This is a genomic window from Xanthomonas fragariae (assembly GCF_900183975.1).
GTDB lineage: Bacteria > Pseudomonadota > Gammaproteobacteria > Xanthomonadales > Xanthomonadaceae > Xanthomonas > Xanthomonas fragariae.
On the sequence record NZ_LT853882.1, the window covers coordinates 4,132,064 to 4,247,406 of the forward strand.

A 115,343-nucleotide genomic window follows, 5' to 3' on the forward strand; every position below is an offset into this window, starting at 1 on the left:
CAGCTGATTGATCTGAGCATGTATACCACGCCTAAGCAAGCCACACGCGCGCTAGCTAATCAGTTGGCTTACAAAGCCGGCTTATCCTCGGGCCAGGGAATGCGCTCGCCAGCCCGCAGCGCCATGACACCTGGAATCGAGGTGGACAGGACGACGGGAGGCAAGCAGTTTAAGTTCAATATGGTGATGCTGGTTGATACCAATCGCGTAGCTCAATGGCAGAGTTTCGACATTGGAGCTAGAAGCATGCGCAATGCCCGAGCTGGTGAGGTGGCCGCAGCAGTAAGCTCACAGGAGTTCGATTCCTTACTGAGACAGAGCATAGGAAGGCTCAATAGCCTTGAGTTCAAAACGGGGGTGGTGGCTACAATTTTTGCTGGCGCAAGCCTTGGTAAGCTCTATGAAGATTATAAAAAATCCACTGTTAATGATAGTGCAATTAAAGGATCGAATTTTGCCGCAGGTGTCGCAGCCCTTGCTGGCAATGCCATAGAACTTAGTGGCACAGCTGCTAAAAGTATTCCATGGGGTTCACAAAAGCTAGCGCAGCCACTAGGACGTTTGATGCTCAATGCGGCTTCGCGAGCAGAAGTGGTTATTGCTGGAGGAAAATGGCTTGGTGCTATCGCTGCGTTTGTTGCTGGGGTCATCATGATTAATGAAGGCAGTGCGGATTATAGCGTTAACAGAGCATATGGAATATCAATCATGAGCCTTGGCGCAGCCTCTGTGGCTCTTTCTTTTATGATACTTTTTGGCTGGATGGCGCCGGTTGCGATTTTGATGTTGATCTTGATAGCCGTTCTTAGCGTGGTTGTTTCACTTTTTAAACCGGATGAAGTTGAGCGCTGGCTAGATAAAGCGATGCACTGGGGAATTAATGGAAGCGGCAGATTTTCGTCGCTAGAAGATCAGCAGTTGGCAATAACAAAATTTTCCGCCAAAGGTGCAGAATAAATCATGCTTACTGGATGGCATCCTCCCTTTAAGTTGGATAGGCCTCTCTCACTACAAGAAAGGAATGATTTTCTGCCATTTGGAGTGAGTCAGGATGTTATTCCTGAGGATAGCCTATCGCTCATCTCATTTAACTCTAACTTCGCCGAATTTGTTGATAGGACATTTAAGATAAAAGGCATGTCGGCTACCGCTGGAGCTGGAGCGGCGGTCTTATTTCTGGCACTTATGTCTTTTTTTATTGCAAGTCTTATTGTTAGAGATCCCGGAAGTGCTTTTGAAAATATTTTTGGTTTTGTTATGGCATTATTTATTTTATCCTGGGGAGCTTTTTTTTGGAAAATTCATCTCCGCCATGATCTTTTTTCTTATACACACTATCCAGTGCGCTTCTGCCGAAATGAAGGCAATATTCATTTTTTTCGACACAACGGCCCTGGGGGGGTGGTGACTGTACCTTGGGGTAGTGATTCCGTATATTTCCATATTGGGCATGGCGCTCAGAACAAAAACTTGCGGGATCTTCGTTGCCATATTCTAGACGAGCATGGCTGGATTTCTGGCACTTACACGGTAGGCCATAGTACCGACGACGAGTTGCGTGTACGTGAGCAATGGGAATTTATACGTCGCTACATGGAGCTTGGCCCTGAGCGCGCTGTTGATCATCCGCTTGATGGTGTAATTACTTTATCAGTCAAGCCAAGTTGGCGTAACTGCTATATGTGGGTCTGCTTTGCAATGGGAACAAACTTGTTCCCATTGAGGCATGCATTGTTTCCCATTTATGGTCTGCTCACATTGACTCGGTGGCTGACATTCAAAACGTGCAAAGAGCCCGTGTGGCCAAAGGAAGTTCAGGCCGGATGTGCTATTCAACCCAACGATCTCCATCATTGGCCTGAGCCTGAGTACATCGGGCAGTTCGCAAATCGTAAGGACGTCTACGATCGTGCGGTGGAGCGTAGTCGCTTACGAAAGCGCAGATAGAAGTTGGGGCCAGCCAGTGTTGCTCGGGCTGCCCAATGTCGATTTCGATCGCCGCGCTGCGTTTTACGCCGAGCAAGGCGCGCTGGCGCCGGCCTGGCGCTGGGAGCTGGCCGACCGCCGCGTGTACGCCAAGCGCAGCCTGACCACGCAGTATGAAGAGACCGACCTGGCCTTCGTGCAGCGGCTGCTGGCCGAGGAAGGGATCTATGTCTGGTTCGCGCATGCCGGCGATGCCGGCAGCGAGCGCCTGGGCAGCCACACCCTGGTGCTGTCGGACCACAACCACGCCTTCGCCGAGCTGGGCACGGTGCGCTACCACCGCACCGACGTCACCGAGCAGCAGGACAGCGTGCAGCAGTGGGTGCGGTCGTGTCGCTGGCGCCCGACCACGCTGTCGCGGGCCAGCTGGGACTACCGCAGCCTGAGCCTGCGCCCGACCGGCGCCGAGGGCACGCCGCTGGGCGACATCGGCGCCGAGGACGTGGACACCGCCGGCCCGTACGGCTGGCAAGACAGCACGCGCGGCCAGCGCCGCGCGCAGCAGCAGCTCGATGCGCAGCAGGTGGCGGCGCAGACCATCGAGGGCCAGGGCAGCTGGCGCCAGCTGGCGCCGGGCACGCGCTTCGCGCTGAGCCAGCATGCCGGGGTGGCGGCCGATGCGCGGTTCCTGTGCCTGCAGGTGCGGCACCAGGCGCGCAACAACCTGGGCGCGGACGTATTCGATGCGCTGGAGCAGTCGCTGGGCGCGGTGGCGGTGGCCGGCGCGCCGCTGCCGCCGGCGCTGGCGGGCCTGAGCGGCGGCGATGCGCCTGCGCAGGACGACGCTGAGGTGGCGTTCTATCGCAACCACTTCACCGCATTGCCGGCCACGGCGACTTACCGGCCGCAGACTGAGGACGGGCACGGCGTGCGGCTGCATCCCAAGCCGACGGTGGCCGGCACGCTGAGCGCGATCGTGGTCAGCGACGGGGACCCGGTGCAGTCCGACCGCGACCACCGGATCAAGGTGCAGTTCCCGTTCCAGCGCGGTGCCGACGCCAGCAGCGCGCTGGCGCATCCGGGGGGCGAGGACAACGCGCCGGGCAGCGCGTCGGCGTGGACCTGGGTGCGGGTGATGACGCCGTGGGCCGGGGACAACTGGGGCGGCGTGGTGCTGCCGCGCAAGGGCCAGGAAGTGCTGGTGGGGTTCCTGGAAGGGGACATCGACCGGCCGGTGGTGATCGGCAGCGTGTACAACGGGCGCGGCCAGGCCGACGCGGCGCACAACCAGGTCGGCGGCGGCGGGGCCGGGGCCACCGGCAATGCGCCGGCGTGGTTCCAGGGCAATGCGCACGGCGCGGTGTTCACCGGGTTCAAGAGCCAGGCGCTGGCGCAGAGCCAGGACGGCACCGGCGGTTACCAGCAGCTGCGGCTGGACGACACCCCCGGCCAGGGCCGCGCGCAGCTGTCGACCACCCAGCACGCCAGCACCTTGACCCTGGGCCACCTGAAGGGCGGCAGCGACAACCTGCGCGAAGGCGAGCGCGGCTACGGGGTGGAACTGTCCACCCAGGCCTACGGCGCGGTGCGCGCCGGCCAGGGCCTGCTGCTGAGCAGCGCGGCGGGCCAGCAGCAGCTGGCGGCGAGCGAGGCGCTGGCGCAGCTGGCACAGGGCGAGCAGCTGCTGCAGGGGCTGGCCGAGGCGGCCCGGCAACAGCAGGCGCAGCTGCCTAATGACCCGGACAGCCTCCCCGCCCAGGAAGGACTCAAGACCCTGCAGGCCAGCCTGCAGGCGACCCAGAACGGCAGCGCCGCGGGCCAGCTCCAGGGCGGCGACGGCCAGGCGCCGGGCTGGAGCCGCCCGGCGCTGCTGGGCAGCGGCAGCGCGGGCGTGATGAGCCTGACCCCGGCCGACCAGGTGTGGGTGTCGGGCACGCAGACCACGCTGCTGGCCGGCACCGCCTTGAACTGGGCCAGCCAGGCGCAGCTGGTGCTGGCGGTGGCCGGCGGGCTGGTGCTATACACTCAGGGCAGCGCCCCGGTCGCCGGCAGCCCCAACCAGGAGCGCGGCATCGCCCTGCACGCCGCGCAAGGCACGCTCAGCGCCCGCGCGCACAAGAACCTGGCCAAGCTCGCCGCCAAGACCCAGGTCCGCATCGTCAGCACCACCGCCGACCTCCAGATCGCCGCCCCGACCAAGCACCTGCTGGCCACGGCGGCCGGCGCCTACATCAAGCTGGAAGGCGACGACATCGAACTGGGCGCGCCGGGGGTGATCGCGTTCAAGGGCGGCAACCGGGTGTGGGCGGGGCCGCAGGGCTTTAGCACCCGCGTGCAGCTGCCCTCGGCGGACAAGCCGGTATGCCTGGAATGCATGCGCGATCTGGCATCCCGGCACGAAGCCGTCGCATCGCGCGGGTGATCGGTCATGCATCCGCTCTTTGAATCGTGGTCCACCTTCCTCGCCCCCCATCGCCACCGTGAGGGCAGCGGGGTGTTCCTGCTGCTGGATGCCGCGCAGCTGCCCATCAATGCGATGCCGTGGAAGGAGATGATCGGCGAGCAGCGCGTCCACAATGTGCTGAAAGATCACCCCGAAAGCGTCGATCCATCGGTGTGTGCGTTGCTGATGGACTACGAAGCCGCCTGGGTCGATGCGCTGTTGAACAGGCATCTGCCGCGCAGGCCGTTCGCCTTCGTCGCACTCTCCAGCGCGCTGCCCATCGCCCAACTGGCCGAGGCATTGGCGAAACGCGCCGACGTGTTCCTGCCCGGCGGCAAGAAGGGATTGCTCCGCTATTACGATGCGGCGGTGCTGCAGGCGCTGCCCAGGGCGGTGGAGGCCAACAAGCTGGATGCCTTCCTGTCCTGCGCCGATGCATGGGTGTGCATCGGTCGTGACGCCGCCCCGCTGGCACTGCGTCCCTCGCCGGAGCGCAGGCCCGTCCGGCCCGCCGCACGCCTTGCGCTCACCCCACCCGAGCTGCAAGGTCTGGACGCGCTCGGCCGGCTGGATCGCATTGCTGCGGACCTGAAGCGCAACGGTACGCTGCCGGTCGATGCCGATCCCTTCCAGACGTGGAAGAAACTGTCCGTGATGCAGGACGTGCTGCTGGCGGCGGGGCTGGAAGCGGAACCGCTGCTCTATCGCTGCTGCACGGCGGTGGTGCACCTGGATCTCGATGCCACCTGGCACGCACGGCTGTCGGCCATCGTGCATGAGCACCGCGCCGACGACGCCGCGCTCTGCGAGAAACTGTTCGACGGGGCCTATGACGGGGCGAGCACGCAAGAGCGCCAGATATGAGAAGCGAGTTTATCTTCGAAAGAATGGAACTGCCTCGCTGTAATGGGTAGACGACATGGGCGCTGATGAGATTCCTTCAACCCCATCTATTGCTAAATAAGGACGATCTTTGAGGCGCCTATAATATGAGAATTATTAGATTTTTGATGGTGGCGTTTATCTTCTTGCTGGGCGGTTGCAAGGATGGTTTCTCGCAGTCGAGAACGGTGTGCGTCACTGGTTACAATGAGTACGAAAAAAAAATCCATGAGTTCTGGCTGGATAATGAGTCAAAATCTGGCTGCTTTGGGAATCCCCCAGGTCGGACTGATGGGAATTTGTGGGGAGGTGGTGGGAAGTTTTCTTGTGGATGTAATGTCACGCCTGGAAAGACTGTTAATTTGCAGTGGATTTTTGTTATTTCCAAGGAGGACTTTTATGCGGGGAAGAGAGCTGAGGAACATTTTTTAAAGGTCACCATCCCTCAGCCTGAATCAAGCGGATCACGGTATTTTCGTGTCTATTTCCGGAAAAATGGAACTGCCTCGTTACAGTGGGTAGATGATATGGGGGCAGAAGAGTTGCCCGCAACGTCCGATGGAAAAGGAGAGTCCAAGTGAGTCAGGCGAGAAAAGAAAGTAAAGATGCAGACCAAAAGCGCGCATTTCTTGATCGCGCAAAAGTCCAGGCTGAACAGAGATGCCCGGCCTGCCAGCAGGTGCTATTGCTAAAGACGTATGATCTTTGAGGTACCTATGAGCATGCTTAGATTTTTGATGGTGGCGTTTATCTTCTTGCTGGGCGGTGGCAAGGATGGGTTTTCTCAATCCAGAACCGTATGCGCGACTGGATATAATGAGTACGAAAAGCAGATCTATGAGTTTTGGCTGGATAACGAGTCAAAATCTGGCTGCTTTGGGAATCCTCCTGGGCGTAAAGACGGAAATCCTTGGGGTGGTGGTGGGAAATTTTCTTGTGGCTGTAAAGTAACGCCTGGTAAGGTTGTCAACCTTTACTGGACATTCGAGCAGACTAGGCAGGAGTACGATTCTGGTGTGAAGCCCGAGGAGCACACCATCAGAGTCCAAACGCCGCAGCCACAATCATCCAGTTCACGATATTTTAGGATTTACTTTCGCAAGAATGGAACGGCGTCTTTGCAATGGGTAGATGATATGGGGGCAGAAGAGTTGCCCGCAACGTCCGATGGAAAAGGAGATTCCAAGTGAGTCAGGTGAGAAAAGAAAGTAAAGATGCAGACCAAAAGCGCGCATGTCTTGATCGCGCAAAAGTCGAGGCTGAACAGAGATGCCCGGCCTGCCAGCAGGTGCTATTGCTAAAGACGTATGATCTTTGAGGTACCTATGAGCATTCTTAGATTTTTGATGGTGGCGTTTATCTTCTTGCTGGGCGGTTGCAGAGACGGTTTCTCGCAGTCGAGAACGGTGTGCGTCACTGGCTACAATGAGTACGAAAAAAAAATCCATGAGTTTTGGCTGGATAATGAATCCAGCTCAGGCTGTTTTGGAAATCCATCAGGACGAGAAAGTGGTGATACGTGGGGAGGCGGTGGAGCATTCTCCTGCGGCTGTAATATTACGCCTGGAAAGACTGTTAATTTGCAGTGGAGTTTTGTTATTTCCAAGGAGGACTTTTATGCGGGGAAGAGAGCTGAGGAACATTTTTTAAAGGTCACCATCCCTCAGCCTGAATCAAGCGGATCACGGTATTTTCGTGTCTATTTCCGGAAAAATGGAACCGCCTCGTTACAGTGGGTAGATGATATGGGGGCAGAAGAGTTGCCCGCAACGTCCGATGGAAAAGGAGAGTCCAAGTGAGTCAGGTGAGAAAAGAAAGTAAAGATGCAGACCAAAAGCGCGCATTTCTTGATCGCGCAAAAGTCCAGGCTGAACAGAGATGCCCGGCCTGCCAGCAGGTTCTCTGGTTGAGTTTCTTCTTTGACGGTTTTGGTTTTACTAATAAATCCGGACCTGAGAGTAATATAGTAAAGATATATTCAGCTTTAATTGATGACGTGGATAAGTCTGCGCGTCGCTTTTATTACCCTGGTCTTGGCGCAGAGTTCGACCCCGAGAACGCTGCACTTGCAGCGGCCCTGGGTGACAAGGCCGGCACGGAGATCGAGGACAAGGTCAGCTCCGCACCGAAGGATATCGCCAAGGGCGCGGTGCTGGATGTCTGGAAGGAAAGCGAACGGCTGAGTGACAAGTCCTACGCGCATCGTGCGGTCTGGACCGCTGGCGAGGTGGTAGATCGCGCTAGCAAGCAAGGGAAGCAGATTGTCAAAACCGTCCAGAAGCCCGTTACCACGGTGGCTAAGCAAGGCTGGAAAACATTGCGCAAGGAATGGCGTGCGCTCTGGAAAGAGGTAGTCAGGCACCCGTGGCGCGCAGCCAAGGATGCTGGCGCGGCCGTGGCCAAGAATACCGCTGGCTATGCGGCCGAAAGCCTCGGACTGATCCGCGACTCGACCCTGGGTGCGGCGCTGTTCAACACGGGCGTGGATACGCGCCTGAAGTCGGCCGAGACCGATTTCAAGGCCGCGTTCGCACTGGCCAAGGCCAGGCTGCCGGTGCACAGGGTCAACGTGGCGATCTTTGGCTACGACATGGGCGGCGGGATCGCGCTTGCGTTCAGCAAGCTGCTGATCGACGACATCTGCGCGAGTGGCCGCTACCAAGCGGTCGAGGTCAAGATCCGCTTTATGGGCCTGTTCGATTGCGTGACGAATCGCTATGACGATAACCTGTTAACCGGATTCATCCCGCTCAGCAACAAGGTGTCGTCGGAGATGACGTTGCTGCCCGAGGTCGAATGCTGCGTGCATTATGCGGCGGCGCATGAGCTGCGCTTCTACAAGCCATTGACGATGATCGGCGGCAGTCCGGGCGCAACTGGAAATCGTCAGGAGCTCTTGTTCCCGGGAAGCCAGGTGGACGTGGGAGGTGGAGCCGAGGCTGAGGAAGCGGGGGTGCTCGATGGAATGGCCCGCTATCCGCTACAGATGATGTACAACCGAGCTTACGGTGCGGGAATTCCCATGCCGAGCTTAACCCAATTAGAAGATCTCGATATCGCTTTGTATGTGAAATTCATAATTTCTAGTGAAGTGCAAGAATTTCAAAGAAAATATCGCACCACTGTAACTGCGCTGGTCGAAGAGGCAAAAGAAATCAGCCCCGCAGTAATTCGCTTGAATCTGCCATACGTCTGCACCTACACCAAGCCCGGCCAACGCACCGCCGAGCAGGAAACTCAGTGTTATGTGCCGCCGGAGCCGCTGGTGGTGCGCACGCTGCCCAAGGACATCCAGGGGCAGATGAAGGGGCATATGATCATCTACATTCAGTGGCTGCGGATGTGGTACGAGCAATTCGCCAAGACTGCCAATGAACAAACGGGCTCTTGGTTGCTGGGTGTCCCCAAATACCCTGCCGCCAAAGGCCGGTATGACAAGCTCGCAGCCGAACTGAGGTACCTGGAACGCAACGCGCGTTCGGTGGATAGCTTCGACATGCAACAGGCAAAGAAACAGCTCGACGGAGAGGTTGCCTCCAATCTGTTTGTCACTGATCCGCAAGGCCAAGCGCTTTATTGGATATGGAACAACCCTGGCAAGCGACTGCCAGCGGTGGAGGCGCTGTATGGTGGATTTCTTGAATATGTCCACGACAGCATGGCAGAGAGCAGCCTTGAGGCTGCGTACGGGTCGTTCGTCGCATCCAAGCACTATCTGAACCGCCGCCCGATGCAGAAGATCGAGACCAAGCCCGACAAGAGTTTCTTGGGGGATTTATGGGAATCCTATAAAAGCCTCTACAAATAGTTTGCAGTGGAGCCACTATATTGCAGCGCCGCCAGCGCACGCAGCCTGAGCCTGCGCCCGGCCGGCGCCGAGGGCACGCCGCTGGGCGACATCGGCGCCGAGGACGTGGACACCGCCGGCCCGTACGGTTGGCAAGACAGCATGCGCGGGCAGCGCCGCGCGCAGCAGCAGCTGGATGCGCAGCGGGTGACGGCGCACATCATCGAGGGCCAGGGTTGCTGGCGCCAGCTGGCCCCGGGCACGCGCTTTGGCCTGCGCCAGCATGCGAGCGTGGCGGCCGATGCGCGGTTCCTGTGCCTGCAGGTGCGGCACCAGGCGCGCAACACCCTGGGCGCGGAGGTGTTCGATGCGCTGGAGCAGTCGCTGGGCGATGTGGCGGTGGCCGGGGCGCCGCTGCCGCCGGCGCTGGCCGGCCTGAGCAGGGGGTATGCGGTGCCGCAGGACGAGGCGGCGGTGGCGTTCTACCGCAACCAGTTCACCGCGATACCGGCCACCGCGACGTACCGGCCGCAGACCGAGGACGGCCATGGCGTGCGCCTGCATCCCAAGCCGACGGTGGCCGGCACGCTGAGCGCGATCGTGGTCAGCGACGGGGACCCGGTGCAGTCCGACCGCGACCACCGGATCAAGGTGCAGTTCCCGTTCCAGCGCGGTGCCGACGCCAGCAGCGCGCTGGCGCATCCGGGGGGCGAGGACAACGCGCCGGGCAGCGCGTCGGCGTGGACCTGGGTGCGGGTGATGACGCCGTGGGCCGGGGACAACTGGGGCGGCGTGGTGCTGCCGCGCAAGGGCCAGGAAGTGCTGGTGGGGTTCCTGGAAGGGGACATCGACCGGCCGGTGGTGATCGGCAGCGTCTACAACGGGCGCGGCCAGGCCGATGCGGCGCACAACCAGGTCGGCGGCGGCGGGGCCGGGGCCACCGGCAATGCGCCGGCGTGGTTCCAGGGCAACGCGCACGGCGCGGTGTTCACCGGGTTCAAGAGCCAGGCGCTGGCGCAAAGCCAGGACGGCACCGGCGGTTACCAGCAGCTGCGTCTGGACGACACCCCCGGCCAGGGCCGCGCGCAGCTGTCGACCACCCAGCACGCCAGCACCTTGACCCTGGGCCACCTGAAGGGCGGCAGCGACAACCTGCGCGAAGGCGAGCGCGGCTACGGGGTGGAACTGTCCACCCAGGCCTACGGCGCGGTGCGCGCCGGCCAGGGCCTGCTGCTGAGCAGCGAGCCGGGCCAGCAGCAGCTGGCGGCCAGCCAGGCGCTGGCGCAGCTGGCACAGGGCGAGCAGCTGCTGCAGGGGCTGGCCAACGCGGCCCGGCAGCAGCAGGCGCAGCTGCCCAATGACCCGGACCGCCTCCCCGCCCAGGAAGGACTCAAGACCCTGCAGGCCAGCCTGCAGGCGACCCAGAGCGGCAGCGCGGCCGGCCAGCTCCAGGGTGGCGACGGCCAGGCGCCGGGCTGGAGCCACCCGGCGCTGCTGGGCAGCGGCAGCGCGGGCGTGATGAGCCTGACCCCGGCCGACCAGGTGTGGGTGTCGGGCACGCAGACCACACTGCTGGCCGGCACCGCACTGAACTGGGCCAGCCAGGCGCAGCTGGTGCTGGCGGTGGCCGGCGGGCTGGTGCTGTACACCCAGGGCAGCGCCCCGGTCGCGGGCAGTCCCAACCAGGAGCGCGGCATCGCCCTGCACGCCGCGCAAGGCACGCTCAGCGCCCGCGCGCACAAGAACCTGGCCAAGCTCGCCGCCAAGACCCAGGTCCGCATCGTCAGCACCACCGCCGACGTCCAGATCGCCGCCCCGACCAAGCACCTGCTGGCCACGGCGGCCGGCGCCTACATCAAGCTGGACGGCGACGACATCGAACTGGGCGCGCCGGGGGCGATCGAGTTCAAGGGCGGGCAGCAGGTGTGGACGGGGCCGCAGGGGGTAAGTGCGGGGGCAAGCGCTCCCTCAAGTGCGCTCAAATTGTGCGATTTCAAAACGCGGACCGCGGATGCTGGCGGGGATGCGATCGTCCTAATTCAGGGCTGAATACCATGCATCATCGATTTTACACGAATCATCGCTACGGAATAATCAATCCGTTGCAAATTGAAGTTGATGCTTGGATCAACTGGCCTTCTGTGTCGATAGCTCCCAAAGAGCTTCGCGGGCAATCCGATATATTGCCGAGGCTAATAAATTTCAGCACATTGAGCCATTCCCACCAAATTGAGTTGCTGGACCATATGCAGGAGTGGGAAAAGTCTAACCCTAGGATGACGTATTTCAGTGCGCTTCTAACAAGCGACGCTGACGAGAGAAAAGTGGTTAATCATTTGGCTAGGCAGATGTTGCAAAAAACCTCAGATAGGGAGTGCATGCTCCTGCGCTTCTATGACCCTCGCGTGTTTGGTCATCTGCAGTGGATTCTGGATGAGCGCCAGATCAACTATCTCTTAGGGCCGATAGAGAAATGGTCATGGCGCCTGCTAGATGGTTCATGGGCTTATCAACCACGCTCAGCGGACACCGGCGGACTTGGACTGAAATTGACCGAATCCCAATGGGGGGTACTAAGCCGAATTGGGGTTCTGAATCGTACAAGCGTTCATCTTACAAGCGCGGGAATCCCAGTTGGCGACATTCGCTTTGTAGCGAGTGTGATAGAACAGGCCTATGAACGCTGGGGCATGGAAGATGAATCTGACATCTTTTTGTTTGTTGAACAAGTGCTGCTCACGCATCTTGGCATCCATGACCATCCTGAGCTCTCACGACGATTGGAACAAGTTCAGATGGGTCAAGTTAGCTATGTAGGCGCATGCCTTGATCTGGACATTACGAAACTGAGTAAGGACGTAATTGGCGCTGCAAGTAACAAGACATGGAGTGTATATGGCCTGTGATCCGTCCAAGAAGTGCCCAATCTGCGATCAAAAGGGATTGCCTATCCTGCCGGTGCGTTACGAGGTGTCGCGAGTGCAGTCTGTCAAGCGGCTGCCCATGGAATTGAGCGCTCCTTTTTCTGCGTCCCAAATTAAGCTGCCGCCCGACTACGCGCGATATACATTGCGGTTATTGCGAGCAGGCTATCTGTATGTTTTTAACGAAAGGCGTCAGCAATGGAGTGGCTATGTAGTCAGCGACGATGCGCATCTGGTTGAATATGATCTGCGAGCCCCTGCGCCCAAGTTGGGTGATGCTCAGCCGTGTTCGCGAATGGCGGCTAGCCAGACCGGGCGCTATTTGGTGATACCAGATGCGAATCACCCTGAACTGTTAGGTAAAATTTGGCTGTCGTTTTCGTCAGCGGCCTGGACAGATGAAATATTGAAGCAACATCAATCGGCGGACTATCGCCGTCGTCATATGCGAAGTATCGACGTCGCCGCCTGGGCAAAAGGTGGTGGTGCGCAGCCGCATATGGACACGATATATGCTGCGAAAGACAAAGTGGCAGAGTTTCATTTAGCATCTGATTATTCAATTGCGAACAAGAGTGGCCTTTTGGGGCCACAGACGTTACCTGCGATCACTGTTTCTGCATCAGGCCCAGCATTTTCTCATAGCCTCACGGATATGTTGAGTTTTGACAAGGACAGAGTGGACGCGCTTGTCGCCACCATGCGGCAAGTAGCAGGCCAGCTTTCTCCTGATAGCAAAGGCGTCGACCCCGCCGTCGTGGCGATAGACGACCCAGTTGGCCTAATGGCTGATCTGAATCAGCTTATCTTGGAAGAAGCGATTGTATGGGCCGAGCAGCCAGAAAGAAAAGAAAAGCGTGAGTCGGCGCTCGCAATTACGGCCCTGCGTGAGGCAATTAAGAATGGCGCTGTAGAAAGCGAGGAAACTGCTCGAAAAGATCGCGCGATGATCGGACAGTCCGTGATGCAGACGCTATTTGGCCGTGCACATACCAGTCAATTTACTCGCCCCGTTCAAGAATGGGATGATGATTGGTTTAAGGTCGAAGATGAAGATGAGATATTGCGCTTGGGCGCCGAATCATGGGAGAAGTATCAAAAGCACCTAAAGGGCGGCAACGCTTACGAGGATTATCTTAAAAATACATATACCAACGAGCTGAAACAGCTTGGCGAGCAATTAATCACTCCGTTAGACGAGGCATATGTGGCTTGGCTGGAATGTGATACTTTCAAGCAGCACATGATCTGCAGTTTCGACGCGGCTAACACTCGCAGTGGAATGCAATATCAAGAATCGGTTGTGGCGATCATCAGTGACGCGCTAGGCCGCAGGAAGGTATTCGACTATGCCACAAGCGCCTTGCAACAAGACCCTGCAAAGCAGGAGTCGATTCTTTCACGTGCCATGGTTTGGAATTTGGACGGCGCGATAAAACAATGGAAGGCTATCGCTTCGAAGCAGGCCGATTCACCAGATTGGCTAGGTTTCTCGGGTGCGCTTTATAGTGGCCTGAAGGAGGCACTTGAAAAAGGCGCGAACAACGAATTGGAAGGCGCGTTTAGTGGGTTGGCCAAATATATCTATCAACTGTCAGGCCCATTAGCGCGCATGGTGGGCGGCGCTATGGATCTGATGGCGCAAGGCAGCGCCCTGCTGCTGCCTCACAAGATGCAGCTGGGCCTGATGTCAGCGGTGGCGCGGGCGGGCTCTCCAAATATGCAGCTGATTGATCTGAGCATGTATACCACGCCTAAGCAAGCCACACGCGCGCTAGCTAATCAGTTGGCTTACAAAGCCGGCTTATCCTCGGGCCAGGGAATGCGCTCGCCAGCCCGCAGCGCCATGACACCTGGAATCGAGGTGGACAGGACGACGGGAGGCAAGCAGTTTAAGTTCAATATGGTGATGCTGGTTGATACCAATCGCGTAGCTCAATGGCAGAGTTTCGACATTGGAGCTAGAAGCATGCGCAATGCCCGAGCTGGTGAGGTGGCCGCAGCAGTAAGCTCACAGGAGTTCGATTCCTTACTGAGACAGAGCATAGGAAGGCTCAATAGCCTTGAGTTCAAAACGGGGGTGGTGGCTACAATTTTTGCTGGCGCAAGCCTTGGTAAGCTCTATGAAGATTATAAAAAATCCACTGTTAATGATAGTGCAATTAAAGGATCGAATTTTGCCGCAGGTGTCGCAGCCCTTGCTGGCAATGCCATAGAACTTAGTGGCACAGCTGCTAAAAGTATTCCATGGGGTTCACAAAAGCTAGCGCAGCCACTAGGACGTTTGATGCTCAATGCGGCTTCGCGAGCAGAAGTGGTTATTGCTGGAGGAAAATGGCTTGGTGCTATCGGTGGGTTTGTGAGTGGGGTTTTAATGGTCAGTGACGGCTTGGAAGATGGCGCGTTAAACAAAAAGTATGGGATTGCCATGGCTGGCCTAGGCCTGACATCCATATTACTTTCCGGACTTATAATTTTTGGCGTCGCAATTCCATTTGCTATTCTGATGCTTATTTTGGTTGCTATTGTAAGCGTTGTCGTTGGGTTCTTTAAGCCAGATGAGATGGAGAAATGGTTAGACAAATCGGTGCACTGGGGCCAAAATAAAAGCGGCGAATTTTCTAGCTTAGATGAGCAGTCTAATGCGCTTAAGGCAATGGCTACAACAGCAAAAGGGGGCGCATAAATGCTTACTGGCTGGACTCCTCCGTTTAAGCTTGACAGGGGCTTGGATTCCCAGGAGAAAAGGGACGAGCTTTTAAAGGGGCGATCCGAAGCCGTGTTGGCGGATGATGGGGTGTCGCTTATCTCTTTTAACTCGACCTACATAGAGTTCGTCAATCGCTCTTTTAAGATTAAAGGCATGGCGCCAACCCTAGTTTCTTCAAGCATTTGCGTGTTTGTTACTGCTATAGCCGCGTGGGTGTTGTCTAGTTCAATTGCCCGCGACGCAACCGCGAGTGATGTCGCTTTTGGGGTGATTGTACTTGGCTCAATTGTAATTGCTGGATGGATAACATACTGGAAAATTTTCCTCCGACATGATCTTTTTACTTATTCTTACAGTCCCGTTCGATTCAATAGAAAAAGAAGAATGGTGTACTTCTTTAAAGAGAAGTCTGGAAAGGTGGTGAAGGCATCTTGGGATGATAGTTCCTTATATTTTCATATTGGACGAGGCAGTCAAAACAATAATCTGCGCGACATCCGCTGTCACCTGTTAGATAGCAATGGATATGTCACTGACACTTTCACCGTTGGACATAGTACTGACGATGAATTGAGGGTTCGCGAGCAATGGGAGTTTATTTGCCGATACATGGAGTCGGGTCCAGAACATGTGGTCGATCATCCGCTTGATGGTGTAATCACACTTTCCGTCAAACCCAGCTGGAAGAACTGTTACATGTGGGTCTGCTTTGTAATGGGGACAACTTTATTCCCGTTCAGACACCTCCTATTTCCTATTTATGGTCTGTTGACCCTCAGTCGTTGGTTGACATTCAAGACCTGCAAAGAACCCGTGTGGCCAAATAAAGTTCAGGCCGAATGTGCTATTCAACCAAACGACCCCCATCGTTGGCCTGAGCCGGAGTACATCGGGCAGTTCGCAAATCGTGAGGACGTCTACGATCGTGCGGTGGAGCGTAGTCGCTTACGAAAGCGCAGATAGAAGTTTGGGCCAGCCAGTGTTGCTCGGGCTGCCCAATGTCGATTTCAATCGCCGCGCTGCGTTTTACGCCGAGCAAGGCGCGCTGGCGCCGGCGTGGCGCTGGGAGCTGTCCGACCGCCGCGTGTACGCCAGGCGCAGCCTGACCACGCAGTATGAAGAGACCGACCTGGCCTTCGTGCAGCGGCTGCTGGCCGAAGAAGGGATCTATGTCTGGTTCGCGCATGCCGGCGATGCCGGCAGCGAGCGCCTGGGCAGCCACACCCTGGTGCTGTCGGACCACAACCACGCCTTCGCCGCGCTGGGCACGGTGCGCTATCACCGCACCGACGTCACCGAGCAGCAGGACAGCGTGCAGCAGTGGGTGCGGTCGTGTCGCTGGCGCCCGACCACGCTGTCGCGGGCCAGCTGGGACTACCGCAGCCTGAGCCTGCGCCCGGCCGGCGCCGAGGGCACGCCGCTGGGGGACATCGGCGCCGAGGACGTGGACACCGCCGGCCCCTATGGCTGGCAAGACAGCACGCGCGGCCAGCGCCGCGCGCAGCAGCAGCTCGATGCGCAGCAGGTGGCGGCGCAGACCATCCAGGGCCAGGGCAGCTGGCGCCAACTGGCGCCGGGCACGCGTTTCGGGCTGCGCCAGCATGCGAGCGTGGCTGCCGATGCGCGGTTCCTGTGCCTGCAGGTGCGGCACCAGGCGCGCAACAACCTGGGCGCGGACGTATTCGATGCGCTGGAGCAGTCGCTGGGCGCGGTGGCGGTGGCCGGCGCGCCGCTGCCGCCGGCGTTGGCGGGCCTGGGCGGCGGGTATGCGCCGGCGCAGGACGCCGCTGAGGTGGCGTTCTATCGCAACCAGTTCACCGCGTTGCCGGCGACGGCGACGTACCGGCCGCAGACCGAGGACGGCCATGGCGTGCGCCTGCATCCCAAGCCGACGGTGGCCGGCACGCTGAGCGCGATCGTGGTCAGCGACGGCGACCCGGTGCAGTCCGACCGCGACCACCGGATCAAGGTGCAGTTCCCGTTCCAGCGCGGTGCCGATGCCAGCAGCGCGCTGGCGCACCCGGCCGGGGAGGACAACGCGCCGGGCAGCGCGTCGGCGTGGACCTGGGTGCGGGTGATGACGCCATGGGCCGGCGACAACTGGGGCGGCGTGGTGCTGCCGCGCAAGGGCCAGGAAGTGCTGGTGGGGTTCCTGGAAGGGGACATCGACCGGCCGGTGGTGATCGGCAGCGTGTACAACGGGCGCGGCCAGGACGAGGCGGCGCACAACCAGGTCGGCGGCGGCGGGGCCGGGGCCACCGGCAATGCGCCGGCGTGGTTCCAGGGCAACGCGCACGGCGCGGTGTTCACCGGGTTCAAGAGCCAGGCGCTGGCGCAAAGCCAGGACGGCACCGGCGGTTACCAGCAGCTGCGTCTGGACGACACCCCCGGCCAGGGCCGCGCGCAGCTGTCGACCACCCAGCACGCCAGCACCTTGACCCTGGGCCACCTGAAGGGCGGCAGCGACAACCTGCGCGAAGGCGAGCGCGGCTACGGGGTGGAACTGTCCACCCAGGCCTACGGCGCGGTGCGCGCCGGCCAGGGCCTGCTGCTGAGCAGCGAGCCGGGCCAGCAGCAGCTGGCGGCCAGCCAGGCGCTGTCGCAGCTGGAACAGGGCGAGCAGCTGCTGCAGGCGCTGGCCGACGCGGCCCGGCAGCAGCAGGCGCAGCTGCCCAATGACCCGGACCGCCTCCCCGCCCAGGACGGGCTCAAGACCCTGCAGGCCAGCCTGAAGGCGACGCAGGGTGGAAGCGCCGACGGCCAGGCGCCGGGCTGGAGCCGCCCGGCGCTGCTGGGCAGCGGCAGCGCGGGCGTGATGAGCCTGACCCCGGCCGACCAGGTGTGGGTGTCGGGCACGCAGACCACGCTGCTGGCCGGCACCGCCTTGAACTGGGCCAGCCAGGCGCAGCTGGTGCTGGCGGTGGCCGGCGGGCTGGTGCTATACACTCAGGGCAGCGCCCCGGTCGCCGGCAGCCCCAACCAGGAGCGCGGCATCGCCCTGCACGCCGCGCAAGGCACGCTCAGCGCCCGCGCGCACAAGAACCTGGCCAAGCTCGCCGCCAAGACCCAGGTCCGCATCGTCAGCACCACCGCCGACCTCCAGATCGCCGCCCCGACCAAGCACCTGCTGGCCACGGCGGCCGGCGCCTACATCAAGCTGGAAGGCGACGACATCGAACTGGGCGCGCCGGGGACGATCGAGTTCAAGGGCGGGCAGCAGGTGTGGACGGGGCCGCAAGGGGCGACCAGCAATGCTGTCGTGCCCAACGCTACGTTGAAGCCTTGCCCGCAGGACACCACGACGAAGGCCGCTGGCGGCGCTGCGTACATCTAGGGGCAAGAACACATGTTGGACGCCATCGCTAGACAGTTAGGCGAGCATCTGCAACGCGATGACGCGGATGCGTGCTTTCTTCTCATCGACCCCTTGCTGAGAGAGCCTTTTCCGGAAGAGTGGCCACCAGTCGCGGCCGCGAACGTTTGGGAAGTACCAATCAAGCATCCCAGCGTCTCCGGCACACAACGGCCGCGGCTGATCAGGCTGGACGCGCGCAACGTCGCTTTGCTCGAGGCCAGTGTCGCCGGTGCAGTGGAAGAGCAGCGAATGCCGACCGTCGAGGCAGCACGTGGCTTCAGCATCGGGGGCTGGCTCTGGCTTGGGTCGCCGGCCGACCCCTCACAACTGGCGCGTCACCTGGCCCGTTGCATGCAGTTGCGCGCCGGGCCGGGCGGAACGAGCAGGTTGATCCGCTGGCACGATCGGCGGGTGCTGGAATGGATGTGGTCGGCATTGTCCGATGAGCAACGCAGCAGATTGCTGGGGCCGATCTGCGCGTGGACCGTCCTGGATCGACGCAATCGCCTGGTCACCTATCGGACCAATTCGGAACGCCAGCCTGGCGCGCTGAGCTTGACCGCCACGCAATGGGTCCATGGGGCATTGAACGAGACGGTGCAGGATCTACTGCGGGGCTGGATATCCTTTGCCAGTGACCTCCCCGCCGACTATCTTGCGCAGGCGCACAGCGCAGCCATCGCGGTCGACGCCGCTGGCGTGACGCAACGGCAGGACCGCACCTTGATGGCGGCCTATCTCTTCCAGGTTCACCTGCGCCTGCTCCACCACCCGTGGGTTCAGTCCGTGGTGGCGAAGGCCATCGCCGGCGAAACCACGCTGAAGCAAGCGCTGGAAGACATTCCGGACCCCGAGGGCTGGACCCGGATTCGCGACGAACTCAATCGCAGCGACCGGCGGGCCGACACCGATAGGGACATGCGACATGGCTGATGGTCAACAACCCACCTACTCCTCCAACGCCCAGAAAGCGGCAGCGACGACGCCAGCCGGGCAGGCGTCAGGATGCACCGCTTGCGTGAAGGCCGGGTTGCCCTTTCTGGTGCTCAGGCCAGGGCTGGCGGACGCCGCCTACGCCGAGCCGAAGCAGCAGGCGTGCGCGGCGTTGCTGGACAAGGATGTGGCAGGGCCGACACTGCGCTTCGGCCGCTACGTGATGCGCACCTTGCGTGCCGGCTATCTGATGGTCTATTACGCGTCGCCGCACACGGCGGCATTGGAGGCGAACAAGGGCTGGCAGGCCTTCCAGGTGTCCGACGGCGGCTATCTTGCGCCCTATCCGCTGGACATGATCGAGCACTCCGGCGCCAAAGCCGACAGCGCCTTCACCTGCCAGCGCACCGCCGCTTACGCCAGCGCGATGCTGCTGGTGATCCCCGAACCCAGGCACGCCGGCAAGGTCTGGGTGGGCTACAGCGATCATCCGTGGTCCAGGCCGGTGCGGGAATTTTATGCATCCGATTCCGGCAAGCGCGACGCACGCATGACCATGATCGACGTTCCCAGCGTCACCTGCGCGCGCTCCATGCCCCTGACCGCAGCGACGGTGGCAACGATCGTGGCCGACTACGACCCGTCTCCTCCCAAGAATCACTTGCTGGATACGCCATACCCTCCGTTATCTCAGGGAAGGGAGGCCGCTGGAACGGCCGGCGTACGGCCCGAGACCGTCGCCCACTTGATGCAAGAGGCCGAGACGCTGGTCAAGGCGACCAAAGGGCAGTACACGCTGGATCAGCTGAAGATCGTCAGCGTGCCGGATGCCGTGGGCATGACGGCAGAAACCGCCACCGCCCGCCTGACCCAGTGCAACAGCGCAAAGCGCTGGCTCTACGACAAGGACAAGCAAAGCGAACAGCGCCCTTGGCGCTTGCAGACAGCGCTCAGCATCGAAGGGCTGTTGAAGGAAATTGATGAGCGCAACGCTGCCGCCAAGCAGAACCTGCAGGAACTCAAGCAGCGCGGCATGGGCGGCAAGAAGGTCACGCGCGCCGAGTTCGACCGCATGGTCGAGAACAAGGAGTTGCCGCCAGGAACGTTTTTCCAAGAAAGCGGAAGGATCGCCGCAGACGGCGACTACCTTCCGGATTTCAGCAAGGGCACGATCGTCTTGCAGACCGAGCGAGGTCCGGACCAGAAAGCGGCCAAGCTCAAGCAGCAAGTGCTCGACAAGCTCAAGAGCAAGGATGGCGCGTATCCCTTCCGCGAATTTTTGCAGCGCTACACCACAATGGTGGAGGCCGACCTCAAGAAGCTCGCCCAGGTGGAGCTGGACCACCAGGTCTGGATCCAGTCGGCGGCACGCACGTTGGTGACCGACAACGACTGCTCGCAGCAGGTCCGCATGGATGGCCTGCACTTCGCCAGCCTGGTGGCCGACATCACCAATGGTGGCGCGATGACCGACAAGGGCCTGGAATGGTACGGCGATTTCCTCACCGACGATCCGGAACAGAAGGAAGCCTTGTTGACGCGGGCGCTGCTTGGCAACCAGGACGCGTTCCACAAGGCGTTCAAGGCGACCAAGCTGCACAAGGAGGCCAAGAACCTGTTCAAGCTGTTCGAGGACAGCAGCAAGGCGGCCGACGGCCAGCTAAAAGCCGATCAGCGGCTGCTGAAGGCGTTCCCGTTCTACGACAAGACCGTCGCTTCGCTGCCCACCTTGAAGACGCTGGCCGCCGCCGCCGGGCATCCGCTGATTGCCGTTGCCGGCGGCGTGGCGCTGGGCATGGAGAAGAAAAAAGCCTGGTCAGCTGCGGCGGGCGCCACGTTCGAGCGCTTGATGGCGGGGCTGCTGGAGGCGGCTGGCCCGGGGAAGGAGGCCATCCAAATGGAGCTTCGCTTCGGCCAGGCCGTGCAGTTCTGGCAGATGGCCGGAGAGCGCCTACGCCAGTCCAGCGCCGAAGCCGCCAGCCAGGCGATCGGAAGCCTGCCGCGTCAGGCCGGCAAGGTGAAGAGCCTGGTCTTGGCCGGGTCGCTGGCAATGGCGATCAAGACGCCAGATGCCCTGGCCGAGCAAGTGGTCAAGGTGTGGCGATTCGGCGAAGACGTGGGCCAGCAGACCGGCAAGGTCGCGACACCGGCAGGCAATGAACTCAAGCTCTGGGGCGATGCCACCGCCAAGGCCTTGCGTGAAGGCTCTGCGGCCTTTACTGCCGCTGGCGGCGTCTTGCAGGCGTATGCGATCGCCAAGGCATTTCATACCTTGACATTCGGTAGCGAGAAAGAACGTCAGGTCGCCTCTGTGGGCCTGTTGGGCGCGGGCATGGGGCTGGTGGCTGCCAGTCTGGAAGTGAGCGAAGCGCTCTACAAACACCTGGACAAGGCCAAAGGCATTGATGCGGCCGTGGGCCGGGCGCGGATGTTGAAGTGGACGGCGGGGCGGATTTCTGCGGTTGGGTTGATATTAGATGTTGGATTGTCAGTTGCTAATGTTGTAAATCGATTCAAAACTGACGATAAAGATGCTGCGTTCTTCTACGGTGCTCAAGGAACTTTTTTCCTAGGTGCTGCGTATGCATCATGGAGGGGAGTGCAAGCGACATTTGCTGCTTCTGGTGTTACCGGAGCCGGGGCAGCATCCGAGTCCGCGTCCGCGGCATCCGCTGGAATGCTGGGCTTGTCCTGGACAGGGTGGGGCCTGGTGTTGATCGGCCTGGGCCTGATGACCGGCTATGTCGCAATGCGCCTGCAGGACACGCCGACCGAGGAGTGGGCGGCCAAGAGCATCTGGGGCGTGGCGGACGCCGACGTGAAGTGGGGTAGCCCTCAACGTGAACAGGAAGAGCTCAACAAGATGTTGATGGGCATCCGTGTGGAGTTCGAGTACAGCACGGAGTGGATCAAGAGCCTGGCTGCATCCGGAGCCGCCGCAGACACGCCCGGTGTGGTTGGCGAGGATTCCCCGCGCATCTGGTCCAAGACCGTGACCACCAGGCTGTGGATGCCACAAGACCTGCGAGGGCATCTGAACTACATGCTGGCCGTAGTGCTGGCGGATTCGGCCGGGATTTCCACCACGGTGTACACCTACAGCAACGGGGCCGGCGTGATCCAGGCCATGCCTCCCGGCGTGGACGAGGCGCGGTTGCAATCCGAAGCCGACGTGGTGGTGATTGAGCTCGGTGTGGATGGCGCGCGCTACCGCAGCGCGCAGTTGGAAGTGACCATCGGCGAGTCATCCGGTGAACGGCAAGTATTGGTGCAGCAGCTGTTGAACGGATAAAACGCAATGAATGAAGTCAAGAACCCGGCATACCGTGTGCTGTTGCCGGAATGGCAGGGCGGCGAGCCGCAGTTCGATCTGCCGCCGGCGCAGCTCAAGCTGATGCTGAGCGCCACGCCGCATCGGGTCGCACCCGTGGACAAGCGACAGTCCGTGCATGAGCGTGCCAGCAGCTGTGAGTCGTTGGTGGCTGTGTACCCGAACGCGATTAGCGTTGGTAGCATTTTGGGTTCGGGCATGGAACGCGGAGATGTTGGATTCGGTGGCTTGATTACATTGCTGGGAGCGGCAATGTGTTTTTGGTTTGGATCGTTATTTGGCTTTTTTAGCCTCGCTGCATGGTTATTTTTCTTTCCCGCAGGATTACTTTTTTTTGCTGGGGCAGTTAATTTACTGAAATCAAGTTACCTACTACCAAAAGATCAGCCTGTCCTATTTAATAGAAAAACAAGGCAAGTCATCTTCTCCCGCATCCAACACGCCCCATTCTGGAAATTCTGGATCATGCCGGGGTTTTTGCCGCCACAGACTGTGGCCTGGGAGACGGTGCAGGCACGCACTTACAAATTCAATCAGCTGATGGGCGAGACCATGCGCGACTCCTATCGGCTGGAACTGTGGGCACCGCACCCAGACGACCCGAAGAAGCTCTATGCGCGCGAATCGATCGGCTACCTGGGCTGGTATGAGGATGAATTGCTGTGGCGCTTATACGAGCACATCCGCCGCTACATGGAAGAAGACGGCCCGCCGATCCAGCCTGGGGAGACGCTGCGCAAGCGCCGCACTGGCCGCGATCTGGAGCCTTTTAACCAGGAAATCATGGCAACCGTCGGCGGCCCGGCACTCAACCGCAAGCAGGTGGAGGAACTTGCGGCCGAGCAAACGACAACAGCGCACCCCTGAGCGCACTGCGTGCGTGACGATGTCCCTGGCGAAGCGACAGCACGGAGTGGATCCAGAGCCTGGGTGCATCCGCATACGCCGCAGACACGCTCGGTGTGGTTGGCGAGGATGCCCGCATCTGGTCCAAGACCGTGACCACCAGGCTGTGGATGCCGCAAGACCTGCGAGGGCATCTGAACTACATGCTGGCCGTGGTACTGGCGGATTCGGCCGGGATTTCCACCACGGTGTACACCTACAGCAACGGGGCCGGTGTGATGCAGGCCAGGCCTCCCGGCGTGGATGAAGCGCGGTTGCAATCCGAAGCCGACGTGGTGGTGATCGAGCTCGGCGTGAATGGTGCGCGCTACCGCAGCGCGCAGTTGGAAGTGACCATCGGCGAGTCGTCCGGCGAACGGCAAGTATTGGTGCAGCAGCTGTTGAACGGATAAAACGCAATGAATGAAGTCAAGAACCCGGCATACCGTGTGCTGTTGCCAGAATGGCAGGGCGGCGAGCCGCAGTTCGATCTGCCGCCGGGTCAGCTCAAGCTGATGCTGAGCGCCACGCCACATCGGGTTGCACCCGTAGACAAGCGGCAGCAGGTGCATGAGCATGCCAGCAGCTGTGAGTCGCTGGTGGCCGTGTACCCGAACGCAATTAGCATCGGTAGCGTTCTAGGTGCTGGTCCCGAACGAGGAGATGCTGGGTTTGGCGGCTGGATGACTCTGATAATTTCCCTATCTGTTCTTTTTGTTGGAATTTCATCTTTTGGAATTTCCGATCCAATCACTTGGCTAATGGTATTTCCAGGGTCGCTAATATTCATGATAGCTGCCGCCAACCTTTTGAAGAGTTTTTATTTACTTCCTAGGGATCAACCTGCACTTTTTAATCGAAATACAAGATCAGTCACCTTTTCCCGCATCCAACACCATTCCTTCTGGAAATTCTGGATCATGCCAGGATTTCTCGAGCCGCAGACCGTGGCCTGGGAGACAGTGCAGGCGCGGACCTACAAATTCAACCAGCTGATGGGCGAGACGATGCGCGACTCCTATCGGCTTGAGCTGTGGGCACCGCACCCGGACGACCCGAAGAAACTCTATGCGCGCGAATCGATCGGCTACCTGGGCTGGTATGAAGACGAGCTGCTGTGGCGCTTATACGAGCATATCCGCCGCTACATGGAAGAAGACGGCCCGCCGATCCAGCCGGGGGAAACACTGCGCCCGCTGCGCAGAGGCCGCGATCTGGAGCCTTTTAACCAGGAAATCATGGCAACCGTCGGCGGCCCGGCACTCAGCCGTGAGCAGGTGGAGGAACTTGCGGCAGAGCAAACGACAACAGCGCACCCCTGAGCGCACTGCGTGCGTGACGATCTCCCTGGCGAAGCGACAGCACGGAGTGGATCCAGAGCCTGGGTGCATCCGCATACGCCGCAGACACGCCCGGTGTCGTGGGCGAGGATGCGCGTATCTGGTCCAAGACCGTGACCACCAGGCTGTGGATGCCACAAGACCTGCGAGGGCATCTGAACTATATGCTGGCCGTGGTGCTGGCGGATATGAAGGGAGTCTCCACGACCGTGTATGCCTACAGCAATGGCCAGGGCACGATGCTGGCAAGGCTGGCTGGCGTGGACGAGGCGCGGTTGCAATCCGAAGCCGACGTGGCGGTGATCGAGATCGGTGTGGATGGATCGTCCTATCGTAGTGCCCAGTTGGAAGTGACCATCGGCGAGTCATCCGGTGAACGGCAAGTGCTGGTGCAGCAACTCGTGAATGGATAGAAACGCAATGAATGAAGTCAAGAACCCTGCATACCGTGTGCTGTTGCCGGAATGGCAGGGCGGCGAGCCGCAGTTCGATGTGCCGCCCGCGCAACTCAAGCTGATGTTGAGTGCGACCCCGCATCGGGTTGCCCCGGTAGACAAGCGGCAGCCGGTACATGAGCGCGCCAGTAGCTGTGAGTCGTTGGTGGCCGTGTATCCAAATGCCATTAGCATTGGCAGCATTCTAGGTGCAGGAACTGAGCGAGGTGATGTTGGCTTTGGTGGTTGGATGACGTTATTTGGATCATTAGTCTTCTTCTGGGCGGGCTTCGCTGTGGCTGGTTTCGCCGACCCTATGACATGGTTTCTTATATTCCCAATCGCTTCATTCTTTTTTGTTGCCGCACTTTATCTTCTTAAGAAATATTACATTCTTCCAAGAGATCAGCCCGTAATTTTCAACCGCAAGACAAGGCAAGTAACCTTCTCGCGCATCCGGCACGCCCCCTTCTGGAAATTCTGGATCATGCCGGGGTTTCTCGAGCCACAGACAGTGGCGTGGGAGACAGTGCAAGCGCGCACCTATAAATTCAACCAGCTGATGGGCGAGACGATGCGCGACTCCTACCGGCTGGAGCTTTGGGCACCGCACCCGGACGACCCCAAGAAGCTCTATGCCCGCGAATCGATCGGCTACCTGGGTTGGTACGAAGACGAACTGCTGTGGCGCTTATACGAGCACATCCGCCGCTACATGGAAGAAGACGGCCCGCCGATCCAGCCGGGGGAGACGCTGCGCAAGCGCCGTACCGGCCGCGATCTGGAGCCTTTTAACCAGGAAATCATGGCAACCGTCGGCGGCCCGGCACTCAGCCGCGAGCATGTGGAGGAACTTGCCGAGCCGCAACCAACCCCAGCAGACTGAGGGGCGTGTCGGACGCCGACGTAAAGTGGGGTAGCCCGCAACGCGAGCAGGAAGAGCTCAACAAGATGTTGATGGGCATCCGTGTGGAGTTCGAGTACAGCACGGAGTGGATCCAAAGCCTGGGTGCATCCGGAGAAGCCGCAGACACACTCGGCGTGGTTGGCGAGGATGCCCGCATCTGGTCCAAGACCGTAACCACCAGGCTGTGGATGCCACAAGACCTGCGGGGGCATCTGAACTACATGCTGGCCATGGTGCTGGCCGATATGAAGGGAGTCTTCACGACCGTGTATGCCTACAGCAATGGCCAGGGCACGATGCTGGCAAGGCTGGCTGGCGTGGACGAGGCGCGGTTGCAATCCGAAGCCGACGTGGTGGTGATCGAGCTCGGTGTGGATGGCGCGCGCTACCGCAGCGCGCAGTTGGAAGTGACCATCGGCGAGTCGTCCGGCGAACGGCAAGTATTGGTGCAGCAGCTGGTGAATGGATAAAACGCAATGAACGAAGTCAAGAACCCGGCATACCGTGTGCTGTTGACGGAATGGCAGGGCGGCGAGCCGCAGTTCGATCTGCCGCCCGCGCAGCTCAAGCTGATGTTGAGCGCGACCCCGCATCGGGTTGCCCCGGTAGATAAGCGGCAGCCGGTACATGAGCATGCCAGCAGCTGCGAGTCGTTGGTGGCTATCTATCCGGATGCCATCAGTATCGGAAGTGTTTTGGGCTCCGGGGGGGAGCGTGGAGATGTTGGGTTTGGCGGATGGATGACATTGCTGGGGGCTGGAATGTGTTTTTGGGTTGGATTTGCCACTGGACTAGATGAAATCGGCACCTGGATTCTAGTTTTTCCTGTGGCCTCATTTTTTTTAATCGGCGCCATTTACCTTTTGAAGTCAAGCTATCTACTCCCAAAAGACCAGCCGGTCCTATTTAATCGCAAAACAAGGCACGTCACCTTCTCCCGCATCCAACATGCCCCCTTCTGGAAATTCTGGATCATGCCGGGGTTTCTCGAGCCACAGACAGTGGCGTGGGAGACAGTGCAAGCGCGCACCTATAAATTCAACCAGCTGATGGGCGAGACCATGCGCGACTCCTACCGTCTTGAGTTGTGGGCGCCGCACCCGGACGACCCGAAGAAACTCTATGCGCGCGAATCGATCGGCTACCTGGGCTGGTATGAGGATGAATTGCTGTGGCGCTTATACGAGCATATCCGCCGCTACATGGAAGAAGACGGCCCGCCGATCCAGCCTGGGGAGACGCTGCGCAAGCGCCGCACTGGCCGCGATCTGGAGCCTTTTAACCAGGAAATCATGGCAACCGTCGGCGGCCCGGCACTCAGCCGCGAGCATGTGGAGGAACTTGCCGAGGCGCAACCAACCCACGCAGCCTGATACGCGTACAGCGCATGACACTCCCAGCGAAGCATGAACTATCAGAGCAACGCGCACAGGTCTGAATCCAGTCGTCGGCGCGCAAGTTGGTGACCGACAACGACTGCTCGCAGCAGGGTGGATTCACACCCTGCTATGGGCGACAGCTACTTCCGCTGCTGACACCCTATGCAGATTAGGCGATCTACTCCGATCATCATCGCGTCGCTGTGACTACGATCCGGCGACCTGAAATTTACGGCGGTTGGAGTGGGAAAAATATCTGCTTGGCCCTGACCCAAAGCGGGTTCCACGGAGCCAGGTTAGGAAAATAAAACGGCTTAAGTGGTTGGTTTTTAATGTAAGGTGCGCTTCCTCATAATCCTTTGGTTCCAGGTTCGAATCCTTCTGGGCCAATAAAAACAGGCACTTGAACGCGAGTCGAAGTGCCTGTTTTGTGGTTTTGGGAAAATTTTTGGGAAAATTCGGCACCGTCGCGGAGGTTTCACGACGGGTAGCTGGTGGTCGTACCGGTCAGTAGTGGCTGAAGAGACGTACCCCGCTGCGTCCTGTTTGTCGCCTCGATTGCCATCGGTGTCGGTCACGCCGCGATGCTTCAAACCATGCAGTGAAAAGCGCTCTTCCGGCTTGATGACGCCGTCGCGAATGGCCGCATTGATGAAACGTTGCCATGCGCTATCGAGTGATGACTTCGCCATCGGATTACCGGTTTGCTCGACGAGCAAAAAGCGCTCTTCCGGTTTCAGCGGTGTGGCGAAGTTGCGGCCGGGCTTGTTACATATTTTCGATCGACGCGTCAGCAGCGCCTCCCAGGCATCCTTCATATCCTTATCCCAGGTGGTCAGCGTGTCGCGTGACCCTTTGAGGCGAGACGCGTGCGTGCCATCCGAAAGGCCATGTGCATCTGTGAGCGAACTGATACGCCCAGGGTTCCGTAGACACTCAGCACCCTCGTTGCGCGTAGCGCCGCTCGAACTCTACAGGCGACAGGCCGCCATTTGAACCATGGCGGCGTTTTGGGTTGTAAAACATTTCGATATAGTCGAACACCTCAGCGCGTGCGGCTTCTTTGGTGGGATAGATCCGCCGCCTGATCCGCTCGCGTTTGAGCAGTCCGAAGAAGCTCTCCACGGGTGCGTTGTCGTGGCAGTTGCCACGCCGACTCATGCTGCACACCACGCCATGGGACGCAAAGCCTAGGCGTATCAACGGCAAGGAAGACAGTGTGTCGGCCACAGTGGCGACACCGGTGCGGACAAACGCGATGCATTGCAGACCTGCAAGACCGCATTTTTCATTGCTGCCAAACGCTCGACGATTCGAGCCATTGGCAACGAGTCTGTGGGGTTGTTGAGACCTTCCCTAGCAGCACGAGCGCACCAACGCACGCGCGCCAATGCGCGCAAGCCATGCCGTGGCGCCCCGCAGGAGAAGGGCTTGGCGCTGCGCCTCAGCGCTTACCAAACAAATGCTTGCGCTCGTGCTCGCTCAACGGCTTGCCAGCGTTCGGGTTGACCTGCTCCTTTAGCGCATACGCACGTTGCGTGGCCGGACGGGCGGCGATAGCGGCGTGCCAGCGCTGCAGATGCGGGAAAGCAGCATAATCCGGCTTGAGGTCCTCATATACTTCGATCCACGGATAGCTCGCCATGTCGGCGATACCGTAATCGTCGCCGGCCAGAAATGTGTGCTCGGCCAGCCGCTTGTCGAGCACACCATGCAGGCGGCGCACTTCGGCGTTGTAACGCTCGATCGCGTACGGAATCTTTTCCGGTGCGTAGACGCTGAAGTGGCCCATCTGGCCGCTCATCGGGCCCAGCCCGCCCATCTGCCAGAACAGCCATTCCAGCGCGGCGATACGGCCGCGTGCATCGCGCGGCAAGAAGCGGCTGGTTTTCTCGGCCAGGTACAGCAGGATCGCGCCGGACTCGAACACGTTCTGCGCACCGCCGCCATCGACCGGTGCATGGTCGACGATCGCCGGCATCTTGTTATTGGGCGAAATCTGCAGAAAGGCCGGCTCGAACTGTTCGCCCTTGCCGATGTTGACCGGCTTGAGCGTGTAGTCCAGCCCGGCCTCTTCCAGGAATAAGGTGACTTTGTGGCCATTGGGGGTGGGCCAGTAATACAGATCGATCATCTGTGCGCTCCAGTTCGAAAGAAGCGGCACGCTGCGGCGTGCCGTCAGCGACCGATGGTACGGGTAAGCGAATGAGCACGTCCGCGACAAACCGCGTTGATTGAAACGATGTGCGACGCGATTAGCGCGCGGTCGATGCTGCGGTGCAAGTTGACTTGGTTGAGGCGGCGCTCACAAATGCTTCATTGTTTCATCGACTTTTGCCTGCCCTACTCGGGGCCGGCATTTTTTTCGCCTGGGGAAGGAATCATCTTGAGAGAGCCACGCACTCTGCCGCGCACGCGGCGCTTGACGTCTGCGCTGCTTTTCGCATTGTCGACTCCGCTGGCGGCGCAGACAGCGCCGGTACCGCAGTCGGCATCCACCGTCCCCGGGGCCGGTCAGACCGACCCCGCCACGCTCGATGTCGTCCATGTCACCGGTATCCGTGGCAGCCTCACTTCATCGATGAACGTCAAACGCGATGCGCAAGGCATCGTCGACGGCATCGTGGCCGAAGACATCGGCAAGTTCCCGGAAACCAATCTGGCCGAATCGCTGCAACGCATCAGCGGCGTGTCGATCGACCGGTCGCTGGGCGAAGGCTCGCGCGTCACCGTGCGCGGTGTCGGCCCGGACTTCAACTTGGTGCTGTTGAACGGACGGCAGATGCCGGGCGCCAGCATCGAAGAATCCAATGCCTCCAACTCGCGCGCGTTCGACTTCGCCAACCTGGCGTCCGAGTCGATCTCCGGCATCGAGGTCTTCAAGACAAGCCGCGCCAGCACGCCCACCGGCGGTATCGGTGCGACCATCAACATCAAGACCAGCCGGCCGCTGGACAACCCAGGCCTGCATGCCAACCTCGGCCTCAAGGGCGTGCACGACAGCTCCAACGAGAACCTGCCCGGGCGTTTGCAAGGCAATGCACTGACGCCGGAGATCTCCGGCATCTTCAGCAATACCTCCGCCGATGGACGCTTCGGCGTGTCGCTCAGCGGCAGCTATCAGGAACGCGACTTCGGCTATAGCCAGGTCGGCGTGCCCAATGGCTGGCGCGCGTTCCGCGGCGATGCCACTGCCTACGGCACCATCCCGCAGCCGGGTGCCCCGGGTTCGGAGAGCATCGTCAACCGGCCAGGCACCAACGCTATCTATTCGGTGCCGCAGAACCTCAACTACCGCGTGGTCGGCGTTGAGCGCCAGCGCACCAACGGCCAGCTGACGCTGCAGTACAAGCCGCTGGACAACATCACCACGACGCTGGATTACACCTATTCGGATAACAAGATCCAGCAGCAACGCAACGAAATGTCGGTGTGGTTCAACTACGGGCCGTCGGCCAGCGCCTGGACCAATGGTCCGGTGGCCGGGCCGGTGATCTATTCGGAAATCGTCAATCCACCGACCAGCGATCTGGCCACCGCCGGTTCCAACGCGGCCACGCGTAACCAGAACAAGTCGCTGGGTTTCAACGTGGATTGGGCAGTGACCGACCAGTTCAAGCTCAACGTCGACCTCCACCGCTCCACCGCCGAAGCCGAGCCGGACAGCCCGTACGGTTCAAGCAATTCGCTGGGCGTCTCAGGGTTCTATCGCGGCACCTCGGTGGTGGATTTCAGCAAGGATTTCCCGGTGTTGCAGCAGCAGCTGGGCTTTGGCCTGACCGGGTTGGACCCTTCGCGCACGCTGGTCACCGGCTCGGCGTTCCGCAACAGCTACATGAAGTCGGAAATCGACCAGGCGCAGGTCAATGGCGATTTCACCTTCGAAAACTATTCGCAGTTGAAGTTCGGCATCGGCAGCACCGAGGTCAAGAACCGCTCGGCGTTTTCCAACGTGCAGCGCGATACCTGGGCCGGTGCCGGCACCGCGGCCGATTATCCGGATGATCTGTGGATCCCGAGCGCGTTTGCGCAGTACCTCGATGCGATCGATGGCAGCGACAATTCGGCGCAGTTCAATCAACTGTTTCTGTTCGACTTCGAGCGTGCGCGACAAGCCACTGCGCAAGTGGCTGGCGATCCGTCGTTATACCGCGCCTCGTCGATCTACAGCACCGACCGCCGCGTCACCGAAAAATCCAAGAACGCCTACCTGCAGTGGAACAACAGCTGGGACGATCTGCGTGTGCCGATCAATCTGGCCGCCGGCGTGCGTTACGAAGAAACCAGGGTGGATGCGCAGGCGCTGGTGCCGGTTGCGGTGGGCATCGACTGGGTCGCCAACAACGAGTTGCCGATGCGTCTGGCCGCCTCGGTGGGCTTGTTCCGCAAGAACATCGACAATTACATCGGCGTGACCACGCGTAACGATGCCTCGTTGGGCTTGAACACGCTGGTCGGTGGCGCGTACTGGAACCAAGCGCTGGGCAACGGCTGCGCCTCGGCCGACCTGACCTGTATCCGCAACTACATCTTCCGCAACCGTGGCGGTGCGCCGGGCGTGGTGCGTGGGCCAGACGATTCCAACGGCAACGCGACCGGTGTGATCAGCGGGCAGCCGGGCGACAACGCGGATATGAGCGGCTTCAATTTCCGCCCCGAGCGCGTGCCGCTGGGCGTGGGCGTGGTGCTGGAAACCTTGTTGCGCGATTTGGATGCTGCGCAGCCGCCGGCGATCTATGTCGGCTCCACCACGCTGGCCACCTATCTGCCCGGCTTGCGCGCGCACAACCCGATCACGCTGCCGCAGACCGAAGCGCTGGCCAGCATCTGGATCGGCAACCGCACCCGCATCGCCGCGCATCAGGATCTGCCCGACAACCTGGCGTGCGTGGTCGCCGGACGCCGCCGCTTTACGTTGTTTCCGCCCGAACAATTGGCCAATCTCTACATCGGCCCGCTCGACCTTACCCCGGCCGGGCAACCGGTCAGCCTGGTCGATACCACCGCACCGGATCTACAGCGTTTTCCGCGTTATACGCAGGCGTTGGAACATGCGCTCGTTGCCGAGCTGGAACCGGGCGATGCATTGTTCATTCCCAGCATGTGGTGGCATCACATCGAGGCATTGCAGCCCTTCAACGTGCTGGTCAATTTCTGGTGGCGGCAGAGCCCGGCCTATATGGATTCGCCGATGAACGCGCTGATGCTGGCCCTGCTCACCATCCGTGATCTGCCCACCGAGCAACGCGCCACCTGGCACGACGTGTTCCGCCATTACGTGTTCGAAGCCGATGCGCACACCGCCGCGCATGTGCCCGACGCGGTGCGCGGTGTGCTGGCCACGATGGACGACGCCGGTGCCCGCAGCCTGCGCGCCCGGCTGCTGCAACGCTTGAATCGCTGAGGACCGACGCATGTCGCACACCGTTTCTTCCACCCCGCAGCAGCGTCCGGTGCGCCGCGTCGTCATTGCCCGTGGCGGCATCGCCGGTTGGATGGCCGCCGCCGCTTTATCCAAAGTGCTGGGCCGGCAACTGCAGATCACCCTGGTGGAATCGGATCAGATCGGCACGGTGGGGGTGGGCGAAGCCACCATCCCCAGCCTGATCACCTTCCACCGTTTGCTGTAGATCGACGAAGCCGCCTTCATGGCCGCCACCCAGGCCACCATCAAGCTCGGCATCGGATTCGAACATTGGCGCGATCTGGATCAGCGCTACATCCATTCCTTCGGCCACGCCGGCACCGATCATTGGAGCGCCGGGTTCCAGCATTTCTGGTTGAAGGGGCGCCAGCGTGGCGTGGCACGCGACTTCGGCGATTACTGTCTGGAGCTGCGCGCCGCGCAGGAAGGCCGCTTTGCGCATCTGTCCAACGGCGGCATGAATTACGCTTATCACCTGGACGCCGGCTTGTACGCGCGCTTCCTGCGCCGCTTCAGCGAAGGCTTCGGCGTGCAGCGTATCGAAGGCCGTATCGGCACTGTCGAAACAGATCCGCACAGCGGCCATCTCACCGCCTTGACGTTGCAAAACGGCACGCGGGTGGAAGGCGATCTGTTCCTGGATTGCACCGGCTTCCGCGGCCTGTTGATCGGTCAGACGCTGGGCGTGGGCGCCGACGATTGGTCGCACTGGTTGTTTGCCGACAGCGCATTGGCGGTGCAGACCGAATCGGTCGGCGCACCGGTGGCTTACACCCGCTCGCGCGCCGATCAATCGGGGTGGATGTGGCGCATCCCGCTGCAGCACCGGGTCGGCAACGGTATCGTGTATTCCAGCCGCTACATGGATCACGATAGCGCCGCGCAGGTGTTGCAACGCAATCTCGCCGGCCGCGCGCTCACGGAGCTGCGCCCGTTGCGCTTTACCCCGAATCAGCGCCATCGCGTGTGGGAAAAGAACTGCGTGGCGCTGGGCCTGGCGAGCGGATTCCTGGAGCCGTTGGAATCGACCGATATCCATCTGATCCAGCGCGGCATCACCCGGCTGCTGCAGACCTTCCCGCAGATCATCAACGACTTAGACATTGCCGAGTACAACCGCCAGGCGGCCGAAGAGATCACCCATATCCGCGATTTCGTGATCCTGCATTACCACGTCACCGATCGCCGCGACACGCCGTTCTGGCGCGACTGCGCAGCGATCGATATTCCTGACACGCTGCGGCATTGGGTGGAATTGTTTCGCTAGAGCGGGCGGGTGTTCCATCAGGCCAACGAGCTGTTTGCCGAGAACTCGTGGGTGCAGGTGATGCTGGGCCAGGGCATCATGCCCAGGCACCATCACCCGGTGGCCGACCTGATGGGCGATGCGGAGCTGCGCCACTTTTTGGAAAACATCCGCACGCGGGTGGAAGCGGCGCTGCTGCGGCTGCCCGCGCATGCGGACTTCCTGCGTCGCTACTGCCCGGCACGCGTGCCGGCCGATGCGGCAATCGCCCCCCTGGCGGGATGAAATCCGTCCCTACCCCGCCGCAGCCCTTGGCTGAGACCGCCCCAGCAATGCTAGATTGCCGCCTTGCCGTTCAGTGCGGGAACACTGGCCGGCGCTTGCTGCAGCAACGTTATCTTTCGCATTCGAGGTAAGGCAAACGCATGTTGGATCTGACACAGGGCCGTTTGGCACGCCGGATCGCGCCGGTCATGTTGCTGATTGGCCTGGCCGCCTGCTCCAGGCAGGAAAGCAAGCCCGCTACCGGCGCCACGCCTGCGGCACCGGCTGCTATGCCGACGCCCGCCACGGCGGTGTCTCCGCAGGTGCAGTCGATGGCCGCCGACCAGCTGCGCGCATCGGCCACCGAGGCGTTGCAGGACAACCGCATGTACGCACCGGCCGGCGACAACGCGGTGGAGTACTACCTGGCCTTGCGTGAGAAGCAGCCGCAGGACGCCACCGTCAACAGCGCGTTGACCGATCTGCTGCCGTACACGCTGATCGCCGCCGAACAAGGCATCAGCCGCGAAGAATTTCCCGAAGCGCAGCGGCTGGTCGCGCTGATCGAAAAGGTCGACCCCAAGGCACCGGCGCTGCCGCGCCTGAAGGCAAGCCTGAGCGCGGGCATGCAGTCCGCTGCCAACCGCACCGAGCACGATGTCGAGCAGGCCAGGAAGCTGGTCGAGGACAAGGCCAGGCAGGCCGCCGAGCAGAAACGTCTGGCCGAGCAGCACACCCGCGAAATCACCGCTGCCCAGCAGCTCGCCGCGCAACAGGAAGTCGCGCGCCAGCAGACCGCAGAGACCGAACACCAGGCCAAAACTCCGGCATCGGCAACGACCCCGGCGGCCCCGCGCCCGGCGCCGGCTGCAGCAGCGGCGGCTGCACCGCCTGCGCAGTCGCTGCGTCCGATCAGCACCCCGGCGCCGCGCTACCCACTCGAAGCCCTGCGCGATGGCACATCCGGCGAAGTGCTGGTAGAGCTCACGGTCGGCACCGACGGCGCGATCACCTCCTCGCGCGTACTACGCGCCACCCCGCCGCGCGTGTTCGACCGCGAAGTCCTCAACGCGGTTAAGCACTGGCGCTTCGAACCAGTGGCTGCACCGGTGACGACGCGGCGTACGTTGTCGTTCAATTCAGGGGGGTGATCGGTTGATTGATTGCGCGGTTGCATCGTCGCAGGTGTCTGAGCCAAGTGAACGTAACGCACTTGCACAGAAGACATAAGGCTCACTGTCCTTCCGCAAAGGAACTCACCCGGAAATCGCCAACCGCTCCTGGTGATAACGCAGCACCGCCGCATACCACAGCACGACAGCCACACCGAAGCCGGCACACAAATACACAGCCCAGGTCTGTGCGTTGATCTGCTCGTGGCGAATCACCTTGAGCAACATCTGGTTCTGCGCCAGGAACGGCACCGCGAACTGCCATAGCTGGGTCTTCAGCGGATACGCCATCAGCGCGTAGCCTGGCAGCATCGGCAGCAACAACAGCCAAGTCATGTGCGCCTGTGCTTCCTTCATGCTCTTGGCGGCGGCGGCGAGATAGGTCAGCAGCGAGGTGCCGACGAACAACATCGGCACCAGGATGAAGAGCATCTGCAGCATCGGCACGAAACCGACATTGAGCTGGCGTCCCAGATTCGATGTCGACAGCTGCGCACTCAGCTTGAACGCCAGCAGCGTGAGCAACAACGACACCATGCCGATCACGCAGGCGGCAGCGATCTTGCCGCTCACAATCGCACTGCGTGGCGCGGGCGTGGCCAGCAACGGTTCCAGCGACTGGCGTTCGCGCTCGCCTGCGGTGGCATCCAGAATCAACGAAGCACCACCCAGGAATGAAGTGATCACTAGCAGCACCGGCAACAGCATCGCCACCATCTGGCCGCGCTTGGCTTCGGCGGTGGCCAGATCCTGCGCGGCGATTTCCAACGGCCTGCCCACCTGCGCATCGATGCCGCGTGCCAGCAGACGCAGTGCACCGACCTGCTGGCTATAGCCGCTGAGCGCGGCCTGCAAGCGCATGCTGGGCACGTCGGCCTCGCGGCGGGTACTGTCCTTGATGATCTCCACCAACGCCGGACGGCCGGCGCGCCAATCGTCGGCGTAGCTGGCGCTGATGCGCAGTGCCACATCCACATCCTGGTTGCGGATCGCAGCGGTCAGATCGGCCGGCGCATCGACCGCATCAAGCCCTTGCGCGGCCAGAAAACGCACAAGGTTGGGCGCGTGTTCGCGACCGATCGTGGGGATGTCCAACGGCTTGTCAATCTGCGTGCGCACGCGGCTCTCGCTCAGTGCGCCCATGCCGAGAATCAAGATTGGATACAGCAATGGCGACAACAACAACGCCAATGCCAGGGTGCGACGGTCGCGCGAAATGTCGTGCAATTCCTTGCGCAACACCACCCACAGGGTGGCGAACAACGATGTCGTGCTCATGCGTGCAGCCCCTCGTCCGAGCCGATCACCTTGACGAAGGCGTCTTCCAGATTGTCCTCACCGGTGGCAGCGCGCAGTTCGTCGGCGCTGCCGCAGGCCACCACCGTACCCTTGGCAACGATGACGATGCGATCGCACAACGCAGCCACCTCTTGCATGATGTGGCTGGAGAAAATCACGCAGCGCCCTTCCGCACGCAATTGCTGAAGAAAACCACGCATCGCACGCGTGGTCATCACGTCCAGGCCGTTGGTAGGCTCGTCGAGAATCACATTGCGTGGGTCGTGCACCAGCGCGCGCGCAATTGCGGTTTTGGTGCGCTGGCCCTGACTGAAGCCCTCGGTCTGGCGATCGAGAATGTCATCCATGTCCAACGCGGCCGACAGCAAGCGCGTGCGCTCTGCGATGTGCGTGCGCGACATGCCATGCAGCTCCCCGAAGTAAGCGATGTTTTCGCGTGCGGTCAGCCGCTTGTACACGCCGCGCGCATCCGGCAACACGCCGAGTGCGCGACGCACCGTCACCGGGTCGCGCGCGGCATCCACGCCATCGACGCTGACGCTGCCCTGGTCGGGCGACATCAACGTGTAGAGCATGCGCAAGGTGGTGGTCTTGCCGGCACCGTTTGGCCCGAGCAGGCCGGTGATCTGGCCATCGGCGGCGCTGAAACCGACTCCATCGACCGCTTTCACCAGGCCGGTCTTGGTCTTAAACGATTTGTGCAGGTTGTCGACGACGATCATGCGAGCGCCTCCGTGGCGTGGTCGGTACGGCTCATGGTTCCCATCCGTTGAACGAGGTAAACGCGGGCACGTTGTTGAGATCGGCAACGCAGTGCGCATCCAGCGCACCGGCATTGGCGGTTTCCATGAACTGGGCCATGAGCTTTGGTATGCAACCCAGCGCCATGACGCTGTGTCCCTGGCCGGGTGCAACCAGATGCCGTCCGTTTGGCAACCCCTTGAGCACCACGTCGGCATAGCGAGGTGGCGTAACCGGATCTATTTGACCGGACAACAGCAGCGCCGGCACCTGCGAACGCAGCGGTGCGGTGAAGTCGGCGGCGCGCTTGCCGGCGGGCCACACCGGGCAAGCGGCAAAGACACTGCGCGGGACATCTTCGCCCAGCAACAATGCCTGGTGCTCGGGCGCCGGACGATAGCGGTCGGCATCTTCGGCGCACACCACCGACCACTGCATGGGCTGGTTGATCTGCGTGTCCATGTGCGACAACGCCATCAACGGCGCGTAGCGGCCCGCAGCGGCTTCATCCAGCACCAGCGGTAGCAAGGCAGCGCTCTGCGGTGCGTAGGAGAACGTAAACGCAAGACCGACCACGGCGTCGGCCGTCACCCGTTCGCGCTTGATGGCGTTGGTGCGCAGATCGCGATACTCCACCTCCGGCGATTCGGTCTTCAGCCGGTCCATGACCTTGCGCAGTTGCGTGCGCACATCGGTTGGAAAACGTGCGCGGCAAGCGGGGATCGCTCGACATTGTTCGGATTGCAATATCAGTGCGTCTTCGAACGTGCGTGCGAATTCTCCGCTGATGACCAGATCGCTTGGCGCAACACCATCGAGCACGATGGCGCGCGCGCGCGCGGGATAACTCTTGGCATAATGCTGCGCCACGCGCGTGCCGTAGGACACACCGACCAGGTCGATACGTGGCGCGCCCAACGCTGCTCTGACTGCATCCAGATCTCCAATGGCTTCGGCAGTGGTGTAGTAACGCGGGTCGGAATGGCCTTGCAAGCCTCGGGCACATTGGCGCGCGTAGGCGGTCAATTGCTCTGGGCTGGAGGACATGGTGGCCTGCAGTGGCGTGCCATCGGCAGTCTCACAACGCAGCGGGTGCGATCCGCCAGTGCCGCGCTGATCGACCAGAAAAATGTCGCGCTTCTTGCGAACTTCACGTAATGCGGCCGCTGCTATGACAGAAACTTCGGTTGCCGACTGCCCCGGCCCACCGGCGATAAAAAACACCGGGTCCGGCGCACTGCCTGCGTCTGCATCGCTTTCCAGCCAAGCGATTTTCAGCGCGATGCTGCGGCCTTTCGGCGCGCTTGGATTTTCCGGCACGGGCAAGCTTGCGCACTGCGCTTGGATGTTTCCGGCGGCGCTATCGGAGCTCAGCGTGCATGGTGAAAATTGCAAAGTGCCGTAGCGATTTCCGGCAGCGCTGCCGGCCTGCGTTTTTGCAGCGGGCGGCTGCGTGGCGCGCGGCACCGCCGCGCCGCTTTTGTCTGCAGCAGGCGCATCGGCGCGCTGGCATCCGGCGGCCAGCAGCGCGATCAGGAGCGCTGTCATCATTGTGGGTTGCTTCACCATGTTCACCATGTCTCCTGGTAGTCACTATCCCTTGACGCTGCGTGCGGTCGGTTGTGACCGACGCACCTACTGCCCGTCTTCGTAACGAAAAACGTGTTCGATCGATTCCCCAAACAAACGTGAAATGCGAAACGCCAATGCCAGGCTGGGATCGTACTTGCCAGTCGATCGGTGTGACGACTGCCGATCGGCTCGGATTTCCAGGGCAGCTTGATCGGCAGCGACACGCGGGCGCAGCCGGCTCCGGCGGTGCAGGAGCCTGGATTTGGCTACCTCCGTTTCCACGATGTCTTCCACGATGTGCTTGGCACCGTCAAAGAGGTCGACGGCAAACTCGTCAACTCACGCCGCAGGCTTGGACGGCGTCGAGCTGACGTACTTTTCGCGGCGGATCTGCGCGCTCGGCAGGCCGGCTTCTTTCAGTGCCTGTACGCAGGTGTCCACCATGTCCGGGTTGCCGCACAGATAAGCGATATCGCTTTGGGCATCGGGCGCGAATTCGGCCAAGTGCTGTTGCACGTAGCCGTGCCGCACATCGGCGTGCGGCTGGTCGGGCAGCTCGCGCGAGAAGCACGGCACATAGCGGAACTGCGGATGCGCATCGGCAAACGCCCGGAAGTCCTCGCCGTACAGCAGCTCGGCCGGGGTGCGCGCACCCTGCAGCAACACCACCTGCACGCCACGGGTGGCGATCGCCTGGGCCAGCAACGGCAGCATCGAGCGGTACGGGGTGACCCCGGTGCCGGTAGCGACCAGCACATAGCGCTGGTTGTGGTCGCCCGGCGGCAGGCAGAATCGGCCGTAGGGGCCGCTGGCCTGCAACTGGTCGCCGATCTGCAAGCCTTCGAACAGGGCGGTTGCCGAGCCTCCGGGCACGAAGCTCACCGCGATATCCACCGCCTCGCCCGGTCCCAACGCGTGGTCGTGGATGGTCGCCAGCGAATAGCTGCGCTTGGTTGCGGTGCCGTCGGCGTAGTCGAAATGGATCTGGATGAACTGCCCGGGCTGGAAATCCAGCGGCTGCCCGTCATCACGCACGAACTGGCAGTGGGCCACGGTGGGCGCAATCATGCGCCGGTCGACAAGCTTGAGGGGGAATTGAACGGACACGAATGTATTTAGGACAGTCTGTGATCGGGGCAAACCCCAACGGGCTTCTATAATAACCGGCTGCAACTCGCTGCGCCGTCACCCTGGCGCGAAGGACCTTCTTGACTGCCCTCTCTCCAACCACCGCACCCGCGCTACGCGTGTGCGATCTGCACAAGACCTACGACAACGGCATCCAGGCGCTCAAAGGCGTTTCGCTGGACGTGGCGCCGGGCGACTTCTTCGCCCTGCTCGGCCCCAACGGCGCCGGCAAATCCACCCTGATCGGCATCATCAGCTCGCTGGTGAACCTGTCCAGCGGGCAGGTAGAGGTGTTCGGCACCGACCTGGTCCGCCATCGCAGCGATGCGATGCGGCTGATCGGGCTGGTGCCGCAGGAAGTCAACTTCAACCTGTTCGAAAAGCCCTTCGACATCCTGGTCAACTACGCCGGTTTCTACGGCATGCCGCGTGCCAACGCCGAGCGTCTGGCCGAAGTGGAGTTGCGCCGCGCACACCTGTGGGAAAAGGCCCAGGTGATGAGCCGCACGCTGTCCGGCGGCATGAAGCGGCGGTTGATGATCGCCCGCGCCATGATGACCCAGCCACGCCTGCTGATCCTGGACGAACCTACCGCCGGCGTGGACATCGAGATCCGCCGCGACATGTGGCGCGTGCTCAAGGACATCAACGCAGCCGGCACCACCATTATTTTGACCACGCATTACCTGGAAGAAGCAGAGCACCTGTGCCGCAACCTGGCCATCATCAATCACGGCCAGATCGTCACCCAGGGGCCGATGCGCGAGTTGTTGGCCAAGCTCGATGTGGAAGGCTTCCTGTTCGATATCGATGGCGATTTGCCGGCGCAGCTTCCAGAGATCGAAGGCACCACGCTCACCGCCATCGGCGGACACACGCTGGATCTGGATATGCCGCGCGCAATGGACCTCAACCGCGTATTCGCCACGCTCGGCAGTGCCGGCATCCGAGTGCGCTCGATGCGCACCAAGAGCAATCGGCTGGAAGAGCTGTTCGTGCGCTTGACTGGCAACGCTCCGGCACCGGCTGATGCAGTCGCCACCACGCCTTCCGCAGTCAACGGCACGCCGACAGCGCCGCCGCGCCAGGCAGGCCAGCCATGAACACCAACGAGATCCGCACCATGAGCGAACCCACCAACGCGCGCCGCAACTGGATTGCGCTGTGCACCATCGTGCGCCGCGAAGTGCAGCGCATCCTGCGCATCTGGGGCCAGACCCTGGTGCCGCCGGCCATCACCATGACGCTGTACTTTTTGATCTTCGGCGGGCTGATCGGCTCGCGCGTGGGCGACATGGGCGGCTACAGCTACATGCAATTCATCGTACCGGGCCTGGTGATGATGAGCGTGATCCAGAACAGCTACGGCAACATTTCCTCCAGCTTCTTCGGCGCCAAGTTCGGCCGCCACGTCGAAGAGCTGCTGGTCAGCCCGATGCCCAACTGGGTGATCCTGTGGGGCTATGTGTCCGGCGCAGTGCTGCGCGGGGTCATGGTTGGCGCGATCGTGCTGATCGTCGCAATGTTCTTCACCGCCGTGCGCATTCCGCATCCGCTGGTCGCCCTGACCACCGTGCTGCTGGGCGCGATCATTTTTTCGCTGGCTGGCTTCGTCAATGCGGTGTACGCCAAGAAGTTCGACGACGTCTCGATCGTGCCCACCTTCATCCTGACCCCGCTGACCTATCTGGGCGGCGTGTTCTATTCGGTGAAGTTGCTGCCCGGCTGGGCCGAGACCGCAACACATGCCAACCCGATCTTCTACATGGTCAACGCCTTCCGCTACGGCCTGCTCGGAAGCTCGGACCTGCCGCTCTGGGTGGCCTACGCGCTGATGCTGGGCTTTGTCGCGGTGCTCAGCGCACTGGCGCTGTGGTTGCTGCGCCGTGGGGTGGGTTTGCGGAGCTGATGATGGATAGAAAGTATGCGACGCAAAGCGTAGAGGGTTATTCGCACGCGCTTCTCGCGAGCGCGGCGCGCTCCTTCGTTGAAAGAAGCGAAGATGCTGCAGAGGAACAGCCTAACCAGTTTGCGCTAGGCGCCATGATGATGTGCTGCTTCGCGTTGGAGGCCTACTTCAACCAACTCGGGCATGCGCTGCACCAACATCAAATGCTTCGACATTTTCAAGATATCAAGGATTTCGAGCGCCTTGCGCCTGATAAAAAACTTCTAAGTCTGATTAGCGCGCTGGATAGTCAGCTGCAAAACATCCCTCATGCATGGGTGAATGAGGTATTCCGCTTTCGTAACGAGGTGGCGCACGCAAAGCCTTATTCGCGAAAAAATGACTGTAAAAATTGGAAAGAGCCAAGGCCACTTATCCCCAACACTGATCCACCCTGGGCTAAGCAGGCAAGGCCGAAAGAAGCGCGTCGATTCGTGGAAAACATGGAGAAAATCATCAACCATATTAATGAAGCTAGCTTTCGAAAGCTAGGCCATGATTTCCAAATAAATATCTCTGGCCAAGGTAGTCAGATCTATTGATCCAAACAAAAGGCCCCGGCGATTCCGCCAGAGCCTGATGCCGACCAAGAGTCCCCGATCCGGCTGAAATCATAGCTGACGTTTGTATGTTCGAACTAAGTTGAAAGGAATTTTCATGCGTACCTTGATCCTCGGTGCCGGCGGCACCGGCGGCTATTTTGGCGGCCGTCTGGCGCAGGCCGGTGTCGATGTCACCTTCCTGGTGCGCGATGCGCGGGCAGCGCAGTTGCAGGCAGATGGCTTGCATATCCGCAGCCCGCTCGGCGATGCCGATCTGCAGGTGGCGCACGTCACCGCGCGGGGCTTGCCGGCGTTGGTGGCGCAGCACCCTTTCGATCTGGTGGTGCTCAGCTGCAAGGCCTACGACCTGGAAAGCGCGATCGAGGCGATTGCGCCGGCCGTGGGCGAGCACACCACGGTGCTGCCGATCCTCAACGGTTTGCGGCATTACGCGGCATTGGATGAGCGTTTCGGTGCAGGGCGGGTGCTGGGCGGGCTGTGTTTCATCAGCGCGACCAAGGGCGAGCATGGCGAGATTTTGCATCTGGGCAAGCCGGCGGCACTGACCTTCGGCGAGCGCACTGGCAATGCGGTATCGGTGCGGGTGCAGGCGATTGCTGCTGTCTGCACGCAGGCCGGCATCGAGCATGTGGCCAGCGACCACATCGCGCAGGAGCAGTGGATCAAGTACAGCTTCCTCACCGCCCTGGCGGCGGCCACCTGCCTGATGCGCGCGCCGCTCGGGGCGATCGTCGCCACCGACGACGGGCGTGCATTGATCAACGGTTTGTACAACGAGTGCTTGTGGGCCGCCGACGCGGCCGGGCAGCCGATCCCCGAGGCTGCAAGGGCCAAGGCGCTGCAGACGCTATTGCAGGTGGATTCGCCGTCGAAAGCCTCGATGCTGCGCGATCTGGAAGCCGGGCAGGATGTGGAAGCGGCGCAGATCGTCGGTGACATGCTGGCGCGCGTGCGCGAGACCGGACGCAATGCACCGCTGCTGATGGCGGCCAATGTGCACCTGCAGGCGTATCAGGTGTTGCGGCAACGCTGAGGCTTTTGAGGTGTGCGCGTAAACCGTTCCCCCATCCGCCCTTCGGGCACTCCCTCCGGCGGAGGAAGGGAGGAAGGGTTGCGCGTGCGTACAACTCCCCCGCTTTGGCACCGTGTGGAACTGGGCCAGACTATTTTCGAAGAGGAGATCCTGCGCGACGTCAAAGTCAGCGGGCCCACGCGCGTGCGGCGTTATCTGTCGCGCTTCTTCGTGGTGATCGTGATTGCGCTGGCGATCGAGACGCTGGTGTCGATCTTCGAGCTGATGCACGAAGGTCCGGCCAAGCTGCCGTATGCGGCCGCAGTAGGCCTGCGCGCGGCGCTGCTGCTGATCGCCTGGGGCGTGTTCGTCAAACTCAATCGCAGTGCAGAGGAGCTGGAACCCGAGGCGATGGAGGAGACCAAGCGGGAGGACCGCCAGATTCAGGAATGAGCGCTGTCAGTTGCTCACAGCAGCCAACGGCGACACCGTCGTTGGCTTGCCATCGGCACCGAAGCGATCATCACGAAGTGGCCGCGCGTGCAAAGCTCGCCGCGCATTCGGTGGAGTTTTGGGAGTAGTCATCAGGCCCCCGCAGTTAGTCGCTCCTGGAAAACCCTCAATACCCAATCACCGCAATGCTTTATAGGCCGCACAGGCGTGCCAGAACTACCGGTTTTCGCTACGCTGAGGTTTGGTTTCTGGCAGGTTCCGCCCATGCGTACACGCCGTCCTGCTGCTGCACGCATCTGCGCCGACGAGTTGTTCCGTTCGCGGCTGGAGAACCAGATCGATCTGCGTCATCCGTTGGCGCAATTGAGCCAACAGATGCCGTGGGCCGCGTTGGAATAGGCGCTTTTGCCGCGCTTGCTGGCCACTGGGGCCGCTGGCGGGGCCGAGCACTGCCGGTGCGCTTGAACGCACAGTGCTGGGACGGGTCGTACGCGACCTTGCACGCAAACTCGATCAGGTAGACACCGGCGTGCGCGAGCGCATCGCTGTGCGGTTGCAACGCGCACAACAGGTGCTTGCGCAACGTCCCAAAGACAAACGACAACTCGACGCATTGCATGCGCCGGAAGAGGCCAAGACCCTGACGCGACGGCAATGGCGCTGGATCAAACGGCGTCAGGCAGTGGAACCGGCGATCGGACATCTCGACTGCCGGTTGCGTCGTTGCAGGCGCAAAAGCGCCCAAGGCGATGCGCTGCACGTGCTCGGCTGCGCCGGCGGCTACAACCTGTGTTGGCCGATGCGCTGGACCGCGTTTTTTGCGGGCCTGGATCCGGGCGATGGGATGGCCATTCTTGAGCACCGATTACCGATCACCGCTGACGATTAGTGCTTGAAGGGGGCTTTTCAGGGGCGGCCAGGTACTGCCCCCCCTGTCGGAGTGATGGATCAGTTCGCCTTTTTCGCGCGCCGTAGACCTGTCGGTTCTCCTCCCAAGCCCGCCGAACCTCCACTTCCAGCGCCCGAGCCCGCCACCAACGATCCGCGCGTGCGCCGGGAGCAGCTTCCCGGAGCGATCTCCAGAACCCGGCAGATCGGCTCGACTCCGTACGCGTGGTGATGCTCGGCAACGAAACCGGTCATGGCTTGAAGCGGCGGTCGAGCTCTGCCTGAGCGAAATACGCCGACGCCTTGCGCAGGATTTTGTTAGCCTGCCTCAACTCCCGTAGTTCGCGTTCCAGCGCCTTCATCCGTGCGCGCTCGTCCGTCGTCGGGCCCGGACGCTGCCCCTCTGATCACGCTCGGCTCGACGCAGACACACCCGCAACGTCGCGGCCGTGCAACCGATTTTCCCGGCAATCGAAGCGATCGCTGCCCACTGCGAACCGTGCTCATTCTGATGCTCCAGCACCATCCGAACCGATCGTTCCCGCACTTCTGGCGAGTACTTGGCTGGCTTGTTCATCACTCCATCCTCTCAAGAGTTGGAGCCTCTAGGAATCCCAGCGCGGCTCAGTTGGTCAGCGTGCCGCGTTGCGCGGCGCACATGCAAAACGGCGTTACCGCGTGGCCGGTGGCGCGAACGCCGCACGCAATCCGCGCCAGCATTGCTGATAGTCGGCTTGCCGATGCGCTGCTTGCAGTGCCTGTTGGGTGGGTCGCAGCACTGCGCGCGTTTCGAACATGAAGGCCATGGTGTCAGTCATCACGTCCGGGCGCGACAGATCGGCCTGCGAGGCCTTGTCGAAGGTGGCCGCATCCGGGCCGTGCCCGCTCATGCAGTTGTGCAGCGAGGCACCGCCGGGCGCGAAGCCTTCGGCCTTGGCATCGTAGACGCCGTGCACCAGGCCCATGAACTCGCTGGCCACGTTGCGATGGAACCACGGTGGGCGGAAGGTGTGCTGCGCCACCAGCCAGCGCGGCGGGAAGATCGCAAAGTCCATATTCGCGGTGCCGTGCGTGTCGCTTGGCGAGGTCAGCACAGTGAAGATGCTCGGATCCGGGTGATCGAAACTGATCGATCCGACGGTGTTGAAGCGGCGCAGGTCGTAGCGGTACGGCGCGTCATTGCCATGCCAGGCGACAACATCCAGCGGCGAGTGGCCGATGTCTGCGCGCCAGAGATGGCCTTGAAACTTGGCCACCAGTTCGAATGCGCCTTCGCGCTGTTCGAAGGCAGCGTGCGGTGTCTGAAAATCGCGCGCGTTGGCCAACCCGTTCGAGCCGATCGCCCCCAGGTCGGGCAAGCGCAGCAGGCCGCCGAAATTTTCGCAGACATAACCGCGCGCGGTGTCATCCAGCAGCTCGACGCGGAAGCGCACACCGCGCGGAATCACCGCGATCTGCTGCGGTTCCAGCTCCAGCACGCCCAATTCGGTATGCACGCGCAGCCGGCCGAGTTGTGGCACCAACAGCAACTCGCCATCGGCATCGTAGAAGAAGCGATCGTGCATCGAAGCGTTAGCCGCATACAGATGCACCGCGACACCAGACATCGCCTCGGGCCCGCCATTGCCGGCCATGGTGTAGAGACCATCGACGAAATCGACAGGCGTGGACGGTAGCGGCAACGGGCTCCAGCGCAGCTGATCCGGCGGCACCGGGGCGGTGCCGAAGTCGTTGTGGAACTGCGACTGCGTGATCAGCGAAAACGCGCCATGCACAGCTGCGGGGCGAATGCGGTATAGCCAGCTGCGCCGGTTCTCACCGCGCGGCGCGGTGAACGCCGTGCCGGACAACTGTTCGGCATACAGCCCATGCGCCACACGCTGCGGCGAGTTCTGCCCGACCGGCAAGGTGTCGGCCACCGCCTCGGTGGCGAACTCGTTGCCGAAACCGGTCATGTAACGATGGTTATTTTGCATGTGGACGCGTCCGGATTTAGCCCGTCCCTCTCCGACCGTAGAAAGTTGGGGGTTGGATAGGTCAAGCCATCCTCCTAGCCAAAGAAGGAAGCTGGAGCCTGATGGATCAGGCCCCTCTCCCACCGGGAGAGTGGCTTTAAGCGCGTAGGTTCTGGTTGCTCTGTGTTGTCAGAAAGAACATGTTGCTTGGCGCGCCACGCGCCCCTTGCTCGGGTTGATCGTACCGTCGCTACATCTGAATTTATGGGCCGCAGCGTTCGGTATCACAACAAGATGCACTGCGCACAGACGCGTCGACGCAGTTACTGGCACCAATCACCAGTCTCACGAAACTAAAGCACCCCACGCCTCATCTGATCGCGTTCGATGCTCTCGAACAGCGCTTGGAAATTGCCTTCGCCAAATCCTTCATTGCCCTTACGCTGGATGATCTCGAAGAAGATCGGGCCGATGCAGTTCTGGGTGAATATCTGCAGCAGCTTGCGCTGCTTGGTGTCGAGGTCGGCGTCGATCAGGATCTTGTTGCGACGCAGGCGTTCGACATCTTCGCCGTGATCGGGGATTCGCAGATCCACCACGTCGAAATACGCGTCCGGTGTATCGAGGAAGGTCACGCCGGCCTCGCGCATCTTTTCCACGCTTGTGTAGATATCGTCGGTGAAGCAGGCGATGTGCTGGATGCCTTCGCCGTGGTACGCGTCCAGGTACTCGTTGATCTGGCTCTTGGGGTCGGATGACTCGTTGAGCGGGATGCGTACGATGCCGTCCGGCGCCGTCATCGCCTTGGACACCAGCCCGGTCTTGGCGCCCTTGATGTCGAAGTAGCGGATCTCGCGGAAGTTGAACAGGCGCTCGTAGTAGTCCGACCAGCGCTGCATGTTGCCGACGTACAGATTGTGGGTCAGGTGGTCGATGAAAGTGAGTCCGAAACCGGCCGGGTGCTGATCGGCGCCCGGAATGGGCTCGAAGTCGGCGTCGTAGATGCTGCCCGCATCGCCGTAGCGGTCCACCAGATACAGCATGCAATCGCCGATGCCCTTGACCACCGGTGCAGGCACTGCGCGCGTATCGGCCTTGTCCTGCACCGCCTCGCCGCCGTTGCCCAGCACCGTCTGCAGCACGGTGTCGGCCGGGGTGCGGAAGCGGATTGCAAAACCGCAGGCACAGGGGCCGTGCGCGGCGGCGAAGTCGGCAGCGAACGCATCGCGGTCTTCGTTGAGCAGGAAGTTGACCCCGCCCTGGCGATAGACGGTGATGGCCCGGCTGCGGTGACGCAGCACTGCGCTGAAGCCCATCTTGCGGAAGTAGTCGTGCAGTGGCGCTACCTCGTCGGCCGGTGCGGCGAATTCGACGAATTCGAACCCGTCGATCCCCATCGGATTGTCGAAAGTGGTGACCTGCATGCCCGGATCTGGGCGGGTGACGCTCGTGTTGGGTTGTTTACTCATCGTCGTTTCTCCACGCTGGGCAGTCCGCAGGGCTATGCGGATTAGCAGAAGACCCGCGAGAATGCACAGGCCACCTTCAGTTTGTAGTTGCAAATGAAATTAAAATCAAGACACAATGCAACATGAGCGATCTCGACACCCCCAGTCCGCCGCAACATCCTGTGCTGCTCAACCTCGAGCAGTTCCTGCCGTATCGCCTCAGCGTGCTATCCAACCGCATCAGCAGCAATATTGCCAAGGTCTACGGCGATCGTTATGGCATGGCCATTCCCGAGTGGCGGGTGATCACCATCCTGGCGCTGTATCCGGGTTCTTCGGCCAGTGAGGTCTCCGACCGCACGGCGATGGATAAAGTGGCAGTGAGCCGCGCCGTGGCGCGTCTGCTGGAGCGTGGCTTCATCCGGCGCGAAACCCACGGCGATGACCGCCGTCGCTCGATGCTGGCGCTGTCGCAGGCCGGGCGCCAGGTCTACGAGACCGTCGCCCCGCTGGTCAACGAGATGGAGCAGCGGCTGATGTCGGTGTTCAGCGCAGAAGAGCAGCAGATTCTGGAAAAGCTGATCGATCGCTTGGCCAAGGATGGGCTGCCGCGCATGGCCGGTAAGGACTAAAGCACCTTTACGCATGATATTCCGGTGGAGTGGGTAGCCAGCGCGCTGGAACTGTCTTCTCAGGCCAGTATCCGACGTCGGCGCCTTCCCAGTGATCAGGTGTTGTGGCTTGTCCTGGGCATAGCGTTGTTCCGTGACGAACCGGTGCACGAGGTCGCACGTCGTTTGAACATCTGCGCACAATCGCTGGCCTCAGAAGATCTGTTGGCGCGCAGCGGCGTTCGACAAAGGGTTCTGGAGCGCTGATTTGTTGCTGTCGCTCGCCACTCCACGCCACTGGCTGACACCAGCACGCAAGGGCTTGGTGGCTGAGCAAATCATGCGTTATGGCACTGATGATCGATTACTGCGCATGCGTGTCTCGCCACAGGCCAGAAAACCCAATCCAGCGCTTCCCACGCACTGGGACGTGCGTGAAGTGAGCTATCTGCATCAGGGGAAGAGAAAGGCGGTACTGACCTTGTTGCCTGCCACCACTTACAGCGCCAAGTCTGTCGCAACGCTTTACCAGGAGCGATAGGAAATCGAACTGGGTTTGCGCGACATCAAAAGCTCGATGCAGCACAACGCGACAACGTTGCGTAGCAAAAAGATCGACTTGGTGTACCAGCAAGTCTGGGGGTTGCTGCTGGCTTAACAGCATTCGGCGTGAAGCCAGCCAGGCAGCTGTGGCGTTTGGCAGAACGCCTTCGGACATCCGATTCAAACCGGTCTGCCAGTACATCGCAGTGCAACTCATCGTGATGGCCGCAGCCAATCCGGCTTCCGCCACAGGAAGACGCCTATCCCAGCTTCGCTCAGGCATCGCGAGCCTGTTCCTCTATCACCGGCCGAGGCCTACGCGGCCAAGGACGGTGAAGATCTCGAAGACCCGCTATCCGGTAGATCCAACGGCTGCTCCGCTTAAGTGAACAGCATTACGCCGAAAGGCGGGGTTTTTGCATTACGCTGCAGCGAAGACTCACGCCTGCGGTGGCGCCCACTGCTTGAGGAAGTCGAACAACTTCTTGCGATCGAAGCCCTCGCCTTTACGCAGTTCCGGGCCGGCCTGGGTGGTCAGCAGCTTGCCATCGTTGTCCAGCACCAGCAGCGACGGGTAGTCGTTGAGCTGAGCGAACTGCGACAGGAACGCGGCGTTTTGGTTGGCGGCATCGCGATTGATCTTGACCACCACGAAGTGCGCATCGCGGAAGCTACGCAACTGCGCATCGCCGCCCATCAGTTCATCCAGCGCCTTGCACGGCTCGCAGGCCGCGTTGCCGACGTTGAGCACGATGCGCTTGCCACCACGCTTGGCCTCGACCTTGGCGGTTTCCAGATCGGCGGCGGGATCGCGCGAGGGATCGTACTGCGCGTTAAGCGCCGCGGCCGCCGCGATATCGGCTGCGGTCGGCGTATTGCCCGAGGACACCGGTTGGCTGGGATCGGCGCTCGGCGGCTTCTGCATCGAGGTGTCCAACGGCCGTGGCGTCTCCTGTGGGCTGGCGGTCTGCCCGCAGGCGCTCACCAGACCCGCCAGCAGCAGGCCACAGACAATGGGTTTGATCTGCATTGCTGTTCTCCTCACTTCACGCCATGCATCAGTTTGTTGACCAACGGGGCAATCAGCAGAAGCAGCACACCCGCAGCGATCAACGACCAGAAGCCAAAAGTGTAGCCCTTCAGTGCAGAGGCCACGGTCATACCGGTTTCGCCACTGACCGCGGAAGCGAAGATGCCCGACAGATTGTTGCCGATCGCGGTCGACAGAAACCAGCCGCCCATCGCTAGGCCAACCATCTTGGCCGGCGCCAGCTTTGTCGTCATCGACAAGCCGATCGGCGACAAGCAAAGCTCGCCGACGGTTTGGATGACATAGACCATGAACAAGGTCCAGAAAGGAATCTTGCCGACATCGTCAACCAGTTCGGACAGCGCGTACATCAGCAGTGCAAAGGCCAGGCCGTTGAAGATCAGCCCTAAGCCGAACTTGCGCGGGATCGACGGATTGGCCGATTTCAGCGCGACCCACAGCCAGACAAACACCGGGCCAAGTACCAAGATTGCCAGCGTGTTGACCGATTGGAACCAACCCACCGGGAACATCCAGCCGCCCAGGTCGCGTTCTACGATGTTCTGCGCGAGGAAATTGAACGAACTGCCCGCTTGCTCAAAAAACATGAAGAACATCACGTTGAACACAAAGACGATCAACATGGCGATGGCGCGGTCGCGGTGTACTTTACCCTCGCCAATGCCTTCGACCAGGATCAGTCCGCACAGGGCAAGGAACAAAATGGTCAGGATCCAACCGAGGATGCTGGCGTCGATCAGCAGCAGACCATAGGCGACCGGAATGGCAATAAGTGTGCCCACCAGCACCGCCAGGGTTCGGCCCATGCCTTCTCCACCGGCCGGTGGCAAGCCGACCTGCCCGAGCTGGCGACGTCCCAACAAAAACCAGACAAGACTGATCAACATGCCCACGCCCGAAGCGATGAACACGTACTTGTAAGCCGGCATCGACTCTGTACCGAACAGCTTGTCGGCAAGCAGGCCGGTCAGGATCGGCGCGAAGAAGCCACCGGCGTTGATACCCATGTAGAAGATCGTGAATCCGGAGTCCCGCCGCGGATCATTCAGCGGATACAATTTACCGACCATGGTCGAAACGTTCGGCTTGAACAGGCCGTTACCGGCGATGATTGTCGCCAGGCCGAGTTTGAACACCTGATCGTTCGGTACCGCGATCAGGAATAGGCCAATCGACATGACGACCGCACCGATCAGCAGCGAGCGCTGGTAGCCGATAAGTCGATCGGCGACGAAGCCGCCGAACAGCGCCGAGGCATACACCAGTGCCAGATAAGCGCCGTAGAGTCGATTGGCCGGTGCTTCACCAGCCCCAGAGCCCTGGTGGAACTCGGCCACGATATAAAGCGTCAGCACCCAACGAATGCCGTAGAACGCAAAGCGCTCCCAGAATTCGGTCATGAACAGCATCCACAGCGGCCGGGGGTGGCCGAGCAGTGTGGGGAACCCGGGAGGCGCAGACGGCTGCGGCGGAGTGGAAGCGGAAGTCGGCGCAGTAGCGTCAACACTCATGAGGTGCCCCTTGCGTATTCAGTGATGGCTGGGTGTACCAGGGCGAGCCCTGGGCGACGCGCGAGGATCACTTAGACGTCACCTCGCGTCAAATTCGCGGGACTTGGAAACGTGATGGCGGCCGGTTGGATGCTGGGGATTTTGGCTGGGTCTTGGCTGCCTTGGCTTCACCGGCTTGCGCTTTTCCAGCCTCAAGCTTTACCAACGTTGGCTTTCTCTCCGTCTCTGCCCCCCACAGCCTCGCCACTGTTGCCAACCGGCTCACGACTCTCTAAGCCCACCGACGTACGCACATCGAACAATTCCGGGAAGAACGTCAGCGCCAACGCCTGCTGCAAAAAGCCCACGCCACTCGACCCACCGGTGCCGCGCTTGAAGCCGATTACCCGCATCACCGTGCGCATATGGCGGAAGCGCCATAGCTGGAACTGGGTTTCCACATCGACCAGGTCCTCGCATAGCGCGTACTCGCGCCAGTAGCGATCAGTGTTTTCGTAGATGCGCTCGAACACCGGCCGCAGCGCATCGTCGGCCACGTGCGCGCAGGTCCAGTCACGTGCTTGATACTGCTGCGGGATCGCATGCCCGAAGCGCGCCAGATAACGTAAAAATTCCTCGTACAGGCTGGGCGCTTCCAGCACTTCGCGTAGCCGCGCCTGGCCCTGCGGGTCGTAGCCGAACACCTGCAGCATCTGCGGATTCTTGTTGCCGAGCAGGAACTCGATGTAGCGGTATTGCAGCGACTGAAAGCCCGACGAAGGCCCAAGCACATCGCGAAAGCCCATGTACTCGCTCGGCGTGAGCGTCTCCAGCACCGACCACTGTTCGGTCAGCTGGCGCAGCACCTGCTTGCTGCGCGCCAGCACCTTGCGGCACTGCCAGACCTGATCGTTCTGCAGATGCACCACCGCCGCGCGCAGCTCGTGTGCCAGCAGTTTCAGCCATAGCTCGGCGGTCTGGTGCTGGATGATGAACAGCATCTCGTCGTGGTGCGCCGGCTCCGATAGCGGCTGCTGCGCGGACAGCAATCGATCCAGCCGCAGATAGCCGCCGTAGGTCAGCCGCCCCTCCAGATCGGTGTGGATGCCGGGTTCCAGATCACGCAGGTTCTTGTCGACGGGCATAGCGTAGCGCTGACGATGGGGTCGGCCAGGGTAGCGCAGCAGCGGCCCGGCTTCAGCCGGCTGCCGCTGCTGCGGGATTGGGAATTGGGCAGCGGTTGAGGACCGAGGTTTCAACATAGATGCAGAAATTGGGGCGAGGCATCAACCTTCGAAGTCGGAAGTGTTCGCGCGCAGCAGACTGATGCGTGCGCCTGCATCGCGCCGCCGCTGCAGCGCCCACTTTTCTCCAGGACATTTGCCAGCGTACGCGACCGGTACGTCAACGCTGAAAAACGCGGCACTTCCAGCCACGCAGTTGCAGCCGCTGCGCCGGAGTTACCGCACCGTTAACCAAAGTCTGCAAATTTATGCAGAATCGACCAGCGCTGCCGGCCAGGGACGTAGCCGGACCAGGGGAGCGTTTCACGTCTCAAGGATCAGGGGACTCTCATCTCGTGCATGTGTTGCAGCGTCGTGCAGCCTTACTTTTTCTGTGCGCTGGCGGTTGCCAGCCGCACTGAGCGGCGCCTGCCCCACCGGCAATGCCGATCTGGTCGGCTACGGGGGCAATGCCAGCTGCGCCGAAGACAACGCGTCCACGCCCGCTCCCGGCAACACACTAGCGGTGCTGATCGTCGCTCTGAATCGGTGGAGGCACCGACCAGCTGATCGCAGCGCAACACGTCGTATTTTTGTACTGCGACAAAGGGCGCGCCCTGGTGCGCGCCCTTTTTTGTGCAACCCAGCATCATTGTGTGTTGCGGTGCAGGACGGCTTTTTGCATCGCAGTCCTTAACATCGCAACTCATATCATTTGCAACTTCTTGATGAAGGTGTCGCAGCAATGAGCGTAGCCGCGCAGTTCGAAATCGAATATCTGCACTACATGGGCGCGGATGGCCAGTTGGTCCGCGACGACCTGCCGGCAGACGCCGCCAACCCGCAGCAGTTGCTCGCCCTGTTCAAGCGCATGGTGTTCGTGCGCACCTTCGACAGCAAATCGGTCGCCTTGCAACGCACCGGCAAGCTGGGCACCTACGCCGCGTGCATCGGCCACGAAGCCACGCATGTCGGCATCGGTGCCTCGATGCGCAGCGGCGATGTATTGGCACCCAGCTATCGCGAATACGGCACAATGTTCGAACGTGGCGTGCGTCCGCGCGACGTGCTGCTGTACTGGGGCGGCGACGAGCGCGGCAGCGACTACCCGCGCAACGCCGATGCGGCGATCGACTTCCCGATCTGCGTGCCGATTTCCACCCAGTGCCTGCACGCGGCCGGTTCTGCGCTGTCATTCAAATTGCAGGGCAAGCCGCAAGTCGCGGTGGCTTGCTGCGGCGATGGTGGCAGTTCCAAGACCGACTTCTACGCTGCGCTCAATGCAGCCGGTGCGTACAAGCTGCCGCTGATCCTGTGCGTGATCAACAACGGCTGGGCCATCTCGGTGCCGCGCTCGGCGCAGACCGGCGCTCAGACGCTCGCACAGAAGGGCCTGGCCGGCGGCCTGCATTGCCTACAGGTGGACGGCAACGATTTGATCGCGGTGCTTGAGGCGATGCGACAGGCACGCGCACGAGCATTGGCTGGCGACGGCGGCACGGTGATCGAGTTCCTGACCTATCGCTTGTCCGACCACACCACCGCCGACGACGCACGGCGCTATCGCGGCCAAGAAGAAGTCAAGCAAGGCTGGGCGCGCGAACCGCTGCTGCGCCTGCGCCGCTATCTCACCGCGCAAGGCCTGTGGGACGACGCGCAAGAAGCCGCATGGAAAGCCGAGTGCGGCGCGCGCGTGGACCAAGAGATCGACGCCTATCTCAACACGCCGGTGCAACCGGTCGAAGCAATGTTCGATTACCTCTACGGCGACCCGCCGGCCGAACTGTTGGCACAGCGCGCCGAAGTGATGGCCATGGAGGCCCGTCATGGATGAGCTCAACCAGGTACACATCGCCGCTTCGCAGCACGCCAGTGCTCCCTACAACGCTGCGGCAACGCGGGGGAGAGATCGCCATGAGTTCGCCCATCACCCTGATCGAAGCGATCACCCAGGCGCTGGCCTGGGAGCTGGAACACGACCCCGCGGTGCTGGTGCTGGGCGAGGATGTCGGCGTCAACGGCGGCGTGTTCCGCGCCACCGCCGGCCTGCAGCAGCGCTTCGGCGGTGACCGCGTGCTGGACACGCCATTGGATGAAACCACCATCGCCGGCCTGAGCGTGGGCCTGGCCGCGCAAGGCATGAAGCCGGTGGCCGAAGCGCAGTTCGATGGCTTCGTGTATCCCATGGTCGATCATCTGATCTGCCACGCCGCACGCCTGCGCAACCGCACGCGTGGTCGCCTGCATTGCCCGATGGTGCTGCGCGTGCCGTGGGGCGGCGGCATCCGCGCGCCGGAACATCACAGCGAAGCCAACGAGGCCATCTTCACCAATGTGCCCGGCCTGCGCGTTGTGTTTGCGTCCTCGCCGCAGCGCGCCTATGGCCTGCTGCTGGCGGCGATCCGCGACCCGGATCCGGTGATCTACATGGAGCCCAAGCGCATCTATCGCCAGTACAAGGAAGTGGTCGCCAATGATGGCGAAGCGCTGCCTCTGGATGTCTGCTTCGTGCTGCGCGACGGCACCGACGTCACGCTGGTCACCTGGGGCGCGCAGGTCAAGGAAGCGCTGGAAGCGGCCGACAAACTCACCGGCGAAGGCATCAGTGCCGAGGTGATCGATGTGGCCACGCTGCGCCCGCTGGACTTCGACACGATTGCCGAATCGGTGGCAAAAACCGGCCGCTGCGTGATCGTGCAGGAAGCACCGCGCACGGCAGGCTTCGGTGCGGAAATCGCCGCGCGCCTGGCCGAGCAATCGATGTACGACCTGCTTGCGCCGGTCGAACGCGTCACCGGTTACGACACGCATATCCCGCTGTTCCGGCTGGAAATGAAATATCTGCCAAGCGTGGAGCGCATCGTCACCGCCGCCCGTCGCGCGGTGGCCGCCGGCTGATATGCGCGCCCGTCTGCTCCGCGATTACGACGCCGCCTACTCCAACCCAATCCGCTTTTGCGCCGGTCAGGAAGTGACACTTGGCGTCCGCGATGAAGAGTGGCCAGCCTTTGCCTGGGTCAACACCGGCGCAGGCCATGCTGGCTGGGCGCCGGTGGCATGGCTGCGCCCGTTGGGCCATGGCAAAGCCGAAGCCCTGCGCGACTATGACGCACGCGAACTCGATGCCAAACAGGGCCAGGACGTGTTGCTGCATTACGAACATGGCGGTTGGTGGTGGTCCGAGCGTGCCGATGGTATGCAGGGCTGGCTGCCGGCCGCCGACCTCGAACTCCTCGACGACACCACGCCGCAGCTGCCTGCGGCGCAAGAGAATCTGCCATGAGCGACAACAAGAATTTCCACCTGCCCGACCTGGGCGAAGGCCTGCCCGATGCCACCATCGTCGAATGGTTCGTCAAGGAAGGCGACAACGTGCGCCTGGACGACCCGCTGGTGTCGATGGAGACCGCCAAGGCGGTGGTCGAGGTGCCCTCGCCGTTCTCCGGCACCTTGGTCAAGCTCGCCGGTGCCGCCGGCGATGTGATCGTCACCGGCGCGGTGTTGGCGCAGTTCGCGCTGGATGCCTCGCAGCCCCAGCGCGCCAATGGCCAGGACACCGGCCATCCGCATGGTCCCGCACCGACGCAAGTACACACGCCCAGCACGGGCGATAGCGCCGCCGGCACGACCACGCGCGTAGTCGCCTCCGACAACGGTGGCGAGATTGCCGACGCAGATGCAGATGCAGATAGCAGCAGCGATGGCAAGCGCGACGACGCAGGCACCGTGGTCGGCGCGATGCAGAGCTCCAACGCCGTGCAGAGCGAACAGGCAATCGCCGTCGGCGGCGTGCGCGCCATGCCGGCGGTGCGTGCGCTGGCGCGCAAACTGCGCGTGGATCTGACCCAGGTGCGTGCCAGCGGCCCGGATGGCACGGTGACGATGGCCGATGTGAAGCAGGCTGCCGCTGCCGGCAGCGCGCCGCTGTCTGCGGCGCGTGCGAGTGCGTCGGTAACGCCGATCAACAGCAATGGCGCGCCAGCCGCCTCGCAACACGCAACGGCGAACACGCATCCGGCAAACAACGCAGCGCCCGATGCGCAACAGCGCGCGGCGCTGTCCGCCAGCGGCAAGCCCATGCGCACCCAGCCGCCTGGCACCAGCGTCAAGGGCCAACCCGAACAGCTCAAAGGTGTGCGCCGCAACATGGCGCGCGTGATGGCCGATGCGCACAGCAAGGTCGTGCCGACCACGCTCAACGACGATGCCGACATCCACGCCTGGCAACCGGGCAACGACGTCACCGTGCGGCTGGTGCGCGGCATCGTGCGCGCGTGCCAGGCCGTGCCCGCGCTCAATGCCTGGTTCGACGGCGAGGCACTCAGCCGCACCCTGCACACCCAGGTGGATATCGGCATCGCGGTGGATACCGAAGAAGGCCTGTTCGTACCGGCGCTACGCAATGCCGACATGCTGGATTCGCATGGCATCCGCGAAGGCGTCAATCGGCTGCGCCAGCAGGTGGAAAACCGCAGCATCGCCGCATCCGAACTCAGCGGTTACACCATCTCGCTGTCCAACTTCGGCATGTTCGCCGGCCGCTACGCCACCCCGGTGGTGGTGCCGCCGTGCGTGGCCATCGTCGCCGCCGGCCGCGCGCGCTATCAGCTCACCCCGGTGATGGGTGGAGTGGAAACCCACAAGGTGATGCCGCTGTCGCTGACCTTCGACCACCGCGCCGCCACCGGCGGCGAAGCCGCGCGTTTCCTGCGCGCGCTGCTGGACGATCTGGCATTGGCCAACTAGGCGCGCTCGCGGTAGCGCCACAAGGCGCCCCGCTTTCGTAGCACCAACACCACCAATCAAACTGAGGATGTCGTTTCGGTAAAGCGCCGCCAAGCGCGCGTTCGCGGTCAGCACTACGGCCAGAAATCCCGCTTTCGCGGGATTTTCTTGGGCATCGTTTTGGGCACCTTTAATAACTCTGTGCGCACGGCTCACCGCAACAAAGCAGCGCGACGCCACCAATCCGCGGATAATGGCCACATGTCATTTGCCCATCTCTCGCTGTCGCCCCAACTGCATCCACTCTTCGAGACCGCGCTCGCCAAAACCGGTATGCATACGCCCACTGCCATCCAGGAACAGGCGATTCCACCGATGCTGCAGGGGCGCGATCTGATCGCGATGGCGCAGACCGGCTCGGGCAAGACGCTGGCCTATGCGCTGCCGCTGCTGCAGCAACGCTGCCTGGCGCCCGACACCGCGCCGCGCGTGCTCGGCGCGCTGGTGCTGGTGCCCACGCGCGAACTGGCCGCGCAGGTCGAAGACACGCTGCGGCAACTGGCGGCGCACTTGCCGCGACGGCTCAAGATCGTCGCAGTGACCGGCGGCAGTTCGATCAATCCGCAGCTGCTCGCCTTGCGCGGTGGTGCCGAGATCGTGGTGGCCACGCCCGGCCGGCTGCTGGATCTAGTCGATCACAACGCACTGCGCTTGAGCGAGGTCGCCACGCTGGTGCTGGACGAAGCCGATCGCCTGTTGGAGCTGGGCTTCGGCGCCGAGCTCGATCGCATCCTCGCCTTGCTGCCCGCGCAACGCCAAAGCGTGCTGTTTTCGGCCACGTTTCCACCCGGCATCGCCTCGTTGGCCAAGCGTCGTTTGCGCGATCCGCTGCGCATCACCATCGCCTCTACGTCGAAAGATGCACCGGCGATCGAACAACGCGCCATCGCCGTCGATGCCAGCCAACGCACGCAGCTGCTGCGTCATCTGCTGCAGGAACATGGCTGGTCGCATGTGCTGGTGTTCGTCGCCAGCCGGCACACTGCCGAGAAGGTCGCCGAAAAACTGACCAAGACCGGCATCAACGCACAGCCGCTGCATGGCGAATTGAGCCAGGGCCGGCGTGAGCGCACCTTGCAGGCCTTCAAGCAGCACGAGGTGCAGGTGCTGGTGGCCACCGATCTGGCCGGGCGCGGCATCGACATCGAGGCGCTGCCGGCGGTGCTCAACTACGACCTGCCGCGCTCCACCGTGGACTACACCCACCGCATCGGCCGCACCGCACGTGCCGGCGCCAGCGGCATCGCGATCAGCTTCGTCACCGCAGAGAGCCAGCCGCAATGGCGTCTGATCGAAAAACGCCAGCGCCTGCGCGTGCCGACCAGCGTGGTTGCCGGATTCGAGCCGACACCGGCAACGGATGCGCCTGCCAGCAAGGCGCCGAGTGCAGATGTGCGCGCACCGGATGACAACGGCGGCATCAAGGGCAAACGGCCGAGCAAGAAGGACAAACGACGCGCGGCAGCTGCTGCACAGGCGGCCAATCCCGAGTGATGAGGCGTCGTCAGGGATGTAGACGGCGCGCAAACGGCGTCTGGACGCCTAGCAACGCAGCTGCAACACACCGCCACGTCTGTGCGGCAACTACTCAGTCCTGCTCGAAATCCAGCTCGCCGCCAAAGTCGGCGTTGGCATCTACGCGCGGTGTGCGCTTGCCAGGCTTGCGCAGGATTTCCACAAAGAACTGGTCGCCACCTTCGGCGGTGAGCGCGGTGATCGAGCGGATCAGCTCGGCCGACGGCAGCGGCGCAGCGCTGGCCTCGTCCACACCCAAACGCATGTCGAAGTCCCAATAATCCGCCCCTTCCGGCAAGTCCTTGCGGCGCTCGCGGCGGATGTACTTGCGGATATCGTTCTTGCTGGACTCCAGCAGACGATCGCGGTTCTTGCCTTCGAGGTTGAGCTGGTAGGTCTTGCGCATGGCGACATCGGTTGGGAACTGGCCGCCTAGTGTGAGGCCACTTGGCCGTTGTGGGTGAATCGTCGGCTGTTGCGGGCCTGCCGGGCGACAGATCCGTGGCGACCCCGGCTTGGAAGCGCTTGGTGCTGCCATCGCCGGTGCAGCGCCAATTTATCCCAATGTCACCAAGCACCAACCGCCGCTATCGCAGCTGTATCCGGCGCATTCGATGCGCGTTGCAATTTCCGCTTGAAACAGATCAATCCACTCCACAGCACCTCAGCCCATCGCCGCCGCCGACGTCTCACCAAATCCCTGAGTTTGTTCAAATCGCTTGTCGGCTACGATCACTTTATCGGCGTGATCCTGGAACTAATAAAGCAGCGCAACACGCGGAGCTTCCAACTTATCGCCCAATGCGGTTCGTCGATATTGCACGGCCACCAATGACGATAAAATCACTTTCCTGCTGATGAGCCCAACGCGCTCAAGCTGCCTCAGCGCTGTCGCCCGATTGCACACCACTGTCATGATCATAATCGACCACTTGTCCGCAATCGGCTCCAACACAACCCTGATATCTGAAATGCGATCGAGGATGCAACGGAAGGAAGTATCCTCGGCCATACCCAGTACCTTTAAGGTAACGCTAAAAAAGTCTCCGGTAGCTGCAAAGATTGGAATATCGGTGCTTTGCCATGAGGAGAACTAAGAAACAGCAGAGGTTGGCGATGGCAGCTGATGGAGGTGTTGGTTTTGAACAGTATCGTCGGCCGACGCGTCTTGACATGTTTCTGACGACGATGGAGCAAATCGTGCCGTGGTCTGCGCTGTGTGCGGTGATTGAGCCATAAAACCCGAAGGCGGGCAAAGGTCGGCCGCTGGTGCGGTTGGAGCGGATGTTACAGATGTACTTTGTGCAGCACTGGTTCAACCTGGCCGACGAGGCCTGCGAGAGATCCCTGCTGGACAGCACGGTATTGCGCCGATTTATCCGGATCAACCTGGGCCGGGGGCGGGTCCCGAACGGGACGACGCTGTCGAGCACGCCCCTTGCGAGAATTCACCAACCAATGGAGACGCGGGCGCGGTGAAGTGGATGAGACCGAACGTGGCCGCAATCGGAAAGAAACGGATATTGCCGAAAAAGCACCCATCGGGGATTAGATTAAGTGGGCCATCCGGCCAGATCGTTTGGCTGATGCAACAACTTGATCGGCGGTGCCCTAGAGCCGCTAACAAAACCAAGTAAGCAGCCGTAAACCGATGATGGAGCAAGCAAGCGAAAGCGGCGCCAGGTGGATATCGATATCGCTGCGGCGTTCAAAGCGGATGCGCAACTTGCCCATCCCTGTAAGCGCTCGACTACCAAGCGGTTTTGTTAGCCACTCGTAAGAGTGGCCAACAAAACGTAGAGCAGTTGTCAGATAGGAACGGACGACGCGGAAGGACAGCAGCATAGGCGAGGTACATGTCGCGCCGAGCACCGGCGGGCGCCCGCTTGGCAGCTAGCAAAGTGGTTTTAGAACCTGTTCACGATCTTTGCTGATTGGTGCAGACTCTGCGGATGCGCCAAAAAACCTATCCGAGCGACATGAGCCGGGAGCGTTTCGAACACATCCTCCCGATCCTGGAACAAGCGCGCAAGCGCACCAAGCCACGCCGAGTGGATATGTATGAGGTGTGGTGCGCAGTGTTGTACGTGCTGCGAACCGGTTGCCAATGGCGAGCGCTACCCAGCGACTTTCCGAAGTGGCGGACCGTGCACGCGTACTTTGCCAAGTGGAGCGAGTGCGACGATGAAGGAGTGAGCCTGCTGGAGCGGGCGCTCAAAAAATCAGGTTGGCGTGGCCCGCCAGAAACAGGAGCGCAACATCTTCAGCAGGTTCTTGATCGTGGACGCGCAGAGCGTCAAGAACACAGACACAGCCGGGCAAAAGGGATATGACGCGGGCAAAAAGGTGTCGGGCATCAAGCGGCATATCGCTGTTGATACCCAGGGTGCCCTATGCCATCGCGGTGACGACGGCGGAGGTGACCGACCGCAAAGGTGCGCTGCGGGCGCTGGAGCGCTGTCAGTCAAACTTGACGCATGTACAAAGCCTGCTGTGCGACAGTGGTTACACCGGAGTACCGTTTGCCGAAGGCGTACGAGAGATTCTAGGCGAGCAGCTCACGGTGCAGATTGCCAAGCGCAGCGAACTGCACACCTTCAAGGTCATGCCCAAGCGCTGGATCGTCGAGCGCAGTTTTGCCTGGCTGGAGAAAAACCGAAGGCTGTGGAAGAACTGCGAGCGCAAACTCAACACCAGCTTGCAGTTCATCCATCTGGCCTTCTTGGCGCTTCTACTCAAAAGATCGTGAACAGACTCTTAGAAGTCGTGCTCAATCGGCGTGGAAACGAATGCCCTGATTGATCGCACATTGATACGCCAGCATTGGCCCACGTTGCTGCAGACCCGGCAGGTCGTACATGTAGGTGGTAAAGCGCACACTGCCATCGGCACCCAGTTGGTAACGCATGAATTGCTGGATCGGTTTGCCATCGTTGGCCACGGTGAAGTGCGAGCCAGAGAACGCGGCGGTGCCGTCTTCAGTAATGCGATACGCATCGATATGACGGCCGCCGCGGGTCTGACTTGGTGGCGTACCTTGTTCGGGTGTGCAGCGGCTGAGATCGGTGCTCAGGCTGACGTCGTCACCGGCTTTAAGGGCGGCGAGCACTTGAGCACGGGTATTAAGCGATGCGCTGGCCCAGGCGGGCAGCGCACACGTGCAGAAGAGCGTGGCAACCAAAGCGGCGGGAGCAAGACGGGGCATGGCGGACTCCAGGCAGATAAGGGAATGAAGCGACGTCGACTTTAGAGAGTCGCAGGGCGAGCAACATGACCTGATCCTGTCTGCATCGGTGCACTGCGCTACGCATCACGCTGCATGATTGCGCTGTTTGGCGAAGGCGCTGCGTGCGTGCCGAATGTCGGCTATGCCTGCGAGCGGAAGCTGATGATTGAGCGATCGAAGTCTTAGAGCGGCTAACAAAACTCAGGAAGCAGCCGTGGAGCAAGCAAGCGAGAGCAGCCCCAGGTGGAGATCGATGCGGCGTTCAAAGCGGATGCGCCGCTTGTGCACTCCTGCGAACCAGGCAAGTGTGCGCTCGACGACCCAGCGATGACGGCCCAAACGGTCGTTGCGCTCGATCCGCTTGCGGGGGATCCGCGCAGTGCTGCTGCGTTGCCTGAGGCGGTCGCGGCAGCGAGCGTTGTCGTATGCCTTACTTGCTCGGCTCAGATCCAGCTTCTCGGCGCGACCTAGCTCTGCCAGCAACACCTGATGCGGACGATGCCAGACACCGCTGGCTTGCCAATCACGCAGCCGGCGCCAGCAGGTCATGCCGCTGCCGTCGCCTAGCGCCAGAGGCAGTTCTTCCCGCGGGATACCGGTGCGCCGGACATAGATGATGCCGTTGAGGGCCTGCTGATCTCTGATACGCGGCCGTCCGCCTTTGGGCGAACGCTTCACTGGCGAAATCAGCGGCTCGATGCGCCTCCACAGGGCAATGGGGATCTCCTTGCGACTTGCCATGTTTGCAATTTTGCCGGCGAGACAGCATTCAAGTTGTTTTGTTAGCCGCTCTAAGAGCGTAACTGCGGACGACACGGATATGAGACGCATCACGCGAGCGCTAGACGCACGCAATAGGCATTAACTGGCGTACGCCAGCCGGAACCAACATGCATCGGCGAAAAAGGATAAAGCCCCTCTCCCGGTGGGAGAGGGGTAACGTTACAAACAACTACAAACGCGCGTCGACCTCGCTCGGCACATGCTCAGCCTCCGGCTGTAACGCCGGTGTTTCACCTGGCAACAACCGTTCGGCCAGCGCCCGCGTGGCCACGCGCAACTCGGGAACGGCAGTGATTTCCCAATAGCGCCCGCGTAGTAGCGGGCCTACGCAATACAGCCCCCGTACGATCTGCCCGGTGCCATCGCGCACGCGCAGTTGTGCATCGGTGTCCACGCCAAGACCCAGTGAGTCGGCACACAACAAGCCCGCTTCGCGCATGCCGGCGATCAACGGATCGCTGGTGCGATCAATGTCGGTATCCAAACCCGTCGCGCGAATCACCGCGTTGTAATGGCCGGTCTGCGCGTCGGCAGCGCCGCGCGGGCGCAGTACCGCTTCGACGCCATCGGGCACCCAACGCGCACGCAGTAACCGCGCTGCGACGATCTGCAGTTGCCCGGATTCCTGTAATTGCGCGAGCTGTTCCGCTGCGCGCGGTGCCACACGATGTCGCGCCACTTCCCAATACGGGCGCAGATGACGTAGGAAGCGTGCACGCTGCTGCAACTCCAGCCGCTGCCAGAGTGGTTGCAGATGCGGGCGCAACGCATCCACCACACGCCGCCAATCGTCGACCACGACACTCAGCTGACGCACCCCGCGCAGCAGACTACGCAGGTCGGCATCCTTGAGCGCACGTTGCAGATGCGGCGGCAATTCAAGTGCCGCACCCGGCTGGCGCAGATGCGCTTGCGGTACCAGCCCGCGTCGCGAAATTGCCAGCAAACGACCACGATGACCGCGCGCATGCAGGGTCAATGCGACGTCCACCATGGTCAGCCCGGTGCCGACAATCAGCACGTCATCGCCCGGCGACAACCGCGCCAAGGCATCGCCGTGCCACGGCCAACCGATGTAACGCGGATGCACACTCAAGCGCGGGCCGATGCCGGCCAGCGCCTGCGGTTGCAACGCGCCCACTGCCAACACCACGCGGTCGCTATGGAACCCATCGCCATTGGCGAGAAACACGCGAAACCCTTTGCGCACGCGCTCTACCGCCACCGCTTCCTGCGACAACCGCATAATCGACGCCTGCGCCCCGCTTACCGCGGCATCCAGCTCACTGCGCAGATAATCGCCATAGGCCAGCCGCGGCAGAAACTCCAGCCGCCCGCTATCGCCTAGATGCAGACTGTCCGCGAATGCACCCGGCGCCTGTACATCGATGCCTAGGTCCTTCGCACGCACGTTGAGCAAATGCTCCGGTCGCGCCGCCCCATAGGCAATGCCGCTGCCGAAGGTCTCGGCTACGCCGACCAAGGTGATGCGAACCTGTGCACCTGCCATCTGCGCCAGCGCACGGACCAGCGCGGTGCCGCAGAAGCCGGCCCCGATGATGGTGATATGGGTTTCCATGTACAATTTCCAGCTAAATTGAACTGCACGTTGTGCCCGCAGCGTGCCGCAGGTGTGTAAACAAATGGTTAGCGACCAGCAACTCTAAATGCATCAGCTGATCGCTGTTAGTGATGAGGCTTGCGTTGCAGGCCACGCGCGCAGCGCATTACAGAACCATGACAGCGTACGCAACCGCAGCAGAGTGCTGCCGCCGGCCTTCCACAACTTCACGCAACGCAGCTGTGCGCAGTAGGCGCCGTGCGATGATCGACGCCAGCGTGAACTCGCTGTTCGATAATGCGGGCTGTTGAATCGAGCGCCCGACATGTCGCTTTCTGCAGCATGTTTGCAACGTGTTCTGATCGCCGGCGGCAGCCGTGGCATCGGCTTGGCGATCGCTGAAGCGTTCGTGCGCAGCGGCGCGCATGTGTCGCTATGCGCACGCAATGCCGATGGCTTGGCACAGGCCACGCAAGCGTTGGCAGCGCATGGCGCGCCGGTGCATACATTTCCCTGCGATCTTGCCGATGCCGCGCAGATCGAAGCCTATGTGCAGGCCGCCGCACATGCGCTTGATGGTTTGGATGTGGTGATCAACAACGCCTCCGGCTACGGACACGGCAACGACGACGCAAGCTGGCAGGCCGGCCTGGATGTCGATCTGATGGCCGCGGTGCGCTGCAATCGCGCTGCACTGCCGTATCTGCGCAACAGCGATGCCGCGGTGATCCTCAACATCAGCTCGATCAACGCGCAGCGCCCGACCCCACGCGCAATCGCCTATTCCACCGCCAAGGCAGCGCTCAATTACTACACCACCACGCTGGCCGCCGAACTTGCACGCGAGCGAATTCGCATCAACGCGATTGCGCCGGGCTCGATCGAATTTCCTGATGGGCTCTGGGAACGACGCCGCGATGAAGACCCCGAACTCTACGCAGGCATCCGCGACAGCATTCCGTTCGGCGGATTTGGGCAGGTGCAGCACATTGCCGATGCCGCGTTGTTCCTTGCATCGTCGCAAGTACGCTGGATCACCGGCCAGGTGCTGGCAGTGGATGGAGGGCAGTCGTCGGGGGTGAGCTGTTGTCTCACGAGTTAGACATGCACGAGCTACTCGCCAGTAATATCCGCGGTACAAGCGACGTCCCCCCGATTTTGAGTAGCGCCTCAGTTTGGAGTCCAATTCCCTACCCCAAGGAGATTGGACGTGAAGAAGCGCTTTACCGAAGAGCAGATCATTGGCTTCCTGCGTAAGGCCGAAGCAGGCGTGGCGATCAAAGACCTGTGCCGGCGCCATGGCTTCAGTGAGGCCTCGTACTGCCTGTGGCGCAGCAAGTTCGGCGGGATGAGCGTGCCCGATGCCAAGCGACTCAAGGACCTTGAGTCCGAAAACGCGCGGCTGAAGAAGTTGTTGGCCGAGCAGCTGTTCGAGAACGACCTGATCAAGGATGCGCTGCGAAAAAAGTGGTGAGCGCACCGGCGCGTCGTGCGCTGGTGCGCGAGTGGATCGGGTGCGGTGCCAGCGAGCGTCGCGCCTTGGCGGCGATCGGCATGAGCGCCAGTGCGCTGCGCTATCGCCCGCGCGAAGACCGCAACGTTGAGCTACGCGAGCGCATTCTTGCGCTGGCGCATCGCCATCGCCGCTATGGCGTGGGGATGATCTATCTCAAACTGCGACAGGAAGGACGCGTCGTGAACTACAAGCGTGTGGAGCGGTTGTACCGCGAACAGCACGCCGCAGGCGCAAGAAGGTGCCGGTGGGCGAGCGCCAACCATTGTTGCGGCCATCGCAGGCCAACCAGGTGTGGTCGATGGACTTCGTGTTCGACCGCACTGCCGAAGGTCGGGTGCTCAAGTGTCTGGTGATCGTGGACGACGCAACCCACGAAGCGGTCGCCATCGACGTGGAGCGCGCGATCTCGGGACGCGGCGTTGCGCGCGTGCTGGACCGACTGGCACACAGTCGCGGTTTGCCGCAGGTGATATGCCCAACATCTGGCAAACACCGATATCATCAGGCCCGGACTCTAAACCCGGCCGCTACTCAGGGCGGGGGGACGTCGGGCCTGGTCCATCGATCGCGACATCACCTTTCGGGCAAGAAGAAACCCTCTATCCTTACGGATAGAGGGTTTCGGTTAAAGCCCCTGGCGATGACCTACTCTCGCATGGCTTGAGCCACACTACCATCGGCGCAGCTGCGTTTCACTTCCGAGTTCGGGATGGGATCGGGTGGTTCCACAGCGCTAATTTCACCAGGGAGACGTTTGGAGAGTCGCCAGTTTTTGCTTCGCAGCAAGCGTTCGCACATAGGTGCAAGCGTCTGCGTTGAAGCGCATACGGCGCTCGTCTCGCATAGTTAACTTGTGACGTAGCTTGCATTTGATGATCTACCAACGTTCGTTGGGACCAAGGCAACTTGAGGTTATATGGTCAAGCCGCACGGATCATTAGTATCAGTTAGCTCAATACATTGCTGTACTTACACACCTGACCTATCAACCACGTAGTCTACATGGTTCCTTTAGGGGGCTTGTGCCCCGGGAAGTCTCATCTTGAGGCGCGCTTCCCGCTTAGATGCTTTCAGCGGTTATCGCTTCCGAACATAGCTACCCGGCAATGCCACTGGCGTGACAACCGGAACACCAGAGGTTCGTCCACTCCGGTCCTCTCGTACTAGGAGCAGCCCCTCTCAAACTTCCAACGCCCATGGCAGATAGGGACCGAACTGTCTCACGACGTTCTGAACCCAGCTCGCGTACCACTTTAAATGGCGAACAGCCATACCCTTGGGACCGACTACAGCCCCAGGATGTGATGAGCCGACATCGAGGTGCCAAACACCGCCGTCGATATGAACTCTTGGGCGGTATCAGCCTGTTATCCCCGGAGTACCTTTTATCCGTTGAGCGATGGCCCTTCCATACAGAACCACCGGATCACTAAGACCTACTTTCGTACCTGCTTGATCCGTCGATCTTGCAGTCAAGCACGCTTATGCCTTTGCACACAGTGCGCGATGTCCGACCGCGCTGAGCGTACCTTCGTGCTCCTCCGTTACTCTTTAGGAGGAGACCGCCCCAGTCAAACTACCCACCATACACGGTCCCTGATCCGGATAACGGATCTAGGTTAGAACGTCAAGCACGACAGGGTGGTATTTCAAGGATGGCTCCACTGCAGCTAGCGCCACAGTTTCATAGCCTCCCACCTATCCTACACAGACGAACTCAACGTTCAGTGTAAAGCTATAGTAAAGGTTCACGGGGTCTTTCCGTCTTGCCACGGGAACGCTGCATCTTCACAGCGATTTCAATTTCACTGAGTCTCGGGTGGAGACAGCGCCGCTGTCGTTACGCCATTCGTGCAGGTCGGAACTTACCCGACAAGGAATTTCGCTACCTTAGGACCGTTATAGTTACGGCCGCCGTTTACTGGGGCTTCGATCAAGAGCTTCGCCTTGCGGCTGACCCCATCAATTAACCTTCCAGCACCGGGCAGGCGTCACACCCTATACGTCCACTTTCGTGTTTGCAGAGTGCTGTGTTTTTGATAAACAGTCGCAGCGGCCTGGTTTCTGCGACCCTCTTCAGCTATAGCTCGCATGAGCCACCAAAAAGGGTGCACCTTCTCCCGAAGTTACGGTGCCATGTTGCCTAGTTCCTTCACCCGAGTTCTCTCAAGCGCCTGAGAATTCTCATCCTACCCACCTGTGTCGGTTTACGGTACGGTCTTCGTGAGCTGAAGCTTAGAAGCTTTTCCTGGAAGCGTGGTATCAGTGACTTTGCCATAAAGGCTCGTCTCGGTGCTCGGTCTTAAAGAATCCCGGATTTGCCAAAGATTCAAACCTACCGCCTTTCCCCGGGACAACCAACGCCCGGTACACCTAACCTTCTCCGTCCCTCCATCGCACTCACGCGAGGTGCAGGAATATTAACCTGCTTCCCATCGACTACGGCTTTCGCCCTCGCCTTAGGGACCGACTAACCCTGCGTCGATTAACGTTGCGCAAGGAAACCTTGGGCTTTCGGCGTGCGGGCTTTTCACCCGCATTATCGTTACTCATGTCAGCATTCGCACTTCCGATACCTCCAGCAGACTTCTCAATCTACCTTCACAGGCTTACGGAACGCTCCTCTACCGCGCATAAAACAAGTTTTATGCACCCCAAGCTTCGGTTCACTGCTTAGCCCCGTTAAATCTTCCGCGCAGACCGACTCGACCAGTGAGCTATTACGCTTTCTTTAAAGGGTGGCTGCTTCTAAGCCAACCTCCTGGCTGTCTGTGCCTTTCCACATCGTTTTCCACTTAGCAATGAATTTGGGACCTTAGCTGTGGGTCTGGGTTGTTTCCCTTTTCACGACGGACGTTAGCACCCGCCGTGTGTCTCCCGGATAGTACGTACTGGTATTCGGAGTTTGCAATGGTTTGGTAAGTCGCGATGACCCCCTAGCCATAACAGTGCTCTACCCCCAGTAGTATTCGTCCGAGGCGCTACCTAAATAGCTTTCGAGGAGAACCAGCTATCTCCGGGTTCGATTAGCTTTTCACTCCTAATCACAGCTCATCCCCGTCTTTTGCAACAGACGTGGGTTCGGGCCTCCAGTACCTGTTACGGCACCTTCACCCTGGCCATGACTAGATCACCCGGTTTCGGGTCTACTGCCCGCGACTATGCGCCCTTATCAGACTCGGTTTCCCTTCGCCTCCCCTATACGGTTAAGCTTGCCACGAACAGTAAGTCGCTGACCCATTATACAAAAGGTACGCAGTCACTCTTGCGAGCTCCTACTGCTTGTACGCACACGGTTTCAGGATCTATTTCACTCCCCTCTCCGGGGTTCTTTTCGCCTTTCCCTCACGGTACTGGTTCACTATCGGTCGGTCAGGAGTATTTAGCCTTGGAGGATGGTCCCCCCATATTCAGACAGGGTTTCACGTGCCCCGCCCTACTCGTCTTCACTGGAGTGGCCCTTTCAAATACAGGGCTATCACCTTCTATGGCCAATCTTTCCAGATTGTTTTTCTAAAACCATTCCAGCTTAAGGGCTGTTCCCCGTTCGCTCGTCACTACTTAGGGAATCTCGGTTGATTTCTTTTCCTCCGGTTACTTAGATATTTCAGTTCACCGGGTTCGCTTCCAGCAGTTATGAATTCACTGCAGGATACTGCCGAAGCAGTGGGTTTCCCCATTCGGATATTGCCGGATCAAAGCTTGTTGCCAGCTCCCCGACACTTTTCGCAGGCTACCACGTCCTTCATCGCCTCTGACCGCCTAGGCATCCACCGTGTGCGCTTATTCGCTTGACCATATAACCCCAAGTTGCCTCGGCGCTATATGCCGTGTTGTGTGGGGTACAAAGCCACCAACGCGAACATACCACTCAATTACTTAGGGACTCTAAGTCCCCGCCTTAGCCTCAACGACACGTTTAGATAGATATCTCAAACGCTCGCTACGTCACAAGTTATAAAAGAACACGCATCAGCCTCAACGCTGATTCGTATAAATTCTTAAGTGTGCACTACATTCAGAGTGGTGGGTCTGGGAGGACTCGAACCACCGACCTCACCCTTATCAGGGGTGCGCTCTAACCACCTGAGCTACAGACCCAACGTCTTTTCACTCAATATGGTGGAGCCTGTCGGGATCGAACCGACGACCCCCTGCTTGCAAAGCAGGTGCTCTCCCAGCTGAGCTAAGGCCCCATTATGGGACTTTCGCATACCGACCTGTGCCGATATGTATCTCTGAATGCAGGTAATTTGTGAGGACGCCCGACAGGACGAATGACGTCATGCTCAAAAGGAGGTGATCCAGCCGCACCTTCCGATACGGCTACCTTGTTACGACTTCACCCCAGTCATCGGCCACACCGTGGCAAGCGCCCTCCCGAAGGTTAAGCTACCTGCTTCTGGTGCAACAAACTCCCATGGTGTGACGGGCGGTGTGTACAAGGCCCGGGAACGTATTCACCGCAGCAATGCTGATCTGCGATTACTAGCGATTCCGACTTCATGGAGTCGAGTTGCAGACTCCAATCCGGACTGAGATAGGGTTTCTGGGATTGGCTTGCCCTCGCGGGTTTGCAGCCCTCTGTCCCTACCATTGTAGTACGTGTGTAGCCCTGGTCGTAAGGGCCATGATGACTTGACGTCATCCCCACCTTCCTCCGGTTTGTCACCGGCGGTCTCCTTAGAGTTCCCACCATTACGTGCTGGCAACTAAGGACAAGGGTTGCGCTCGTTGCGGGACTTAACCCAACATCTCACGACACGAGCTGACGACAGCCATGCAGCACCTGTCTCACGGTTCCCGAAGGCACCAATCCATCTCTGGAAAGTTCCGTGGATGTCAAGACCAGGTAAGGTTCTTCGCGTTGCATCGAATTAAACCACATACTCCACCGCTTGTGCGGGCCCCCGTCAATTCCTTTGAGTTTCAGTCTTGCGACCGTACTCCCCAGGCGGCGAACTTAACGCGTTAGCTTCGATACTGCGTGCCAAATTGCACCCAACATCCAGTTCGCATCGTTTAGGGCGTGGACTACCAGGGTATCTAATCCTGTTTGCTCCCCACGCTTTCGTGCCTCAGTGTCAGTGTTGGTCCAGGTAGCCGCCTTCGCCACGGATGTTCCTCCCGATCTCTACGCATTTCACTGCTACACCGGGAATTCCGCTACCCTCTACCACACTCTAGTGACCCAGTATCCACTGCAATTCCCAGGTTGAGCCCAGGGCTTTCACAACAGACTTAAACCACCACCTACGCACGCTTTACGCCCAGTAATTCCGAGTAACGCTTGCACCCTTCGTATTACCGCGGCTGCTGGCACGAAGTTAGCCGGTGCTTATTCTTTGGGTACCGTCAGAACAATCGGGTATTAACCGACTGCTTTTCTTTCCCAACAAAAGGGCTTTACAACCCGAAGGCCTTCTTCACCCACGCGGCATGGCTGGATCAGGCTTGCGCCCATTGTCCAATATTCCCCACTGCTGCCTCCCGTAGGAGTCTGGACCGTGTCTCAGTTCCAGTGTGGCTGATCATCCTCTCAGACCAGCTACGGATCGTCGCCTTGGTGGGCCTTTACCCCGCCAACTAGCTAATCCGACATCGGCTCATTCAATCGCGCGAAGCCCGAAGGTCCTCCGCTTTCACCCGTGGGTCGTATGCGGTATTAGCGTAAGTTTCCCTACGTTATCCCCCACGAAAGAGTAGATTCCGATGTATTCCTCACCCGTCCGCCACTCGCCACCCATAAGAGCAAGCTCTTACCGTGCTGCCGTTCGACTTGCATGTGTTAGGCCTGCCGCCAGCGTTCACTCTGAGCCAGGATCAAACTCTTCACTTAAAATTACGTGCCCGAAGGCAAATTACTTTAGCTGCAGAAGCTCAACCACTGGCAACTTATCGCTTGCAAAGCAATTAATATGTTGCTTGATTAAACGTCTGCAAGATGGACAATCATCCTTCCTGCAGGCGTCCGCACAAATTACCTGCGCACACTGTCAAAGAACAGTGGGAAGCGGCTTCAGCGCCGTTCCCTCCAACTTCGTCGTTTCCGTCGAAGCTAGCCGCCCATTATAGCGGTCTTTTTCTTGCTGTCAACACCTTCATTCAGCGGTGCTTGACGCCGATTCGTTTACCGCCCGAAGGCTTTCTGCGAACCCAGCCTGCCATAGTAGCAGGCTTTGTATCTTTGTCAACCCCTCGTGAAGAGACTGTTGACGCTGCTGCACTTCCATCCGCTCAAACGGCTCTCCGTGTAGCTAGACTTCATGCATTTCGTCAATATCTTGTGATATCTCCGATTTGCCCGTTCGTTAGTGCGATGCTTCGAGAAGCACCGCCGTCCTGAGCGAGGTCGCGCAGTTTATCGAGACTGCGCAGAAGTGCAAGCACTTTTTGACAATGACATGACATCAGGGGCACTTCGGCTAATCGCGGTGCCGTGGCCGGCTAAGACGTTGTGGCCACACGTCAGAGAACCGCTGCGGTATCGGTTGCGGGTGGCATCGACGAGAATGCTTGGGTTAGATAGAGCGATCAGGATGCACGCAGCCTGCTCCGCGATCTGTCCCTGCCTGCGATTGCCGCAGGCTTCGTCACCGTGCTGGCAGGGTTTGCCAGCTCTGTGGTGTGGTGATCGTGTTCGAGGCGGCGCGGCATCTGGGCGCCGATCAGGCATTGATTGCGTCGTGGATATGGGCGCTTGGAATCGGCGTGGTTAATACGCTGCTGGCGTCATTCGGCGGCTATGCGTTGAACTTGGCGGTGATCACTGCCGCGTTTCCATGCGAGCTGGTGACTGCGGAGGTTGGTGGCCGGGACCACCACCTTGCTACTGTTGCGGATGCCGAGTTAGGCGCGGCACCCCGCCTAGGTGTATGCAGCTGGCACAGCGCCAGATGACGTCGCAGCCGTCAGGCGACTGATGCTCTGGCTTGACGGCACTACCACGCGACCACAGCAGTTGTGCGTGCAGCCCACACCTATCGGACAACGGCCCACCCCCTGTTGGTAGCCACTCTATTATTCTGGATCGCGTAACTGCAGCAGCCAGTGCGCAGTGACACCGCTGGGACTGGGCAGCGGTTCGAGGTGGAACTGGCGATAGGCCGGCGCGCCGTCCTGCGCGCGCAGCGGCAAGGTGACGTAGGCGGCACGGCCGAAACGCAGCGCGTCTTTGAGCAATTCCACCTAGAGCGTGTTATGAACTTTGCCCTTGTCACGCTAACGTATACGGATGAAGCCTCGTAAGCCTTATTCCACCGATATTTCCGACGAAGAATGGGCCTTTGCGGCTCCCTATTTGACGCTGATGGACGTGCAGGCACCGCAGCGCAAGTATGAGCTACGCGCGATGTTCAACGCACTGCGGTGGATCGCGCGCGCCGGCGCACCATGGCGATTGCTTCCCAACGATTTTCCGCCCTGGGAAGCGGTGTATCAGCAAACACAGCGCTGGCTGCAAGCGGGCTGCTTTGAGGCCATGGTCAGTGATCTGCGCTCACTCTTGCGTGTGGCGCAAGGGAAAAAAGGCCAGCCGAGCGCGGTCATTTTCGATGCTCGCACGCTGCAGTCCACCTGCGAAAGCGGGCCGCGTGCTGGATACGATGGCTATAAACGCAAGAAAGGCAGCAAGGTACACATGGCCGTCGATACGCTTGGACATCTGCTCGCTGTCCAGGTGACGCCGGCTAATGAGCAGGAGCGCGCGCAAGTCCGATCGTTGGCACAAGAGGTACAACACGTGACCGGTGAAACGGTCAAGATCGCCTTTGTTGATCAGGGCTACACCGGTCAAGAACCGGCGCAGGCGGCCACGGAAGAAGGCATTGAGTTGCACGTGATCAAGCTGCAAGAAGCGAAAAAAGGCTTTGTCTTGCTGCCGCGCCGTTGGGTTGTCGAGCGCAGCTTCGGATGGGCCAATCGTTTCAGACGGCTGGCACGCGACTACGAGCGATTGCCGGAAACCTTGGCCGGTTTGCACTTCGTCGTCTTCACGATCCTGATGCTTGGAAATGCAGCCACCCTCTTTCAAAGTTCATAACACGCTCTAGGAGGCAGCGGCGTCGTCGGCCAGCAAGGTGAGGATGTCGCAGCCGATCAGGTCGGCGACTTCGACCTGGCTGAGTTCGGCAAACGCCGGGTTGACGAATATCAGCGGGTGCGCGGCGGCAGTTGCGCCGCGTTCGATAATGGCCACGCCGTCGCGCAACCGCGACAGCGAGGCTTCAAGCAGGGTGAAATCCTGTTGGAAGCGCTTGCGCTCCATCAGCTCGATCAACACGCGCAGGCTGCGCGCCGATTCCAGATGCAGTGGCGACCAGCGGCGCGCGCGGCCACGTGCGGTCTGCTGCCAAAGATCAAAACTCTTGCGCGGCGACAAGCGCGAGTTGGGGATGTCCTGCAGTTTGGCCAACTGTGGGTTGCCGGCCCATTTGACCTGCAGCACCTGCTCGCGGCGGGTCCACAGCAAGGCGCTGCGCGATTGCGGCATCAGCGGCACGAAGATGAAGCCAGCGGCCAGTGGCGCGAGATCGGCCAGCTCCGGGAACATTTCGCCGATCGCGTCCACATGCATGGCGCCGACGGCGTCCTCGCGCAGGGCGTCGTGGTGCGCGGATTCGAGATGGTCACGGATGCGCCGCAGCGCAGCGACATCGGGGGTGCTGCCATGGCGGCGAGCATGTCCACAGTCAGGTGCTCGGCGTCGTTGAAATCGGTGATCAACTTTTCGCGGATGGTGAGCAGCACCGATTCCAGCCGCGCGCGCGCGACTGCCTGCAGCGCGCCGATGCGACCGGCCAGTGGGCGGGTGACCGCATCGGTGGTATCGCGCATGGCGTGGCTGGTGAACTGCGGGCCGTAGAAATCAGCCCCCAAAGCGCGTCGTTGACGACGATCGAAGACACCAGTGTGGCGCTGACGCCCATGTTGGCCAGATATTCCAGATGCACCGGCGAGACGCTGCGCAGACTGACGTCGCTCAGGTCCACCGGGGTGCCCAGGCGCGGATGCCAGGTGGGTTCGATCGGCGACGGCCGATAACTGACATCGGCGATCTGGCGGACGCGATTGCGCAGGTACAGCGCGCGCGCCTGCGCCGGAATGTCACTGGCCGGGTAATGCAGGCCGAGATAGGCCTCCAGCTCGGGTTGACGGGCTTCGGCGATGACGTCGCCGTTCCATTCTTCGTCGAAGCGGCAAATCATCACCCGATCGAAGCCAATCATGCTGCGCAGGCCCTTGGCCGCGCGAATTGCAGCTTCTTCGATGCCGGAGTCGCGCTCGATGCAGCGCAACAGCGGCAGCGCTTCGCGCAGGGACACGTCCATCAAGCGCGCGTCGCGTGGTTCGATTTCGACCAGCCATTGCTCCGGATACAGATGCCAGGCGGCGGCCCAGGGGTGATCGGTGGGAAGCGCTGCGCTGCGGAAAGCGCACGTCGGCATGCAGCAGGTGCTGAGCTTGTTCGGCGACTGCGAACGGATGCGCGTCCGGCAGTTCCAGCACCTGCGAGCAAGGTATGCCCAGCAGCGTGTGGATCGGCTCACGCGCGCAGACATCCATATCCATGAGTTCGGTGGGCTGGTTCACGGGCCCGGCTCCGCTGCAAGGCAGGTATGGAAGTGGGCAAACATGGCCTGCGCCCCGTTGATGGCGGCAGTGCGCGCGGAAGGGGTGTCGAGGCGTTGGTCGAGCACCGCCTGGAAGCGGCGCCCGCCCGCCGGGTCGTCGTCGGCCATCTCGAAATAGCGCAATGCATCGGCCAGAGCGGGGTGGTGCTTGCGCACGCTGCGTGCGATGACACTTCCACCCAGTTGCGAGCCTTCGATGACATAGAGCGTGCCCCAGCGTGCAGCGTCGTTATCGGCTACGGGCGCGGCGACCGGCGGGTCTGGCTGCTGACCGAGCGTGCGCAGATCTTCGCGCAAGGCCGGCACGCGGCGGCGATAGTGCCAACCGCTGGCGACCAGGGTGCTGAGCCAGTCGCTTAGTTGATTTTCGAGACCGGCCAGCAATGCGTGATGCCGACGCAGGATCTGCGCGTAGGCAGCGCGCTCGACCCGCCCCTGCCCCAGCGCCTGCATCAGCGGGACCGCTTCGACCAAGCGATGAGTGTCCTGCGTGGCGTGGCGCAGCGCGAGCGCCGCCGATGACGGCACAGCCAAGGCGTCAGAAAACATAAGGGTTCAAGGCGGTGCCGCGGCACGAGGGGCATCAGCCTAGGAGCGCCTGCGCAAATCAGATAAGGCGGGCGCGAGCGCAATATGAATAGTTTGGAATCATCCCAGTGCCGCGGGCGCACTTACGCCGGCCCGCCCTGCCCGTTTCCAGGCAATGATCCAACCTGTGGCCAGCGACACCCCGGCCAGCAGCCAAGGCGCGCCGGGCAGAGGCAGCGGAGCGCTGCGGCCGATGAACCAGGCGAACGTGTTGGCGAACAGCACCGGACCTGCGATGCCAGCCATATTGACCAGGCTGGTCAACGCGCCCTGCATGCGGCCTTGCGCTTCTGCACCGACCTCGCAGGTGATCAAGGCCTGCGCGGACGGTGCGGAGACCGCCCAGCCAGCGCACCACCCAGCCGACCGGCACCGCATTGACGATGATGCTGCACACGCCGACGCCGGCCAGCACCCAGCTCACCTCGCGCGGGCCCCAGTTGTGATGCTGGGATAGACGTGGTGCGCTAGGTTGGCCAGAAACACCACCGAGGCCAGGTCGAACACCTGCGGATATCAGCGCAGCAATTTGAGCGCCTGGCGGGCTGGCATGCGACCCGTCCAGCAGCGACGTGCCACGTTGGACGGGAAGCGGCTTGGGCAGCACGAACCAGCCCTACAGCACATTCAACAGCGCCAGCCCCGCGGCAAACCAGAACGGCCAGTGCAACCCGATGCTACCCAGCCAACCGCCTATCAACAGGCCGCCGACAAAGCCAATGCCGAATGCGGCACCGGGCATGCCGAACACACCGGCCCGTTTGTCGGCGCGGGTGACATCGGCGATGTAGGCATTCGCGGTGGCCATGGTGCGCGATCAAAAACCCTTTGACGCGACCCTTCACCGGGCTTGACACCAAACACAGTTGCTCATCCGCACCTGAGAGACACCTTCGACCCCGTGTAGGGGCCAATGTCCCGATAGGGAAGAAAGTCCGGGTGTACAAGCCAAAGGCGATTCTTGTGGCTATTGGACGCCGATGGTCTGAGCCAGCGTGTGGCTGGCGCCGGGGGCCAGTTCGATCACGTCCGGGCCGGCGTTGGCTGCTTCCAGGCAGACATAGTCGCGCCAGCCCTCGCCGACGTCGGCCATCTTGGCGGCCGCTTCTTCTCCCGGATTCCAGGCCACCAGCGCGCGGCTGCCTTTGGTGGCGATGACGATGCGGCGGCCGAGTACCGGGTCGGTGAGGGTGTAGTGGCCACCAGCGATGGTATAGATGCGGTCGCTACGGCCAGGATCGCGTGGGTCGCGCAAGGTCCAGTCGCCTTGCTGATGGTGCACGTTGGCGTAGTTTTCATATTTGTCGATGTAGTCCAGACCATCCAGGCCCTGCACGCTGACCTTGAGCGCGTCGCCGACGCGGAAATAGTTGTGCAGTGCCTGGGTGAAACGCACCGGGGCCTGGCTGGTGTTCTCGGTGATCAGGCTCTGCTCCAGGGTGCGGCCAATGCGTAACGTCATGCGCAGGCGTAGCGCCAGGTCATCGAAGGTGGGCGGGGTCAGCGTGAGCACCAGGGTGCCGTCGTCTTCGCGGTGGCTGGCGGTCAACTGCCACGACACGGTGCGCACGAAACCGTGTGCGGGTACGTCGCCGGTCTGGTTCTGGCGACCGAAGTACGGCCAGCACACCGGTGTGCCGCCGCGGATCGGAGTGGGCGGCTGCCGAGCGCTGGGTGAAAGCCACATGACGTCCTGCCCGCCCTTGGGCACGAACGACAGCAACTGCCCGCCGAACAGGCTGATGGCCGCAGTGGAGAACGGGGTGTCGATCAACAGCGAGGGGAAACCGTGGAAATCGCCTGTGCGCAGGCCGGTCAGGTCGGACATGGGGGGTGCCTTCTGGACGATGGGGGATTGAGCGAATGCGGGATAGGCGGCCGGCAGCTTGAACGCGGTCGCGCGGATGGCGGCGGCAGCACCGGTAACCGGTAGCGCGGCACGTAAGGCGCTGAGGATGCGTTGGCCGGGGCGGCCATCGGCCGGTTGCAGACCCAGCCGGGTCTGCTCGACCTGGATAGCGCGCCGGGTGGCGGTGCCGACCATGCCGTCGGCCTCGCCGATCAGATGACCGCGGGCGAGCAGCAACTGCTGCAGTTCGCGTCGCTCTGAGCGGCCCAGACCGGGGTCGTCGGTCGGCCAGGCTCCGATCAGGCCGGCACCACCGCGCAGGCGGTCGGCAAGCAAAGCGATCGACAGCGCGTAGCTTTCGGCTGCGTTGTAGGCGTAGATCGCGTCGTAGTTGCCCAATACCAGGAACGCCGGGCCGGTTGCGCCGGCCGGCAGCAGCAAGGCAGCCGGGGTCTCGGCAGGCAGACCGCTCGGCGCCAGCGCTTTGCCATCGGTGCCGAGCAGGCCGGCGTTTTGCCATGCCTGTAACGGCTGGCGCCGGGTGCGGCCGGCCTTGCTGGCATCGAAACCGGCGGGCAGGTGCACTTCCATGCCCCAGGCGCGCGCGCGCTGCCAGCCGGCCTTGACCAGATAGTTGGCGGTGGAGGCCAGCGCGTCGGGAATGCTGGCGACCAGATCGCGGCGGCCGTCGCCGTCGCCGTCAACCGCGATGCGGGCGTAGGTCGAGGGCATGAACTGGGTCTGCCCGAACGCGCCGGCCCAGGAGCCGGTCAGACCGCCAGGGGACAGGTCGCCTTGTTGCAGCAAGCTGAGCAAGGCGAGGAATTCGCCGCGAAAGAAGGGTTGGCGGCGCCCTTCGCACGACAGCGTAGCCAGCGACACCAGCAGCGGGCGCTTGCCGGTGACGCGGCCGTAGTCGCTCTCTACGCCCCATACCGCCACGATGGTGGCCGGGTCGACGCCGGTCTGCTCGGACAGTAGGGTGAGCAGGTCACGATGGGTAAACCAGCATTGCTTGGCCCTCGGTCACGCGCTGGCTGTCGACCAGACTGGCGAGGTAGTCCCAGATCGGGGTGGTGAACTCGGGCTGCGCATCCAGCAGCGGCAATACGCTGGGATCGGGCGCCAGATCGGCGGTAAAACGCTCGAAGCTGGCGGCGTCGACACCCTTGGTGGCAGCCTGGATCTGCAGGCCGGCCAAGCAGCGGTCGAAGGCCGGATCGGCGCAGGCGACCAGCGGCGCCATTCCGATCAGGAAAGGCAATGCGCGCCGAGGCAGCGTCATGGGGCGGTGGCCGGCGTGTGGAGGGAGGTCATGCAGTGCAGCGTTCCTGTCGCGGCAAGTCGAGCCGGGAGCATAGCCAACCTGGCCGGTGCGAGGCGTGCAGGTGAGGGTGACGCTGCGACGCCGTAGGCTGCTGCACTTGGTCGGGCGGCGAACGCGTCGGCTTGGCGGACACGCCGAGGGTGGGCTCACCTGATTGGAGCGTCTGAGACCAAGCGGCGAACTCGTGCGGGTGGCCCGGCCGATGCGCAGCGGACGCACATGATCGAGCGATTCCAACGGTACATGACGAACGGCCAGCAGGCTGGCATCCATGATCGTGCGCGAAGGTGTGCAGCACCGACTCCGCCTACCTGCTGGCGTCGCTGGCCATCGGACAGGCGCGCTTAGCTGCCGTCGCCGCTGATGCCCGTGAGCAGCGACAACGTGGGTGTCGAGGGGCTGCCGTCGGCGACGCGGCGGATGCGTGCGCGGCGCGGGGCGTCGTGGCGCGGGCCGAACCAGATCATTGCGGTGGCCAGGCAAGCCGGCAGCACGATCGCAAAAACGGCCACCGCCAGGAGCACCCATTCCCATAGATTGAGGGTTGCCATGATCCGTGTCCGCCCCCGCGGCGAAGTTCGCAAGCGCGACAAGCTTCCGTGATCGGCTGCGAACGTGGCGTCGACAAACCGCATGCAGCGCTGCCGTTGGTCGGGCTGTACGGCTTCACGGGCTGCGGTCTGGCGGTCGGGATCGCCGGGCCTGACTGGACCACGCGCCAGCCACGCCCGCCGGTCGGTCGGCACCATGGCGTGACGCCATCCTGTTTCGAGCCCGAACGATGCTCAGCGCGCGTCAAGATAGTACCAGTGCCCATCTTCGCGCACGAAGCGGCTGTGTTCGGTCATGCGTACCGCGCTGCCACCGCCGATGCGATAGCGGGCCAGGAACACGACTTCGCTGGTGTCGGCGCCAGTGACGATGGCGCGCTGCACGGTCAGACCGAGCCAGGTGATGCGGCCGCCCTCGTCCAGCGACAGTTCGGGCGGGCGCGTGGATGGATGCCAGCTTGCGAGCAAGTAGCCCACATCGCGGCGCACGTAGGCGCTGTAGCGCGCGCGCATCAGGGTTTGGGCATCGGGCGCAGCGGCACCGGCGTGGTACTGGCCGCAGCACTGGGCGTAATCGCCGGAGCAACCGCAGGGACAGGGTTCGGTGGGTGCAGGGTCCGGCATGAGGCGATTGTGCCGGATAGGATTGGAGATTGGCGAGGCAGGAAGCGAGCGTCGACGGGTCACTCGGTCGGAGCAGACAGGCGCATTTTCAATGCCAAGCACGCTTGGCACTTCTCCATCCGCCGCTGCTCTACGCGCGCGCTATGTCGGTGCGGCCGCTATGCTGTCGCCCCGTCGTGCGGAGCGTGGCATTGCTGGAATTGATTCCCACCGAATTGCCGTGGCTGCTGTGCATCGCGTTTGTCGCCGGGCTGGTGGATGCGGCGGTCGGCGGCGGTGGCTTGATCCAGCTGCCGGGTTTGTTTGCGACCTTGCCGCAGCAGGCGCCGTCGCTGATTCTGGGCACTAACAAGTTCAGCGCGATGTTCGGCACCGGCGCCTCGGCATGGCGGTATGCGCGCAATGTGAGCTTTCCATGGCGGCCGGTGCTGTACGCGACCGTGGCGGCATTTGCGTTTTCGTTTTTGGGCGCGACCGCGGTCAGCCTCATGCCCAGGCAGGCGGTGCGGCCACTGATCTTGGCGCTGCTGATCGCGATGCTGATCTACACGCTGATCAAAAAGGATTTCGGTGCGCTGCATCGCCCGCGCGCGATCGGTCAACGCGAACTGGCTACCGCGCTGGCGATGGGCGCGGCGATCGGGTTCTACGACGGGTTTTTCGGTCCGGGCACCGGCAGTTTTCTGATCTTCTTGTTCATCCGCTTTTTCGGGCTGGATTTTCTGCGTGCTTCGGCCGCGGCCAAAGTGGTGAACTTGGCCACCAACGTCGCGGCGCTGTCGTTCTTCCTGCCCAGCGGCCAGGTGATGTTGGCAATAGGCATTCCGATGGCTGTGGCCAACGTGGGCGGCGCAGTCGCGGGGACGCGGATGGCACTGCGCGGTGGCATACCGCTGATCCGTATGTTGTTCCTGGTGCTGGTGGTCGTGCTGATCGGCAAGATGGGATGGGATCTGCTGCGCTGAGCGCGTGCACACCCGCGTGGCTCGATGGGTGAGCCAATCATGCAATGCGATTTATTTAGCCGCGCTAGACATTCATGCTCAATATCGATCGCACGCCTGCAGAAATTAAGAGTGGCTCACAAAACGTAGCGAGCAGTCGCCAGGTGGACGGAGCAACCGCAGCGTACGAGGGGTACATGCCGATTCCGAGCACCGGCCGCGCTCGCACGGCGAGTGCGCGGTAGTTTTTGTTAGCCACTCTAAGTCCCGGCCATGCCTCTGCGCAGCTGCGCGGCGACCGCTCAATCGGCCAAGGCGGCCTGGATGCACGGCCAGGCGTAGTCCCAAGCGATACGCTCCTGCTCCAGGCGAGGAGAAGGGCCGAACCGGCCGCTGCGCAGCCCCGCGTACAGGCACTGCTCCTCGTCGTTGAGCGCATCCAGGCGCTGCTCCGGATGCTGTTCGCATTCGTGCCCCCACAGGGAACGCGGGGTTGCCTCCAGAGTGGCCTGGTCCATCAACACCGCGACGGTCGGTGGCGCATATGTGCGCAGGCGGTGCAGGATCGCCAAGCCATGGGTGTCGATGTCGCCCCAGTAATACAGCGGCAACGCGCGTAGCCAGTCGATGCTGCGCACGTACTCGATGGCGTAACCACGCGCCATCAGCACGACCGTGCCCGGCAGCGCCTCGCAGGCCAGACCGGTCTCGTGGTTTTCCACGATCAGTACGCGCCGCGCCGGCAGGTGCAGCGCGGCGATTTGCGCGATCGGTGCGGTGATGTCTTCCAACCCACCCACGTGTTGACGCAGCGCCGGATCGAGCAATCGCAAGCGCACGCGATCCGGCGCGGCGCGCAGCCCCGAAAGGCTAGCGAAGCTGCGCGGCCCCGCGATGCCGCGCAGGCCGGCTAACCAATCGGCGACCACCCCGCGGCGGGATTCGATCCATTTGCTGTCGATGCCGGCAATGGGCAATTGGCGCAGGAATAACCCACTGTCGCGATGCCGGTGCAGCCAATCGACCACCGCCACCAACCGCGAAAAATCCGCCTCCGGCCAGTCGGCCAGCAGATCGAATTGACGACGTAGCCGTGCCGCCAGGGCGGCCGCCTGCGGCCAGCGCGCATGCAGCGCCGCTCCACGTTGGCTGGCGCGCTGCCAGCGCTCGGCCTCGCCAAGCGCGGCAGCGGCCTGGGCCGCATCGTCTAGCACCCAGGCTTGCGGCAGACGTTGCGGCCCCAGTTGCGGCCAAGCCACCTCGCGATAGTCCACACGGCCCGGCAGTTCAGTGCGGTTCCAGCTCTGCAGCCAGTGGCCAAAGGCATCGAACCTTGCGATGGCTTGGGTCTGGGTCGGCACCCGCAACGAGATGGGTTGCGGCGTGCCCTCGCCGATCAGCCACTGCCCGCGTGCGCGCTGCCATTGCCCGCGCAAGACCTGCAGCGCGGCGGCAAGCAGCAGCATGGGCGAGGCTGCAGCCATCAGTGCGGGTTTGCGGCGACGCGCTTGCGACGCGTGAGGGCATCCGCTGCCGGCACGCATGCACTGCGCACCAGGCCCAGCGCTGCAAACGCGCACTGCGCGCGGCCTGCACCGGTCATGGGGTGACCGGTGCGACGCCGTCGTCGGCAGACGGCTCGGTCGCCGCCGCAGGGGCAGGCACCGCGCTGCGCGAGCGCTCGGGCAGCTTGAGCCGGCGTGCCTGTTCGTCGTATTCGATCAGCAACACACCCGAGTCGTGACGGCCGCTGATCTCCACAAAGCAGGCGCCGCCAATGAACGGCTCCAGCGTCATCACCGATTTCAACGGCGTGGCCACCACCATCTGGAAGCTGAAGTTCTCGAAGATGTTCATCGCCAATGCGGTGAATTCGTTGTCGGCCTTGTCGAACGCTTCATCCAGGACCACGGCCGCATAGCGCGGCAGTTCGCCGTCTTTGCCGCCGAGCTGGTAGCGCAGCGCCGCCGCCAGACATGTGGTGGCCAGCTTCTGTCGCTGACCACCGGACTTGCCGGCGCCGCTGCGGTAGATTTCCACCTGCTGGCGGGTGGCCGTATCCAGTTCGACGCCGACGAACTCCACATGCAGACGCACATCCAGCACCAGCTCGCGCCAGCGCTTGTCTTCGCCTTCGGCCGAGCCGAGCTTGCGTACCACTTCGCGTAGCACGGCAAATTGCTGTTCGGCCACATCGCGCTGCTCGGTCTGGTGGTGGCCGAGCACATCGCGCAGACGCTGATGGAAGTCGAGCACCTCCGGCAAACGGCGATCGCTGAGTTCGATGGTCAGCAGCGTGCCGTGGTTGAACGGCACCTGTTCCAGGCTGGCGTTGACCTCGTCCAGGCGTTGGGCGATCGACTTGCGCGCTTCGGCGGTGTAGCGCTGCAACGCGAGCAGGTTGTTCTTGCTCTGACTCTGCAACAGGTCGAAAAAGCGCGCCTCGTGCTGTGGCAAGCCATCGCGTTCCAGGCGCTGCAGGCGGGCGAGAAAATCTTCGGTGCCGGCCAGACTGACGGTGAAGTCGCCGCTGTCTTCCGGCCATTGCTGGCTATAGCGGCGAAAGCAGCCGAGCAGCAGCTGTTCGAGCCGGTTGTGCTCGCTGTCGCTGGCGCTGGTCTGCTCGATGATGGCATTGCCGATCTGGCGAAAATGCGCTTCGAGATTATCCAGACTGAGCGCGCCCAGGTTGCCGAGGCGCTCATCCAGCCCCTGCCGCTGCAGCGGCGTGACCACACGTGCATCTGCATCGGCGCACTGCAGACGCTGCTCCTCCAGCCGCGTGCGCTCGACGCCGCGCGCGATCCGCTCTGTGCGCACGCCTTCGAACGTGCGCTTGGCCTGCTCCAGGTCGCCACGCGTGCGGTCGATCGCCTCCCCCAGCGCGCGCAGGTTGGCATCGCCTTCACGCAGCTGACGCAAGGCGCTGGCGATATCGTCCAACCGCTGCAGCTGGGCGGCTACGTCGATCTCTTCCCAGCCCAGGTTGGCCAGGGTGTGCTGGGCCAGGCGCCGGGCGCCATCGCGTTCGCGGCGCGCGCGCAGGTCGGCCACGTCGGCATCGCAGGCGGCGATGCGTTGCGCCAGCGCGATGGCTTCGCGTTCGAACAGTTCCAGCTTGTCGCGGTTGTCGAAGCCCAGCAGCCAGCGCCGACGGTCGCCGACCGCATGGCGGTCATCCTTTTCGTAACGCTCGCCGGGGTGCTTGACCTGACCTTCGCGGGTGATGGCGCGCTCGGCGTGACGCAGCGCAGTGGCCGAGTCCACGCAGTCATAGTCGAAGCGCTTGCCCAGTTCGCGCCGCAACCAGCCGACCAACGCATGATCGCGCAGCTCCAGCTTGTGCAGCAGCGATGCGCTGCCGGGTTCGCGCGCCGTCAACGCCTGTTCGTTGTTACGCACGCGGTAATAGACCAAGCGCGTGCCCAGATGGGTGCGATTGACCCAGTCGGCGACCTCGGCGGCATGCCGCTCGTCCACCAGTAGCGACTGCGCAAAACCGTGCAGCAGCCGCTCGATGGCGCCGCGCCAGTTGGCGTCTTCCGCGCGCACCTGGATCAGTTCGCCGACGAACGGCAGCGCGGCCTCGGGCACACCGGTCTCGGCACTCAGGCGCGCACGCAAAGCCTGCATCGGCGAGGGGATATTGGAGGGACGCCTCGATCTCGGCACGCACCTGCGCAAAGCGCTGCGTGTCGTCGCGCTTGCCGGCGATGCGCTCGCCGATCGCTTCGTCCAGCTCGGCGGCCAGCCGCTGGCCGTCCTCGAGTGCAGCGCGCGCCTGTGCGGACTGCTCGGCAAAACCGTGCGCATTGTCGGCCAGTGTCTGGTCGAGCTGGCCGCAGGCGTGTTCGGCCTTGGCGCGCTTGTCGCCGCGGCGCGCAAGTTCGCCCTGCACCTGTGTCTGCTCGCGTTCCAGCGCATCGATGCGCTCGCCACCCTGGCTGCGACGCTGCGCCTCCAGATCGGACAGCCGTTGTTGGTGATTGTCCAACGCGGCGCGGCGCTGGCCTTCCTCACCGGCCAGCCCCTGATCGTCCACGTCCAGTTCGTGCAGGCGCGCATCCAGCAAGGCGAGCCGGCGCTGCTCGCGGTACGCATCGATGCCGAGCTTCAGCTCTTGCAACTGCCCACGCTGACGCCGCACCAACTGCAGGTCGTCGTAATGCGTGCGCGCTGGCAGCAGCGTTTCGACCTGCCGGCGCGCGGTAACCACCGCCCGATGGGCGCCATCGAGCTCGGCAAAGTCGCCCACCAGCCGCTCGGCGGCGTCGAAGGTCTTGGGCTCTTCGAGCATGAACCCGCGAAGGAACACATTGAGATCGCCGAGATTTTTTGCCGACTGGGTCTTGTGCAACAACCGCAATGCCATCTCGTTGGCGATGCCCAACTGATGGCGGAAGCGCTCGGCGTAGCCGGAAAAATTCTCGAAATGTGCAATGTCATCGCCCAGCCGCGCCTTGAGCTTGCGCAGATCCAGATCGAAGCCGGCCAGCTCGCTGGCGATATCGAAGCTGCGTTCGACCACCATGTAGTGCTTGCGCACGTCGGCTGCGGCCGCGCCGTTGCCGGCGATCCAGAACAGCCGCACCAAGCTGATCACCCGCCCCTCACCGTTGCGGTATTGCAGCACCAATGCGCTCCAGGTGGCGCCCTTGCGCAAATACTGCGTGGCGATTTCGCCTGATGCGCTGTCCTGCTGGTCGGCCCAGGCACCACGCGCATACGACACCAGATTGCGATCGCGGCCACTGCGTTCGGCCTCGCGCGCGGCGGCGTTGAAATCGACCTGACTGGGCGGGGTCAGCAGCGCCGACATTGCATCCAGCAAGGTGGATTTGCCCGAGCCGGACCGGCCGACGAACAGAAAGCCCTTTTCGGCAATCGGCACGTCGCTCAGGCCGCTGAAGGTGCCCCAGTTGTGGACCTGCAGGCGGCGCATGCGGAACTGCTGCAGGCGCGGGTCGGGCAGATCGTCGGCAAACAGGCTGGCAGGCACGGAAGAAGAATTCATTGCGACCGTTTAGGCCGTGTCACGCACGTGAGAAGCAGCGCGGTGTTCGTCGGCAAACCTCGATCGACGTTGCATGGCGCGGGCTTAGAGCGGCTAAAAAACGTAGCGAGCAGTCGCCAGGTGGGTGCGGGCGGCGCGGAGCAACCGCTAGTGTAGGAGTGGTACATGCCGATTCCGAGCACCGGCCGCGCCCGCCTGGCGGTAAGCGCAGTCGTTTCGTCAGCCACTCTTAGCCGCTGCCAGCGCCGACGCCGTGCCCGATAGCCGGCACTTGCAGATGTGCGTCATCGCACGGCGATGCTAGGACTCGCCCACCTCGACGAGGCTACCGGGCTGCTCGCGCAACTGGCGATAAACCTGCGCCAGCGCGGATACGGCCTCTGCGGAGAACAGCAGCTCGAGCGTCGGCGAGAGCTCATAGCGGTTGTCGTCGCCGCGCAGGCGGGTAAGCACGTGGTTGTCCTTCATTTTCTGGATGGCGTTGCCGACCCGCCGCATGAACCCGGCGCGGTCGGTGGACAGGTTTTTCTCGTACACCGCCAGTGCTTCGCTCAGCGCTGCGTCCTCGACTACCGCACGCACGCCGCGCGCATCGGCTTCGGTCAGTTGCTGGCGCAGATGCAGCAACAGCACCGAGTCGATGAAGGTCAGCGGCGAAGAACGCAACAGCACCGGCGCTTCCAACTCGCCGGTCTCGGCCTGACGGGTGAACGCGACGCCGGCTTCGCGGTCCAGCACCAACTCCAGGAACAGGTCGGCCAGGCTGCTGCGCACGGCCGCTTCATGCCGCAGCAACGCCGGCCACAACGTGCTGTGGCGCTGCACGTCCACGCTGGGCCCGCTGAGCAGCTGGCACAACACGCGTCGGGCATCAGGCGCAAGCCGGCCGCTGTCGCCAGGGAACAGACCGGTGCCCGTGTCCGCACCGCTGCCTGCAAGATCATCAGCATGGTCGGCCTGTGCCTGAGCGTCTGCTGCGGCGTTGTCAGCCTGCCAATTCATTGCGTTTCTCCTGGCTGAACCACACTAACGGGATACGCGCGCGCCGCCATTGGCCGTCGCTGCCGCACCATTGCGCGGTCTCGCTTTGGTGTGCGTCGACCTGGCCATGCCGCGTGCCCAGCGACAAATAGCCAATCACGCTGCCCAGGCCCTGCTCGGCCTGCCGCTGCGCCAGCACCTGGGCGATCGACAGCTGCGCGTTATCGCCCAACAGCGCGTACAGGTTGCGGCGCAAACTGCGGAAATCGATCTCCGACTGCGCGACCAGATCGCCCACGCTGTCCAGCGAAATGGTGGCCGCATCGTTGCGCTGGATGCTGCCATCGACCTGCACCTGACGCGGATCGTGCATGCGCCATTGCGACAACGAGCGCAGCCGGCTGGTGGTCAGGCTGAGATCGCACCCGATCAGGTGCTGTGCGCGCAAGTGATCGCGCAGGCCAAGCGCTTCGGCCTGGGCCTGCTTGAGCAACTGATTGAGCCGGCGCTGTTCCAGATAACCGCGGCTCTGCACGAAGCCGCGCAGGCTGCGCGCGAAATGCTGCAGCACATCGTGCACCTGGCCGCCGCGTTCGAGCATGGTGCCGGTAAGCCCGCGCAGGAAGCTGCGCTCGCGGCGATGGAGCTTGCGCGCGAAGGCGCGCGCCAGCACCGTCTCCAGCGCCGCATCCAGCTGCGCACTTTGTTCGGCATCGTTGAGCAAGGCCCAGAAGGCCTGAAAACTAAGCCCGGCCTCGCTGTCGCCGATCACGTCCACACCCTCAAACAGCTTGGTCAGCACATCGCCGCGTTCGCCCTCGTCGTCGATGATGCGCTCGCGAAATTGCCGATTGAGCTGCTCGAAATCATCGCGCACGCGGCGGAAGTCCTCGGTCAGCTCGTCGGCCAGCGCAATCACTTGGCGCGCGCGCTCCAGTGCCCGCTTGCCGTCCAACGAATCGGCCTTGCCGGAGGACACGCGTGCGATTTCCGCATCGATACGATCGCGTTCGTCGCGCAGCGCCGACAACCGGGCATCAGGGTTGGTCTCGGTCAGCGCGGCCAGTTGCGACAACTGTTGCATCACCAACGCCAGGCGGCTTTCGGTGGCGGCGCCACGGGCGTGCTCCAGGCCATCGGCAAAGCGAATCGCCTGTATGGCCTGGGTGGACAGTTCGTATTCTTCTTGCTGTGCGCCCTCTGGCAGACGCCGTTCCAGCCAGCCCTGGGTCAACCAATGCGCGATATAGACCTGTGCGGTACGCGGCAGTTCGCGCAAAAGCTGATCGACATTCAGTTCGTCGAGCATGCGTTGCAGGCGCTCGTGCAGCACTGATGCCGGCAAGCGTCGCTCGCTGTCGAGCAACAGCGTCTGCAGCAGACCGATCACTTCCGGCGCCTGGTCGGCCGCGAGCAGTTTCCACAGCGGCTGCTCACGCAGCGTGCGATAGCGGGCGATGCGTGCACGCTGTTTCATGCCGGTGCGCGGCCGTCCGGCTCATTACTCGGCCGCTGCATCACCGCAGGCACATCCAACGCTTCGACGCGCGCTTGGCGCACGCTAGACATCATCGGCACGGCTGCACACCTTAGCCGCGTGCATTGGGAGATACGCCGTGGTGGTTGTGCCATGCCGGGCTTGCCGGTCAGGCCATAAGAGCCTGTTCACGATCTTTTGAGTAGAAGCGCCAAGAAGGCCAGATGGATGAACTGCAAGCTGGTGTTGAGTTTGCGCTCGCAGTTCTTCCACAGCCTTCGGTTTTTCTCCAGCCAGGCAAAACTGCGCTCGACGATCCAGCGCTTGGGCATGACCTTGAAGGTGTGCAGTTCGCTGCGCTTGGCAATCTGCACCGTGAGCTGCTCGCCTAGAATCTCTCGCACGCCTTCGGCAAACGGTACTCCGGTGTAACCACTGTCGCACAGCAGGCTTTGTACATGCGTCAAGTTTGACTGACAGCGCTCCAGCGCCCGCAGCGCACCTTTGCGGTCGGTCACCTCCGCCGTCGTCACCGCGATGGCATGGGGCAACCCCTGGGTATCAACAGCGATATGCCGCTTGATGCCCGACACCTTTTTGCCCGCGTCATATCCCTTTTGCCCGGCTGTGTCCGTGTTCTTGACGCTCTGCGCGTCCACGATCAAGAACCTGCTGAAGATGTTGCGCTCCTGTTTCTCGCGGGCCACGCCAACCTGATTTTTTGAGCGCCCGCTCCAGCAGGCTCACTCCTTCATCGTCGCACTCGCTCCACTTGGCAAAGTACGCGTGCACGGTCCGCCACTTCGGAAAGTCGCTGGGTAGCGCTCGCCATTGGCAACCGGTTCGCAGCACGTACAACACTGCGCACCACACCTCATACATATCCACTCGGCGTGGCTTGGTGCGCTTGCGCGCTTGTTCCAGGATCGGGAGGATGTGTTCGAAATGCTCCCGGCTCATGTCGCTCGGATAGGTTTTTTGGCGCATCCGCAGAGTCTGCACCAATCAGGAAAGATCGTGAACAGGTTCTAAGAAGTGCCTTGGTCCATCGAGTGCATCTGCATGCGGTTCCTTGCCACCGACGGTCTTAGAGCGGTTTCCGAGGCAATCCATCAGCCGCCAAAACGCCCTGACTGCCTCAACGCTTGCCCCCCACTTCGATGAACTGCAGGAATTCGGCGCGGGTGCGGGCGTCTTCTCGGAAGCTGCCCAACATCTTGGAGGTCACCATGCTGACGCCGCGCTTGTGGATGCCGCGGGTGGTCATGCACTCGTGCGCGCCCACCACCACCACGCCCACGCCGCGCGGTTGCAACACTTCCTGTATGCACTGGGCAATCTGCGCGGTCATCTTTTCCTGCACCTGGAAGCGGCGCGCATAGCTTTCCACCACGCGGGCCAGCTTGCTGATGCCGACCACTTTGCCGCGCGGCAGATAGCCCACGTGCACCTTGCCGATGATCGGCGCCATGTGGTGCTCGCAGTGGCTTTCGTAGGAGATGTCGCGCAGCACGATCAGTTCGTCGTAGGCGGCCACTTCTTCGAAGGTACGTTCCAGATAGGCGCGCGGTTCCTCGCGATAACCGCTGAACCAGTCGCCATAGGCTTCGGCCACCCGACGCGGGGTGTCCAGCAGACCCTCGCGGGCCGGATCTTCGCCGGCCCAGCGCAGCAGGGTGCGCACGGCATCTTCGGCCTGGGCCTGGGTAACAGAGGAATCGGGCTGGTCGTGGCTCATGCTTAGGTGCACCCAAAAGAGGACAGGCATGGTACCCGAGGACAAGCCGGCCGCCCCAGTGGCGGTTGCGCCAGCTTGCGCGGGTTCAGTGACTACACCCTCACCGCTTGCGCTGATGCATCGCCGCTTCATCATCAAGCCAATTGCTGCCCTTGTTGGTCAGGAAGAACAGGGAAACCACCAACGACACCGCAATCACCGCCGTCGCATAGATCACAAACGCATTCACGTGACCGGTCTTCAACGCGGCCTGATACAACAGCGGCGCAGTACCGCCGAACGCCGAATTGGCCAGTGCATACCCCAAACCAACGCCCAGTGCGCGCACGTGGGTGGGGAACAATTCCGCCTTAACCACCGCATTGATCGATGTGTAGCCGGTCAGGATTACAAAGCCCACGGTGAGGATCGCAAAGGCGGTCAGCCAGTCGGTTTGCTTGGGCAGCTCCATCACCAGGAACCAGGTGTAGAGCACGCCGCCAACGCCGAAGAATACCAGTAAGGTCTTGCGGCCCACGATGTCCGAGAACCAGCCACCGATCGGCTGCATCAGCATCAACACGGTCAGCGCAACCAGGTTGATGATGGTGCCTGCCATCACGTCGCCACCTGCGAATGCGGTCTGGATCATCTTCGGGCCCGTCACCGAGTAGGTATAGAACGCGATCGTGCCGCCAGCGGTGATCAGGAAACACAACAGCAGCGGACGCCACTGATTGACGAACAACTCGCGCATCGAACCGGACGCCTTGGCCTTGCCGATACGCGAGTCGGCGATGGATTGCGAGCTCAGCGATTCATCCATGGTCCGACGCAGCCAAGACACCACCAACGCACCGATTCCACCCAGCCCGAACGCCACGCGCCAGCCCCATTCGGAAATCTGCGGCACCTCGAAGAAATGCAGCATCACCAGCAACGTGGTCTGCGCCAACACATGCCCACCAACCAGCGTGACGTAATGGAACGACGACAAAAACCCGCGGCGGCCCGGAATCGCCGCTTCGGACATGTACGTCGCACTGGTGCCGTATTCGCCTCCAGTCGCAAAGCCCTGCAGCAGGCGCGCCAGCAACAGGATGATCGGCGCAGCGATACCGATCGTCGACCCGGTCGGCGTGATCGCGACGACGAACGAACACAGCGCCATCATCGACACCGAAAACGTCAATGCCAGACGACGACCGTAACGGTCGGCGAAGCGGCCGAAGTACCACGCACCGATCGGCCGCATCAAAAAGGTCATCGCAAAGATCGCCCACACGAACATCGTGGCGTTCTTGTCTTCCTTGGCGAAAAACTGCGATTCGAAGTAGACCGCAAACACCGAGTAGACGTAGACGTCGTACCACTCGATCAGATTGCCGGCCGATCCCTTGAGCGTGTTGGACACCGAGCGGCGAAGGCTACCGGGAGCTGCGCCAGAACCGGCGGCGATCGGAAACGATGGGGGTGCGCTCATGCAATCAGAAACTCACGGGTGGGACATGGCCGAAGTATAGGTGCGCGCTTGTATGACGCATGTAAGCATTTCGGCGCATAGAGCTGTGTTGTACGCGGGCCTGGCGCAGCTTCTTCAGCCCGCTTTTGGCTTAGGTGCAGGACATCAGGAGCTGTACATGCCGGCCGATCGAGGCAGCACACAGGTCGCTTGTCGCAGCCAGCATGCCGCTGGCGATGCACTTGACCGGCGTTTCGGCTTTTTTGCCTGACCCATCGCCGATTACCGTGCAAGTTGAAGGTAGAGATTTCGACCTTTCACGATGCCAGGGAATTCGCTTGGGATCCGTCATTTCCGGCTCATTCTTCAGGGGTTTTCCATGCCGGTGCACGGTGGGGTCGCCCCCCTTCGATGTCAGCTTGATCGCCGCGTACGCGTCGCTGGGCTGCGACATCAACATCATTTGCAACGCACGGCGCAGGCTGATGCCAAAGCGCTCGCGTAGCTGGGCAGACCTTAGCGCTTTTTTTGTGACCACTTCATCGCTTGAATCCCCGTGGCTACGAGGGCCCATGCTGGCGAAATCCCATCCTTTACGATGAGCCAGTTTTCTGAGGGTGGGTCATGCGCCCCGGCCAGCGTCACGATGTGCATCTGTCCGAGAACACGCAGACCGCTGCATCAGCGCGGCAGCGTTATGGCCAGCCGGTGGTGTAGCAAGTCGACGCAGGGCGCATGCACCGCAACGGCATGCTGTTTTTCCTGGCAGATAGTGGCGGCTGGCTCACCGCGCACGTTCCGGCAGCGTTATTCCTGCCGCAGGCATCCACTTGACGAACGCTAACGACGGCTTGACGGGTCGGCCCATCGCCCGTGCCGCAGCTCACCGGTCATTCGCTGTTGATCTTACCGCGCAGCCATTTCAAGAAACTCTTGGGCGCTGGCTTCTCAAGGCGCTCTGCTTGCTGCAAGCGTCTCTTGTTGTTTATCTCAATCTCCAGTGCCGCTTCGTATTGCGCCTGCGTGTTCTCAAGAAAACGATCTGACGTTGGCGATGTTGGCCCTTGCGCGAACTCGAAATACTCCAGATTTGGCGACGCCCGCCTTGACGCGTCCTGAAAATAATCCCGAACTTGCGGAGCTGATGGCGGCAAGCCCTGAGACAACTCCGAATCTGGTGCAGCAGACTTCGACACCTCTTGAAAACGAGACACGAGCGCTACTAACGACTCAGGCGTTTCCGGCTCCCTGCGAAGCTTGCGGATATCGTTAACCTGATAGTTCTGAATCAAATGATTCTCCATATGTTCCATGAGTTTTACTTTTTCTAAAAATTTTTCCTTTTCGGAGCTATTAGCAATGCTGCGATTTTCAGTTTTTTGACTGAGCGCGTCACTGTCGTCAGGATTTTCAACATCATCCATGAGCGTGAGTTTATCAAATATTCCGATGCCGTCCAGGTCTTGTTCGTCGGAAAATAAATTGAAAATATCCTGCTTGTGCGATTCATCGATATTCTGCCAGAAAAGGTTTTTTGGGTTGGCGTCACGCGCCCAGGGTATCGAGAGCTCATCACCGGGGTTCCCGATGTCGCCTTGTTCTGCTTTACCGCTCTCTTCTTCAATGGTCGCAAGTCGTTTGGGCGCAATTGCATTTTCTTTCGTCGCATCGAGCTCTTCGATTTCGCTGCGTGTGCCGCTGCCACCGGCGTCTTCGACATGCATATGAACATGTGAAGCAGGCTTGTCTATGGCATCAGTGAAAGTAGCCAGTGGTGCATCAGCTTCGTGCATCTCTTTTGTTTGTTTGAAAAGCTCTTCAAGTGATTTGCGTTTTCTTGCCACCTGCGCGCCGCTCACCGAGCTTTGGCCACGCGTTGCCAGCCTAGTCGGCGCTTCAGCAGGCATTTCACTAGCCAGGTAGACTGAATGGGCAGGGGCCATCCTATGAGACGCCGATCCGGCATCGGAATTCCGCTGCTCTGACCTCCCATCCCTAACGTTGGGAGTGGCTTTGTGCGACATCCTGCCATCAGACTTGATACTGTTTTTCCGTGGTGTGCTTGCCACAGAATTAAAGCATAAGCTATGCAATAAAAATTTCTCTGGCTTGAAGCTGGGTTTCTGGGATGTTTTCCGGTTAGGAGGCCTGCGCGCAAGCGGACTCTCAGGATCGGGGCCCCGATTGATCGACGGCCGGTGCGCATCCACAGTCGTGTCGCTCGGGCCTTGGGCAACAGGTTTGGGCTGCTGTTTATGACAGTTTGATATGAATGGCAACTTCAAGGTAGTACCTCATCCGGATCGGCGACCAGAGCACTTACAATGCCTGGCGGATTGACAAAAGTTGTGAGCAGTTCCTCGTGACGGAAGTCTTAACCGAGTCTAGTGCTCCCTGGTCTGCGTGCAAACCGCGTCATGGCACCTGCGAATAACTCACGGCAGACGCTGCTGCGTTTGCGCGTCAGCCTAAAAATCGGTAATGCGCATAACACCGGGTTGGCCACTTGCGCATTGCCTCGATGGCCTCGATCGCCGCTCGAAACCCCATGATTTACTAGGTCAGGCGCTGCCTGATGCGGGCGCCAGGATGCTTGCCACCATTCCAGTATCCGGCCGGCCGTGAACCGCAGCTCCGGGCCGGGGTTTCCGGGTAATTTTTGGTGTAGGTATTTCATGGCGCCAATTATTGCGACGAATTTATTGTTGACTCCAACGTCTCACGGACTGCACCGTCAATTCGTGGCCGAAGGCGAAACGCTAGAGCCTTGTGCGAACAACTCAGCCGACGCGTGGCGCGAGTTACTTCAAACTTTGGGATTTGTTTAGTTTTATTGTGGGATTGGTTTTTTAGCCGCATGCAGTTGTGTAAGACGCGTTGATCTGTGTAGCCGGGCAACTACCCGGACTTTCTGGCTACGCATCGCACTGCGGCACCGACCTTCGACCAGCGGCTACGCCAAGGTCAGCCGAATAAGAGTGGCTAACAAAACGACTGCGCTCACCGCCAGGCGGGCGCGGCCGGTACTCGGAATCGGCGTGTCCGGCGCACGCACAAGGAAAGCCGCCTGACGCCGCCACACTCCCGCACCCGCCGCACTTCCCGGCAGGTAGCCACGAACGCATGCGCCCAGCGAACCGGTAAACTGAGCGGCACAGATCCGCCGCCGCAGTGCCATGTCCGCCATCAAGCAAGAAGCTCACGCGCTGATCGACACGCTGCCCGAAACGGCCAGCTGGCAGGACGTGGTGCGCGTGGTGGACACCGCCAGGATTGAGGCCGCCGTACTGGACGGCATTGCCGCAGCGGATCAGGGCGCCCTTGCCGCTCCGGCACAGGTGACGGCACTGTTCGCCAAATGGGGCGTTGATGTTGCGGCGTGACTGGACCGTCCCGGCCGCCACGCAGTTTGCACACGCCCAGGATCACTACCACGCGCTCAACCCGACTGCCGCCACGGCGATGGCGCGGCAGGTGCTGGAAGCCACCCGGACCCTAGCCGAGCAACCCGGTCGCGGTCGCGCCGGCCGGGTTGCCGGCACGCGCGAGTGGATGGTCAAGCAGACGCCGTACGTGCTGGTCTACCGCGTGCGCGACGACGCACTGCAGCTGCTTCACGTCCGACTGGATGCCCGGGGCTGGCTGCCGCCCACCGAACCGACGATCGAACGCTTCGAGCCCTGGATCGCCTCGCTGATCAGCGCTCTGCTGCATGTGCTGATGCTGCTGATCGTGCTGTCGGCCTCCACGCCCACCATGACCCCACCGCAGGGCTCGGCCAGCGGTGGCCGCACCAAGGTGGATTTCGTCGGCGACACCGGCCGGCCCGAGCTACCCACGCACTCGCCGACGCCGATCCCGCCGTTGCAAAAGCCCGCCCCGGAGCCGCCGCCGCCGACCCCCTCGCCGGTGCAGTCCACCCTGGTCAAGACCGCCAAAAATCCGATCCCGCCCGCGGGCAACACCCGGCGCGGTGGACTGGTCGAGCAACGCCAGACGCAACCCGTGCAGCGCCCCACCCCGCCGCAACCGCCGGCAGAACCGTCATCGCCGCCCCAGCACCGCGCCGAAACCTGGACCGGCCACCCACCGGGCATGCTCGAAGAAGAAGCCGACGCCACCGAAGACGGCGTATCCAATGCGCCCACCATCAGCGAAGGCCGCCGCCGCGGCCGCAACAACGCCCAACCCAGCATGGATGTGGGCGGCTACCAGGTGTATTACGAAGTGCGCAGCGAAACCCAGCTACGCAACTGGCGCGACCAGGGCATGAAGGAAGTGGCCATCGTCCTGCCCGGCACCCAATACCGCATGGTCTGCCCACTGGAAGTCGCTCTCAAACGCGGCTCCAGCAAATGCCGCCTGCTGCCGCCGGACTCCCCTGAACTGAAAGACATCGGCGATGCCCGCGAGGTCATCAATATGATGGAGGTCTATCAGCAGGGCGAACCGGTATGGCGTGGGCCTGGGCCGTATCGGTGAGTGGTGAGGCATAAAGTGGTTGCAGGTGATGCCTAGAGTCCGCTGCGTCCCTTTTTGGAGCAGGATATCCTCGAAGTTGCCTGGGTGCTTGTACTTCTCCAAAGTGCAAGCACTCTGAGCACTCCAATTACTTCTTATCCGTAGTTATCTCTACTTCTAGCGCCGAGGCATGCGCTTGAAAGATGCAAAAGTCCGGAATCAGCGCATGCTTATTTTTGTTGATGAGTCAGGCACTTTCACTCCGACAGACAAAGTTGACGCCTTCTCAGTAGTCTCGGCTTATGCAATACGACGTCCCCCCAATTTTGAGTAGCGCCTCAGTTTGGAGTCCAATTCCCTACCCCGAGGAGATTGGACGTGAAGAAGCGCTTTACCGAAGAGCAGATCATTGGCTTCCTGCGCGAAGCCGAAAACGCGCGGCTGAAGAAGTTGCTGGCCGAGCAGCTGTTCGAGAACGACCTGATCAAGGATGCGCTGCGAAAAAAGTGGTGAGCGCACCGGCGCGTCGTGCGCTGGTGCGCGAGTGGATCGGGTGCGGTGCCAGCGAGCGTCGCGCCTTGGCAGCGATCGGCATGAGCGCCAGTGCGCTGCGCTATCGCCCGTGCGAAGACCGCAACGTTGAGCTACGCGAGCGCATTCTTGCGCTGGCGCATCGCCATCGCCGCTATGGCGTGGGGATGATCTATCTCAAACTTCGTCAGGAAGGACGCGTCGTGAACTACAAGCGCGTGGAGCGGTTGTACCGCGAACAGCAGTTGCAGGTCCGGCGCCGCAGGCGCAAGAAGGTGCCGGTGGGCGAGCGCCAACCATTGTTGCGGCCATCGCAGGCCAACCAGGTGTGGTCGATGGACTTCGTGTTCGACCGCACTGCCGAAGGTCGGGTGCTCAAGTGTCTGGTGATCGTGGACGACGCAACCCACGAAGCGGTCGCCATCGACGTGGAGCGCGCGATCTCGGGACGCGGCGTTGCGCGCGTGCTGGACCGACTGGCACACAGTCGCGGTTTGCCGCAGGTGATCCGCACCGAGCGCGAAGCCTGCCCTCGGGGCACAACGGCAAGGAGTTTTGCGGCATGGCGATGGTCGCCTGGGCGCACGCCCGTGGTGTGCAGCTACGGCTCATCCAGCCGGGCAAACCGAACCAGAACGCCTACGTCGAATCGTTCAACGGCCGACTACGCGACGAATGCCTCAACGAACACTGGTTCCCGACGTTGCTGCATGCACGCACCGAGATCGAACACTGGCGACGCGAATACAACGAGGACCGACCCAAGAAAGCAATCGGCGGCATGACGCCGGCCGCTTATGCCCAACATCTGGCAAACACCGATATCATCAGGCCCGGACTCTAAACCCGGCCGCTACTCAGGGCGGGGGGACGTCGCAGGCACGATAGCCACAACGCGCCGAGCCGGAGCAATCGAATCTGAGATATTCAGTCCGGCATTAGTAGCGCGAAGACTTATCGGTCGGAACCAAAGATTGCAAGATCAAAAACCTGGAAACAAAGATCTAGAGCGTGTTATGAACTTTGCCCTTGTCACGCTAACGTATACGGATGAAGCCTCGTAAGCCTTATTCCACCGATATTTCCGACGAAGAATGGGCCTTTGCGGCTCCCTATTTGACGCTGATGGACGTGCAGGCACCGCAGCGCAAGTATGAGCTACGCGCGATGTTCAACGCACTGCGGTGGATCGCGCGCGCCGGCGCACCATGGCGATTGCTTCCCAACGATTTTCCGCCCTGGGAAGCGGTGTATCAGCAAACACAGCGCTGGCTGCAAGCGGGCTGCTTTGAGGCCATGGTCAGTGATCTGCGCTCACTCTTGCGTGTGGCGCAAGGGAAAAAAGGCCAGCCGAGCGCGGTCATTTTCGATGCTCGCACGCTGCAGTCCACCTGCGAAAGCGGGCCGCGTGCTGGATACGATGGCTATAAACGCAAGAAAGGCAGCAAGGTACACATGGCCGTCGATACGCTTGGACATCTGCTCGCTGTCCAGGTGACGCCGGCTAATGAGCAGGAGCGCGCGCAAGTCCGATCGTTGGCACAAGAGGTACAACACGTGACCGGTGAAACGGTCAAGATCGCCTTTGTTGATCAGGGCTACACCGGTCAAGAACCGGCGCAGGCGGCCACGGAAGAAGGCATTGAGTTGCAAGTGATCAAGCTGCAAGAAGCGAAAAAAGGCTTTGTCTTGCTGCCGCGCCGTTGGGTTGTCGAGCGCAGCTTCGGATGGGCCAATCGTTTCAGACGGCTGGCACGCGACTACGAGCGATTGCCGGAAACCTTGGCCGGTTTGCACTTCGTCGTCTTCACGATCCTGATGCTTGGAAATGCAGCCACCCTCTTTCAAAGTTCATAACACGCTCTAAGGAAGGTCTGAACAACGCACCAGACCTCTAAAATTCGAGCCTGCTGCGTGCCAATAGCGCACAGAGTTGATGCGTACGATACGATTTCTACGGTTTCTTGCGGCGTTGGCTGGCGCCAGACAGCATTATCCCCTGGCCGGCAGCAACTGCCGGCGCACCATCCACAGATTGGATAGTGCGAACAGGGTCAGCACATGCGCGGTGTTCTTGGCCAGGCCGCGATAGCGGACCTTGGTGTAGCCAAACTGGCGTTTGATCACGCGGAATGGATGCTCCACCTTCGCACGCACACTTGCTTTGAAGTATTCCCAACGTTCTTCCTGGCGGCGCTCGCGTTTGTTGCCAATGGCTTGAATCGTCGAACGCTTGGCGGCAATGAAAAAACCAGCCTTGCAGGTCTGCAGTTCTTCGCGTTTGTCCGCACCGGTGTAGCCGCTGTCGCCGAACACACTGTCTTCTTTGCCGTGCAGCAATGCGTGGGTCACCGTGACATCGGCCACATTGGCAGCCGTACAACGGACGTGGTGCACCAGCCCGGAAAACTCATCCACGCCGATGGGTGCCTTCATCCCGAAATACCACTGATTGCCTTTCTTGGTCTGATGCATTTCAGGGTCGCGCGCGCGGTCGGTGTTCTTGGTCGAACTGGGCGCAGCGATCAGGGTTGCATCGACGATCGTGCCGGACCGCAGGCTCTGACCCTTGCGCACCAGATCCGCGTTGACGGCCTCCAGCATCCGCGCTGCAAGGCCATGGGTTTCCAGCAAGCGGCGAAAGTTGAGAATCGTGGTCTCGTCGGGAACATTGTCCAAACCGCCGAGCCGGGCAAAACGGCGCAAGGTCCGGATCTGGTGCAACGCTTCTTCCATCGCCGGATCGCTCAACGCATACCACTGCCGCAGCAAATGAATCCGCAACATCGTCGCCAGTGCGTACGGCTGTCGACCAGGCCGCCCCGACACCGGATAGTGCGGCGCGATCAGTCCGAGCAAATGCCTCCACGGAACCACCTGCTCCATCTCGGCCAGGAAGATCTCGCAGCAAGTCTGCTTGCGCTTGCCCCAACCTTCAGCGTCACCGAACGTCAGTTGCATGGATGACTCCTCAACGTAGGTGTGTAGTGTCGCGCATTTGAAGTGCGTTGTTCAGAGGTTCCCTAACGGACCAAATTCGGCCAAGTGGTCCAAAAAGACTTTACGAAAAACGCATCTTGGTGGGCTTTGCAATTCAAGATCGCAGGGCCATATTTGATTCGATCATTCACCACCTTTCCGGGTAACGCTATACAACATAGCCAGCGAGGAGCTACTCAGAGCTCCTCGCTGGCGACAGCATCTATCAATATAAAACGGTTACAGAAGTATCGGTTGTGTGCACGTCATAATTGCACTGAGGAGTAAGACCCGAATGATCAGGCCCATGCTGCTCCCAAGGTGGAGAAGTGACGCGACCCATATTTTGATCATAGACGGCGATATTACTAAACGTCAGCATCCCGCCATCTGGCAACTCGTTGCAACTACTTACAGCATAGACTTCCAAAGCTCCTCCTACGATCAAACTTGGATCACCGTAAGGCACGCTCGTCAATCTGACGCTTCGACCAGACGTGATATTTTTCGTATCAATATTCCAGCGATTGCAGGCAACACCAGGTGCGCAGGTTGAATAAGTATCACCAACGATTTGATCACCTGATTTCGCAGGGATATAATCACTAGTCCACACGGTTCCATCTTCGCAACAATTCCAGCTACTGAGGTCCCAAGTATTAGATTCTGCTCGATACCCCAACACAGGCTGAAGAATCGTTTCTCCCTGCATGCCTGGGAAGTAATAAATCGTTTGCTTAGAACGAACCCTTGGATTTGGCGGAACTTTCCAGCTTGCTACAATTCGCCCAATTTGGCTGGAAGTTATATAACTTCCAAAAGCCAACCAACTTTGAGAAATGGTTGGGGGACTTACTTTGTGATTTTGCGCAAGCGAGTTCCTCTCACTCGACCTTGCGAGGTTTCCTTGCAGAGTTCGCCCATCGGGTTTCACACGCACGCCATCACGCGTGAAGTTGTCCTGATTACAGATCTTCCGCTGCTCTAACCAACCGGTGACACGCTGAATTCCTCCATCCTGCGTGATATGGTCTCCATCGTGAATCTGCTGAACACAGGAAGGCGAAAAATAACCGAACGGAGTTATCACGTAGTCGGCTGGGACACCCGCTGGTCTAGCCCCAAGATTTCGCTCAGCAGCGGTAGCAAAGCCGGCCACTGCAATTGAAGCAATCAAAACAAGCCCTGCAGCCAATCTTCCCACGCTAAATTTTACGCAAGACGTTTCTGAAATTTTCATAGAAATCCTTTTTAAGGAAATGATTATTTAATATGCAATAGCCGCTAGAACGGCAGTTGCGGCCGCATTAGGCGCCAAGAATTACTAATAGGCCGTGCGCCAAGTCACTAAATAGTCGTCCCTGAAAAATCCCTTTCAAGCGCCAAGTGCCGTCGGTGACAGCGGCGCGGTACTCAAGGATGACCATCCCATCGCCCGCATCCAGACACGCAAAAACGCGATCCAGCGCAGCAGCCAACGCAGGTTGTAGCCGGCCGCGCAGCCGAGCACGTGCAGCGCATCGCCTTGGGCACCTTTCAGCCTGCAGCGACGCAGCCGGCAGTCTTCTTTCAGATGTCCGATCACCGGCTCCACCGCCTGCATCGCATGCGCGGCGTTGATGGTGTGCGCCAGCAGCTCTTCCATCCCGGCCTCACCCAGGCGCTGCCGCCAGCGCGTCAGCGAGCTGGCATCGCACGGCAAACGCGTCTGGAACACGACCTCGCCAGTGAAGAACTGCCAGTACGGATTCTCCAGCCAACGCTCGCACACCGCTTCATCGGACAGGTCGTAGGCGTGTTTGAGGTAGAGCAAACCGGCAATCAGCCGCACCGGCAATGCCGGCCGACCGCCACCGGCCTGGGTGGCCGGCAAGCGCGATGAAAGTGCTTGCTCCAACGCCGTCCACGGCATCCGTTGGCTCAGCCGCGCCAGCGGATGACGCAGATCGATCTGGTTCTCCAGCCGCGAACGAAACAACTCGTCGGCGGGTCTGTCTTCGGCAGCAGGACGGCGTGTACGCATGGGCGGAAATTGCAAGAAACCAGCCTTCAGCGTAGCGAACACCGGTAGTTCTGGCACGCCGGTGCAGACATCAAGGCCTTGCGGTCGTTGGGTGGTTGGGGTTTTTCAGGTGCGACGAATTAACTTATCCAACACTGTTTCTCGACGTTTCAGCCTCTGCGCAGGGGCTAATCCAGTTGCATCTATAGATGGCTTTCGCAACCACATAGCAATAGAAGTGAGGGGCGTCAAATGAGACTTCCCCCAATCGTCAATAATATTAATGTCACTTGCGTCAATATCATTAACATCCAAAGCTTCAGCTATGCGCTTTCCCGCCTTCCTGACTTGACTCTTACTTGGCAAAATTGCAAAACTCTTAGATTGATTATTAAGAAAAGATGGCCTGCTTAATACAAACTTCAGCACCTCGGTCCATTCGCTTAAGATACGCTAATTCATAACTGATTTGGGTCGGATTTGTTTTATTAGGTGATCAGGCCGGCGAAAGCTAGTTTTATTCCGTAAGAATACGGCGAAGCCTTTTTCTCTAGGTAGCTCCTGACTCTTGACCTCCCATACATCCTCCACCCGCCATCCTCGCCTCCAGACTCAACTGGAGAACACGCAATGATGAAGTGGATGGGCACCGCACTGGCTGCGGCAATGCTGTTGGCCGGTTGCGCCAAGATAGAGGGCGAGAAGTTCGTGGGCCATTGGGTCAACGTGCAGACGCAGGACGAGACGATGGACATCGAGCGCAACGGCGAGACCTTCATGGTGCGCAGCACCACGCCGAAGTTCTTCAGCCGCACGCCCAAGACCGAGAGCTACCCGGCGGTCTACAAGGACGGGGCGCTGCAGGTCACCAGTGATGGCGAGACGGTGAACTTCGCCATCGATGAGGCCAACGGCCACCTCAACACCGGCGGCGAGCAGTACCAGCGCGTGCCGGCCAAGTAAAGCCGCTGCTGTCGCCAGCGCCCGCGTGCCGGCCTTGACAGTCGCACGCGGGCGTTTGGCTTTTGTGGGTCTGCCGGCAGCTTGCTTCGATGGGCTGCAGGCGCCTGGCCCCCCCAGGGAAACGCCGAGCCCGCCGCACCGCCCGTCGCCCAGCCTCGCTATCCCCTGCCATTCCAACCCGCGCAAGCCTTACAGTGCGCAGGCACGCCAGGGTCACGGCGCTGCCAGACCGATCAATCCAGCAACTACGAGGGTGTCATGAGCAAGGGAATGGACCAGAAGAAGAGCCAGAAGAAAGAGCCGGCCAAGACGCTGAAAGAAAAGCGCGCGGCCAAGCAGGAAAAGAAGGGCAAGTAAGCCGCCCGGCCTGCCAGACGGCAGACGAGGTCAGGTGGATGCCTGACCTCGCGGTTTTAGGATGACATCAATCGTTGAGCGTGCGTGTTCCTGCCTGTGCACGCTCACGCTGCTCTGCGATCGACAGGCCTTGCAAGTCACCGGGCGGACTCTGTTATCAGCGTGACGTGTGAGACACCCTTCCTATCAAGCCGCCAGCCGCTTGATCCGCGATGGCAGGTCGCCCAGCGCGCGGTGCGCTTGTTCCAGCTCGTAATCGGCTTGCAGGCCTAGCCAGAAGCGCTCGGTCGTGCACAGCGCTGCAGCCAGGCGCACGGCGGTGTCGGCGGTGATGCCGCGCTTGCCCAACACGATTTCGTTGATACGGCGCGGCGGCACACCGGTGGCCCGCGCCAATGCGTTCTGGCTGATGCCCATCGGCTCGAGGAACTCCTCAAGCAGGATTTCACCAGGGTGGATGTTGGGTAGGACTGTCATGGACTGATGCCTCGTGCTTCAGTGGTAATCGACAATTTCGACCTCGGCGACATCGCCCTCCATCCATCGGAAGCAGATGCGCAACTGGTCGTTGATCCGGATGCTGTACTGCCCGCGCCGCTCGCCCTTCAACGCTTCCAGCCGGTTGGCAGGCGGAATGCGCAGATCGTCGAGGTGCGCGGCAGCGTTGAGCATGCGCAACTTGCGGCGCGCGACCGACTGGATGTCGGCCGGCAACCGGCGGGAGCGCTCACCCACCCAGATCTTTTCGGCTTCCTTGTCGACAATGCTCTTGATCATGTGTCGACCATAACGCATAACGTTATATAGCGCAAGCCGTTATGGATGAGTCGTCAGTTCTGGCTGCTGGGCGCTCAGATCGATGGCCACGCGGCTCATGACGAACTCCAAAATCCATCCAGCCGGAGATCAAGACAGGCTGCGCGAAGTAGAAGCACAAGCTCGCCAGAAACAGTTCATCGAGTGTCGCAAAATGACAGCTGAAGACGTCTTCCCTTGGTCCAGGGACGGCATCTCGGGACGTATCTGCCATCCACTCGAAGTGGATCGAGTGTGCGCTTGCCTCCCCGGCCGACAACAAGCGCGGTCTCGGAGCGGTGCGTGAGGCGTAAGCCGCACTCCCCACCAGATACTTTTCAGATGCGGTGAGATTGTTTTCCATGACTCTTCCCGTAGGCGGCAGTCATCCGAAAACCTTGGATAACTGACTCTTGCTGTGACTCATTGCAGGTGAGGACCTCTATCAAAACAACGAACCCTGCACGGGCATGGCGGTGGGTGGGGCTGTTGCTTGCATGGCGGGCGCCGCCTGCTGCTCCGCACCCAACCGCCACGCCAAGCCCGAGATGCGTGCGGCATGCCTTGCCAGCGCGGCGCGGATGACCGCTTCACTGCCGGCCAAGTGCAGCGCGCGGCGGGGGCGGGTGATGCCGGTATAAAGCAGTTCGCGGCTGAGCACGCGGGCGTCGCGGGTGGGCAGTTGTAGCCAGACGTCGTCGAATTCGCTGCCTTGGGCCTTGTGGACGGTCATGGCGAAGGCGCTTTCGTGGGCGGGCAGTGCGGCGGGATGGAAGCCGCGCACCTGGCCATCGCCGTCGCCTTCGAACCAGGCGACCAGGGTGTGGCGGCTGGCGGTAAGGTCGTCGCTGCGATTTGAGGCTGGACTTGCTTCGCTGCGCAGGCAGATGCCGACGTCGCCGTTGAACAGGCCGTGGCGGTAGCTGTTTTCGGTGATCAGCAGCAGGCGGCCCTGGAACCAGGGCAAGGCGGTGCCGAGGCGGCGGGCGCCGGAGCCGTTTTCGGCCAGCAGCTGTTCGATGCGGGCGTTGAGGCCGCGGGCGCCTTGCGGGCCGGCACGTACAGCGGTGAGCAGGCGCAGGCGCCCCGCGTCGCGCAGTGCGGCGGCTGGGTCGTGTGCGTCGGCCAGCGCGCGCCAATGGGCGAGCAGTGCGTCGCGGCCGAGGGCGAGCGGGTCGTTGCCGTCTTCGTGGAAGTGCACGCCGGCCAGCTCGCCGCTGCGTAGCAGGGCGAGTGCGGTGTCGGCGTCGCCGGCACGAATGGCGTCGGCCAGTGGGGCGAGTGCGAAGTCTTCCGCTTGCCGGTAGCCGCGCAGCAGGTGCACGCGGTGGCCGGCCAAGCCGCCTGTGTAGGTGTCGGCGGGCGCGGTGTCACTGGGCACGCTGCCGAGCAGCGGTTGCAGCGCGGCGGCGGCGTGCGGCTGCAGGGCGTCGCCGGGGCCGGCGGCCTGCAGGATGGCGGCGAGCACGTCGCCGGCTTCAACCGAGGGCAGCTGGTCGGCGTCGCCCAGCAGGATCAGTTGGGTGCCGTCGGCAACTGCTTCTACCAGTTTGCACATCAGCGGCAGGTCGACCATGGAGGCTTCGTCGACGACGATCAGGTCGAAGGGCAGCGGGTTTTCGGCGTTATGGCGGAAGTGCGGGGAATCCGGGATGACGCCGAGCAGGCGATGCAGGGTGCTGGCGCCGGTGGGGAGGAGAGATTCCCAAGTGGGTGGCTCGCTCTCATCGGCCCTGCGGGCCCTCTCTCCCCTAAGCGGGAGAGGGGAAGGGTCTGGGGTCGATGGGAGCTGTATGCCGTCGGCGATGGCGCGGGCAACTGCGAGGCGCAGGCTTTCGGCCATGCGCTCGGCGGCGCGACCGGTGGGCGCGGCCAGGGCGATGCTCGGGGCTGGGGTGCCAGCCGCACGTGCCTGGGCGATGCGCAACAGTAGCAGGCGCGCGATGGTGGTGGTCTTGCCGGTGCCGGGGCCGCCGGTAACCAGCAGCAGCGTGCGGCGCAGGGCGAGGGCTGCTGCTTGGGCTTGGCGGTCTGGGGCTTGGGAGGAGTCGGGTGCGCTGGGAAACAACTGCGCGAACAGCGGCGCTAGCGTGGCTGCGTCGAGGGGTGGGGGCGATTGGGCGGCGATGCGTTGCAGACCTAGCGCGAGGCGGCGTTCGTATTCGCGGTAGCGGCGCAGGTAGAGCAGGCCGTGTTCGAGGACCAGCGGGCAGTCGGCAGCGGCGGGGTCTTCGGGCAGCGGTTGGTCGACCCAGCGTGAGGCTGCGAGGGTGCGCTGCCAGTGGGTTGGGTCTGGAAAGGATGGGGGCACACCGTCGCGTGGGTCTAGCAGCATGGCGGCGCGGGTGGGGTCGAGCCCTGCGTGGCCGCTGGTGACCGCAAGTGACGCTAATGCGGCACCAGCCAGGACCAGGGGGTCGGTGCTCGGGGCCAGGCGTTGCAGGCTTTGGGCGAAGGCCAGATCCAGCGTGCGCAGGGCGCCGGCCTGGTTGAGTGCAGTGAAGAGGTTCGGGTGGGTCATGGAGTGCGAGTTGCCATGGCGGACGCGCCCTCACCACAGCTCCTCCCCCGGGGGGAGAGGGGCTCTGCCCCATCGTTAGAACGGTGCTCTGTGGGCGTGCCGGCGAACAGCGCGTCCAGGGCGTCCACCAGGGCTGGGTCGAAGCGCCAGGCGTAGATGCCGGGCCCAGGCGTGCCGGAGACGGATGAGCGGGTAGCGTCCAGGCCACGGCAGAACAGGTAGCGCACGCCGCCGAAGTCGCGGGCGTAGTCGTAGGAATTGCCCAGGCGGAAGCGGAGCCAGCGATGCAGGGCGAGGGTGTAGATCAGCGCCTGCAACTCATATTCACTGTGCGCCATGGCGCGGGCCAGGGCGTCGGCGTCGTAGCTGGGCAGACGGTTGGATTTGTAGTCGAGCACGTACCAGCGGCCGTCGATGGTGTAGGTAAGGTCGATCAGGCCGGTCATCAGGCCCTCCAAGCGGTGGCGTGCGCCAAAGGCCTGGCGGTCGCCGACCACACCAAAGCGATGCAGCAGTGCGAGCAATACATCGACGCGGGTAGGTCGCATGGCGAAATGGAATTCCATTTCGTTGCGGCGCTGCGGCTCCGGCACGGCGGCCAGATGGGTGCCTTCCGGCAGGGTGACGGTGAGGGTGTGGCCGATCAGGTCGGTGAGCATGGCCAGGCCATCGTCCCATTCGTTATGGGCGTAGCCACCGCGTTGCAGGGCTTCGAGGATGGCGGCGGCCTGGCCCTGGGGTGCGGGTTGGCCTGGCTGCCAGGCATGCCAGGCGGCGAAGTCGCAGCGCTCGAACACCTCGTGCATCACCACGCCGAAGCGATTGCCGGCAAAGCGCGGGTCGAAGGCGTCGACCTCGGTGGCTACCGCTATCGCCTCGCTGCTGGACGGTTCGTCGCTGCCGCCGCTGCCGACGACGGTGGCGCTGGCCATCGGGTCGGTGGCGGCGCCGGTATCGGCGTTGGCCAATTGGGTGAAACTGTAGACCCACCACTCGGGCGCGATATGGCGCTGCGGGGTGCGGGCGGGCGGCACCTGCGCCTCGTCCGGCGGCGGCAGGCGTGGCAGGTTGGTTGGCGGCGTGGCGGTATCCACCACTACTGCGCCCTGCAGCGCATCGAGTGCACCCAACATGCCGGACAAGGCGGTGCGTTCGTGCTGGTGGAATGGGCCGCTGGCGATCCACAGCGCGTGCTCGGCGCGGGTCAGGCCGACGTAGAGCAGGCGTGCGTCTTCGGCGCGTTGTTCCTGCTTCCAGGCCGCTTCGGCAGCGCTCCAGGTGGGGTCGTCCTTATCTGTCTTCCAATGCAGCTGACGGCCGCGACCCGGCGCGTGCACCACGCAATGGCGGCCAGCGCCCTTGTCGCTGCGGCCGATACCGATATACGGCAGAAACACCAGCGGATATTCCAGGCCCTTGCTCTTGTGCAGGGTGACGATCTGCACACGGCGCACGTCCGATTCCAGCCGCAGTTGCTGGGTTTCGTCGTTTTCGTCGGCGTTGGCGATGCGGCGGGCCAGCCAGTCGACCAGGCCGTGCGGGCCGAGTGCGCGGGCGTCGGCTTCCTGCAGCAGTTCGGCCAGTTGCAGGTAATTGGTGAGGCGACGCTCGCCATCGACCAGTGCGAGCAGGCGTTGCCCGTGCGCGGCGCCGAGGTCGCCGATCAGCGCCAGCGGGCCGCCACGTTGCCAGCGTTCGCGCCAGTCCAGTGCCAGCTGCTGCCATCGGCGATAACGTTCGCCGTCGTGTTCGAGTGCGGCGATGGCGATCGCGTCTTCGCCGATCAGCACCGTGGCCAGTGCGGCGCGCAGGCGGCTGTCGTCGCCTGGATCGAGCAAGGCCTGCAGCAGGGCCAGCAGCTCCAGCGCTTCGTCGGTGGCGAACAGGCTTTGCTTGCCGGCGGCGACTGCCGGAATGCCTACCGCGCCCAGCGCCTGTTGGATACGCGTGGCCTCGCCGTGGCTGCGCACCAGTACGGCGATGTCGCCGGCCTGCACCGGGCGGCCACAGATCGTGGCGATGGCGTCGCGGCCATCGGCCAGCCAGCCGCGAATCGCCGCAACGCAGGCGGCGGTGGACAGCTCACGGGCGCGGACGGCGCTCCAGGGTTTGGGCTTGCCTGCGGGCTTGTTCTTCGCCGCTGGCGCGGCAGGCGGCGGTGGTTCGGGCGCGCGCCACAACGTCAATGCCGGGGCGGTGGCGCCTTCGCGTTGCAGGTCGGTGTCCAGCCGCTTGGTACCAGCCTGCACCGGATGGAAAGCGATGCCGTCGGTGAGGAAGGCGTCGGTGAAGCCGGCCTGCGCGTACAGCGCGTCGATGGCCGCCAACACGCCGGGGCGCGAGCGGAAATTGTGGCTCAGCGGCGGGGCAAGTTCAGCGGTGACCGCGGCATCCAGATACGCGCGCACGTCGCCGCCGCGGAAGCCGTAGATGGCCTGCTTGGGGTCGCCGATCAAAAACAGCGCCGGCGCAAGTTCGGCCGCGCGTGCGAGTGGGCCTTCGCCGAACACGTTGGAGAAGATCGACCACTGGCGGTCGTCGGTGTCCTGGAATTCGTCCACCAACGCGATGGCGTACTGCGCGCGCAGGCGTTTGAGCAGTCCGTCGGCCTGCGCGCCTTGCAACGCCTGTGCGACGCCATTGACCAGATCGTCATAGGTTTGCACGCGGCGCTGGCGCTTGAGCAAAGCGAGCCGTGCGATGGCGTCGTCGCGCAGGGCGTGCAGCAGGCGAATGCGGCGACGGGTGCGCCATTCTTCGACGCGTGCCAGCGCGGTGAGATAGCTGTCTATCTCGTGGCTCATCGGCGAGGCCGGTGTGCGGTCGACGAACTTCTTGTTGGTGCCCGATGCCAGTTCCGCAGCGGTCAACTTGAGCAACTTGGCATGGGGCGCGGTGCCGATCGATGGCGCGGCGGCGAAACGTTCGAACCAATGCCACAGCGATGCCAACCAGTCGGGCTTATAGCTGACCTTGCTCAAGATGCCGCCATCGATGGCGGACATGATGGCTTCGAAGAAGGCGGTGCCGTGCGCCTGGAACGCGGCGGCCAATGCGGCGCTGGCATCTTGCACGGCCTGTAGCAGCGCGGCGGAATTGTCGGTAGTCGTTGCCACCCCCGGCAACAGCGTTGGATGACGCACCAAGGCGCGCAGATCGCTGGCCAATGCCTCGGGGCCGCCCGACCACAGCGCGATCAGGTCTTCGGCCATCACCGCATCGGCGGCCCGCTGGCGCCATAGATCGGCGGCGACTTCGCCCAGCAATTGGCGGTCGTTGGCGAGCAGTTCCGGCGCGGCGAGGGCCTGGCCGCTTTCCAAGGCGTGTTCGCGCAGCACGCGCGCGCAGAAGCCGTGGATGGTGAAGACCGCAGCCAGGTCGATTTCTTCCACTGCCTGTTGCAGGCGGCGGCGCAAGGCGGCCGGGGTTTCAGTGCCGTTGGTCAGATGCGCGGCGAGAATGGCGCGGGTGAGGGTGGCGTCGGGCGCGTCTTGTTGCGCTGGCGCCAGGTGGTCTTGGATTATTGGCCGCGACGGGTCATCGGTGCTCGTGGCCGCGGCCAGTTCGGTTGCTGCCAATGGCCGAAGGCTACCCGGGGCCGCTCCTACAGAAGCCGATGAGGCATCGGGCACCAACGTTGCGGCCAGGACGAGGCGCTCACGGATACGGCGGCGCAATTCCTGCGTTGCGGCTTCGGTAAAAGTGACCGCGAGAATCTGCCCGATGCGCAAACCGCGCTCGACCACCAGACGGGTGAACAGCGTGGCCAGAGTGAAGGTCTTGCCGGTGCCGGCACTGGCCTCGATCAGGCGAACGCCATGCAGCGGCAATTGCAGGTACGGGTCGGTTACGGCGATGACGCTCATTCGGCATCTCCCTGCGCGCCGTGCCATTGCCGCCAACTCTCAAGCAGACGCTCCGGATCCAGCACGATGCCGGTGCTGGCGCTTTCGAGCAAGGCGTACACGCGATGGCTGGTGGTGGCGAAGTCGGCGAAGCGTTGCGCGTCGGCAAACGGGTCGCGGCCACGATTGACCAGGCGCAGCTCCGGGCTGTGCGATTCGCTCCAGCCGGCGCTGGATTGCCACTGCCCGGCGGCGGCCTTGATGGCCTTGTCCAGAGCGTCGCTGCAAGCGGCCTGGTGGTATTTCCAACTGCTGTACGGCGCGAAGGCCAGCGGTGCCTGCAGGCCGTGGCGGTACAGCTGCAACAGCTCGGACAAGGCGCGTTGCGCCTGCAGCTGCGACAGCGGTTCGACGTCGATGGGATGCGGGCCCAGGCCGTCGTCGCGTTCGAAGAAACGCACATACGGCGCGTGCTCGCCGGCGGCGCGCAGCAGCAGCCATTCCAGGCCGTGGCGAATCGCATTGCGGCCGCTGAGCGGGCCGACTTGCACGCGCCCTACTCCGCTGGCATACCAACCGGGCACGCGTCCGTGCATATCGGTGGCGTCGATCTGCACTTGCAGCCGGCGCGACTCGGCCGGTGCGTCGCCACGCCACTGCCGGAACGCGTCGGCATACGGGCGCAGTTGCGCCACACGCTCATCGAGTTGGCGGCGTCCCAACGGGCCGGACGGCAGCATCGCGCGGGCACGCAGGCGCTCGTACAGGCGGTCGGTGTCGCCGGCCAACGCGGCATCGAAAACATGCTGCTGCAAACCGTAGTGATCCAGTCCGCGCGTGGAGGCGAGCAACGGTTCGAGGTCGCTGTCTTCGCCGGCCGGATCGGGCAAACGCATGCCCAAGCGATGACGCAGAAACTGCCCGGCCGGGTCGGCAAACAAGCGGCGCAGGTCGTCGATGGAAACGCTGGTGGGCAACGCTCTCTCATCGGTCGGCATCGCACCGGCCACCCATGGTGCGAGCGGCTGCCGCTGGCCGACCAAACTGTCCACCGCCGGCCGCCATTGACGGCGATAACTGAAGCGACGCGGGTCGGCGCCGTCTTCGCCCAGCGCACCGAACGCGGCGGCGGCGAATGGTTGTAACGGGTGACGCACCACCAGCGTGTCGATCGCATCGGGGGCGGCATGATACTGCGCGGCGCTCGCCAACAATTCACTGACCAACACGGAAGGTTCGCGCGCGCTGCCATCGCGCGCATCGGCGCCGAGATAGCTCAGGTAAAACACCTCTTGCGCGGAGGCGAACAACTGCAGAAACAGAAACCGGTCGTCCTCGCGCGTGGAGCGGTCGCCATGCCGGCGACGCTCGGTGTCCAGTTCTGCGGTGAGGCGATTGAGCCCGGCCGCCGGGTCGCGGCGCGGAAAGTGGCCGTCGTTCATGCCGAGCAGGCAGATCACGCGGAACGGCAGCAAGCGCATCGGCACCATGCGACCGAAACTGATGCCGCCGGTGAGCAGCGGCGCGCGCGTATCCGACTCGCCCAGCATCGCGGCAAAATGCGCACGCACAACCTCGGCCGGCACGGTGCTGGCGTACTCGGCGCGCACCGCATCGCGGGCGAATTGGTCGATCAATCTGCGCAGCCGATCCAGCGCGCGCTGTGCACGCGGTGCCGATGGCATGGTCGGGATCAGTGCCTCCAACAGACCGAGCAGACGCTCGCGCCATTGAACCGGCGTCATCGCTTCGGCCAGCATCGACTGATGGCGTTCGAGCACGCGCAGCAGCCGCAGCAGCGTGTCGAGCGCCGCCAGCGCGCTCCCTTCCAACTGCGGCCATGGCGCCACGCCATCGATGTCGTCATCGGCGCCGCTAGCGTGGCCGAGCAGCAGCCGGTCCAGGGCGAATCGCCAGGTGTAGGCGTCGTCGCCCGGTGCCTGCAATTGACGCCGATGCGCCGCGTCCAGCCCCCAGCGCGCACCAGCCGCGTGCAACCAGCCGCGCAGACGTTCCAACCCGGTTTCATCGAGGCCGGCAGCTTCGGCAATCGGCGCGCTGGCGAGCAGGTCGAGAATTTCGTGCAGGCCGAACCGTGCGATCGGCAAACCGAGCAGGGTCAAAAACACCTCGGCCAGCGGCTCGCTCGCCAACGGACTGGCATCGGCCAATGCATAGGGCAGCGCGTCGTCGTTGCCGTGGCTGCCGAATACCGCATCCAGATAGGGCACGTACGGGTCGATATCCGGCGACAGCACCGCGATTTCGCGCGGTTGCAGCGGCGGGTCGAAGCGCGGGTCGTCGAGCAGGGCGCGCAGTTGGTCGTGCAGCACCTGCAACTCGCGCAACCGGGTATGGCAGGCGTGCAGCTGCAGGCTGGGGTCGTGCAGATTCACTGCCGGCAACAACGCAGGCACGCCCGGCGCGCGACGATGGAACAGGTCGCTCTGCATGCGCCGCAACAGGCTGTCGCCCAGGCCACCAGCAGCAAGCGCGCGATGGCCGGATTCGAGCGGGTCGGCGTAGGCGGCGATTTCGGCCAGCGGATGCACCACCTCGTAGTCGCCGACCAGCGCCATGAAGTCGCGCCCGGCCGTACCCCAGGCCTGCAGCAACGGGTTTTCCTGCACCTGCTTGGCAAACAGCTGCACCGCCCCATCCTCGCGACGGCGCTGCCACAGGGTCTGCAGATCGCCCCAATAGCCTTGAGTCGGCGTAGGCAGATAGAAATGCAGCGTGCCCACGCGCGCCTGCGTGGCCAGCACGCGCAGCACGTCGGGCGAAATATTGAGAATGGCGAAGGCGAACAAGCGCTTCGGCAAGCCCTGCGGCAGCGGACCATCCGGGCGCGCGTAGCGATTCAGATACTGGCCGATGCGGCGCGCACGGTACTGACGACCGGAAGCGACCTTGCGCCACAGCCGAGCCTGCGGATCATCGGGATCAGCGCCGCTTTCCCAGCGCAGCAACCAGTCGCGTCGCCACGCCTGGTACTTCTCGAACACGCTGCCCAGCTCGCCGGCCAGCGCCCATGGCTTGAGCGCATCGCCATCGGCCAGATAACCGGCCAGCGGCGCCAATGCGGCATCGCTGCCCAGATCAGCCTGCAGCGCCTCGTACAGGCGCCACTGCATGGTCACCATGTCCAGATCGTCCTCGGCCGGACCGAGATTGCACTCCAGCGCGCGCGCGACGAATTCGCCGGGGGTGAGGAATTCCAGATTCGCCGCAACCCCGTGCTCGGCCGCCAGCGTAGATTGCAGCCAGCGCCGCATCGCCACCTGCGGGATCAGCACCACCTCCGGCTGCAGCAACGGCTGCTTCGGCACCGGGCGGCGCAGCTCTTCGGCGAGCAAGGCAGCAAGCGTATCCAGCGCGTTGGAAGGATAGAGACGAAAATCGGGCGCGGAAGTGGTGTGCATGCTTGCATGCATTGTGCCGGATTGAGCACCGCGCACGGCGCATTGCATGTGTGGCAGACAGCGGACGCGCTTCCATCAACACGAAGGGGATGTCACCGTCATTCAGTACTGCCGAAAACTTCGCGTTGACGCTGCCCGCCAAGTGCTCCAGGGTCAGTACCCCCGTTCCATGATATTGAGATAGGCATATAGACTCGATAACTGTTTCGGGCATATCTGCCGCAACACCGCCGCGCTTGAACATTGTCCAACGTCACGCATGAAACGCCCTGCTGCAAGATCGACCTCCGTCGGCAGTGAGCCAGGGACCGATGGCATGCGACAATACTGCACGCGCCGGTTCGGTTATATTCAGCCGTGTGCCAGCTACTCTATGGCGTTGCAATTCTGTTAAAGGTTTCGATGACGGCGTCCGCATCTCCTGTCGTGCAGTTGTCCCGTGTCCGCATCGATCGCGGCGGGCGGACGATCCTGGGTGAGGTTTCGCTCGACGTGGCGCGCGGCAGCATCACCGCCGTGCTTGGTCCCTCCGGGAGCGGCAAGTCAACGTTGTTGGCTGCACTGACCGGCGAACTGCGTCCTGTCGCTGGCACGGTCGCCTTGTTCGGCAACCAGATTCCACGCGGTAGCCGGGCGCTGCTCGAGAT

Annotated in this window: 78 protein-coding genes, 2 tRNA genes, 3 rRNA genes, 2 other RNA genes, 25 pseudogenes and 1 other annotated feature (2 of these 111 running past the window's edge); of the genes and pseudogenes, 57 read left to right on the forward strand and 53 right to left on the reverse strand. The window is 61.8% G+C overall.

The window, feature by feature from the left end:
- The 22 genes from PD885_RS19200 to PD885_RS19300 all read left to right on the forward strand — a co-directional run.
- On the forward strand, positions 1 to 957 hold the 3' portion of the coding sequence (locus PD885_RS19200) for a T6SS effector BTH_I2691 family protein (RefSeq protein WP_172404520.1). The gene continues 1,752 nt to the left of window position 1, outside the view; only the last 957 of its 2,709 coding nucleotides appear in the window; the start codon falls outside the window, past its left edge; the stop codon is at positions 955 to 957.
- An 84-nt stretch (positions 958 to 1,041) separates the two neighbouring features.
- Complete coding sequence (locus tag PD885_RS21145) at positions 1,042 to 1,947, forward strand: DUF6708 domain-containing protein (protein WP_145954114.1); 906 nt, start codon at positions 1,042 to 1,044, stop codon at positions 1,945 to 1,947.
- Between the two features lie 16 nt (positions 1,948 to 1,963).
- A complete protein-coding gene (locus tag PD885_RS19210; RefSeq protein WP_231895758.1) occupies positions 1,964 to 4,348 on the forward strand; it encodes a type VI secretion system Vgr family protein in 2,385 nt (794 codons plus the stop codon).
- Between the two features lie 6 nt (positions 4,349 to 4,354).
- The gene (locus tag PD885_RS19215; RefSeq protein WP_108772813.1) at positions 4,355 to 5,233 is read left to right on the forward strand and encodes a DUF4123 domain-containing protein; all 879 of its coding nucleotides are present in this window, start codon (positions 4,355 to 4,357) and stop codon (positions 5,231 to 5,233) included.
- A 146-nt stretch (positions 5,234 to 5,379) separates the two neighbouring features.
- A complete protein-coding gene (locus PD885_RS19220; protein WP_231892704.1) occupies positions 5,380 to 5,832 on the forward strand; it encodes a hypothetical protein in 453 nt (150 codons plus the stop codon).
- 135 nt (positions 5,833 to 5,967) lie between these two features.
- Positions 5,968 to 6,441 (forward strand): hypothetical protein, encoded by a 474-nt coding sequence (locus PD885_RS19225; protein WP_231892703.1) that lies wholly within the window; start codon positions 5,968 to 5,970, stop codon positions 6,439 to 6,441.
- Between the two features lie 135 nt (positions 6,442 to 6,576).
- Positions 6,577 to 7,050 (forward strand): hypothetical protein, encoded by a 474-nt coding sequence (locus PD885_RS19230; RefSeq protein WP_231892702.1) that lies wholly within the window; start codon positions 6,577 to 6,579, stop codon positions 7,048 to 7,050.
- The gene (locus tag PD885_RS19235) at positions 7,047 to 9,059 is read left to right on the forward strand and encodes a phospholipase effector Tle1 domain-containing protein (RefSeq protein ID WP_197493702.1); all 2,013 of its coding nucleotides are present in this window, start codon (positions 7,047 to 7,049) and stop codon (positions 9,057 to 9,059) included. Before PD885_RS19230 ends, PD885_RS19235 begins: the two co-directional genes overlap by 4 nt.
- Before the next feature lie 6 nt (positions 9,060 to 9,065).
- Positions 9,066 to 11,087, forward strand: coding sequence for a type VI secretion system Vgr family protein (locus tag PD885_RS19240; RefSeq protein ID WP_088057076.1), 2,022 nt, complete (start codon positions 9,066 to 9,068; stop codon positions 11,085 to 11,087).
- A 5-nt stretch (positions 11,088 to 11,092) separates the two neighbouring features.
- Positions 11,093 to 11,944 (forward strand): DUF4123 domain-containing protein, encoded by an 852-nt coding sequence (locus tag PD885_RS19245; protein ID WP_088057077.1) that lies wholly within the window; start codon positions 11,093 to 11,095, stop codon positions 11,942 to 11,944.
- Entirely contained in the window at positions 11,934 to 14,648 is a 2,715-nt protein-coding gene (locus PD885_RS19250) for a T6SS effector BTH_I2691 family protein (RefSeq protein WP_159087765.1), read from the forward strand. The genes PD885_RS19245 and PD885_RS19250 overlap by 11 nt, the downstream gene beginning before the upstream one ends.
- Before the next feature lie 42 nt (positions 14,649 to 14,690).
- A complete protein-coding gene (locus PD885_RS21150) occupies positions 14,691 to 15,635 on the forward strand; it encodes a DUF6708 domain-containing protein (RefSeq protein ID WP_145954032.1) in 945 nt (314 codons plus the stop codon).
- Between the two features lie 4 nt (positions 15,636 to 15,639).
- Positions 15,640 to 18,006, forward strand: coding sequence for a type VI secretion system Vgr family protein (locus PD885_RS19255; protein ID WP_231895759.1), 2,367 nt, complete (start codon positions 15,640 to 15,642; stop codon positions 18,004 to 18,006).
- Between the two features lie 12 nt (positions 18,007 to 18,018).
- Positions 18,019 to 18,960, forward strand: coding sequence for a DUF4123 domain-containing protein (locus PD885_RS19260; RefSeq protein WP_088057078.1), 942 nt, complete (start codon positions 18,019 to 18,021; stop codon positions 18,958 to 18,960).
- Entirely contained in the window at positions 18,953 to 22,252 is a 3,300-nt protein-coding gene (locus tag PD885_RS22290; RefSeq protein WP_231895760.1) for a T6SS effector BTH_I2691 family protein, read from the forward strand. The genes PD885_RS19260 and PD885_RS22290 overlap by 8 nt, the downstream gene beginning before the upstream one ends.
- 6 nt (positions 22,253 to 22,258) lie before the next feature.
- The gene (locus PD885_RS19270; RefSeq protein ID WP_065975007.1) at positions 22,259 to 23,158 is read left to right on the forward strand and encodes a DUF6708 domain-containing protein; all 900 of its coding nucleotides are present in this window, start codon (positions 22,259 to 22,261) and stop codon (positions 23,156 to 23,158) included.
- Positions 23,159 to 23,289: 131 nt separating this feature from the next.
- Positions 23,290 to 23,589: a hypothetical protein gene (locus tag PD885_RS19275; RefSeq protein WP_231892699.1), complete on the forward strand. Its 300-nt coding sequence runs from the start codon at positions 23,290 to 23,292 to the stop codon at positions 23,587 to 23,589.
- A 6-nt stretch (positions 23,590 to 23,595) separates the two neighbouring features.
- Entirely contained in the window at positions 23,596 to 24,498 is a 903-nt protein-coding gene (locus tag PD885_RS19280; protein WP_040762276.1) for a DUF6708 domain-containing protein, read from the forward strand.
- Positions 24,499 to 24,629: 131 nt separating this feature from the next.
- Positions 24,630 to 24,929 (forward strand): hypothetical protein, encoded by a 300-nt coding sequence (locus tag PD885_RS19285; RefSeq protein ID WP_231892698.1) that lies wholly within the window; start codon positions 24,630 to 24,632, stop codon positions 24,927 to 24,929.
- Positions 24,930 to 24,936: 7 nt separating this feature from the next.
- Entirely contained in the window at positions 24,937 to 25,836 is a 900-nt protein-coding gene (locus tag PD885_RS19290) for a DUF6708 domain-containing protein (protein WP_040762278.1), read from the forward strand.
- Between the two features lie 5 nt (positions 25,837 to 25,841).
- The gene (locus tag PD885_RS22295; RefSeq protein ID WP_002804165.1) at positions 25,842 to 26,327 is read left to right on the forward strand and encodes a hypothetical protein; all 486 of its coding nucleotides are present in this window, start codon (positions 25,842 to 25,844) and stop codon (positions 26,325 to 26,327) included.
- Between the two features lie 6 nt (positions 26,328 to 26,333).
- Complete coding sequence (locus tag PD885_RS19300) at positions 26,334 to 27,230, forward strand: DUF6708 domain-containing protein (protein ID WP_002804167.1); 897 nt, start codon at positions 26,334 to 26,336, stop codon at positions 27,228 to 27,230.
- A 335-nt stretch (positions 27,231 to 27,565) separates the two neighbouring features.
- Here the strand turns inward: PD885_RS19300 and PD885_RS19305 are convergent, their stop codons facing one another.
- Positions 27,566 to 28,054: a site-specific integrase gene (locus tag PD885_RS19305; protein ID WP_231892697.1), complete on the reverse strand. Its 489-nt coding sequence runs from the start codon at positions 28,052 to 28,054 to the stop codon at positions 27,566 to 27,568.
- A gap of 118 nt (positions 28,055 to 28,172) precedes the next feature.
- Positions 28,173 to 28,418, reverse strand: a pseudogene (locus PD885_RS19310) (IS3 family transposase); the annotation flags it as partial.
- A gap of 16 nt (positions 28,419 to 28,434) precedes the next feature.
- On the opposite strand from PD885_RS19310, the pseudogene PD885_RS21160 reads away from it, so the two are divergent.
- Positions 28,435 to 28,568 (forward strand): annotated as a pseudogene (locus PD885_RS21160) (IS5/IS1182 family transposase); the annotation flags it as partial.
- Between the two features lie 112 nt (positions 28,569 to 28,680).
- Here the strand turns inward: PD885_RS21160 and PD885_RS19315 are convergent.
- Complete coding sequence (locus PD885_RS19315) at positions 28,681 to 29,370, reverse strand: glutathione binding-like protein (RefSeq protein WP_002804208.1); 690 nt, start codon at positions 29,368 to 29,370, stop codon at positions 28,681 to 28,683.
- Between the two features lie 252 nt (positions 29,371 to 29,622).
- Between PD885_RS19315 and PD885_RS19320 the strand changes: the two are divergent.
- From PD885_RS19320 to PD885_RS19330, 3 genes and pseudogenes are all read left to right on the forward strand, one after another.
- Positions 29,623 to 32,352 (forward strand): annotated as a pseudogene (locus PD885_RS19320) (TonB-dependent receptor); the annotation flags it as partial.
- Between the two features lie 298 nt (positions 32,353 to 32,650).
- Positions 32,651 to 34,192 (forward strand): annotated as a pseudogene (locus PD885_RS19325) (tryptophan halogenase family protein).
- Between the two features lie 140 nt (positions 34,193 to 34,332).
- The gene (locus PD885_RS19330) at positions 34,333 to 35,322 is read left to right on the forward strand and encodes an energy transducer TonB (RefSeq protein WP_002804212.1); all 990 of its coding nucleotides are present in this window, start codon (positions 34,333 to 34,335) and stop codon (positions 35,320 to 35,322) included.
- Positions 35,323 to 35,427: 105 nt separating this feature from the next.
- Here PD885_RS19330 and PD885_RS19335 read toward each other — a convergent pair whose 3' ends face one another.
- The 4 genes and pseudogenes from PD885_RS19335 to PD885_RS22865 form a co-directional block, all read right to left on the reverse strand.
- Complete coding sequence (locus tag PD885_RS19335; RefSeq protein ID WP_002804213.1) at positions 35,428 to 36,621, reverse strand: ABC transporter permease; 1,194 nt, start codon at positions 36,619 to 36,621, stop codon at positions 35,428 to 35,430.
- Positions 36,618 to 37,364: an ABC transporter ATP-binding protein gene (locus tag PD885_RS19340; RefSeq protein WP_002804214.1), complete on the reverse strand. Its 747-nt coding sequence runs from the start codon at positions 37,362 to 37,364 to the stop codon at positions 36,618 to 36,620. The genes PD885_RS19335 and PD885_RS19340 overlap by 4 nt, the downstream gene beginning before the upstream one ends.
- Positions 37,365 to 37,395: 31 nt before the next feature.
- Positions 37,396 to 38,958, reverse strand: coding sequence for an alpha/beta hydrolase (locus PD885_RS19345; RefSeq protein WP_172404521.1), 1,563 nt, complete (start codon positions 38,956 to 38,958; stop codon positions 37,396 to 37,398).
- Between the two features lie 60 nt (positions 38,959 to 39,018).
- A pseudogene (locus PD885_RS22865) lies at positions 39,019 to 39,117 on the reverse strand (helix-turn-helix transcriptional regulator); the annotation flags it as partial.
- A 15-nt stretch (positions 39,118 to 39,132) separates the two neighbouring features.
- Here PD885_RS22865 and PD885_RS21165 point away from each other — a divergent pair.
- Positions 39,133 to 39,351 (forward strand): annotated as a pseudogene (locus tag PD885_RS21165) (GH39 family glycosyl hydrolase); the annotation flags it as partial.
- On the opposite strand, the gene PD885_RS19355 reads toward PD885_RS21165, so the two are convergent.
- Positions 39,295 to 40,128 (reverse strand): ferredoxin--NADP reductase, encoded by an 834-nt coding sequence (locus tag PD885_RS19355; protein WP_082244199.1) that lies wholly within the window; start codon positions 40,126 to 40,128, stop codon positions 39,295 to 39,297. The pseudogene PD885_RS21165 and the gene PD885_RS19355 overlap by 57 nt on opposite strands.
- 35 nt (positions 40,129 to 40,163) lie before the next feature.
- Between PD885_RS19355 and PD885_RS19360 the strand changes: the two genes are divergently transcribed.
- From PD885_RS19360 to PD885_RS19385, 7 genes and pseudogenes are all read left to right on the forward strand, one after another.
- Complete coding sequence (locus tag PD885_RS19360) at positions 40,164 to 41,186, forward strand: ABC transporter ATP-binding protein (protein ID WP_040762290.1); 1,023 nt, start codon at positions 40,164 to 40,166, stop codon at positions 41,184 to 41,186.
- Positions 41,183 to 41,992, forward strand: coding sequence for an ABC transporter permease (locus tag PD885_RS19365; RefSeq protein ID WP_052032097.1), 810 nt, complete (start codon positions 41,183 to 41,185; stop codon positions 41,990 to 41,992). The genes PD885_RS19360 and PD885_RS19365 overlap by 4 nt, the downstream gene beginning before the upstream one ends.
- Before the next feature lie 2 nt (positions 41,993 to 41,994).
- Positions 41,995 to 42,573 (forward strand): hypothetical protein, encoded by a 579-nt coding sequence (locus PD885_RS19370; protein ID WP_040762320.1) that lies wholly within the window; start codon positions 41,995 to 41,997, stop codon positions 42,571 to 42,573.
- Between the two features lie 115 nt (positions 42,574 to 42,688).
- Positions 42,689 to 43,627 carry a 2-dehydropantoate 2-reductase gene (gene panE / locus PD885_RS19375; RefSeq protein WP_002804226.1) on the forward strand — a complete coding sequence of 313 codons (939 nt, stop codon included), beginning with the start codon at positions 42,689 to 42,691 and terminating at the stop codon, positions 43,625 to 43,627.
- A gap of 114 nt (positions 43,628 to 43,741) precedes the next feature.
- Positions 43,742 to 44,059 (forward strand): annotated as a pseudogene (locus tag PD885_RS19380) (hypothetical protein); the annotation flags it as partial.
- A gap of 264 nt (positions 44,060 to 44,323) precedes the next feature.
- Positions 44,324 to 44,529: pseudogene (locus PD885_RS22870) on the forward strand (IS5/IS1182 family transposase); the annotation flags it as partial.
- Positions 44,523 to 44,955, forward strand: a pseudogene (locus tag PD885_RS19385) (IS5/IS1182 family transposase); the annotation flags it as partial. The pseudogenes PD885_RS22870 and PD885_RS19385, both read left to right, overlap by 7 nt.
- Positions 44,956 to 45,124: 169 nt before the next feature.
- Here PD885_RS19385 and PD885_RS22300 read toward each other — a convergent pair.
- From PD885_RS22300 to hppD, 3 genes and pseudogenes are all read right to left on the reverse strand, one after another.
- Positions 45,125 to 45,524: pseudogene (locus tag PD885_RS22300) on the reverse strand (transposase); the annotation flags it as partial.
- Positions 45,128 to 45,244: a sequence feature (AL1L pseudoknot), on the reverse strand. It overlaps the preceding pseudogene by 117 nt.
- A 94-nt stretch (positions 45,525 to 45,618) precedes the next feature.
- A complete protein-coding gene (gene hmgA, locus PD885_RS19390; RefSeq protein WP_065975001.1) occupies positions 45,619 to 46,923 on the reverse strand; it encodes a homogentisate 1,2-dioxygenase in 1,305 nt (434 codons plus the stop codon).
- Positions 46,924 to 47,255: 332 nt separating this feature from the next.
- Entirely contained in the window at positions 47,256 to 48,371 is a 1,116-nt protein-coding gene (hppD, locus tag PD885_RS19395; RefSeq protein WP_040762302.1) for a 4-hydroxyphenylpyruvate dioxygenase, read from the reverse strand.
- 122 nt (positions 48,372 to 48,493) lie between these two features.
- Between hppD and PD885_RS19400 the strand changes: the two genes are divergently transcribed.
- Both PD885_RS19400 and PD885_RS19405 read left to right on the forward strand, forming a co-directional pair.
- Positions 48,494 to 48,982 carry a MarR family winged helix-turn-helix transcriptional regulator gene (locus PD885_RS19400; RefSeq protein ID WP_002804237.1) on the forward strand — a complete coding sequence of 163 codons (489 nt, stop codon included), beginning with the start codon at positions 48,494 to 48,496 and terminating at the stop codon, positions 48,980 to 48,982.
- A pseudogene (locus tag PD885_RS19405) lies at positions 48,983 to 49,893 on the forward strand (transposase domain-containing protein); the annotation flags it as partial.
- Positions 49,894 to 49,943: 50 nt separating this feature from the next.
- Here the strand turns inward: PD885_RS19405 and PD885_RS19410 are convergent.
- From PD885_RS19410 to PD885_RS19420, 3 genes are all read right to left on the reverse strand, one after another.
- Positions 49,944 to 50,534, reverse strand: a complete 591-nt coding sequence (locus PD885_RS19410; RefSeq protein WP_002804946.1) for a thioredoxin family protein — start codon at positions 50,532 to 50,534, stop codon at positions 49,944 to 49,946.
- A gap of 11 nt (positions 50,535 to 50,545) precedes the next feature.
- Entirely contained in the window at positions 50,546 to 52,066 is a 1,521-nt protein-coding gene (locus tag PD885_RS19415) for a peptide MFS transporter (protein WP_002804948.1), read from the reverse strand.
- Between the two features lie 191 nt (positions 52,067 to 52,257).
- Positions 52,258 to 53,190 carry a tryptophan 2,3-dioxygenase gene (locus PD885_RS19420; RefSeq protein ID WP_002804950.1) on the reverse strand — a complete coding sequence of 311 codons (933 nt, stop codon included), beginning with the start codon at positions 53,188 to 53,190 and terminating at the stop codon, positions 52,258 to 52,260.
- A 490-nt stretch (positions 53,191 to 53,680) separates the two neighbouring features.
- On the opposite strand from PD885_RS19420, the pseudogene PD885_RS22910 reads away from it, so the two are divergent.
- From PD885_RS22910 to PD885_RS19450, 6 genes and pseudogenes are all read left to right on the forward strand, one after another.
- A pseudogene (locus tag PD885_RS22910) lies at positions 53,681 to 53,800 on the forward strand (lamin tail domain-containing protein); the annotation flags it as partial.
- A 213-nt stretch (positions 53,801 to 54,013) separates the two neighbouring features.
- Positions 54,014 to 55,102 (forward strand): pyruvate dehydrogenase (acetyl-transferring) E1 component subunit alpha, encoded by a 1,089-nt coding sequence (pdhA, locus tag PD885_RS19430; RefSeq protein WP_002804951.1) that lies wholly within the window; start codon positions 54,014 to 54,016, stop codon positions 55,100 to 55,102.
- An 80-nt stretch (positions 55,103 to 55,182) separates the two neighbouring features.
- A complete protein-coding gene (locus PD885_RS19435; RefSeq protein ID WP_087946437.1) occupies positions 55,183 to 56,166 on the forward strand; it encodes an alpha-ketoacid dehydrogenase subunit beta in 984 nt (327 codons plus the stop codon).
- 1 nt (position 56,167) lies between these two features.
- On the forward strand, positions 56,168 to 56,551 hold the full coding sequence (locus tag PD885_RS19440; protein ID WP_088057080.1) for an SH3 domain-containing protein: 384 nt from the start codon (positions 56,168 to 56,170) through the stop codon (positions 56,549 to 56,551).
- A complete protein-coding gene (locus PD885_RS19445; protein WP_002804956.1) occupies positions 56,548 to 58,014 on the forward strand; it encodes a dihydrolipoamide acetyltransferase family protein in 1,467 nt (488 codons plus the stop codon). Before PD885_RS19440 ends, PD885_RS19445 begins: the two co-directional genes overlap by 4 nt.
- 240 nt (positions 58,015 to 58,254) lie before the next feature.
- Positions 58,255 to 59,547, forward strand: a complete 1,293-nt coding sequence (locus PD885_RS19450; protein ID WP_002804610.1) for a DEAD/DEAH box helicase — start codon at positions 58,255 to 58,257, stop codon at positions 59,545 to 59,547.
- A gap of 94 nt (positions 59,548 to 59,641) precedes the next feature.
- Here the strand turns inward: PD885_RS19450 and PD885_RS19455 are convergent, their stop codons facing one another.
- Both PD885_RS19455 and PD885_RS19460 read right to left on the reverse strand, forming a co-directional pair.
- A complete protein-coding gene (locus PD885_RS19455; protein WP_002804609.1) occupies positions 59,642 to 59,974 on the reverse strand; it encodes a DUF6172 family protein in 333 nt (110 codons plus the stop codon).
- Positions 59,975 to 60,325: 351 nt separating this feature from the next.
- Positions 60,326 to 60,580 carry a hypothetical protein gene (locus PD885_RS19460; RefSeq protein ID WP_002804608.1) on the reverse strand — a complete coding sequence of 85 codons (255 nt, stop codon included), beginning with the start codon at positions 60,578 to 60,580 and terminating at the stop codon, positions 60,326 to 60,328.
- Positions 60,581 to 60,651: 71 nt separating this feature from the next.
- Here PD885_RS19460 and PD885_RS19465 point away from each other — a divergent pair.
- Positions 60,652 to 60,993: pseudogene (locus PD885_RS19465) on the forward strand (transposase); the annotation flags it as partial.
- 195 nt (positions 60,994 to 61,188) lie between these two features.
- Here the strand turns inward: PD885_RS19465 and PD885_RS21180 are convergent.
- Positions 61,189 to 61,302, reverse strand: a pseudogene (locus PD885_RS21180) (IS5/IS1182 family transposase); the annotation flags it as partial.
- Positions 61,303 to 61,520: 218 nt separating this feature from the next.
- Between PD885_RS21180 and PD885_RS19470 the strand changes: the two are divergent.
- Positions 61,521 to 62,317: pseudogene (locus tag PD885_RS19470) on the forward strand (IS5 family transposase).
- 21 nt (positions 62,318 to 62,338) lie between these two features.
- Here PD885_RS19470 and PD885_RS19475 read toward each other — a convergent pair.
- From PD885_RS19475 to PD885_RS19485, 3 genes are all read right to left on the reverse strand, one after another.
- Entirely contained in the window at positions 62,339 to 62,773 is a 435-nt protein-coding gene (locus PD885_RS19475; protein WP_040762361.1) for a VirK family protein, read from the reverse strand.
- Between the two features lie 222 nt (positions 62,774 to 62,995).
- Positions 62,996 to 63,535 (reverse strand): IS5/IS1182 family transposase, encoded by a 540-nt coding sequence (locus PD885_RS19480; RefSeq protein ID WP_065975000.1) that lies wholly within the window; start codon positions 63,533 to 63,535, stop codon positions 62,996 to 62,998.
- 211 nt (positions 63,536 to 63,746) lie between these two features.
- Complete coding sequence (locus PD885_RS19485) at positions 63,747 to 65,156, reverse strand: FAD/NAD(P)-binding protein (protein WP_002804959.1); 1,410 nt, start codon at positions 65,154 to 65,156, stop codon at positions 63,747 to 63,749.
- 307 nt (positions 65,157 to 65,463) lie between these two features.
- Here PD885_RS19485 and PD885_RS19490 point away from each other — a divergent pair, with 307 nt between their 5' ends.
- Positions 65,464 to 66,240 carry an SDR family NAD(P)-dependent oxidoreductase gene (locus tag PD885_RS19490; protein ID WP_040762454.1) on the forward strand — a complete coding sequence of 259 codons (777 nt, stop codon included), beginning with the start codon at positions 65,464 to 65,466 and terminating at the stop codon, positions 66,238 to 66,240.
- A gap of 108 nt (positions 66,241 to 66,348) precedes the next feature.
- Positions 66,349 to 67,144 (forward strand): annotated as a pseudogene (locus PD885_RS19495) (transposase); the annotation flags it as partial.
- 142 nt (positions 67,145 to 67,286) lie between these two features.
- On the opposite strand, the gene rrf reads toward PD885_RS19495, so the two are convergent.
- From rrf to PD885_RS19520, 5 genes are all read right to left on the reverse strand, one after another.
- Positions 67,287 to 67,401 (reverse strand): 5S ribosomal RNA (rrf, locus tag PD885_RS19500).
- A 169-nt stretch (positions 67,402 to 67,570) separates the two neighbouring features.
- Positions 67,571 to 70,451: ribosomal RNA gene (locus tag PD885_RS19505) — 23S ribosomal RNA — on the reverse strand.
- 227 nt (positions 70,452 to 70,678) lie between these two features.
- Positions 70,679 to 70,755, reverse strand: a tRNA-Ile gene (locus PD885_RS19510).
- Between the two features lie 19 nt (positions 70,756 to 70,774).
- A tRNA-Ala gene (locus PD885_RS19515) sits at positions 70,775 to 70,850 on the reverse strand.
- Between the two features lie 96 nt (positions 70,851 to 70,946).
- Positions 70,947 to 72,493, reverse strand: a 16S ribosomal RNA gene (locus tag PD885_RS19520).
- Together the 16S, 23S and 5S rRNA genes with 2 tRNA genes alongside form the textbook arrangement of a ribosomal RNA operon.
- 711 nt (positions 72,494 to 73,204) lie before the next feature.
- On the opposite strand from PD885_RS19520, the pseudogene PD885_RS21630 reads away from it, so the two are divergent.
- Positions 73,205 to 73,368, forward strand: a pseudogene (locus PD885_RS21630) (benzoate/H(+) symporter BenE family transporter); the annotation flags it as partial.
- Between the two features lie 306 nt (positions 73,369 to 73,674).
- Here PD885_RS21630 and PD885_RS21635 read toward each other — a convergent pair.
- A pseudogene (locus tag PD885_RS21635) lies at positions 73,675 to 73,842 on the reverse strand (hypothetical protein); the annotation flags it as partial.
- 46 nt (positions 73,843 to 73,888) lie between these two features.
- On the opposite strand from PD885_RS21635, the gene PD885_RS19525 reads away from it, so the two are divergent.
- The gene (locus tag PD885_RS19525) at positions 73,889 to 74,695 is read left to right on the forward strand and encodes an IS5 family transposase (RefSeq protein ID WP_002801519.1); all 807 of its coding nucleotides are present in this window, start codon (positions 73,889 to 73,891) and stop codon (positions 74,693 to 74,695) included.
- A gap of 15 nt (positions 74,696 to 74,710) precedes the next feature.
- Here the strand turns inward: PD885_RS19525 and PD885_RS21190 are convergent.
- The 6 genes and pseudogenes from PD885_RS21190 to PD885_RS19560 all read right to left on the reverse strand — a co-directional run.
- Positions 74,711 to 76,245, reverse strand: a pseudogene (locus PD885_RS21190) (GAF domain-containing protein); the annotation flags it as partial.
- Complete coding sequence (locus PD885_RS19540) at positions 76,242 to 76,835, reverse strand: biliverdin-producing heme oxygenase (RefSeq protein WP_002803834.1); 594 nt, start codon at positions 76,833 to 76,835, stop codon at positions 76,242 to 76,244. The pseudogene PD885_RS21190 and the gene PD885_RS19540, both read right to left, overlap by 4 nt.
- A 99-nt stretch (positions 76,836 to 76,934) precedes the next feature.
- Positions 76,935 to 77,691: pseudogene (locus PD885_RS19545) on the reverse strand (MFS transporter); the annotation flags it as partial.
- A gap of 150 nt (positions 77,692 to 77,841) precedes the next feature.
- Positions 77,842 to 80,008 (reverse strand): annotated as a pseudogene (locus PD885_RS22305) (lytic murein transglycosylase).
- 386 nt (positions 80,009 to 80,394) lie between these two features.
- A complete protein-coding gene (locus tag PD885_RS19555; protein ID WP_002803837.1) occupies positions 80,395 to 80,601 on the reverse strand; it encodes a hypothetical protein in 207 nt (68 codons plus the stop codon).
- A gap of 234 nt (positions 80,602 to 80,835) precedes the next feature.
- Positions 80,836 to 81,225, reverse strand: coding sequence for a YchJ family protein (locus tag PD885_RS19560; protein WP_002803838.1), 390 nt, complete (start codon positions 81,223 to 81,225; stop codon positions 80,836 to 80,838).
- Positions 81,226 to 81,410: 185 nt separating this feature from the next.
- On the opposite strand from PD885_RS19560, the gene PD885_RS19565 reads away from it, so the two are divergent.
- Positions 81,411 to 82,190 (forward strand): sulfite exporter TauE/SafE family protein, encoded by a 780-nt coding sequence (locus PD885_RS19565; RefSeq protein WP_002803839.1) that lies wholly within the window; start codon positions 81,411 to 81,413, stop codon positions 82,188 to 82,190.
- Positions 82,191 to 82,303: 113 nt separating this feature from the next.
- Here the strand turns inward: PD885_RS19565 and PD885_RS19570 are convergent.
- The 11 genes and pseudogenes from PD885_RS19570 to PD885_RS19620 form a co-directional block, all read right to left on the reverse strand.
- A non-coding RNA gene (locus PD885_RS19570) (sX9 sRNA) lies at positions 82,304 to 82,368 on the reverse strand.
- A gap of 103 nt (positions 82,369 to 82,471) precedes the next feature.
- Complete coding sequence (locus PD885_RS19575; protein ID WP_002803842.1) at positions 82,472 to 83,653, reverse strand: Wadjet anti-phage system protein JetD domain-containing protein; 1,182 nt, start codon at positions 83,651 to 83,653, stop codon at positions 82,472 to 82,474.
- Positions 83,654 to 83,768: 115 nt separating this feature from the next.
- A pseudogene (locus tag PD885_RS19580) lies at positions 83,769 to 87,183 on the reverse strand (ATP-binding protein).
- A 91-nt stretch (positions 87,184 to 87,274) separates the two neighbouring features.
- Positions 87,275 to 87,350, reverse strand: a non-coding RNA gene (locus tag PD885_RS19585) — sX9 sRNA.
- A 133-nt stretch (positions 87,351 to 87,483) separates the two neighbouring features.
- Positions 87,484 to 88,185 (reverse strand): DUF4194 domain-containing protein, encoded by a 702-nt coding sequence (locus PD885_RS19590; protein WP_002803844.1) that lies wholly within the window; start codon positions 88,183 to 88,185, stop codon positions 87,484 to 87,486.
- On the reverse strand, positions 88,169 to 89,641 hold the full coding sequence (locus PD885_RS19595; protein WP_088057081.1) for a DUF3375 domain-containing protein: 1,473 nt from the start codon (positions 89,639 to 89,641) through the stop codon (positions 88,169 to 88,171). Before PD885_RS19595 ends, PD885_RS19590 begins: the two co-directional genes overlap by 17 nt.
- Before the next feature lie 188 nt (positions 89,642 to 89,829).
- Positions 89,830 to 90,628, reverse strand: a protein-coding gene (locus PD885_RS19600) for an IS5 family transposase (RefSeq protein ID WP_088057141.1) whose coding sequence is annotated in 2 segments (ribosomal slippage) — positions 89,830 to 90,358 and positions 90,357 to 90,628 — 801 coding nt in all. Because the reading frame shifts where the segments join, the coding sequence is not laid out codon by codon here.
- A 151-nt stretch (positions 90,629 to 90,779) separates the two neighbouring features.
- Positions 90,780 to 91,379 (reverse strand): GTP cyclohydrolase I FolE, encoded by a 600-nt coding sequence (gene folE, locus PD885_RS19605; protein ID WP_002803858.1) that lies wholly within the window; start codon positions 91,377 to 91,379, stop codon positions 90,780 to 90,782.
- Between the two features lie 100 nt (positions 91,380 to 91,479).
- Positions 91,480 to 92,841: an MFS transporter gene (locus PD885_RS19610; RefSeq protein ID WP_002803861.1), complete on the reverse strand. Its 1,362-nt coding sequence runs from the start codon at positions 92,839 to 92,841 to the stop codon at positions 91,480 to 91,482.
- 130 nt (positions 92,842 to 92,971) lie between these two features.
- Entirely contained in the window at positions 92,972 to 93,394 is a 423-nt protein-coding gene (locus PD885_RS19615) for a hypothetical protein (RefSeq protein WP_002803865.1), read from the reverse strand.
- 316 nt (positions 93,395 to 93,710) lie between these two features.
- A complete protein-coding gene (locus PD885_RS19620) occupies positions 93,711 to 94,763 on the reverse strand; it encodes a hypothetical protein (protein WP_002803870.1) in 1,053 nt (350 codons plus the stop codon).
- Between the two features lie 1,233 nt (positions 94,764 to 95,996).
- Here PD885_RS19620 and PD885_RS19625 point away from each other — a divergent pair.
- From PD885_RS19625 to PD885_RS19640, 6 genes and pseudogenes are all read left to right on the forward strand, one after another.
- On the forward strand, positions 95,997 to 96,203 hold the full coding sequence (locus PD885_RS19625; RefSeq protein ID WP_002803872.1) for a hypothetical protein: 207 nt from the start codon (positions 95,997 to 95,999) through the stop codon (positions 96,201 to 96,203).
- On the forward strand, positions 96,190 to 97,302 hold the full coding sequence (locus PD885_RS19630) for a type II toxin-antitoxin system RelE/ParE family toxin (protein ID WP_002803875.1): 1,113 nt from the start codon (positions 96,190 to 96,192) through the stop codon (positions 97,300 to 97,302). Before PD885_RS19625 ends, PD885_RS19630 begins: the two co-directional genes overlap by 14 nt.
- A gap of 351 nt (positions 97,303 to 97,653) precedes the next feature.
- Entirely contained in the window at positions 97,654 to 97,794 is a 141-nt protein-coding gene (locus PD885_RS22545) for a hypothetical protein (RefSeq protein ID WP_338063594.1), read from the forward strand.
- Between the two features lie 185 nt (positions 97,795 to 97,979).
- A pseudogene (locus tag PD885_RS22550) lies at positions 97,980 to 98,363 on the forward strand (DDE-type integrase/transposase/recombinase); the annotation flags it as partial.
- Positions 98,364 to 98,380: 17 nt separating this feature from the next.
- On the forward strand, positions 98,381 to 98,656 hold the full coding sequence (locus PD885_RS22555; RefSeq protein ID WP_338063595.1) for an integrase core domain-containing protein: 276 nt from the start codon (positions 98,381 to 98,383) through the stop codon (positions 98,654 to 98,656).
- A gap of 206 nt (positions 98,657 to 98,862) precedes the next feature.
- The gene (locus tag PD885_RS19640; protein ID WP_002802516.1) at positions 98,863 to 99,669 is read left to right on the forward strand and encodes an IS5 family transposase; all 807 of its coding nucleotides are present in this window, start codon (positions 98,863 to 98,865) and stop codon (positions 99,667 to 99,669) included.
- 135 nt (positions 99,670 to 99,804) lie between these two features.
- On the opposite strand, the gene PD885_RS19645 is transcribed toward PD885_RS19640, so the two are convergent.
- The 5 genes and pseudogenes from PD885_RS19645 to PD885_RS21200 all read right to left on the reverse strand — a co-directional run bounded on the left by PD885_RS19645 (position 99,805) and on the right by PD885_RS21200 (position 103,222).
- Positions 99,805 to 100,773, reverse strand: a complete 969-nt coding sequence (locus tag PD885_RS19645; protein WP_088057082.1) for an IS5 family transposase — start codon at positions 100,771 to 100,773, stop codon at positions 99,805 to 99,807.
- A 244-nt stretch (positions 100,774 to 101,017) separates the two neighbouring features.
- Positions 101,018 to 102,031, reverse strand: a complete 1,014-nt coding sequence (locus tag PD885_RS19650) for a hypothetical protein (RefSeq protein WP_082244192.1) — start codon at positions 102,029 to 102,031, stop codon at positions 101,018 to 101,020.
- Between the two features lie 175 nt (positions 102,032 to 102,206).
- Positions 102,207 to 102,392, reverse strand: a pseudogene (locus PD885_RS22875) (IS5/IS1182 family transposase); the annotation flags it as partial.
- Positions 102,380 to 102,814, reverse strand: a pseudogene (locus tag PD885_RS19655) (transposase); the annotation flags it as partial. The pseudogenes PD885_RS22875 and PD885_RS19655, both read right to left, overlap by 13 nt.
- Positions 102,815 to 102,919: 105 nt before the next feature.
- Positions 102,920 to 103,222, reverse strand: coding sequence for a hypothetical protein (locus PD885_RS21200; protein ID WP_145954077.1), 303 nt, complete (start codon positions 103,220 to 103,222; stop codon positions 102,920 to 102,922).
- A gap of 201 nt (positions 103,223 to 103,423) precedes the next feature.
- Here PD885_RS21200 and PD885_RS19660 point away from each other — a divergent pair, with 201 nt between their 5' ends.
- Positions 103,424 to 103,756: a hypothetical protein gene (locus PD885_RS19660; protein WP_002803887.1), complete on the forward strand. Its 333-nt coding sequence runs from the start codon at positions 103,424 to 103,426 to the stop codon at positions 103,754 to 103,756.
- Between the two features lie 543 nt (positions 103,757 to 104,299).
- Here PD885_RS19660 and PD885_RS19670 read toward each other — a convergent pair.
- The 5 genes from PD885_RS19670 to recC form a co-directional block, all read right to left on the reverse strand.
- Complete coding sequence (locus tag PD885_RS19670; protein ID WP_002803896.1) at positions 104,300 to 104,590, reverse strand: HigA family addiction module antitoxin; 291 nt, start codon at positions 104,588 to 104,590, stop codon at positions 104,300 to 104,302.
- 18 nt (positions 104,591 to 104,608) lie between these two features.
- The gene (locus PD885_RS19675; protein WP_002803897.1) at positions 104,609 to 104,890 is read right to left on the reverse strand and encodes a type II toxin-antitoxin system RelE/ParE family toxin; all 282 of its coding nucleotides are present in this window, start codon (positions 104,888 to 104,890) and stop codon (positions 104,609 to 104,611) included.
- 463 nt (positions 104,891 to 105,353) lie between these two features.
- Positions 105,354 to 107,429: an exodeoxyribonuclease V subunit alpha gene (gene recD / locus PD885_RS19680; protein ID WP_065975458.1), complete on the reverse strand. Its 2,076-nt coding sequence runs from the start codon at positions 107,427 to 107,429 to the stop codon at positions 105,354 to 105,356.
- Positions 107,426 to 111,295: an exodeoxyribonuclease V subunit beta gene (gene recB / locus PD885_RS19685; protein WP_088057084.1), complete on the reverse strand. Its 3,870-nt coding sequence runs from the start codon at positions 111,293 to 111,295 to the stop codon at positions 107,426 to 107,428. The genes recD and recB overlap by 4 nt, the downstream gene beginning before the upstream one ends.
- Positions 111,292 to 114,696, reverse strand: coding sequence for an exodeoxyribonuclease V subunit gamma (gene recC / locus PD885_RS19690; RefSeq protein WP_088057142.1), 3,405 nt, complete (start codon positions 114,694 to 114,696; stop codon positions 111,292 to 111,294). Before recC ends, recB begins: the two co-directional genes overlap by 4 nt.
- 402 nt (positions 114,697 to 115,098) lie before the next feature.
- Here recC and PD885_RS19695 point away from each other — a divergent pair, with 402 nt between their 5' ends.
- A protein-coding gene (locus PD885_RS19695; RefSeq protein WP_002803908.1) for an ABC transporter ATP-binding protein crosses the window boundary here: on the forward strand, positions 115,099 to 115,343 show its start. 550 nt of this gene lie beyond the right edge of the window; only the first 245 of its 795 coding nucleotides appear in the window; the start codon lies at positions 115,099 to 115,101; its stop codon lies off the right edge, out of view.

Excerpts from the sequence above, each read along its gene's own strand:
- PD885_RS19215 (WP_108772813.1), top strand. The coding sequence starts at position 4,355 with ATGCATCCGCTCTTTGAATCGTGGTCCACCTTCCTCGCCCCCCATCGC.
- PD885_RS19220 (WP_231892704.1), top strand. The coding sequence starts at position 5,380 with ATGGTGGCGTTTATCTTCTTGCTGGGCGGTTGCAAGGATGGTTTCTCG.
- PD885_RS19225 (WP_231892703.1), top strand. The coding sequence starts at position 5,968 with ATGAGCATGCTTAGATTTTTGATGGTGGCGTTTATCTTCTTGCTGGGC.
- PD885_RS19230 (WP_231892702.1), top strand. The coding sequence starts at position 6,577 with ATGAGCATTCTTAGATTTTTGATGGTGGCGTTTATCTTCTTGCTGGGC.
- PD885_RS19245 (WP_088057077.1), top strand. The coding sequence starts at position 11,093 with ATGCATCATCGATTTTACACGAATCATCGCTACGGAATAATCAATCCG.
- PD885_RS19250 (WP_159087765.1), top strand. The coding sequence starts at position 11,934 with ATGGCCTGTGATCCGTCCAAGAAGTGCCCAATCTGCGATCAAAAGGGA.
- PD885_RS19260 (WP_088057078.1), top strand. The coding sequence starts at position 18,019 with ATGTTGGACGCCATCGCTAGACAGTTAGGCGAGCATCTGCAACGCGAT.
- PD885_RS22290 (WP_231895760.1), top strand. The coding sequence starts at position 18,953 with ATGGCTGATGGTCAACAACCCACCTACTCCTCCAACGCCCAGAAAGCG.
- PD885_RS19270 (WP_065975007.1), top strand. The coding sequence starts at position 22,259 with ATGAATGAAGTCAAGAACCCGGCATACCGTGTGCTGTTGCCGGAATGG.
- PD885_RS19280 (WP_040762276.1), top strand. The coding sequence starts at position 23,596 with ATGAATGAAGTCAAGAACCCGGCATACCGTGTGCTGTTGCCAGAATGG.
- PD885_RS19290 (WP_040762278.1), top strand. The coding sequence starts at position 24,937 with ATGAATGAAGTCAAGAACCCTGCATACCGTGTGCTGTTGCCGGAATGG.
- PD885_RS19300 (WP_002804167.1), top strand. The coding sequence starts at position 26,334 with ATGAACGAAGTCAAGAACCCGGCATACCGTGTGCTGTTGACGGAATGG.
- PD885_RS19305 (WP_231892697.1), bottom strand. The coding sequence starts at position 28,054 with ATGAAGGATGCCTGGGAGGCGCTGCTGACGCGTCGATCGAAAATATGT.
- PD885_RS19315 (WP_002804208.1), bottom strand. The coding sequence starts at position 29,370 with ATGATCGATCTGTATTACTGGCCCACCCCCAATGGCCACAAAGTCACC.
- PD885_RS19330 (WP_002804212.1), top strand. The coding sequence starts at position 34,333 with ATGTTGGATCTGACACAGGGCCGTTTGGCACGCCGGATCGCGCCGGTC.
- PD885_RS19335 (WP_002804213.1), bottom strand. The coding sequence starts at position 36,621 with ATGAGCACGACATCGTTGTTCGCCACCCTGTGGGTGGTGTTGCGCAAG.
- PD885_RS19340 (WP_002804214.1), bottom strand. The coding sequence starts at position 37,364 with ATGATCGTCGTCGACAACCTGCACAAATCGTTTAAGACCAAGACCGGC.
- PD885_RS19365 (WP_052032097.1), top strand. The coding sequence starts at position 41,183 with ATGAACACCAACGAGATCCGCACCATGAGCGAACCCACCAACGCGCGC.
- PD885_RS19370 (WP_040762320.1), top strand. The coding sequence starts at position 41,995 with ATGGATAGAAAGTATGCGACGCAAAGCGTAGAGGGTTATTCGCACGCG.
- panE (WP_002804226.1), top strand. The coding sequence starts at position 42,689 with ATGCGTACCTTGATCCTCGGTGCCGGCGGCACCGGCGGCTATTTTGGC.
- hmgA (WP_065975001.1), bottom strand. The coding sequence starts at position 46,923 with ATGCAAAATAACCATCGTTACATGACCGGTTTCGGCAACGAGTTCGCC.
- hppD (WP_040762302.1), bottom strand. The coding sequence starts at position 48,371 with ATGAGTAAACAACCCAACACGAGCGTCACCCGCCCAGATCCGGGCATG.
- PD885_RS19400 (WP_002804237.1), top strand. The coding sequence starts at position 48,494 with ATGAGCGATCTCGACACCCCCAGTCCGCCGCAACATCCTGTGCTGCTC.
- PD885_RS19410 (WP_002804946.1), bottom strand. The coding sequence starts at position 50,534 with ATGCAGATCAAACCCATTGTCTGTGGCCTGCTGCTGGCGGGTCTGGTG.
- PD885_RS19415 (WP_002804948.1), bottom strand. The coding sequence starts at position 52,066 with ATGAGTGTTGACGCTACTGCGCCGACTTCCGCTTCCACTCCGCCGCAG.
- PD885_RS19420 (WP_002804950.1), bottom strand. The coding sequence starts at position 53,190 with ATGCCCGTCGACAAGAACCTGCGTGATCTGGAACCCGGCATCCACACC.
- pdhA (WP_002804951.1), top strand. The coding sequence starts at position 54,014 with ATGAGCGTAGCCGCGCAGTTCGAAATCGAATATCTGCACTACATGGGC.
- PD885_RS19435 (WP_087946437.1), top strand. The coding sequence starts at position 55,183 with ATGAGTTCGCCCATCACCCTGATCGAAGCGATCACCCAGGCGCTGGCC.
- PD885_RS19440 (WP_088057080.1), top strand. The coding sequence starts at position 56,168 with ATGCGCGCCCGTCTGCTCCGCGATTACGACGCCGCCTACTCCAACCCA.
- PD885_RS19445 (WP_002804956.1), top strand. The coding sequence starts at position 56,548 with ATGAGCGACAACAAGAATTTCCACCTGCCCGACCTGGGCGAAGGCCTG.
- PD885_RS19450 (WP_002804610.1), top strand. The coding sequence starts at position 58,255 with ATGTCATTTGCCCATCTCTCGCTGTCGCCCCAACTGCATCCACTCTTC.
- PD885_RS19455 (WP_002804609.1), bottom strand. The coding sequence starts at position 59,974 with ATGCGCAAGACCTACCAGCTCAACCTCGAAGGCAAGAACCGCGATCGT.
- PD885_RS19460 (WP_002804608.1), bottom strand. The coding sequence starts at position 60,580 with ATGGCCGAGGATACTTCCTTCCGTTGCATCCTCGATCGCATTTCAGAT.
- PD885_RS19475 (WP_040762361.1), bottom strand. The coding sequence starts at position 62,773 with ATGCCCCGTCTTGCTCCCGCCGCTTTGGTTGCCACGCTCTTCTGCACG.
- PD885_RS19480 (WP_065975000.1), bottom strand. The coding sequence starts at position 63,535 with ATGGCAAGTCGCAAGGAGATCCCCATTGCCCTGTGGAGGCGCATCGAG.
- PD885_RS19485 (WP_002804959.1), bottom strand. The coding sequence starts at position 65,156 with ATGGAAACCCATATCACCATCATCGGGGCCGGCTTCTGCGGCACCGCG.
- PD885_RS19490 (WP_040762454.1), top strand. The coding sequence starts at position 65,464 with ATGTCGCTTTCTGCAGCATGTTTGCAACGTGTTCTGATCGCCGGCGGC.
- PD885_RS19525 (WP_002801519.1), top strand. The coding sequence starts at position 73,889 with ATGAAGCCTCGTAAGCCTTATTCCACCGATATTTCCGACGAAGAATGG.
- PD885_RS19540 (WP_002803834.1), bottom strand. The coding sequence starts at position 76,835 with ATGTTTTCTGACGCCTTGGCTGTGCCGTCATCGGCGGCGCTCGCGCTG.
- PD885_RS19555 (WP_002803837.1), bottom strand. The coding sequence starts at position 80,601 with ATGGCAACCCTCAATCTATGGGAATGGGTGCTCCTGGCGGTGGCCGTT.
- PD885_RS19560 (WP_002803838.1), bottom strand. The coding sequence starts at position 81,225 with ATGCCGGACCCTGCACCCACCGAACCCTGTCCCTGCGGTTGCTCCGGC.
- PD885_RS19575 (WP_002803842.1), bottom strand. The coding sequence starts at position 83,653 with ATGGCTGCAGCCTCGCCCATGCTGCTGCTTGCCGCCGCGCTGCAGGTC.
- PD885_RS19590 (WP_002803844.1), bottom strand. The coding sequence starts at position 88,185 with ATGAATTGGCAGGCTGACAACGCCGCAGCAGACGCTCAGGCACAGGCC.
- PD885_RS19595 (WP_088057081.1), bottom strand. The coding sequence starts at position 89,641 with ATGAAACAGCGTGCACGCATCGCCCGCTATCGCACGCTGCGTGAGCAG.
- folE (WP_002803858.1), bottom strand. The coding sequence starts at position 91,379 with ATGAGCCACGACCAGCCCGATTCCTCTGTTACCCAGGCCCAGGCCGAA.
- PD885_RS19610 (WP_002803861.1), bottom strand. The coding sequence starts at position 92,841 with ATGAGCGCACCCCCATCGTTTCCGATCGCCGCCGGTTCTGGCGCAGCT.
- PD885_RS19615 (WP_002803865.1), bottom strand. The coding sequence starts at position 93,394 with ATGGGCCCTCGTAGCCACGGGGATTCAAGCGATGAAGTGGTCACAAAA.
- PD885_RS19620 (WP_002803870.1), bottom strand. The coding sequence starts at position 94,763 with ATGGCCCCTGCCCATTCAGTCTACCTGGCTAGTGAAATGCCTGCTGAA.
- PD885_RS19625 (WP_002803872.1), top strand. The coding sequence starts at position 95,997 with ATGTCCGCCATCAAGCAAGAAGCTCACGCGCTGATCGACACGCTGCCC.
- PD885_RS19630 (WP_002803875.1), top strand. The coding sequence starts at position 96,190 with ATGTTGCGGCGTGACTGGACCGTCCCGGCCGCCACGCAGTTTGCACAC.
- PD885_RS22555 (WP_338063595.1), top strand. The coding sequence starts at position 98,381 with ATGGTCGCCTGGGCGCACGCCCGTGGTGTGCAGCTACGGCTCATCCAG.
- PD885_RS19640 (WP_002802516.1), top strand. The coding sequence starts at position 98,863 with ATGAAGCCTCGTAAGCCTTATTCCACCGATATTTCCGACGAAGAATGG.
- PD885_RS19645 (WP_088057082.1), bottom strand. The coding sequence starts at position 100,773 with ATGCAACTGACGTTCGGTGACGCTGAAGGTTGGGGCAAGCGCAAGCAG.
- PD885_RS19650 (WP_082244192.1), bottom strand. The coding sequence starts at position 102,031 with ATGAAAATTTCAGAAACGTCTTGCGTAAAATTTAGCGTGGGAAGATTG.
- PD885_RS19660 (WP_002803887.1), top strand. The coding sequence starts at position 103,424 with ATGATGAAGTGGATGGGCACCGCACTGGCTGCGGCAATGCTGTTGGCC.
- PD885_RS19670 (WP_002803896.1), bottom strand. The coding sequence starts at position 104,590 with ATGACAGTCCTACCCAACATCCACCCTGGTGAAATCCTGCTTGAGGAG.
- PD885_RS19675 (WP_002803897.1), bottom strand. The coding sequence starts at position 104,890 with ATGATCAAGAGCATTGTCGACAAGGAAGCCGAAAAGATCTGGGTGGGT.
- recD (WP_065975458.1), bottom strand. The coding sequence starts at position 107,429 with ATGACCCACCCGAACCTCTTCACTGCACTCAACCAGGCCGGCGCCCTG.
- recB (WP_088057084.1), bottom strand. The coding sequence starts at position 111,295 with ATGAGCGTCATCGCCGTAACCGACCCGTACCTGCAATTGCCGCTGCAT.
- recC (WP_088057142.1), bottom strand. The coding sequence starts at position 114,696 with ATGCACACCACTTCCGCGCCCGATTTTCGTCTCTATCCTTCCAACGCG.